Origin of the sequence: Streptomyces sp. NPDC002680 (assembly GCF_042889145.1) — a bacterium.
GTDB classification, from domain to species: Bacteria; Actinomycetota; Actinomycetes; order Streptomycetales; family Streptomycetaceae; genus Streptomyces; species Streptomyces adonidis.
In genome coordinates, this window is record NZ_JBIAQP010000016.1 from 1 (window position 1) to 115343 (window position 115343).

Consider the following 115343-nt stretch of genomic DNA (forward strand, 5'->3'; position numbering starts at 1 on the left):
GGTTACATTCCGAACCCGGAAGCTAAGCCTTACAGCGCCGATGGTACTGCAGGGGGGACCCTGTGGGAGAGTAGGACACCGCCGAACAAATATTGAAAGGGTTGGATCCTGAACTTCGGTTCGGGGTCCAACCCTTTTTTGTTGTGTGTCACTTGACGTTCACGTCGCGCGGCAACCATCCAGAGCATGGGTACTGCTGCAATGCTCAGGGCCGCCGGCGTCGGAGTCGGTGACGAGGTCGTCGTGCCGGCCTTCGGGAACGTGGAAGTCGCCGAGGCCGTGATCCAGGCCGGTGGGCTGCCGGTGTTCGCCGACATAGATCCGGTGACGTACTGCCTCGACGCGTCAGCTGTCGAGGCGGCCACAACTCCTCGGACGGCGGCTGTCGTTGTCGTACACCGCTTCGGGCGGCCGGCCGACATGGGGCGCATGCTTGAGGTCGGGCAGCGGCACGGGCTTCTGGTGTTGCAGCACGGGGAGTCCGAGGCGCCGTACGACGAGATCGCTCAGCGGCGGCAGCGTGCGGCGTTTCTCGATCTCAAGCTGAGGGGTGTGCGGACGCCCGACGACGGCGATGGGCACACCTATCAGCAGTACGTCGTGCGGGTGCCCGGCAACGGGCGGCCCGATCGGGATGCCTTCGCTCGGGCCTTGCGGGCCAGGGGAGTTGACTGCCGGGTGCCGGTGAAGGCGCCGGTGCATCGCATGCCCGCGTTCCGGCGCTGTGTGGCGCTGCCCGAGACCGAGCTGGCCGCTTTCGAGACGCTGGCGCTGCCGGTGGACGCCTCGTTGACCAAGCGGGACATGCAGCGGATCGTGTCCGCGTGCAACTCGCTCGGTGGGCTGTTGCAGCCCGCGTTCTGATCGGGCGGGCGTAGTTGGGAGCACGGGGCTGTTCGGGGTATGATCTATTCCGTTGCCGCGAGGGAGACCTCGAAAAGTAACTGGCCCCCCTAGCTCAGTCGGCAGAGCGTCTCCATGGTAAGGAGAAGGTCAACGGTTCGATTCCGTTGGGGGGCTCCACGTAGAAGGCCCCGCCCAATTGGGCGGGGCCTTTCTCATGTCTGCTGTCAGTTCTTCCGCAGGCCCGGCACGCGCATCGCGAGGATCGCCATGTCGTCGGACGGGGCGTCGGAGGCGAAGCGTTCGACCGCGCGCATGATGCGGGCCGCCACCGCGCCGGCTGTCAGACCTGTGCACGTCTTGAGGACGTCCGTGAGGCCGTCGTCGCCCAGCATGCGGGTGCCCTCACGGCGTTCCGTGACGCCGTCCGTGACACAGAGGAGGACATCGCCGGGGTCGAGGGTGATCGTCTGCTCGTACAGTTCCAGGTCCTCCAGGACGCCCAGGAGGGGCTGGGGCTCCGCTGCCGCTTCCACCGTGCCGTCCTGGCGCAGACGGAGCGGGAGGGGATGGCCGGCGCAGACCACCTTCAGTACGGCGCTGCCGTCCTCCTGGGGCCACAGCTCGCCGTACAGGAGGGTCAGGAAGCGGCTGCGGGCGCCCTCGTCGAGGATCGCCGAGTTGAGGCGCTCCAGGACCGCGGGGCCGCCGAAGCCCTCTCTCGCCAGCAGGCGGAGGGCGTGCCGGGCCAGGCCTGTCACCGCGGCGGCCTCCGGGCCCGTACCGCAGACGTCGCCGATGGCGAAGCCGTAGGCGCCGTCGCGGATGGGGAAGAGGTCGTAGAAGTCGCCGCCGACCTCGTTGCCCTCGCCGGCCGCGCGGTAGATGACCTCCACCTCGACGCCGTCGATCTCCGGCAACTCCGGGGGGAGGAGGCTGCGTTGGAGGGACTGGCTGATGGCGGTGCGTTCCGAGTAGAGGCGGGCGTTGTCCAGGGCCAGGGCGGCGCGGCGGCTCAAGTCCTCGGCCAGTTCCAGGATTTCCTGGCGGAAGTGTTCGTCCGTCGGCTTGCCGAGGGTGAGCATGCCGATCACGCGGTTGCGGGCGACCAGGGGGAGGACGACCGTCTCGCCGCCGACTGCCGCCGCCGTCGCGAGAGTTGTGCCGATGCCCGAGCTGACCGTGGTGGTGGGCGCGTTGAGGCCCAGGCTGCGCATGGAGGTGCGCAGGGCTGCCTGGTGGGCCGCTTCGGCCGGGGCCGACCAGACGCGGGCGCCTGGCGTGGGTACCGGGTCCGGCGGGGAGATCTTCGACAGGAGGGCCTTGAGGCCGTCGATGCGGTCCTCGTCCTCGTGCAGGACGTACGAGAGATACGGGTCCGAGGCCTGGTCGGCGATCGTGTAGACCGCGCACCAGGTGGCCAGGGTTGGCACCGTCATCTGGGCCATGAGGGCGAGGGTCTGGTCGCGGTCGAGCGTTCCCGCGAGGAGGTCGGAGGCCTCCACCAGGAAGCTCAGTGAGCCTCGGCGCAGGCGTTCCAGTTCGCCCAGGCGGGCCGACTCCACCGCCAACGCGATCCGGTCGGCGGCGAATTGGAGGCGCAGTGCCTCCTCGTTCGTATAGCGGCCCGGGGATTCGGCTGCTACGCCGAGGGAGCCGGTGAGGCGGCCCTCCACCTTCAGGGGGACGGTGACGACCGAGCGCATGCCCGTGCCGCTGAGGAGGGGGACGGCTCCGGGGACGGCCGAGAGGTCGTCGTGGACGGCCGGCATACGGGCCGAGCCGTAGCGGCCGGGGCCCGCCTCGACCGGGACGCGGGCGAAGCGCTGGCGGGCGGAGGGGAGGCCGGTGGAAGCCCGTACCTCCAACTCCGTTTCGTCGTCCGTGGCCAGGAGGAGGAAGGCGGAGTCGGCGTCGAGCATGTCGCGGGCGCGTTCCACCGTGCGCTGGAGGAGGCCGTCGAGGTCGTCCGGGGCCGGGGAGCCGATGAACACCTCGAAGGGGTCCGTGTTCGGGCCCTCGGCGGACGACGTCGAGTCGGACGAGCTGCCGCGCAACGGGGTCTGCAGGACCGCCCGTTCGTGGTCGCGGACGAGGAGACAGACCGTCGAGGGCTCGCCGTCCGTGTCGCGGACGCGGAGGTGGGAGGCGTACACCGGGGTGACGCGGCCGTTGGCGCCCCTTATGCCGTAACTGCCTTCCCAGCGGGAGAGTTGGAGGGCCTCGACGATGCCGGTGCTGGTGCCGGGGGTGTGCGGCCAGGCGGCGAGGTCGGTGAGGGGCTTGCCGATCACCGACTCGGGTGCGTAGCCGAAGAGTTCCTCGGAGTCCTCGTTCCACGCGGCGATGGATCCGGCTCGGTCGATCTGGATGACCGCGACCCGGACGCGGCCGTCGGCCAGCGGGAGGAGGTCGGCGGGGAGGGACGGGCCCGCGGAGCGGGTGCCCACCGCGCGGTGGGGGAGTTCGAGCTGGAACCAGACCTGCTTCTGTGTGGGCGTGTACTCGACGCCCCAGCGGCCGGCCAGCGCCGCGCACAACTGGAGGCCGCGGCCCCCCTCCCGGTCGGGGCTGCCCATGTTGACGGGCGAGCCCTGGAGGGGGATCTCGCGTTCCGGGTAGCGGTCGGCGACCTCGATACGGACGCCGTCGTCACTGCGTAGACACAGGACGTCGGCGGAGGTGCCCGCGTGGATCACGGCGTTGGTGACCAGCTCGCTCGTGAGGACCACGGCGTCGTCGACGATGTCCGCGAAGCCCCAGCCCTGGAGGGTGTCGCGGACGAAGGATCGGGCGGTCGCCACCGATCGCCCGACCGGGTCGAAGGTGGCTGCCGCGCGCGCGGTGATCACAGAACTCCTCGTCCGATTGTCGGAGTGCGGCGTGCCGGGGCCGATCCGCTCCTGCCGGGGCAGGGTCTGGTTCCCCGTCGGCCGGGGATCCTGGGGTGTCTCCCCGGGATGCAGTCCGGTGGTCATGGTGCGGTGCCCCTCCGATGCCTGCCCGCTCGTGGTCGTGCCACCGCCCAGACCGGACGGACCGGTGTGGCTGGACAGCCGCATGCAAGGTTACTTACCTTCGCGGTCCATGCGGATGCAGGTCTGCAGTGTTTACGTCCCCAGAGTGTGCGGACGGTGTGCGAAGCTGCCGAACTGTTATGGCCGGGTTCGGACAGGGTGAAACACTGGGCAGGCTCCAGGAGAAGGTCTACGCACGGCAGGCAGTATCCGGGTACGCCCGAGTGATGGCAGAGCACGCAGAGCAGAAACGGTCGACCCCTTCGGGAGGGACACAGTGGAGTCTGGCGCAGCGACGCGGGGCACTAAGACGCGCGCGAAAGGCGGACAGTCCCTGAGCAACCGGCGCAAACCGCGCAACGGCACGACCGAGGTGGACACGGCTGCCCTGGACAAGTTGCTGTCGGCCCTGGAATCGATGCGTGACGGCAACTTCCGTAAGCGGCTCACGGTGTCCGGCGACGGCGTCATGTCGGAGATCGCTGCCGTCTTCAATGAGGTGGCCGACCGTAATCTTCACTTGACGGGTGAATTGTCGCGCGTACGGCGCATGGTGGGGCGCGAGGGGAAGCTGACCGAGCGGCTGGAGTCGGGCGCCAGCGAGGGCTCGTGGGCCGCTGCGATCGATGCCTCGAACGCTCTTGTCGACGATCTCGTACGTCCGGTCTCCGAGGTCGGTCGGGTGCTCAGCGCGGTCGCGGAGGGCGATCTGTCGCCCCGGATGGAGCTGCGGGCGCAGGCCGCCGACGGCAACGGGCATCCGCTGCGCGGGGAGTTCCTCAAGGTCGGGCGTACGGTCAACAACCTTGTCGACCAGTTGTCGACGTTCACCGACGAGGTCACGCGGGTGGCCAGCGAGGTCGGTACGGAGGGCAAGCTGGGCGGTCAGGCTCAGGTGCGCGGGATGTCCGGTTCGTGGCGGGACCTCACGGACTCGGTCAACACCATGGCGTACCGGCTGACGGCGCAGGTGCGGGACATCGCGCTGGTGACGACAGCGGTCGCGAAGGGTGACTTGTCCCGGAAGGTCACGGTTCACGTGGCCGGCGAGATGCTTGAGCTGAAGAACACCGTCAACACGATGGTCGATCAGCTGTCCTCTTTCTCCTCCGAGGTGACGCGAGTCGCGCGCGAGGTGGGTACCGAGGGCGAGCTGGGCGGCCAGGCGCAGGTGCCTGGTGTGGCGGGAGTGTGGAAGGACCTCACCGATTCGGTGAATCTTATGGCCGGCAACCTGACGGCCCAGGTGCGCGGGATCGCGCAGGTGACGACAGCGGTCGCCAATGGTGATCTGTCGCAGAAGGTGACGGTTTCGGCGCGCGGTGAGGTCGCCCAGCTCGCCGAGACGATCAACCAGATGACCGAGACACTGCGGACGTTCGCGGACGAGGTCACCCGCGTCGCCAACGAGGTCGGTGGCGAGGGGCGGCTGGGCGGGCAGGCGAACGTGCCGGGTGCGGCGGGGACATGGAAGGACCTGACTGACTCCGTCAACACGGTCTTCCGCAACCTCACCACCCAGGTGCGGGACATCGCCGCCGTGACGACGGCTGTGGCCAGCGGTGACCTGTCGCAGAAGGTCAGCGTCGAGGTCGCCGGCGAGATGCTGGAGCTGAAGAACACCGTCAACGGGATGGTCGATCAACTGTCCGCGTTCGGTGCCGAGGTGACCCGGGTGGCCCGGGAGATCGGTGTCGAGGGCGAGCTGGGCGGCCAGGCCGAGGTGCCGGGTGCGGCGGGTACGTGGAAGGACCTGACGGACTCCGTCAACACGGCGTTCAGGAACCTCACCGGACAGGTGAGGAACATCGCCCAGGTGACGACCGCGGTCGCCAATGGTGACCTGTCCCAGAAGGTCACCGTCGATGTGTCCGGCGAGATGCTCCAGCTGAAGAACACCGTGAACACGATGGTGGACCAGCTGTCGAGCTTCGCCGACCAGGTGACGCGGATGGCCCGTGACGTGGGTACGGAGGGCCGCCTCGGCGGTCAGGCGCGCGTGGACGGCGTGTCCGGTACGTGGAAGGAACTCACCGACTCCGTCAACTTCATGGGTGGCAACCTGACCTCCCAGGTGCGGCAGATCGCCCAGGTGACGACGGCCGTGGCCCGGGGCGACCTGTCCCAGAAGATCGATGTTGACGCTCGCGGCGAGATCCTTGAGTTGAAGAACACGATCAACACCATGGTTGATCAACTCTCGGCCTTCGCCGACCAGGTGACCCGGGTCGCCCGTGACGTGGGTACGGAGGGCCGCCTCGGCGGACAGGCGCAGGTGCCCGGGGTCGCCGGTGTGTGGCGCGACCTCACCGACTCCGTGAACGGCATGGCCGGCAACCTCACCGCCCAGGTGCGCAACATCGCCCAGGTGGCGACCGCGGTGGCCCGGGGCGACCTGTCCCAGAAGATCACCGTGGACGCGCGCGGGGAGATCCTGGAGCTGAAGAACACCCTGAACACGATGGTCGACCAGCTGTCGTCGTTCGCCCAGGAGGTCACGCGTGTGGCCCGTGAAGTGGGTACGGAGGGTGAGCTGGGCGGTCAGGCCGAGGTGCAGGGTGTCTCCGGCACCTGGAAGGACCTCACGCAGTCCGTGAACTTCATGGCGAACAACCTGACGATCCAGGTGCGCAACATCGCCGAGGTCACGACCGCGGTCGCCAAGGGCGACCTGTCGAAGAAGATCACTGTTGACGCCAAGGGCGAGATTCTTGAGCTCGTCACGACGGTCAACACCATGGTTGATCAACTGTCGTCCTTCGCCGAGCAGGTGACGCGAGTCGCGCGTGAGGTGGGTACGGAGGGCATCCTCGGCGGCCAGGCCCACGCGTCGGGTGTCACGGGCATCTGGAAGGACCTCACCGACAACGTCAACCTGATGGCCAACAACCTGACCGTCCAGGTGCGCAACATCTCCCAGGTCGCGGCGGCCGTCGCCAACGGCGACCTCACGAGGACGGTGACGATCGAGGCGCGCGGCGAGGTCGCGCAGCTCGCCGACACCTTCAACACCATGGTGAAGACGCTGAGTTCGTTCGCCGACCAGGTCACCAAGGTGGCCCGCGAGGTGGGTACGGACGGCATCCTGGGCGGGCAGGCGCGAGTGCCGGGTGTGTCGGGTACGTGGAAGGACCTCACCGAGTCGGTGAACGGGATGGCGTCCAACCTGACCGGCCAGGTGCGCAACATCGCGATGGTCACGACGGCCATCGCCAAGGGTGACTTGACGAAGAAGATCGACATTGACGCTCGTGGCGAGATCCTTGAGCTCAAGACGACGATCAACACCATGGTTGATCAACTGTCGTCCTTCGCCGAGGAGGTCACCCGAGTCGCCCGCGAGGTGGGTACGGAGGGCCAGCTCGGCGGCCAGGCACGCGTGCGTGACGTCGACGGCACCTGGCGCGACCTCACCGAGTCGGTGAACGAGATGGCCGGGAACCTGACCCGGCAGGTGCGTGCCATCGCGCGCGTGGCGACCGCGGTGACCCGCGGTGACCTCAACCTGAAGATCGACGTGGACGCCTCCGGCGAGATCCAGGAACTTCAGGACTACATCAACAAGATGATCGCCAACCTCCGCGACACCACGATCGCCAACAAGGAACAGGACTGGCTCAAGGGCAACCTCGCCCGGATCTCCGCCCTGATGCAGGGCCGCCGGGACCTCGACGACGTGGCCTCGCTGATCATGAGCGAGCTGACGCCGGTGGTCACCGCCCAGCACGGCGCGTTCTTCCTGGCGATGCGGACGGTCGACGCCAAGGACCCGGGAGGCGTCCCGGAGAACGCGTACGAACTGCGCATGCTCGGCTCGTACGGCTACTCCATGGGCTCCATGCCGACCTCGTTCCGGCCCGGTGAGGCGCTGGTCGGGACGGCCGCCCAGGAGAAGCGCACGATCCTCGTGGAGAACGCGCCGAGCGGCTATCTGAAGATCTCCTCGGGGCTCGGGGAGGCGCCGCCCGCGCAGGTGATCGTGCTGCCGCTGCTGTTCGAGGGGAAGGTGCTCGGGGTCATCGAACTGGCGTCGTTCACGCCGTTCACGCAGATCCAGAAGGACTTCCTCAACCAGATCGCCGAGATGATCGCGACCAGCGTCAACACCATCTCCGTCAACACCAAGACGGAGGTGCTGCTGAAGCAGTCGCAGGAGCTGACCGAGCAGTTGAGGGAGCGCTCGGCCGAGCTGGAGAACAGGCAGAAGGCCCTCCAGTCGTCCAACGCGGAGCTGGAGGAGAAGGCCGAGCTGTTGGCCCAGCAGAACCGCGACATCGAGGTCAAGAACACGGAGATCGAGGAGGCGCGGCAGGTCCTGGAGGAGCGCGCCGAGCAACTCGCGGTGTCGATGCGCTACAAGAGCGAGTTCCTCGCCAACATGTCGCACGAGCTGCGTACGCCGCTCAACTCGCTGTTGATCCTGGCCAAGCTGCTCGCCGACAACGCGGACACCAACCTCACCCCGAAGCAGGTCGAGTTCGCCGAGACGATCCACGGGGCGGGCTCGGACCTGCTTCAGCTGATCAACGACATCCTCGACCTGTCGAAGGTCGAGGCGGGCAAGATGGACGTCTCCCCGACGCGCATCGCGCTCGTGCAGCTCGTCGACTACGTGGAGGCCACCTTCCGGCCGCTGACCGCGGAGAAGCGCCTCGACTTCTCCGTACGGGTCTCGCCCGACCTGCCCGCCACGCTGCACACCGACGAGCAGCGGCTGCTCCAGGTGCTGCGCAACCTGCTGTCCAACGCGGTGAAGTTCACCGACACGGGAGCGGTCGAGCTGGTGATCCGCCCGGCCGGTGCCGAGGTGCCGGTGGCCATCCGGGAGCAGTTGCTGGAGGCGGGCTCGCTGCGGGACGCGGACGCCGACATGATCGCGTTCTCGGTGACCGACACCGGCATCGGTATCGCGGCCAGCAAGATGCGGGTGATCTTCGAGGCGTTCAAGCAGGCGGACGGCACGACCAGTCGCAAGTACGGCGGTACGGGGCTGGGGCTGTCCATCTCGCGGGAGATCGCGCGGCTGCTCGGCGGCGAGATCCACGCGCAGAGCGAGCCGGGCCGCGGCTCGACGTTCACGCTGTATTTGCCGCTGCACCCGAGTGAACTGCCCCCGCAGGGCTACGCGCAGCTGACGCCCTCCCTGGAGGTCGGCGAACTGCTGGCCTCCGAGGCGGAACTGGCCGGCGCGGACATCGAGACGCCGGCCGAGGTGAAGTCGTACCAGGAGGCGCAGAACGGGCCCGCAGCGCTCTTCAGGCGGCGGCGCAGGGCCGTGTCGGTGGCCGAACTGAACGCCTCCTCCAGGGCGAACGGCCATTGGGCGGCGGCGGGGGAGCAGGAGGCGGCGCAACAGCCGCGCCGGGGCATCCACTTCGACGGCGAGAAGGTGCTGATCGTCGACGACGACATCCGTAACGTGTTCGCGCTGACGAGTGTCCTGGAGCAGCACGGGCTGTCGGTGCTGTATGCCGAGAACGGCCGGGAAGGCATCGAAGTCCTGGAACAGCACGACGATGTGACAGTCGTACTGATGGACATCATGATGCCCGAGATGGACGGATACGCGACGACCACGGCGATCCGCAGGATGCCGCAGTTCGCCGGGCTGCCGATCATCGCGCTGACCGCGAAGGCGATGAAGGGCGACCGGGAGAAGGCGATCGAGTCGGGGGCCTCGGACTATGTGACCAAGCCCGTCGACCCCGATCACCTGCTGTCGGTGATGGAGCAGTGGATGCGGGAGGAGTGACGGCTGAGCTGGGTGTTTCCGACGCGAGGGCGGGAACCTCCGGTGTTCACACGGAGTTGCTGACTCAGTGTGGCCGAAGCCGTGTAGAAGTACGGGATTCGGGGAACCTTCTGGTCTCCCGCTACGTTTCTGCTACGTGCACAGTGACATCGCGGTGACAGGGTGTGGCGACGGGCGGGGTGCGGCTACCATGACCGGCACGAGGACGGGCGGCGCAAGGGAGCCGTCCCCTGGGGCGGCGCGCGGTGGTGCCGCCCCAAGTCCTGAGGACAGGGGAGGCCCCAAGCCGGGGCGAGGAGGGCGGGCCATGGTGCAGAAGGCCAAGATCCTCCTGGTCGATGACCGGCCGGAGAATCTGCTGGCGCTGGAGGCCATCCTCTCTGCGTTGGATCAGACACTGGTGCGGGCATCGTCCGGGGAGGAAGCGCTCAAGGCACTTCTGACGGACGACTTCGCGGTCATTCTGCTGGACGTCCAGATGCCTGGCATGGACGGCTTCGAGACGGCCGCGCACATCAAGCGGCGGGAGCGGACCCGGGACATCCCGATCATCTTCCTCACCGCGATCAACCACGGTCCGCACCACACCTTCCGGGGGTACGCGGCGGGTGCGGTGGACTACATCTCCAAGCCGTTCGACCCGTGGGTGCTGCGGGCGAAGGTCTCGGTGTTCGTCGAGCTGTACATGAAGAACTGCCAACTCCGGGAGCAGGCCGCCCTGTTGCGGCTCCAGCTGGAGGGCGGTGGCGGCAAGGCGGCGGTCGGCGCGGCCAAGGAGCCGGCGGGCCTGCTCGCCGAACTGTCCGCGCGGCTCGCGGCCGTCGAGGAACAGGCCGAGGCGCTGTCCAAACAGCTCGACGACGAGTCGGCGGACGCGGCGGCGGTGGCCACGGCGGCCCATCTCGAACGCAAACTGACCGGCCTGCGCCGGGCTCTGGACGCGCTCGAACCGGGAACCGGGAGCGGGGCGGCTTCGGTGCCGTCGCAGAACTGACCCGTACGCCGGTCGTCACTTCACGCACCGAAGCCGTCGAACTCACCCGCCCATCGGCGTAGTTGCGCGTGAGCGCGCGTCAGTTTCGCGCTCACGCCAGGGCGACACGAACGGGTGAAGCAGTTACACACGTGTCGGCTGTCGCCTCCACCGGTAACCTCACACACATGGCCCCACGTCCTTCCGCAGCCAAGAAGCCGCCCGCGAAGAAGGCAGCCGCGCCCGCGAAGGCTCCGGCGAAGAAGGCCGCGGCCAAAAAAGCCCCCGCGAAGAGGGCGCCCGCCAAGAAGACAGCGGCCAAGAAGGCCGCGCCCGCTCCGGCGCCCAGCCCCACCGGGGGCGTCTACCGCCTTGTACGCGCCCTGTGGCTCGGCATCGCGCACGCCGTCGGCGCCGTGTTCCGCGGGATAGGACAGGGCGCGAAGAACCTCGACCCGGCACACCGGAAGGACGGCGTGGCACTGCTGTTGCTCGCCCTCGCGCTGATCGTCGCCGCGGGCACCTGGTCCAACCTGCGCGGTCCCGTCGGCGACCTCGTCGAGATGCTGGTCACCGGCGCGTTCGGCCGACTCGACCTGCTGGTGCCGATACTGCTGGCGGTCATCGCCGTACGGTTCATCCGGCACCCCGAGAAGCCCGAGGCCAACGGCCGGATCGTCATCGGGCTGTCCGCGCTGGTCATCGGGGTGCTCGGGCAGGTCCACATCGCGTGCGGTGCCCCCGCGCGCAGCGAGGGTATGCAGGCCATAAGGGACGCCGGCGGGCTCATCGGCTGGGGAGCGGCCACCCCGCTGACGTACACCATGGGCCAGGTCCTCGCCGTACCGCTGCTGGTGCTGCTCACCGTCTTCGGGCTGCTCGTGGTCACCGCGACGCCGGTCAACGCGATTCCGCAGCGGCTGCGGCAACTCGGGGTCCGGCTCGGCATCCTCCACGACCCCGAGGAGGACGGGTTCGACGAGGACGACGAGCGGTACGAGGACCAGTGGCGCGAGTCGCTGCCCGGGCGCCCCCGCAGGCGCGGGCCCGCCCCCGAGGCGTACGACCCGGACAGCGCCGAGCAGGACGCGCTGTCGAAGCGCCGGAGCCGCCCCAGGCGCTCCGTACGGCAGCCCGACCCCGGGCGGCCGATGGACGCCGTGGACGTCGCCGCAGCGGCCGCTGCGGCCCTCGACGGGGCCGTTCTGCACGGCATGCCGCCCTCGCCGATCGTCGCGGACCTCACCCAGGGGGTGAGCGCGGGCGGCGACCGCGAGGAGACGACCCCGACGCCCACTCCCGTACCGGCGGCGCGGCCCAAGCAGGAGAAGCTCAGGGCGGAGCCGGTCAAGGCCGCCGTTGCGGACCTCACGAAGGCGCCGCCGGAGGAGATGCGCGACCTGCCGCCGCGCGCCGAACAGCTCCAGCTCTCCGGGGACATCACCTACTCGCTGCCCTCGCTCGACCTCCTGGAGCGCGGCGGCCCCGGCAAGACCCGCAGCGCGGCCAACGACGCGGTGGTCGCCTCCCTCACGAACGTCTTCATGGAGTTCAAGGTCGACGCCGCGGTCACGGGCTTCACCCGCGGTCCGACGGTCACGCGGTACGAGGTCGAACTGGGCCCCGCGGTGAAGGTCGAGCGGATCACCGCCCTCGCCAAGAACATCGCGTACGCCGTCGCCAGCCCCGACGTACGGATCATCAGCCCGATCCCCGGCAAGTCGGCGGTCGGCATCGAGATCCCCAACACCGACCGCGAGATGGTCAACCTGGGGGATGTGCTCCGGCTGGCCGACGCGGCCGAGGACGACCACCCGATGCTGGTCGCGCTCGGCAAGGACGTCGAGGGCGGCTATGTGATGGCCAACCTCGCCAAGATGCCGCACCTGCTCGTCGCAGGTGCGACCGGTTCGGGCAAATCGTCCTGTATCAACTGTCTGATCACGTCGATCATGGTCCGGGCGACTCCTGAAGACGTGCGGATGGTCCTCGTCGACCCCAAGCGCGTCGAGCTGACCGCCTACGAGGGCATCCCGCACCTGATCACGCCGATCATCACCAACCCGAAGCGGGCCGCGGAGGCGCTCCAGTGGGTCGTACGGGAAATGGATCTGCGGTACGACGATCTGGCCGCGTTCGGATTCCGGCACATCGACGACTTCAACGAGGCCATCAGGAACGGCAAGGTCAAGCTGCCCGAGGGCAGTGAGCGCGAGTTGTCGCCGTACCCGTATCTGCTGGTGATCGTCGACGAGCTGGCCGACCTGATGATGGTGGCCCCCAGGGACGTCGAGGACGCGATCGTGCGCATCACGCAGCTCGCGCGCGCGGCCGGCATCCACCTGGTCCTCGCAACCCAGCGGCCCTCTGTTGATGTGGTGACCGGGTTGATCAAGGCGAACGTGCCGTCAAGGCTCGCGTTCGCCACCTCCTCGCTGGCCGACTCGCGGGTCATCCTGGACCAGCCGGGCGCCGAGAAGCTGATCGGCAAGGGCGACGGGCTGTTCCTGCCGATGGGCGCCAACAAGCCCACCCGTATGCAGGGCGCCTTCGTGACCGAGGACGAGGTCGCGGTGATCGTCCAGCACTGCAAGGACCAGATGGCGCCGGTCTTCCGGGACGACGTCACCGTGGGCACCAAGCAGAAGAAGGAGATCGACGAGGAGATCGGCGACGACCTCGAACTGCTGTGCGCGGCGGCCGAACTCGTCGTCAGCAGCCAGTTCGGGTCCACGTCGATGCTCCAGCGCAAGCTGCGGGTCGGATTCGCCAAGGCGGGGCGGCTGATGGACCTCATGGAGACGCGGGGGATCGTCGGGCCGAGCGAGGGCTCCAAGGCGCGTGACGTTCTTGTGAAGGCTGACGGTTTGGACGAGATGCTCGCGGTGATTCGTGGGGAGACTGAGTCGTAGGGACTCGCCCGGTGTGCGGTGTCCGAGTGTGCGGCAACCGGGTGGTCGATCGTGACTCACTCGTAAGGGATCATTGAGCAACCGTTTCCCTTCCGCGTACGTCAAGTTGAGGGAGGCGACAGATCGTTGCCCCACCATGACCTGACCATCGGCGTGTCCTGGCCATTCCGATGGCGTACAAAGTCCCTCCGTCCAGTTGCCCCACCCTTCCCGAACCCCCCTAAACTGAACCTCCAGCACAGGTGGCTAAACGCTCGAAAGGCGCCCCCGTGTCCATCGGCAACTCCCCACAAGGCGAGCGTCCGTTCGAAGAAGACCGCGACGACCGCGAGGAAGCGGCCCGCCCCTCGATCGGTCGCGCCCTCCAGCAGGCCCGCATCGCGGCCGGGCTGACCGTCGACGACGTCAGCTCCGCCACCCGGGTCCGGATCGCCATCGTGCACGCGATCGAACAGGACGACTTCGACGCCTGCGGCGGAGACGTCTACGCGCGCGGGCACATCCGGACTCTCGCTCGCGCCGTCCACCTCGATCCCGAACCGCTGCTCGCGGAGTTCGCCGACGCCCGCGGCGGGCGTCCGGCGCCGACCCCGGCCGCACCCCTGTTCGAGGCGGAACGCATCCGCCCCGAGCGGCGCGGTCCGAACTGGACCGCGGCGATGGTCGCCGCGATCGTCGTCGTGATCGGCTTCGTCGGCTTCACCCTGGTCAACGGGGGTGACGACAACGAGGGCACGCAGGCGGGGGTCGCCGAGGGCTCCACGCCCACGGCCAGCCAGTCGGCCTCGCCCACACCCAAGAAGGACAAGCCCGCCGACCCGAAGCCGGACCCGTCGGACAGCGCGATCGCGGCGGCCCCGCGCGACAAGGTGACCGTCCAGGTGAGCGCCGCGGACGGGCGCAGCTGGATCTCCGCCAAGGACCACAACGGCCGGCTGCTCTTCGACGGCCTGCTCAAGCAGGGTCAGTCCCAGACCTTCCAGGACAACGAGGAGATCAACCTCGTCCTGGGCGACGCGGGCGCGATCCAGCTGTACGTGAACGGCAAGAAGATCGAGGACGAGTTCCAGCCGGGAGCCGTCGAGCGGCTCACCTACACGAAGGGCGACCCCGAGGTCGGCTAGGCCGTAGCGCGCTTTCGGTGTTCACAGGTACGGGGCTGGCCCAGACGGGGCCAGCCCCGTCGACGTGGGGTGTCAGTGGGACGAAGTAGTCTTGAGCCCATGCCTGAACGCCGTACCGTCGCACTCGTCACCCTTGGCTGCGCCCGTAACGAGGTGGACTCGGAGGAGCTCGCAGGCCGCTTGGAGGCGGACGGCTGGCAACTCGTGGAGGACGCCGAGGACGCGGACGTCGCCGTCGTCAACACCTGTGGCTTCGTCGAGGCCGCCAAGAAGGACTCCGTCGACGCCCTTCTGGAGGCCAACGACCTCAAGGGGCACGGCAGAACCCAGGCCGTCGTGGCGGTGGGCTGCATGGCCGAGCGGTACGGCAAGGAACTCGCCGAGGCCCTCCCCGAGGCCGACGGCGTGCTCGGCTTCGACGACTACGCCGACATCTCCGACCGCCTGCGGACCATCCTGAACGGTGGCATCCACGCCTCGCACACCCCGCGCGACCGGCGCAAGCTGCTGCCGATCAGCCCGGCGGAGCGGCAGAGCGCGGGTGCGGGGGTCGCTCTTCCGGGGCACGGCACGGCTACCGACGCTGACGACGCACCGGTGGAGCCCGTCGAGGCCCCCGCCGACCTTCCCGAAGGTGTCGCCCCGGTCTCCGGACCGCGTGCGCCGCTGCGCCGGCGGCTCGACGGCGCGCCCGTCGCCTCGGTGAAGCTCGCCTCCGGCTGCGACCGGCGCTGCTCGTTCTGCGCCATCCCGTCCTTCCGTGGTTCCTTCATCTCGCGCCGGCCGAGCGACGTGCTGAACGAGACCAGGTGGCTCGCCGAGCAGGGCGTCAAGGAGGTCATGCTCGTCTCCGAGAACAACACCTCGTACGGCAAGGACCTGGGCGACATCCGCCTCCTGGAGTCGCTGCTGCCCGAGCTGGCGGACGTCGACGGCATCGAGCGTGTGCGCGTGAGCTATCTCCAGCCCGCCGAGATGCGCCCGGGGCTCATCGACGTACTGACCTCGACTCCCAAGGTCGCCCCCTACTTCGACCTCTCCTTCCAGCACTCCGCGCCCGACGTGCTGCGCGCGATGCGGCGCTTCGGTGACACCGACCGCTTCCTGGAACTGCTCGACACCATCCGGAGCAAGGCCCCGCAGGCCGGCGTGCGGTCCAACTTCATCGTGGGCTTCCCCGGTGAGACGGAGGCCGATCTGGCGGAGCTGGAGCGGTTCCTGAACAACGCGCGCCTGGACGCCATCGGGGTCTTCGGGTACTCCGACGAGGACGGCACGGAAGCGGCGACGTACGAGAACAAGCTGGACGAGGACGTCGTCGCGGCCCGGCTCGCCCGGGTCTCCCGGCTGGCCGAGGAGCTGGTCTCGCAGCGCGCCGAGGAGCGCGTCGGCGAGACCCTGCAGGTGCTGGTCGAGTCGGTCGGCGGCGAGGAGGGTGCGTACGGCCGTGCCGCGCACCAGGCGCCGGAGACGGACGGCCAGGTGCTGTTCACCAACTTCGCGGACTTCGAGGGCCTCACGGGCGGCGAAGGCTTGAGCGTCGGCCGTATCGTCGAGGCGAAGGTGGTCGGTACGGAAGGTGTCGACCTGGTGGCCGAGCTGCTCCCGGGCTCGCTCGCGTGTTCGGAGTCAGAGGAGGCGGCCAGATGACCGGAGTCCCGGCATCCGCAGCGGGCGGCTCCTCCAGCGCGCGGAACGCCAAGGGCGTGCCGGGAGCGGTGGGCGTGCCGGGCGCGTTGGGTGCCACCGGGGTCTCCGGTTCCTCGGTCGCCTCCGGGCCCGTCGGGTCCGCTGTCGGCCCTGCGGCGTCAGGGGCGCCCTCTCACGACTCCGGGGATTCCGGTGCTCAGGGGGGTGTGAAGGCGGTGCGTGGCGGGAAGCTGGGCGCCGCGGCCGTCAATCAGGCCAGCCTCTGGAACATCGCGAACATTCTTACGATGATCCGGCTGCTCCTTGTGCCGGGCTTCGTCGCCCTGATGCTGGCCGACGGCGGGTACGACCCGGCGTGGCGCTCGCTCGCTTGGGCGGCCTTCGCCGTCGCCATGATCACCGACATCTTCGACGGCCATCTGGCACGTACGTACGACCTCGTCACCGACTTCGGGAAGATCGCCGACCCCATCGCCGACAAGGCGATCATGGGCGCGGCGCTGATCTGTCTCTCCGCGCTCGGTGATCTGCCGTGGTGGGTGACCGGTGTGATCCTCGGGCGCGAACTCGGGATCACGCTGCTGCGCTTCGTCGTGATCCGGTACGGGGTGATCCCCGCGAGCCGTGGCGGCAAGGTCAAGACGCTGACGCAGGGCGTGGCCGTCGGGATGTACGTCCTGGCGCTGACGGGTCCGCTGGCGACGCTGAGGTTCTGGGTGATGGCCGCGGCGGTCGTGCTGACCGTGGCGACCGGGCTCGACTACGTAAGACAGGCCATTGTGCTGCGCAGGCAGGGAATCGCCGAGCGCGAGGCCGCGTCGGTGGAGGCGGAACGGTGAGTTCCGTGGCCGCCGACGTGGTGAGACTACTGACAGTGAGGGGTGAGACGCTCGCTGTCGCGGAGTCCCTCACGGGTGGTCTCGTTGCGGCGGAGATCACATCGGTGCCCGGAGCCTCCAAGGCGTTCCGGGGCGCGGTGACGGCGTACGCGACCGAACTGAAGCACCGGGTGCTCGATGTCGACGCCACCCTGCTGGCCACCCGAGGAGCGGTGGATCCGCAGGTCGCGGCCCAGATGGCGGTCGGAGTCCGCAGGGTTCTCGGCGCCGACTGGGGTATCGCGACGACCGGTGTGGCAGGCCCGGAACCCCAGGACGGGCAGCCCGTCGGGACGGTTTTCGTGGCCGTGGACGGCCCTTTCGGAGCGGACTCCGGCGCCGAAGGTGGCGGAAAAGTGGCGTCCCTGCGGTTGAACGGCTCCCGGGCGGAAATTCGTATGGAGAGTGTACGGAGCGTACTCGCACTCCTCCTGGAGGGGATTGCGGGCGAACAGACCGGGAACGAGCGGGCACAGGATACGGAACAGAACGGGGGGACCTGATGTTTGCAGCCCTGAGTGAACACGACATCGCTCCCCGCACGGCCGCGGCGCAAGGCGGTACGGTGGGGCGTGAAGGATGCGGCTACGCGGTCCGAGGAGGGAGCCACCGATGATTCTGCTCCGTCGCCTGTTGGGTGACGTGCTGCGTCGGCAGCGCCAGCGCCAGGGCCGTACTCTGCGCGAAGTCTCCTCGTCCGCCCGAGTCTCACTCGGCTATCTCTCCGAGGTGGAGCGGGGGCAGAAGGAGGCATCCTCCGAGCTGCTGTCCGCGATCTGCGACGCGCTGGACGTACGGATGTCCGAGCTCATGCGGGAAGTGAGTGACGAACTCGCCCTCGCCGAGCTGGCCCAGTCTGCTGCGGCCAACGAGCCTGTACCCACGCCGGTGCGTCCCATGCTGGGTTCCGTCTCGGTGGCCGGTGTGCCACCGGAACGGGTGACCATCAAGGCGCCCGCCGAGGCGGTGGATGTCGTCGCCGCCTGAGGTGCACGAACAGCACGATCAGTGAGTGTGTGAGAGCCCCGGCCGGGGCTTCTCCGGGGAGACCCGGGGGAGCGCGGTCGGGGTTTTCGCGTTGTGCGCGCTCTCGCGGGTCTGTCCGGGGGCGTCCGTGGGGTCGGCCCCGGGTGCGTTTGCCGGTGTGTCGTGGGGCGGTCATGGTGGGGAGGAGGCGGGCGCGTACCGGTTCCCGGACGGTCGTCGCAGGGAAAGCGGTGCGCCTCTGTGCCGGTGATGCGCCCTGTTTGCGGGTGAGCGTGGCGTTCTAGCGTGAGGCTGGAGGTGAGCCATGGCGGTGCGGATAGTTCGCCGGGGGGCGCTGCTGGGGCTCGGTGCCGTGTGGTGGTGGGCCGTGCTGCGGCTCGCGCTGGCGCCCGGGGCGGGGGTGCTGGAGGGGGCGGTCGCGGCCGGGGGGTGGGGGCTGAGTCTGCTGCCGGTGCACTGTGTGCCGAAGGGGCGGGTGGGGCGGGCGGTGCGCGGGGTGGGGGCCGCGGGGGTCGCAGCGGCGGTTGCGGGGCGGGCTGACGGGGGTGCCGGCCGGGGCGTCGGCGGGGATGCCGGTCCTACCAGGGCATCGCCACGCCGCCGTTCGGGCGGAGGATCTGGCCCGTCGTGAACGCCGACGCGTCGGACGCCAGGTGCAGTACCGCGTGGGCGACCTCCTCCGGTTCGCCGACCCGGCCCAGCGGGGCCATCCGCGCCATCAGCGACTCGGTGTGCGCCTGTGCCTCGGCGTCGTGGCGGTCGGTCATCGGCGTACGGATCCAGCCCGGCGCGACGGCGTTGACGCGGATGCCGTGGCGCCCGATCTCGGCGGCCAGCGTCTTCGTCAGCTGGACGACCGCCGCCTTCGCCACGCCGTAGCAGAGCAGGCCGGGGTTGCCGGTGTCGACGGCGCCCGAGGCCATGGTGACGATGCTGCCCCTGGTGTTCTGGGAGATCATCAGGCGGGCCGCCTCCTGGCAGGCGTACAGCACGCCCTTGAAGTTGACGCCCAGGACCCGGTCCAGATCCTCGTCGCGGGTCTCCAGCACCGGGCTGCTGTGCATGATCCCGGCGACCGCCGCCATGACGTCCAGCCGCTCGCACGCGGCCACGGCCTGCCGTACCTGGGCCCGGTCGGTGACATCCAGGTGGTGGGTACGGGCCGTGCCGCCCATGCCCTTGATCAGCGTCGCCGTCTCGTGCAGGCCCTGCGCGTCCCGGTCGGCGCAGTGCACCACGGCGCCGGCTTCGGCGAGCAGTACGGCGGATGCGCGTCCGATGCCGCTGGCGGCCCCGGTGACGAATGCGGTGCGTCCGGTGAGGTCGTACGCCTGTACGGGCATGCTGGGACGGTACGAGGGTTTCTGACGGGTCGTCAACTGGTCGTGCGGGGGTGCCGGTTGTGCGGGGCGGTCTCCGCCGCACGTCTCAGTCGTACGGGGGTGGCTTCCGGCTGTACGGGGGTGACCTCCGGTGTGCTCTGGCGGCGCCGGGGGCCGGGGCCGGGCCCGGTTGGCAGGTCGGGCACCAGTAGGTGGGGCGTTCGCGGGAGCCGTCGCCCTGGTCGGCGACGCGGATCGGGGTGTGGCAGCGCAGACAGGGGCGGGGTGCGCGGCCGTACACGAAGAGGTCCTGGCCGCGTCTGCCCGTCGTACTGCGGACCGGGCGGTCCCGGTTGGCTTCGAGGAGTTTCTTCGCGAGCGCGGGCAGTTTCGCGGTGCGGTCGGCGGGGAGGTCGCCGAGGGGGAGCCACGGGGTGACGCCCAGGAGGAAGCACAGCTCGCTCTTGTAGACGTTGCCGATGCCGGCGAGATTGCGCTGGTCGAGCAGGGCCTCGCCGAGGGGGCGGGCGGGGTCCGCGAGGAGGTTGGCGAGGGCCTGATCGGGGTCCCAGTCGGGGCCCAGGAGGTCGGGGCCCAGGAGGTCGGGGCCGAGGTGGCCGACGGCCCGGTGCTCGTCGGTGGTGCGGAGGAGTTCGAGTACGGGGAGTCGGTAGCCGACGGCGGTGCGGTCCGCGGTGCCGAGGATCGCCCGGATCTGGTGCGAGGGGCCGCCGCTCCAGCGGCTGCCGTTCTCGTACACCTTCCAGGAGCCGTCCATCCGTAGATGCGAGTGGAGGGTCAGGCCGCCCTCGACACGGGTGAGGAGGTGCTTGCCGCGCGGGGTGACCTCCAGGACGGTGCGGCCGGTGAGGTCGGCCGTGGCGTGCTTGGGCACGCGGAGGTCGGAGCGGGTCAGCACTTTCCCGGCGAGTGCGGTGTGCAGTCTCCTCGCGGCCTGCCAGACAGTGTCACCTTCGGGCATGGGACCAGGGTGGCATGTCGGGGTGGGGGAGGCGGTCGATCATGCGCGTAGGCGCAGGCCACGGGGGGTCGCGATGAAGCCCGCTCCCTCCAGGAGGGTGCCGAAGGGGGAGGTCAGGGCCGCGGCGCCGTTGACCCGCTCCACCGTGACCGTGCCGAGGGAGCCCGCTCGGGCCGCTGCGGCCAGGGCTTCCGCCGCCGCGCGTAGTCGGGGGTCCTCGGTGGGGTGGGCGTCCGGTTCGGAGGGCCAGGCCAGGAGTGTCTTGCCGCCTCGTTCCATGTAGAGCGTCAGCTCCCCGTCGACCAGTACCACCAGCGAACCGGCCTTGCGGCCCGCCTTGTGACCGGCGCCGGTCGGGGGCTCGGGCCAGGGGAGCGCGGCGCCGTACGCGTTCGCCGGATCTGCGGCTGCGAGGACCACGGCACGGGTGGATCCGGAGGAGGCGGTTGAAGACGCGGGGGAAGCGGCGTCGTGCGCGTCGGTCGTGCTGGAGGTAGGCCGGTAGTCGCCGCGGTCTCGGGCGTTCGCTGTTGCCCGGAGGCGGTCCACCGCGCCGTCCATGGCGAACTGGGCGGCTCCGAGGCCCTCCACGACATAGCCGCGACGGGCCTGACCGCTGTCCTCGAAGGCGGAGAGGATCCGGTACACGGCTGAGAAGCCGCCCTCCACACCTTCCGCGGCGACGGCTCCCCGGGTCACCACGCCGTGGCGGTCGAGCAGGGTGCGCGCCAGGGCATGGGCGCGGACGGTGAGGTCGGGCTCAGGGGCGGGGAGCAGGGACCAGCGGCCCGCCACCGTCGGGGGGCCGCTGCGTGAGGCGGGGCGTGCGGTGGCCGTCAGTGAGCCGTACCGGCCGCGTGGGACGGCGCGTTTCGCCCGGTGTGCCGTCGAGCCTGCCGTACGGCCCGAGCCGAGGAGGGAGCGCATCGGGGCGAGCGTGTCGTTCGTGAGCCGACCCGACCAGGCCAGGTCCCAGACGGCGTCGGCCAGTTGGGGATCCGTGGCGTCCGGGTGCGTGGTGGCACGGATCTGGTCGGCGATCTGGCGGAAGAAAAGCCCGTAGCCCCCGGTGAGGGTGTCGAGGACGGACTGGTGGAGTGCGGTGGGTTCCAGGGGGTGGGGCGGTGGCAGGAGCAGCGGGGCCGCGTCCGCGAGGTACAGGGACACCCAGCCGTCCTTGCCGGGGAGGGCGCCCGCCCCGGCCCAGACGATCTCCCCGGCGGCCGTGAGTTCGTCGAGCATCGCCGGGGCGTAGTTCGCCACCCGGGACGGCAGGACCAGCTTCTCCAGGGCGGACGCCGGCACGGAGGCGCCCTGCAACTGCTCGACCGCACGCACCAGCCCGTCGATACCGCGCAGCCCGTGGCCCTTGCCGATGTGCTGCCACTGCGGCAGGAACTGCGCGAGCGCCGCGGGCGGCACCGGCTCCAGTTCGTGCCGCAGGGCGGCCAGCGAACGGCGCCGGAGGCGGCGCAGGACCGTCGCGTCGCACCACTCCTGGCCGATGCCCGCCGGATGGAACTCTCCCTGTACGACACGGCCGTTCGCCGTCAGCCGCTGCAGCGCGCCCTCGGTGACCGCCACGCCCAGGCCGAAGCGGGCAGCCGCAGTGGCCGAGGTGAACGGGCCGTGAGTGCGGGCGTGCCGGGCGATGAGGTCGCCGAGTGGGTCCTTGACCGGCTCGGTGAAGGCTTCCGGGACGCCGACGGGCAGTGCCGTGCCCAGCGCGTCGCGCAGGCGGCCCGCGTCCTCGATGGCCGCCCAGTGGTCGGCGCCGCCGATGCGGACCCGGATCGCGCGGCGGGCGCCGGCCAGCTCCCGGGCCCACTGCGGGTCTGCGCCGCGCTCGGTCAGCTCGGCGTCCGTGAGCGGGCCCAGCAGCCGCAGCAGGTCCGCGACGCCTTCGGCGTCCTTCACGCGTCGGTCCTCGGTGAGCCACTGCAGTTCCCGCTCCAGCTCCGTCAGCACCTCGGCGTCCAGCAGCTCGCGCAGCTCCGCTTGGCCCAGCAGCTCGGCCAGCAGCCGCGAGTCCAGCGACAGGGCGGCGGCGCGCCGCTCGGCCAGCGGGGAGTCGCCCTCGTACAGGAACTGGGCGACGTACCCGAAGAGGAGGGAGCGGGCGAAGGGGGAGGGCTCCGGGGTGGTGACCTCGACCAGGCGCACCTTGCGGGACTCGATGTCGCCCATCAGCTCCACGAGCCCGGGCACGTCGAAGACGTCCTGGAGGCATTCGCGGACCGCTTCGAGGACGATGGGGAACGAACCGAACTCGCTTGCCACCTGGAGCAGTTGCGAGGCGCGCTGGCGCTGCTGCCACAGCGGGGTGCGCTTGCCGGGGTTGCGGCGCGGGAGCAGCAGGGCGCGTGCGGCGCACTCGCGGAAGCGGGCCGCGAACAGGGCCGAACCGCCCACCTGGTCGGTGACGGTCTGGCTGACCTCGCCCTTGTCGAAGAGCACGTCCGCCGCGCCCACGGGGGCCTGCTCCGCGTCGTATTCCGTGCCCGTCTTCAGCGGCTCCTGGTCGAGCAGGTCCAGGCTCATCAGATCGGCGTCCGGCAGGCGCACCACGATGCCGTCGTCGGCGTGCATGATCTGGGCGTCCATGCCGTACCGCTCGGAGAGCTTGGCGCCCAGCGCGAGTGCCCAGGGGGCGTGGACCTGGGCGCCGAAGGGGGAGTGGACGACGACCCGCCAGTCGCCGAGTTCGTCCCGGAACCGCTCCACCACGATGGTCCGGTCGTCCGGGATGTGGCCGCAGGCCTCGCGCTGTTCGGCCAGGTAGGAGATGACGTTGCCCGCGGCCCAGGTGTCGAGTCCGGCGGTGAGCAGGCGGCTGCGGGCGGCCTCCTCGGGCAGTGAACCGACCTCGCGCAGGAACGCGCCCACCGCGCGGCCCAGTTCCAGCGGGCGGCCCAGCTGGTCGCCCTTCCAGAAGGGGAGACGGCCGGGGACCCCGGGCGCGGGGGACACCAGGACGCGGTCCCGGGTGATGTCCTCGATGCGCCAGGAGCTCGTACCGAGCGTGAAGACGTCCCCCACGCGGGACTCGTACACCATCTCCTCGTCGAGCTCGCCGACCCGGCCGCCGCCCTTCTTGGGGTCGGCGCCGGCGAGGAAGACCCCGAAGAGCCCGCGGTCGGGAATCGTGCCCCCGGAGGTGACGGCGAGGCGCTGCGCGCCCGGGCGGCCGGTCACGGTGCCGGCGACGCGGTCCCACACCACGCGCGGGCGCAGTTCCGCGAACGCGTCGGACGGATAGCGGCCCGCGAGCATGTCCAGGACCGCGGTGAACGCCGACTCGGGGAGGGCGGCGAAGGGGGCCGCGCGGCGGACCGTGGACAGCAGGTCGTCGACCTGCCAGGTGTCCAGCGCCACCATCGCGACGAGCTGCTGGGCGAGCACGTCCAGAGGGTTGGCGGGGATCCGCAGGGACTCGATGGAGCCGGTGCGCATGCGCTCGGTGACCACGGCCGCCTGGACGAGGTCTCCCCGGTACTTGGGGAAGACGACGCCCGTGGAGACCGCGCCCACCTGGTGCCCCGCGCGGCCGACGCGCTGCAGCCCGGAGGCCACGGACGGGGGTGACTCGACCTGGACGACCAGGTCGACCGCGCCCATGTCGATGCCCAGTTCGAGGCTGGAGGTGGCCACCACGGCGGGCAGCCGGCCCGCCTTGAGGTCCTCCTCGACGAGCGCACGCTGTTCCTTGGAGACCGAGCCGTGGTGGGCCCGGGCGATGACCGGCGGTGCGCCCTGGGCCGCGCCCGAGCCGCCCATCAGCTCCGCGGGCGCGTGGTGTTCGGCGAGGGTCTCGCCGGTGGCCCGCTCGTACGCGATCTCGTTGAGCCGGTTGCACAGGCGTTCCGCGAGGCGGCGGGAGTTGGCGAACACGATCGTCGAGCGGTGCGCCTGGACGAGATCGGCGATCCGCTCCTCGACGTGCGGCCAGATGGACGGGCGTTCGGCGCCGTCGTTCGCGTCGGCGACCGGGGAGCCGCCCAGCTCGCCCAGGTCCTCGACCGGGACGACGACCGAGAGGTCGAACTCCTTGCCGGACTTGGGCTGGACGATCTCCACCTTGCGCTGGGGGGAGAGGTAACGCGCGATCTCGTCGACCGGGCGGACGGTCGCGGAGAGGCCGATGCGCCGGGCGGGCCTCGGCAGCAGCTCGTCCAGCCGCTCCAGGGACAGCGCGAGATGAGCGCCGCGCTTGGTGCCCGCGACCGCGTGCACCTCGTCCAGGATCACAGTCTCCACGCCCGTCAGCGCGTCGCGCGTGGCCGAAGTGAGCATCAGGAACAGCGACTCCGGGGTGGTGATCAGGATGTCCGGCGGGCGGGTGGCCAGGGCGCGGCGCTCGGCGGGCGGGGTGTCGCCGGAGCGGATGCCCACCTTGACCTCGGGCTCGGGCAGGCCCAGACGTACGGATTCCTGGCGGATGCCCGTGAGGGGGCTGCGCAGGTTGCGTTCCACGTCGACCGCGAGGGCCTTGAGCGGTGACACGTAGAGCACGCGGCAGCGTTTGTGGGGGTCGGCCGGTGGGGGTGTCGAGGTGAGCTGGTCCAGTGCGGCCAGGAACGCGGCCAGGGTCTTGCCGGAGCCGGTCGGGGCCACCACCAGCACGTCCGAGCCCTCGCCGATGGCTCGCCACGCGCCCGCCTGGGCCGCGGTGGGCGCGGAGAAGGCCCCCGTGAACCAGCCGCGGGTCGCGGGGGAGAAGCCGTCGAGGGCTCGGTGTGTGGAGCTGACCATGCGTACATCCTGCACCTCGGCACTGACAATCGGGCTGACCTGCGGGTTTGCCTCCGGCGGTGGGGCGGGTGCGGTGCGGTGGTCTGTGGGTGCGGTTGTGTGCCGACTCCCGGTCGGTGGTCGCGCCTTCGGTTGGGTGGTGGGTCGGGGCCGCGCTGGGGGGTGTCCGTCCTCGGTCGGGCGGTGCTGTCTGATCTGGATGTGCTCGGTGTTGGACGCCCGCCGCTGCGGGCGGACACCCCCCGACACGGCCCCTTCCCGCCGTACGCGGCTGCGGGTGCGTGGTGGTGCGGCTCGGCGGGCTGGGGCGGCTTCGCGGAGAATGGGGGGCATGGCGGGTTCGGGGGAGCTGGCTCGGCACTGGCAGTTCGTGGAACTGCCTGGTGTCGATCTTCTGCGTGCTCGGTACATCCAGAAGACCTTTGTCCGGCACACCCACGAGAACTTCGTCATCGCCGCCATCACTGAGGGCGTGGAGGTCTTTCGTCATCGGGGGGTCGATCAGTACGCGGGGTCGGGGGCGCTCGCTCTGGTCAATCCCGATACGCCGCACACGGGGCGTGCGGGGGTTCCCGAGGGGTGGCGGTACGGGGCTGTCTATCCGGCGCCCGAGGTGGTCGCGGAGATTGCTGCGGAGACCACGGGGATTCGGGGGACGCCTGGATTTGTCGCTCCTGTGTTTGATGATCCGTACTCGGTCACCCTTGTTCATGAGGTGCTGCGTGCGGCCGAGGAGGGCAACGCGTTGGCCGCCGACACCTTGCTGCGGGTCGCGGTGACCCGGTTGCTCCGGCTCAACGGCGGGGTCCTTCAGGAGCGGGCTGTGCGTACGGCGGGCGGGCGGATCGCGGCACGCGCGCGTGCCGTGCTGGAGGAGACGATGGCCGAGCCGCCGACCCTGGAGAGGCTTGCCAAGGATCTGGGTACCAGCCCCTTCGCGCTGCTGCGGGCGTTCCGTGACACATACGGGTTGCCGCCGCACGCCTGGCTGACGGACGCGCGGGTGCGTCGGGCTCGGCGGCTGCTGGACGCGGGTACCGCGCCCGCCGACGTGGCTGTTGCGGTCGGGTTTACCGATCAGCCACATCTCAACCGGCACTTCGCCCGGATCGTGGGCGTGCCTCCTGGGGCGTACCAGCGGGAGCGCAAGAACGTACAAGACCCGTCGGGGGAGCTTCTTCTATCGTCCGACGGGTGGCAGAACAGACAGCTCTCGCAGACACACGTGCCGACGACGGAGGTAAACCGGACGCCGCCGTCGTACGAGACGCCCTCGGAGTCGGGGTCGCCGTCGGACTGTCCGGTTTCGCCTTCGGGGTGACCTCGGTCGGCAGTGGGCTCACGCTTCTGCAGACCTGTGCGCTCAGCCTCCTGGTGTTCACCGGGGCCTCCCAGTTCGCGCTCGTGGGCGCGCTCGCGGCCGGTGGCAATCCGCTCACCGCGGCGGCGGGCGCGTTCTTCCTGGGGGTGCGCAACGCCTTCTACGGGCTGCGGCTGTCGCAGTTGCTGGCCCTCCCGCGCGCGGTGCGTCCGTTCGCCGCCCAATGGGTCATCGACGAGACCACGGTGGTCGCCCTCGCGCAGCCCACGCGGCGCACTGCCCGTATCGGGTTCGCCGTCACCGGACTCACCCTGTACGTGTTGTGGAACCTCACGACGCTGCTCGGCGGGCTGGGGGCCGAGGCCATCGGGGACACCGACGCGTGGGGGCTGGACGCCGCCGGGCCCGCTGTCTTCCTGGCGCTGCTCGCGCCCATGCTGAAGTCCGGTGTGGAGCGCGCTGTCGCGGGCCTCGCCGTGGTGCTGGGGCTCGGGCTGCTGCCCGTCCTGCCGGGCGGTGTGCCGGTTCTGGTGGCCGCGCTCGCGGCGCCGGTCGTTCTCTGCGTGGAGGGCCGGCGCGGGGCGAAGGACGGGAAGGGCGGAGACCGTTGAACGTCTGGATCGCGATCGGAGTGACGGCTCTTGGCTGTTACGTCGTCAAGCTTGTCGGGCTCCTCGTGCCCGCCGGTGTCCTGGAGCGTCCGCTCGTCCGGCGGCTGGCCGCCCTGCTGCCCGTCGCCCTCCTTGCCGCTCTGACGGCCCAACAGGCCTTCGCCGACGGGCGGGTGCTCGTCCTGGACGCGAAGGCCGCAGGGCTCGCCGCAGCCGCCGTGGCGCTGGTGCTGCGCGCTCCCTTCCTGCTCGTCGTCGCGGCGGCCGTGGTGGTGACGGCGGGGGTCCGGGCGATGACCGGCTGACTGCCGGTCGTGTGCGCGCTCTTGGTTCAGCCGACGGGGCGGCCGTACGCCTTCAGGGTGCGCAGTGCCTCGACCGTCGCCATGGGGCGTGCCTCCAGAGCGGTGCCCGGTGCCCACGCACGTCGACGGACGGGCCAGCCGCCGTCCTCGCGCTGCTCGCCCGCGAGGAAGTCCAGGGAACGGGTCATCTCCTCGTCCGTGAACCACGCGCGCGCGAGTGAGCCCGGCGTCTTCGCGTAGTCGTACGGGAAGTGATGCTCGCCCGCGGCATAGCCGGGCGCCACCGGGTGGGCGTCGACACGCTCCGGGTCGAGTGCCACGAGCCGGTGCTCGCGTACCAGGCGGCCCAGCCGGTCGGCCGCCGCCTGCGCGCGTGAGCGGTCCGGAACCGAGTCCAGGAAGGCCACGGCGGCCTGCACCTCGTACGGATGGGACTTCTCCAGCGACGCGACCGCCTGCCAGCAGAAGTCCGTGGCCCGGAACAGCCAGGCGTGCCACACCTCGTTGCGGTGCAGCAGGCCCACCACCGGGCCGGTGGCGAGGAGCTCGCTCGGCGGTTCGGCCACGACCTGCACGAACGGCGCCGCCGGATAGCCACGTTGGCTGGGATGAACCGCCGGCAGTGCGCCGTCCGGCGTGGAGACGGAGGTCAGATAGCGGCACACGCGCTCCACCCGCTGCCCGCCGCACCGCCCGATGGCGTCCAGGACCCGCAGCGCGTGCCCGGTGTGCAGGGGCTGGCTGACGGGGCCGCGCAGATCGGGTTCCAGCGCGTGGCCGTAACCGCCGTCCTCGTTGCGGTAGGCGTCCAGCGCGGTCTCGACCGCGTCGGCGCCCCCGTTCAGGAAGTGATACGCGAAGCGGCGCTGCTCCAGCACGCGCGCGGTGAGCCACACGAAGTGCTCGGCACGGAAGAGCGGGGAACGCGCCGGGGGCGTCGGGGGGAGTGGGGCTGCTCCTGTTTCGGCCATGCGTCTGACCGTAGGGCGCGAAGCGGTCCCGGCGAGCGGTCCCCGGCACGGGCCCACCCTCAGGGGCGGGATACTGAAGTCATGCGGTTGACGGTCTTCTGGCAGCGGATGGCGGATCACTTCGGTACGGGATACGCCGACACCTTCGCGCGCGATCACGTGATGACGGAACTCGGCGGACGGACCGTCCACGAGGCCCTGGACGCAGGCTGGGAGGCGAAGGACGTGTGGCGTGTGGTGTGCACGGCCATGAACGTTCCGGCGGAAAACCGGTGAAATCGCACTGAAGTGTCATCGGTTGGCCGCGAAGATCGTAGGGCGGCGACTGATTGTCGGCGGCGTGGGTGAGACTTGCTCCGTGGCATCCACAGACGAGACCGGGCAGCTCGGACAGCAGGCGTCCCCGTTCGGCACGACGCCGCCCACACCCCCGCCCGGGGACGCCGCCGGGCAGGGCGCGCGCATGCCGCGCTGGCTGCCGCGCGCCATGATGCTGGCCCTCGCCCTCGTTGGCCTGTTCCAGCTGGGCAGTTGGGCCTTCCACCAGCTCACGGGCCTGTTGATCAACGTCCTCATCGCGTTCTTCGCCGCGCTCGCGATCGAACCCGCGGTGAGCCGGATGGCCGCGCGCGGGATGCGCCGCGGTCTGGCCACCTTCCTGGTCTTCATCGGCCTGCTCATCGCGATCGCCGGATTCGTCACCCTGCTCGGCTCCATGCTCGCGGGCCAGATCATCAAGATCGTCGAGGACTTCCCGGCCTACCTCGACTCCGTCATCAGCTGGATCAACGCGCACTTCAACACCGACCTGAAGCGCGTGGACGTCCAGGAGGGCCTGCTCCGCTCCGACTGGCTGCGCAGTTACGTCCAGAACAGCGCCACCGGCGTTCTGGACGTCTCCGCCCAGGTGCTCGGCGGCCTCTTCCAGCTGCTGACGATCACCCTGTTCTCGTTCTACTTCGCCGCCGACGGGCCGAGACTGCGCCGCGCGCTGTGCTCCGTACTGCCGCCCGCCCGACAGGCCGAGGTGCTGCGCGCGTGGGAGATCGCCGTCGACAAGACCGGCGGCTATCTGTACTCGCGCGGTCTGATGGCGCTCATCTCCGGGGTGGCCCACTACATCCTGCTGGAGTTCCTGGACGTGCCGTACGCGCCCGTCCTGGCCGTCTGGGTGGGGCTGGTCTCGCAGTTCATCCCGACCATCGGCACCTACCTCGCGGGCGCCCTGCCGATGCTGATCGCCTTCACCGTCGATCCCTGGTACGCGCTGTGGGTGCTGGTCTTCGTCGTGGTCTACCAGCAGTTCGAGAACTATGTGCTGCAGCCCAAGCTGACCGCGAAGACCGTCGACATCCACCCCGCGGTCGCCTTCGGCTCGGTCATCGCAGGCACCGCGCTCCTCGGCGCCGTCGGCGCGCTGATCGCCATCCCGGCGGTCGCCACGCTCCAGGCGTTCCTGGGGGCGTACGTGAAGCGGTACGACGTCACGGACGACCCCCGAGTCCAAGGGCACCGCGGACGGGGCCGGGGCGCGAGCATCGTCACGCGGGTGCGGAGTCTGCTGGAGGGGCGGCGGGGCACCGCTCCCGAGAGCTCGGCGGACCCCGAGGGGCCGTCGGAATCGGGACCGCCGGAATCCGGGTCGGGGAAGGGCTCCGCGCCCGCGTGAGCGGTGCCCAGGCCGCGGTGTCGGCGACGGACGCCACGTAGGCCCGCCGGCAACCGCGTGGCAGGGGTGCTCGGCACCGTCCTGTCCGGTCGAGGGCGCCCGACGTCATGCGCTCCTGGGGTGTCGCACCCGGCATCCGGCCCGTTGCCGGACCGCGAACGTAGTCTCGGAGGTGCCCGGTGTCGCGCTTGACACGAAAATCGAACATCTATTCCAATGGAGATTCCGGCGAGGCTCTCGACGGGGATTTCGTCAGGGTTTTCATGGAGATGTGCCCGAGTTATCCACAGGCCGGACGGGCGTCGGGGCGCATTGTCAGTGGCAGGCGTTAGCGTCTTTGACGTGAAGCGATCGACTCAAGCAAATCGGGTGGAACCCATGGCAGCAGGTACTGACCGCGAGAAGGCGCTCGACGCCGCTCTCGCACAGATTGAACGGCAGTTCGGCAAGGGCGCGGTGATGCGCCTCGGCGAGCGGCCGAACGAGCCCATCGAGGTCATCCACACCGGGTCGACCGCACTCGATGTCGCCCTCGGCGTCGGCGGTCTGCCGCGCGGCCGAGTGGTCGAGGTGTACGGCCCGGAGTCCTCCGGCAAGACGACCCTGACCCTGCACGCGGTGGCGAACGCGCAGAAGGCCGGCGGCCAGGTGGCCTTCATCGACGCGGAGCACGCCCTCGACCCCGAGTACGCGAAGAAGCTCGGCGTCGACATCGACAACCTGATCCTGTCGCAGCCGGACAACGGCGAGCAGGCCCTGGAGATCGTGGACATGCTGGTCCGCTCCGGTGCCCTGGACCTCATCGTGATCGACTCCGTCGCGGCGCTCGTCCCGCGCGCGGAGATCGAGGGCGAGATGGGTGACAGCCACGTCGGTCTCCAGGCCCGTCTGATGAGCCAGGCGCTGCGGAAGATCACCAGTGCGCTCAACCAGTCCAAGACCACCGCGATCTTCATCAACCAGCTGCGCGAGAAGATCGGCGTGATGTTCGGCTCCCCGGAGACCACGACCGGTGGCCGGGCGCTGAAGTTCTACGCCTCGGTGCGGCTCGACATCCGCCGCATCGAGACGCTGAAGGACGGCACCGACGCGGTCGGCAACCGCACCCGCGTCAAGGTCGTCAAGAACAAGGTCGCCCCGCCCTTCAAGCAGGCCGAGTTCGACATCCTCTACGGGCAGGGCATCAGCCGCGAGGGCGGTCTGATCGACATGGGCGTGGAGAACGGCTTCGTCCGCAAGGCCGGCGCCTGGTACACGTACGAGGGCGACCAGCTCGGCCAGGGCAAGGAGAACGCACGTAACTTCCTGAAGGACAACCCCGACCTCGCCAACGAGATCGAGAAGAAGATCCTGGAGAAGCTGGGCGTAGGCGTACGGCCCGAGAAGCCGACCGCCGAACCGGGCGCGGACGCGGCGGTCTCGGCGGCCCCGGGCACGACCACGGACGAGGCCGGCAAGACGGTCCCGGCTCCCGCGTCGGCGGCCAAGACCACCAAGGCCAAGGCCACGGCGGCCAAGAGCTAGCCGATGACACGACGAACCGACTGGGCCGAGTACGCATACCCCGGTGCCTCGGAAGACCGGGGCGACGGGGGCCGCGAGGGCTCCGTCGGGCGTGGTGACAGTGCCGAGGGGGATACCGGGCCATACGGGGGTGGCCGCGGGACCCACGAGGGCGACGGGTGGTACGAGGGCGACGGAGGCTCCGGTGTCGGACCACGTCGCGGTGAGGGGCTGTCGGGGGACGGTTCGCGTCGGGGCGACGGTTCCCCGGGAGGCAGGCGACGCCGTGGCGGCGGTGGCCCGAGCGGTGAAAGCAGTCCGTACGGCGAGGGCGGCTCACGCGGTGAGGGCTCGCGTGGTGGACGTGGTCGTCGGCAGCGGCGCGGCTTCGGCGAGCAGAGCGGCGACCCACAGGACGGAGGTTCCGTCTCCTCGTCGAGGGCCGAGACGGCGGAGCCCCCAGGGGACCCGGCTGAGCGGGCGCGGGGTATCTGCCTGCGCCTGCTCACCGGGACCCCGCGCACACGGAAACAGCTCGCGGACGCCCTGCACAAGCGCGAGATTCCGGACGAGGTCGCCGAGGAGGTGCTGTCGCGGTTCGAGGAGGTCGGACTGATCAACGACAGCGCGTTCGCGGATGCCTGGGTCGAGTCCCGGCACCACGGCCGGGGACTGGCCCGGCGGGCGCTTGTCCAGGAACTGCGCACCAAGGGCGTGGACGCGACGCTCATCGACGAGGCCGTCGGACAGCTCGACTCCGAGCAGGAGGAGACGACCGCGCGTGAACTCGTCGCCCGCAAGCTGAGGGCGACCCGCGGCCTCGACCGCGACAAGCGGATTCGGCGGCTCGCGGGGATGCTCGCCCGCAAGGGCTACTCCCAGGGCATGGCCCTGAGGGTGGTCCGGCAGGCACTGGAGGAAGAGGGCGAGGACACCGAGTTCCTCGCGGACGACGGGTACTGAGCCCGCCGTCGAGCCGAGATCCGGCCGTCCCGAGAGGCAGTTGACCGCTCGGGAGGTCTACGTCCACGGCCCTGGACACGATGGACGCGCGGGGGCGCCGATCGCGTTCAGGGCCGGGCGGACGATACGACCGTTTCGCGCGGGCGGCGGGCCTACGGTGTGACCGGAAGCCCCGCCGCACGCCAGGCCTGGAACCCTCCGACCAGGTCGGTCGCCCGGTGCAGCCCCAGCTGGCGCAGGGACACGACCGCGAGGCTCGACGCGTAGCCCTCGTTGCAGATCACCACGATCCGCAGGTTGTGGCCGGTCGCCTGAGGCGCGCGATGGCTGCCCTGGGGGTCCAGGCGCCACTCCAGCTCGTTGCGCTCGACCACGAGCGCGCCGGGGATCAGACCGTCCTGCTCCCGCAGGGCCGCGTACCGGATGTCCACCAGCAGTGCCTCGCCGGACTGCGTGGCCTCGTACGCCTCGTGTGTCTCCACGCGCGCGTAGGTGTCGCGAACGCGGTCCAGCAACTCGTCGATGCCGACGGGCTGTTCACTCACTGCCAGTCCTGCGGGCGCTCGACGTGCTCCAGGCGCAGCACCTGGCCCGTACGGCTGTAGCGGCGGATCTGGGGCAGCGGCGGGTAGTAGGCGTGGACCGAGATCGCATGCTGGTCGCCGGACTCGTTGAGCACCTCGTGCACATGGTGGCGGCCGAAGGCCCGGCCCTGGCCGGCCGGCAGTCGCCGCTCCCGGTCGACGCCCTCGGTGAGTTCGAGGGTCTTCCAGCCGTCGGCGGGCAGCCGGGCGGCGAGCGAGTGCTCCTTGAGTTCGCCGGTCGCGGTGATGAAGGCACCGACCGACTCGGCGTGGTCGTGCCAGCCGGTACCGGTGCCGGGCGGCCAGCCGATCAGCCACGCCTCGCTGCCGCCGGGGCCCTCGAGCCGCACCCAGGTGCGGCCCTCGGGGTCGAGCGGCAGGGAGGCGATCAGCTCGGCGTCGGCGGCCGTACGTCGTACGAAGTCGAGGAGATCGGCCTGCGTCGGGGTCTTCGGGGTCCCGGAGACCTGAGCGGGGGCGGAAACGGAGGGTGACACGGACACGGATACCGTCCTGGTGAACGTTCGCGGGAGCGCGGAAACGCCGGAGACCGGCGCGCGCGGGAATCAAGGGGATGCGAATTCAGCAGGACGGACGACACACGCAGCCCGCGTAGCGGACGAGGTCCATATGGACCCTCCGCCACAGGCGCACATCGGTGTCGGCATCGGTCACGTTCCGGAGTACAGCATGACGGTGCGGAGTGGTCAACTCGTTGTCACCATGTGGACGGGCGCTGGTGGGAGGCGGTGGACAGCACAGGGGCGGACGGCAAGCGGAGGCGGTCGGCGGGTGGGGCTGCCGGGAGGTGTCAGCGCGTGCTCGCCGCGGCCTCGGTGTTCGCCGATGCGTTCGACTCGCCTGTCTTGCCGGTCCGGCCCGCCCTGTCCGCCTTGCCCGTGGTGTCGTCCGTGCGGTCCCGTACGGAACCGCCGAGCGTCGCCTCGGCCGCCGAGTACAGGTCGGCCGGGCGCACCCCGCTCAGCGCCGTGACCAGGTGTCCGTCCGGGCGGATCAGCAGCACCGTGTGGGCTGCGGCGCCCGGGTAGCTCTCGGTGACCAGCAGCTCGGCGGGGTGCGGCAGCGCGGCCACCGCGGCCGCGAGCCGGGGCATGAGCCCGGCGCTCACCCAGTGCTTGCGCTCCCACACACCCGTACCCGGCGCGATCAGCACCACAAGGAGCGCGCCGCGGCCCAGCCGCTCGCGCAGCCGTACGAAGGAACCGTCCTCCGCGGTGACGCGTACGTCCGTCACCTGTGCGCCGGGCGGGGTCTCCACGGCGATCTCCGCCTCGATGTGCTGCGGCGCCAGCGGCGACTGGGCGTACGCCCCCGGCGTGCCCAGGGCGCCGCGCCCCAAGTGACCGTCCGTGAGCAGTGCCTCGTGTCCACGGGCCGACCCGGGGACGTACGACCGCAGCCCTCCGCCGCCGCGCAGCAGCGGCAGCGTCTGGTCGGCGGCGCGCAGCCGGGCGGAGACGGCGGCGCGCCGCTCGGTCTGGTAGCTGTCCAGCAGTGCCTCGTGCGGCCCGTGGTGCCAGGCCAGGGCCAGCTTCCAGGCGAGGTTGTCGGCGTCCCGCAGCCCCTCGTCCAGCCCCTGGGTGCCGAGCGCCCCGAGCAGATGCGCGGCGTCCCCGGCGAGGAAGACCCGGCCGGCCCGCCAGCGCCGGGCGAGCCGGTGGTGGACGATGTGGACGCCCGTGTCGAGCAGGTCGTACGGCGGTGTGGTGCCGCCGCTCCAGCCCGCGAGGGTCTCCCGGACGCGGGTCACCAGGAGTTCGGGCGTGACCAGGTCCTTGCCGGGCGGCAGCAGCCAGTCCAGGCGCCACACGCCGTCGGGGAGGGGGCGCGCGGTGATCTCCCCGGCCGACGGCCCCGATGTCCGCCACGGCGGCATCCGGTGCAACAACGCCTCACCGGGCCACGGAAGTTCCGTACGAAGGGCCGCCACGGCGTGTCGTTCCACGGCCGTACGTCCGGGGAAGCGGATGTCCTGGAGTTTGCGGACCGTGGAGCGCGGGCCGTCGCAGCCGATCAGGTAGCTGCCGCGCCACCAGGTGCCGGCCGGGCCGCGGGTGTGCGCCGTGACGCCGGCGGGTTCCTGTTCGATCGAGTCGAGGCGGCTGTTGACGGCGACCTTGACGAGCCGCTCGCGCGCGATGGCGGTCCGCAGGGCGCCGGTCAGTACGTGCTGGGCGACGTGCAGGGGGATGTCGGACTCGGTGAAGGGTTCCGGTCCGGGACCCGAGGGGGGCGTGTCGGTCGGCTCTTCGGTTTCCTCGGCCCCGAAAGAGATCCGGCGCATCACCTGCTTGCGCCGCATCGACCGCCATCCGGCCCAGTGGAGACCGGCATCCGCGATCGGCACACCGGTCAGCCGTGCCAGGAGCGCGGCGGTGTCCTCGCGCAGCACGACCGTGCGCGCGGGGCGCTGGTCGTCCTTGCCCGGACCCTCGTCGAGGACGACCGAGGGAACCTCCTGGCGCGCCAGCGCAAGCGCCAGCGTGAGCCCGACCGGCCCCGCTCCGACGATGATCACCGGGTCCATGGCGCGGCGCCCCCTGCCCAGAGCGACGTCTTCATTGACGTAAGTGAACAGGAAGTTTGAGCAGGTTGCACGATCACAGAACGTATGCAACAGACTCCACGCCACCCGGTCAAGCTGGACGCACCACAGGCGCCTGCCCCGCCGCACGCCACGTTTCCCCTGGTACGCCATGTGCGCCCGGTGCCGACGACACACAGCGGAGGCAGCGGCGAACGCGCCGCTGCCTCCGGGCAGGTCATCCGAGTCGAGTGTCCGTCACATTCCACCGCCGCCCGCGCCGGTCGCCGCCGTGCCGGCCACCGTCTCCGGTCCGAGCACCACACCGGTCGACTTCTTGCCGCGTCGCAGTCGGCCCTCCAACCAGCTCGCGAAGCTGGTGATGAGGAAGTTGATCACGATGAAGATGACCGCGACCACGACGAAGCTCGGGATGACGTTGGCGTAGTTGGCCGCGAGCGTGCTGCGCGAGTTGAGCAGCTCGGTGAAGTTGAGCATCACGCCGCCCAGTGCGGTGTCCTTCACGATGACGACGAGCTGGCTGACGATCGCCGGCAGCATGGCCGTGACGGCCTGCGGGAGCAGGATGCTCGTCATCGCCTGGCCCTTGCGCAGACCGATCGCGAGGGCGGCCTCCGTCTGCCCCTTGGGGAGCGACAGGATGCCCGCCCGTACGATCTCGGCGAGCACCGAGGCGTTGTAGAGCACCAGACCGGTGACGACCGCGTAGAGGGGGCGGGACTCACTGCTGACGTCCGTGGAGCTGACGTAGAACTCGTTGGCGAACAGCATGAGCAGCAGTACCGGAATCGACCGGAAGAACTCGACCACCACTCCGGCCGGAACCCGGACCCACCGGTGGTCGGACATCCGTCCGATACCGAGGGCCGCACCCAGGGGAAGGGCGATCACCATGGAGAGCGCCGCGGCCTTCATCGTGTCGGCGAGGCCGGGCAGCAGATAGGTCGTCCAGGCCTGGGAGGTGGTGAACGGCTCCCACAGGGACCACTTCAGCTGCCCCTTGTCGTCCATCTTCTGCCAGACCCACCACAGGAGCAGGGCGAGCAGTACGAAGAAGACGATCGTGAGGACGATGTTGCGCTGTTTGGCGCGGGGTCCCGGCGCGTCGTAGAGGACGGAGGTCATCGCTTCACCGCCAGTCGCTTGCTCAGCCAGCCGAGGGCGAGTCCGGTGGGCAGGGTGAGTACCACGAAACCGAAGGCGAACACCGCGCCGATGAGCACCAACTGGGCCTCGTTCTCGATCATTGTCTTCATCAGGCTCGCCGCCTCGGCCACGCTGATCGCGGCGGCCACGGTCGTGTTCTTGGTCAGCGCGATCAGTACGTTGGCCAGCGGGCCGATGACCGACCGGAACGCCTGCGGCAGCACGACGAGGACCAGCACCTGGCTGAAGCTCAGCCCGATGGCGCGGGCCGCCTCGGCCTGCCCCGGGGGCACGGTGTTGATACCGGAGCGCAGCGCCTCGCAGACGAAGGCGGCCGTGTAGGCGACGAGGCCGAGGATCGCCAACCGGAAGCCCTGGAGCGCGAAGTCGTCGGACGCGCCCATCGTCATACCGAAGATGTCGGCGAGGCCGAGCGAGGTGAAGACGATGATGACCGTCAGGGGGATGTTGCGGACGATGTTCACGTAGGCGGTGCCGAATCCGCGCATGAGCGGGACCGGGCTGACCCGCATCGCGGCCAGCAGGGTGCCCCAGACCAGGGAGCCGAGGGCGGAGAAGACGGTGAGTTTCACCGTCATCCAGAACGCCCCGAGGACGTCGTAACCTTCAAGAAAGTCGAACACGATCTCCCGCGCTTCCGGGTGTGTGGCGGATGTGGCGTACGTGGCAGACGCAGCGCACCGCCGCCCTGATCGCAGTGGGCGGCGGCGCGCCTGCGGAACCCTGGGTTACTTGACGATGTCGCCGATCTTCGGAGCCGGCTCGTTCTTGTAGCCGGCCGGACCGAAGTTGTCCTTGACCGCGGTGTCCCACGCGCCGTCGCTGACCATCTTCTCGAGGGCGGTGTTGATCTTGTCGACGGTCGCGGTGTCGCCCTTCTTGACACCGATGCCGTAGTTCTCGTTGCTCAGCTCGAGGCCCGCCAGCTTGAACTGGCCCTTGTACTTGTCCTGGGCGGCGAAGCCCGCGAGGATCGAGGCGTCCGTGGTCACCGCGTCGACGGCACCGCTCTGCAGGGCGGCGATGCACTCCGAGTAGCCCGAGTTCACACGCAGGTTGGCCTTCGGAGCGATCGAGTCCTTGACGTTCTGCGCCGAGGTGGATCCCGTCACGGAACAGAGGTTCTTGCCGTTGAGGTCCGTGCCCTTGGCGATGTCGGAGTCCGCCTTGACCAGCAGGTCCTGGTGGGTGAGCAGGTAGGGGCCGGCGAAGTCGACCTTCTGCTTGCGCTCGTCGTTGATGGAGTAGGAGGCCGCGATGAACTTCACGTCGCCACGGGCGAGCGCGGTCTCCCGGTCGGCGCTCTTGGTCTCGGTCCACTCGATCTGGTCGGGTTCGTAGCCGAGCTGCTTGGCGACGTACGTCGCCACGTCCACGTCGAAGCCGGAGAAGGAGCCGTCGGGCTCCTTCAGGCCGATACCGGGCTGGTCGAACTTGATGCCGACCTTGATCTTGTCACCGCCGCCAGAGCCGGAGCTGGTGTCGCTCTTGTCGTCGTCGCCTCCACAGGCCGTCGCGGTGAGGGCGAGGACGAGCGCTGCGGCGGTCGCGGCGGTGACCTTGCGAAGCTTCATGGTGAACATCCTTTGGCTGATGGAGAGACGCGGGCCGTCGGTGCCGTGCGGGGCCTGACGGGCGAGGCTGGTCGGAGACGCGCAGATTGGCGGTGGCGCAGATCGTCAGTGGTGCAGGATCTTGGACAGGAAGTCCTTCGCGCGGTCGCTGCGCGGGTTGCTGAAGAACTGGTCCGGCACAGCCTCTTCGACGATGCGGCCGTCGGCCATGAACACCACCCGGTTCGCAGCCGAACGGGCGAACCCCATTTCGTGGGTGACGACGATCATGGTCATGCCCTCGCGGGCGAGCTGCTGCATGACCTCAAGGACCTCGTTGATCATCTCCGGGTCGAGCGCCGACGTGGGCTCGTCGAAGAGCATGACCTTGGGGTCCATGGCCAGGGCGCGTGCGATGGCGACACGCTGCTGCTGGCCGCCGGACAGCTGTGCGGGGTACTTGTCGGCCTGCGTGGCCACGCCCACCCGGTCGAGCAGGGCGCGGGCCTTCTCCTCGGCCACCTTCTTGTCGGCCTTGCGGACCTTGAGCTGGCCCAGCATCACGTTCTCGAGCACGGTCTTGTGCGCGAACAGATTGAAGGACTGGAACACCATGCCGACGTCGGCGCGCAGCCGGGCCAGCTCCTTGCCCTCCTGGGGCAGTGGCTTGCCGTCGATGGCGATGTCGCCGGAGTCGATCGTCTCCAGCCGGTTGATGGCGCGGCACAAGGTGGACTTACCGGACCCGGAGGGTCCGATGACCACGACCACCTCGCCGCGGGCGATGGTCAGGTCGATGTCCTGGAGAACGTGCAACGCGCCGAAGTGCTTGTTGACGCTCTTCAGGACGACCAGATCGCCGGTCGCGGCCACGTCGTCCTTGGTCACCGATACTTCGGTCATCGCTGACTGGCTCCGTCCTGCTCGGTTTCGGAGGACAGTAGTGACCGCGTGAGACCAGCGTCATTACATCTGAGCGAGAATTGAGGATAACGATCCGATGTCAGGTCAACACGTTTTGTAGCGCCCCTCGAAAGAGGTGTACCGGCTGGATAACGGAAGCGGCCCGCACCCGGAACCAGGCACCCGCGCGCGTGTGTCCACATGGTGTACTCCGCTGGTGCACCGTACGTGGTGTACAAGTCGAAGCGGTACGGCCGATGAACCGAAGGGGGCCGCGATGCGACTGCTCCTGGTCGAGGACGACAACCATGTCGCCGCCGCGCTCTCCGCGGTCCTGGCGAGGCACGGATTCGATGTCACACACGCCCGCAGCGGCGAGGAGGCCCTCCAGGCGCTCGTCCCGGAGGGCAACGGCTTCGGTGTGGTGCTGCTCGACCTGGGCCTGCCCGACCAGGACGGCTACGAGGTGTGCGGCAAGATCCGCAAGCGCACCAGCACCCCCGTGATCATGGTCACCGCGCGCTCCGACGTCCGCTCCCGCATCCACGGCCTCAACCTCGGCGCCGACGACTACGTGGTGAAGCCGTACGACACCGGGGAACTGCTCGCCCGCATCCACGCCGTCAGTCGGCGCACCGTCCACGAGGACGCCGGCGACGCCGGTGAGAACGCGCTGCTTCTGGGGTCCCTGCGGATCGAACTGTCCACCCGGCAGGTCCTCGTGGACGGTTCGGTCGTCCAGCTGACCCGCAAGGAGTTCGATCTGCTCGCCCTCCTCGCCCAGCGCCCCGGAGTGGTGTTCCGTCGCGAACAGATCATCAGCGAGGTCTGGCGCACCAGTTGGGAGGGGACCGGCCGCACCCTGGAGGTGCATGTCGCGTCCCTGCGCGCCAAGTTGCGCATGCCGACGCTGATCGAGACCGTCCGCGGCGTGGGCTACCGGCTCGTCGCCCCGACGCCGTAGCGGGGACGGGTGCGCACACGTCTTCTTCCGCTGCTCATCGTCCTGATGGCGGCCGTCCTGCTCGCGCTCGGCGTCCCGCTCGCCGTCAGCGTGGCCGCCGCCCAGCAGCAGACCGTGGTCGTCGACCGGATCGACGACACCGCGCGCTTCGCGGCGCTCGCCCAGTTCGTCACCGACCGGCCCACCGGGTCCCGGGTCAAGGACATGCCCGCCGACGAGCGCCGCGAGACCCTCCAGCGGGAACTGGAGAGCTACTACGACGTCTACGGCATCCGTGCCGGAGTCTTCTACCGCAACGACGTCCCGATGGCCAACGCGCCGGCCGACTGGTACCTGCCGGAAACGGGCGAGGTGCGCGACGCCTTCGCCGAAGCGCTCCTCTCGCGCCGCAGCCATGATCCGCAACAGGTCTGGCCCTGGCAGCGGAACCGGCTCGTCGTCGCGTCGCCGGTCATCCGGGACGGCGATGTCGTGGCCGTCGTGGTCACCGACTCGCCCACCGGGCACATGCGTTCGCAGACCCTGCACGGCTGGATCGTCATCGGCGTCGGCGAGATCGCCGCGATGCTGCTCGCGGTGGGTGCCGCGCTGCGCCTCACCGGCTGGGTGCTCAGGCCCGTACGCGTGCTCGACGCCACCACGCACCACATCGCGACCGGCAGCCTGAAGTCCCGGGTCGCGGTGGCCGGCGGGCCGCCGGAACTCAGACGGCTGGCCCGGTCGTTCAACGAGATGGCGGACAACGTCGAGGACGTGCTGGAGCAGCAGCGCGCCTTCGTCGCCGACGCCTCGCACCAGCTGCGCAACCCGCTCTCGGCGCTGCTGCTGCGGATCGAACTGCTCGCACTCGAACTGCCGGAGGACAACGAGGAGATCGCCTCGGTCCGCACCGAGGGCAAGCGCCTGGCCGAGGTCCTGGACGACCTCCTCGACCTGGCGCTGGCAGAGCACGCCGAGGCCGACCTCGCCCTCACCGACATCGGCGCGCTGACGGCCGAGCGCGTCGCGGCCTGGACCCCGCTCGCCGAGGCCAAGGGCGTCCACCTGGTCGGCGACTGCCCGGCCACCACCGCGTGGGCGGACCCGGTCACGCTGTCCAGCGCCCTGGACGCGGTGATCGACAACGCGGTGAAGTTCACCCCTGAGGACGAACGCGTGCAGGTGTCGGTCGCGTCGAACGGCGAGACCTCGACGGTCGTGGTCACCGACGGCGGCCCGGGCCTCACCGACGAGGAACTCGTCCGGATCGGCGACCGCTTCTGGCGCAGCGGCAGACACCAGAACGTCAAGGGTTCGGGCCTCGGGCTGTCCATCTCCCGGGTCCTGCTGGCGGCGGGCGGCGGCACGATCTCGTACGACCATCACGAACCGCACGGCCTGAAGGTGACCGTCCGGGTGCCCAGGTCGGGCCCGGTGTCCTGAAGGGCCCTACGGCTTGACCGAGCGGTAGTAGCGCCGGGCGCCCTCGTGCAGGGTCAGCGGGTCGGTGTAGATGGCGGTCCGCAGATCCACGAGCTGCGCCGAGTGCACGTGGGCGCCGATGCCGTCCCGGCTGTTGATCACCGACCGGGTCAGCCACTCGGTGAGCCTCGGGTCCACGTCCTCGCGGGTCATGAGCAGGTTGGACACGGCGATCGTCGCCACGGTCTCGCCGTCCTGGACGGACGGATAGGCCGACTCGGGCATGTTGGTCGCCCGGTAGTAGCGGGAGGCGTCGCCCTGTTCGTGCAGCTTGGCGACCAGGTCCGCGTCGATCGGGACGAAGCGGAAGGGGAAGTCCTTCGCCAGCTGCACCAGACCGTTCGTCGGGAGCCCGCCGGACCAGAAGAAGGCGTCGATCTGGTCCTGCTTGAGCCTGCCCGGGCCGGTGTCGATGCCGTCGGCGAAGGGCTTGATGTCCTTGGCCGGGTCGAGACCGGCGGCGGTCAGCACGCGGTTCGCGATGAGCCGTACGCCGGAGTTCTCCAGCCCTATGGCCACCCGCTTGCCCTTCAGGTCCCGCACGGTCGAGATCTTGGAGTCGCGGGGCACGACGAGCTGCACGTAGTCGTCGTAGAGGCGCGCGACCCCGCGCAGGCTGTCGGCCCCCGGTCGGTTCCTCAGCTTGTACGTCTCCACCGCGTCGGCCGCCGCGATGGTGAAGTCGGCGTTGCCCGTGGCCACCCGCTCGACGTTCTCCTGCGATCCCTGGCTGGTCAGCAGCCGTACGTCGAGCTTCGGCATGTCCTTGGCGAAGGCCTTGCTGAGCAGCGAACCGTACTGCGCGTAGACGCCGGCCTGGGTCCCGGTGCTGAACGTGATCGTCCCGTCCGGAGGCTCCTCGTCCAGCGGCAGCAGCCACCACAGCAGCAGCCCGAAGACCACGAAACCGGCGGCCGAGCCCATCAGGGCGTGACGCCTGCGGATCCGGGGGAGCACCTTGAACATGCGCGCGATCCTGCCAGTACGGCCCCGGTACTGGCCAGGGGAGCGGGCGCCGACGCGGGTGGCGTTGTCTGCCGTACGACGATCGGACCGGCCCCTGGAGGGGCCTCGCGAGATCGCTAGAGTCACCGCATGCGCCCCACTGACGCCCCCGCCTCGTCGCCCGCCGACCTCGTCCGGGAGTTCCACCTCGCCTTCGGTCTCGACGCCCGCAGTACGCCCGTAGAGGTCTCTCCGGAACTCGCGGCGCACCGGGGCGAGCTGCTCGCGGAGGAGGCCGCGGAGGTCGCCGAGGTCGCGGTCACGGGACCGCTGGACCGGCTGGCGCACGAGCTGGCCGACGTCGTGTACGTCGCGTACGGCACGGCCCTGGTCCACGGGATCGACCTCGACGCGGTGATCGCGGAGATCCACCGCGCCAACATGACGAAGCTGGGCCCCGACGGCCTGGTCGCCCGCAGGGCCGACGGCAAGGTGCTCAAGGGCGACCACTACCGGGCGCCCGACGTGGGGGCCGTGCTGCGGCGCCAGGGCTGGAACGCGGGCGAGCGGTAATCCGTACGGCCGTACTCCACGCTTCCGCCACCCCTGAGTAGAGACCCCTTGTGCGGAGCGGTTCGGGTGTCCCGGGAACCTCTGGCGCTCGTACAGGCGTCGCATGGACCATCGGCGCGCGGAGGCGTAGGGACGGGGGGTTCGATGGGGTGGTTCGAGTTCGGGGAGTACCGGACGCTCGCGCTGCTCGGGGCGGGTGGCATGGGCCGGGCGTATCTGGCCCGTTCGGCGTCGGGGCGGCTCGTCGTGGTCAAGGTGATGCACGCGCACCTCGCCGCCGAGCCGCTGTTCCGGGAGCGGCTGCGGCGTGAGGTGCGGGCGGCGCGTGCCGTGACCGGCCCGTTCACCGCGGCCGTGCTCGACGCGGAGCCGCAGGCACCGCTGCCGTGGCTGGCCGTCGAGTACTGCGCGGGCCCCACCCTGTCGGAGGCCGTGGCCGGATGCGGGCCCCTGGCGGCCGGTGACCTCGCCTCACTCGGTGCCGCCCTCGCCGAGGCGCTCACCGCGATCCACACGGTGGGCCTGGCACACCGCGACCTGAAACCGGCGAACGTCCTGATCACCGGCCAGGGACCGCGCGTCATCGACTTCGGTATCGCGAAGGTGCTCGGCGACGGACCCGCCTCGGGACCGTCGAACGAGGCCCTGACGGGGAGCGGGGAGATGCTCGGCTCCACCGGCTTCATGGCACCCGAGCAGATCACGTACGCCACCGAACCCGGAGCCTCCTGCGATGTGTTCGCCCTCGGGGCGCTGCTCGCGCTGGCGGCGACGGGCCGCAATCCGCACGGCGGGGGCACGGCCCCGCAGATCGTGTACCGGACGCTGCACGAGGAGCCGGATCTCGCCGGTGTGCCGGACGAGGAGTGGGCCGCCTTTCTGACCCGCTGTCTGTCGAAGCGGCCGGACGGGCGCCCCACCGCGACGGAGGTCCTGGACTGGTGCGCCGCCCGCGCGGGCGAACGGCCGTGGTGGGAGCGGCCGGAGGTGACCGCCCTGATCGACGGCCACGAGAAGGCGGTCGCGCGCCGGATCGCTGTGTCGGCGGATGCCGACGGGGAAGGCGCCACCCGCGCCGGCCCGCCGCCGACCCCCGCGGGTCCGTCGCGCAGACGCGTGTTCGCGTGGGCGGGCGCCGTCGCCACCACGGCCGCCGCAGGGGTGACGACGGCGATCGCCCTCCTGGGGGACGAGCCCACCACGCGGCGGCAGCCGGTCACCTCGTCCTGGCGCACCGGCACCGCGCTGTGGACCCGCGAGGTGGGCGCACTCGAATACGGCGGCGCGCTGACCCGTACGGCCGACGCCCTCTACGTACGCTTCGACGGCACGGCCCGCCGACTCGACCCGAACACCGGTGCCGTGGCCTGGGAGTTCGAGGACGCGGCCGATGCCCTGCCCTCCGGCGACACGGTGTACGTCACCCACCGCGGGACGGGCAGTTCCTCCCCCGAGGTCGTGGCGCTCGACGCGGCCAACGGCACGGAACGGTGGCGCACGGGCGCCCTGGAGTCGAACCCGTACCGGCCCTACGGTTTCTACTCGCCCGACGGCGACTCGACGCTGCTCGCCGTCACGCGGCGCACGGCATGCCTGGTCACGTTCGCCAAGTACGACACGTCATGGGCACGGCGCACGAACCAGGGGCAGCCCTGGCGGGCGTACGGATTCGACCTGCCCACGGGCGCCCCGCTGTGGTTCACGAGCGGTACGGCGGCACAGGTGACGGCGCTGAACGCGGCGGGCGGCCGGTTCGCCCTGGCCTCGGCGACCGAGAGGTTCGGCCCCCTGTATGTGCTCCATGAGCGCTCGGGCGAGGAGGAGCCCAGCATCCGCGACGGCTCGGCCACGCCCGAGGTGCATCCGGGAGCGCGGGGAACCCGCTACTACACCACGCAGACGTCCGTGCGCCGGGTGAACCTGGCCACCGGGAAGGCGAGCTGGACCCGGCCCCTGGAGCAGGCGAGCGTGGCGCCACTGGCCGGCGACGAACTCGTCGTGGCCGCCACGGCCGACGGCCTGGGCGCGCTGGACGCGGCCGGCGGCGACCGGCGTTGGTGGCGTGACGACGTCCGCGCGCTCACCACCACCGACGGCCGCCCCCTGGCGGACGCCACGGCGATCTACGCGACGGGCCCCCGACCTGGCGTCTCCGCCACGTCCTCGGGCACGTCAGCGTGGGGCATACACGTCCTGGCGGCCGACACGGGCAGGCTGCGCTGGGCCGCCCCGGTGGACGGTCTGACCACGCTGTCGTACGCGGCGGCGGGCGACGGCCTGGTCCATGTGTGCACCAGCGCGACGCTGCAGACGTTCCGCGGCCCGTGAGCCACGCCCGCCCGCGCGAGCAGGCACGACGGGAGGAGTGCCCGCCCACCGACGACCATCCCCGACGGCGAAGGAAAGGCTCACAGGAGGCCCGCGCATGACCACCGCCCTTCACCCCGAGGACCCCCGGCAGCTGGGCCGGCACCACCTGATCGCCCGGCTCGGCGCCGGAGGCATGGGTCTGGTCTACCTCGCTCGCTCTCCGGGCGGCCGTCTCACCGCCGTCAAGACCATCCACGAGCACCTGGCCACGGACCCGCACTACAGGGAACGGTTCCGCCGCGAGGCGACCGCGGCCCGCAAGGTCACCGGCGCCTACACGGCCCCCGTCCTGGACGCCGACCCCGACGCCCGGCTCCCCTGGCTGGCCACCGCCTTCCTGCCCGGAGTGACCCTGAGCCGCGCCGTCGCGAAGACCGGCCCCCTGCCCGCACCAGCGGTATGTGCCCTCGCCGCCGCCCTCGCCGAGGCGCTGCGCGACATCCACGCGGCCGGCCTCGTCCACCGTGATCTGAAGCCGTCGAACATCCTGGTCACCCGGGACGGCCCCCGGGTCATCGACTTCGGCATCGCCCGCGCCCAGGACGACCGGGCCCTCACGGAGACCGGCGGGATGATCGGCACCCCCGGGTACATGTCCCCGGAGCAGATTCTCGACGGTCCGGCGGTCACCGCGGCGACGGACGTCTTCGCGCTGGGCGCGGTGCTCGCGTTCGCGGCGACGGGCCGGAACGCGTTCGGCGCGGCCTCCGTGCCCGCGCTGCTCTACCGGATCGTCCACGAGGAGCCCGAACTCGACGGCGTACCCCTGGAACTGGGCCTGAAGGACCTGATCGACGCCTGCCTCGACAAGCAGCCCGGCAACCGCCCCGACGCCGCCGCGATTCTCCACAGCCTTGTCACGCCCGCCCTGTCGGCCTGGTGGCGTGAGGAGCCGCTGCGTTCCCTGGTGGCCGACGCCGAGGCGACACCGCGGCCTGGCCCGGAACCGATGCCGGCTCCTACCGTCCAGCTGCCGGGCCCGGCGGCCCCTTCCCGGCGGTGGCGCGAGTTGTCCCGCCGCGCCGCCCTCGCGGCCGGCGGTGCCGCCTTCGTCGGTCTGTTCGGTTACTCGGTGGCGCGGGGCGGCGGCGCAGGCGCCCAGGACGATGATTCGGACGCCTGGCAGGTGACCGGGGGAACGGCCGGGTCCGGCGCGATCCGCTGGCAACTGAGCGCCGGCGCAGGCCGCGTGGACGCCCTGCTCGCCACACCGGCCGGGCTCGTCCTGCACGGGCTTGAGGGACCGGTCACCAGCGCCGGGGCGGTCCAGCTGCGTACCGCCTCGACGGGCGGCCTCCGCTGGGCGGCCGAGACCCACGGTGACGTACCGGACGACTGGGGTGTCACCGACGACGGGGTGCTCCTTGCGGGCGGTATCAGCCTCACCCCCACCGTCATCAGCACCGGCAAGACCCTCGCCCGGGCGTCCGCACCGGACGCCACCCAGCGGTGGTACGCGGTCGCCGGCACCGCCATGGTCCTCAGTGACATGTACGTGCTGCGCGCCGTCTCGCTCACCTCGGGCACCGAACTCTGGCGCCGCGAAGAGCGCACCGAGTGGCGCCGTCCCGCCGTCGTCGGCGACGCACTTCTGCTCACCGACGAGCTGGCCCGTCCGACCTGCGTGGACGCGAGGAACGGCGAAGAGCTGTGGGCCTACCGGGGGCTGGGCAAGAGCGACACGGTGACGGCCGTGGGCGCACTCCCGCCGGACCGGTTCGCCCTGCTCACCGAGAAGGGCGTGCTGCATGTCGTCGACGCCCGCAGCGGAGACCGTACGGTCGCCCGCGCCCTGAAGACCGACATCGCGCGCGGAGCCACGGCTCTCGCCCGCACCGGCACCGTCGGCCTCCTCCTGACCGGCTCCACCCTGCACGGCTTCGGCCTCGACGACGCCCGCCCGATCTGGAGCACGCCCGCGCTCGGCCTCGACGCCTGCTGGACCCGGGGCCCGGGCGGCGGCCACGTCCCCGTCGTCGCCGACGGACTGCTGATGCACTGGAAGGACGGCCGTACCCTCACCGCTCTCGATCCGCGCACGGGCCGGTCCCGTGGCCGGGCGAGACAGTTCGAGGGCGCCGGCCCCGCCCAGTGCCCGCCTGCCGTCGCACCGGACGGCGCCACCGTTTACGCGGCGGCGGGCCGCGCCTGCGCGGCACTGCGGACGACCGCGAAGGGCCTCACCGAAACACACACCCGCACAGCTCCCGCCCCCGTCACCGCCCTCACGGCCGACACCCACGGCTGGTACGCCTGCGCGGGCCGCAAGACCGTGATGGCGGTCAACCGATGACCCGACCGGGACTCCGTTCACGACCGCCTACCCTTGTCGCATGAGCAGCAACGACCGGAGCCCGGCAGTGGACGTCAAGACCTACGAAGTGCGCACGTACGGGTGCCAGATGAACGTCCATGATTCCGAGCGATTGTCCGGTCTGCTCGAAAACGCCGGTTATGTACGCGCCCCCAAGGATGCGGACGGTGACGCCGACGTCGTCGTCTTCAACACCTGCGCCGTACGCGAGAACGCCGACAACCGGCTGTACGGCAACCTCGGCCGGCTCGCCCCGATGAAGACGAAGCGCCCCGGGATGCAGATCGCGGTGGGCGGCTGTCTCGCGCAGAAGGACCGCGACACCATCGTGAAGAAGGCGCCCTGGGTGGACGTCGTCTTCGGCACGCACAACATCGGCAAGCTGCCCGTCCTGCTGGAACGCGCGCGCGTGCAGGAAGAGGCGCAGGTCGAGATCGCCGAGTCCCTGGAGGCGTTCCCGTCCACGCTGCCGACACGGCGCGAGAGCGCGTACGCGGCCTGGGTGTCGATCTCCGTCGGCTGCAACAACACCTGCACCTTCTGCATCGTCCCGGCCCTGCGCGGCAAGGAGAAGGACCGCCGCACCGGCGACATCCTCGCCGAGATCGAGGCACTGGTCGGCGAGGGTGTCTCCGAGATCACCCTGCTCGGCCAGAACGTCAACGCGTACGGTGCCGACATCGGTGACCGCGAGGCGTTCAGCAAGCTGCTGCGGGCCTGCGGGAAGATCGACGGCCTGGAGCGCGTCCGCTTCACCTCCCCGCACCCGCGCGACTTCACCGACGACGTCATCGCCGCCATGGCCGAGACCCCGAACGTGATGCCGCAGCTCCACATGCCCATGCAGTCCGGCTCGGACACGATCCTGAAGGCGATGCGCCGCTCGTACCGCCAGGAGCGCTACCTGGGGATCATCGAGAAGGTGCGGGCCGCCATCCCGCACGCGGCGATCACCACCGACATCATCGTCGGCTTCCCCGGGGAGACCGAGGAGGACTTCGAGCAGACGATGCACGCGGTGCGCGAGGCGCGGTTCGCGCAGGCGTTCACCTTCCAGTACTCCAAGCGGCCCGGCACCCCCGCCGCCACCATGGAGAACCAGATCCCCAAGGAGGTCGTCCAGGCGCGCTACCTGCGTCTCGCCGCCCTCCAGGAGGAGATCTCCTGGGACGAGAACAAGAAGCAGATCGGCCGCACCCTGGAGCTGATGGTCGCCGAGGGCGAGGGCCGCAAGGACGGCGCCACCCACCGCCTCTCCGGCCGCGCCCCCGACAACCGCCTGGTCCACTTCACCAAACCGGACACCGCGGTACGCCCCGGGGACGTGGTCACGGTCGAGATCACGTACGCCGCCCCGCACCACCTCCTCGCCGAGGGCGCCGTCCTGAACGTGCGTCCCACGCGCGCGGGGGACGCCTGGGAGAAGCGCAACACCGCGGAGGCCGCGAAGCCGGCGGGCGTGATGCTCGGCCTGCCGAAGATCGGGGCACCGGCTCCGCTGCCGGTGGCCACGGGGAGCGGCTGCGGCTGCGACTGACGTCCTGGCACAATGCGGACAGGGAAGGAGCATCACATGTTGCCGTACAGCGTTGCGTTCACCGAACAGGCCGCCAAAGTGCGCGACAGCCTGACCGCCGACAGGCGCGACCTGCTGGAGCGTGGCCTGGCCATACTGGCGACCGACCCGCGGCACAAGCTCTCCCATTCCGTCCTCGGCGACGAGTCCACGCGCGGGCTCGCCCTGTCGCGCAATCTCTTCATCGAGTACGTGATCAGTGAGGGCAAGCTCGTGGTGCTCGTGCTGACGGTCATCGACCTGACGGACGTGCTCTTCGAGGAGTGACACCGGGCCGTCCTCCGGGGTTACGCTGCCGATCATGCTCGTCGCCGCCGCAGTCTGCCCGTGTCCGCCCCTCCTCGTGCCCGAGGTGGCCGCGGGCGCCGCTCCCGAACTGGACGCCGCCCGCACCGCCTGTACGGACGCCCTGAGCGTCCTCGCGGCCTCCCGCCCCGACCGCCTGCTGGTCGTCGGGCCGGCGGGGGAGAGCGGACGCGGACCGCACCCGGAGGGCACACGGGGTTCGTTCCGCGGCTTCGGCGTGGACGTCGACGTACGCCTGGGCACCGGAGCGGCGGAGGCGGCCGGGGAACTTCCGTCGGCGCTCGCCGTCGCCGCGTGGCTGCTGGAGCGGACCGGCTGGTCCGTGGCGCCCGTCGAAGGCCTGGGCGTGGGCGAACCGCTCCCGCCCGAGCGATGCTTCGAGACCGGCAGGGACATCGGCGGACGGCCGGAGCGGCTGGCCCTGCTGGTGATGGGCGACGCCAGCGCGTGCCGCACGCTCAAGGCACCCGGGTATCTGGACGATCGGGCGGCCGGGTTCGACGAGGCGGTCGGTCGGGCGCTGGGCACGGCGGACGTGGCGGCGCTGAAGACACTGGACGCGGAACTGGCGTACGAGCTGAAGGTCTCGGGCCGTGCCCCCTGGCAGGTCCTCGCGGGCGCGGCCGAGGATGCAGGGCTCGCGGGCACGCTGCTGTACGAGGACGCGCCGTACGGCGTGGGGTACGTGGTCGCGGCCTGGTCGTAGAGGGCGTACAGACGCGGCGGACGGCCGGGAGCGTCTGCTCCGCGGCCGTCCGCCGATGTGCTGCGGTGGTGCTGTCCGTGCCGGTCAGGAAGCCGGCGGTGGCGCGTCCGGGGGTGGCGTGAACGTGTCGTCCCGGGTGGTGTCACCGTCCTTGTGCGCGATGCGGTCCACGGCGCCCTTCGCCTTGTCGGTGCCCGTATGGATCTTGTCGCTGTACTTGCCCTTGGTCTTGTCGTCGACCACCTTCGCGGCCTTGTCGAGACCCCGTTCGATCTTGTCCCCGTGCTGCTGCGCGAGGTCCGAGACCTTGTCCTTGGCCGGGGCGAGCTTCGCCCTCAAACTGTCCAGCAGACCCATGGTTCACCTTCCCTCGCGGGCGGTCACTTGCGGGCGCCCTCACCGGCCTCGCTGTCGGCGGCCTCATCGGCGGACTGCTGCTTGGGGATCTCGACGCCCTCGGTGGCGGCCACGGCCACGGCTTCCGCCTGCTCCGCCGTGCTCTCCGTCCCGGCACCGCTGCCGGCCTCGGGCGACCCCGTCGCCGCTTCCGTCTCCTCCGCCGCGGCCTCGTCCGTCACCGCGACGGACTGCTCCTCGGCGGCCGACGCCTCTTCCGCGGTCTTCGACCGTCCAAGAAACCGTGCAAAAACGCCCATATCCACTCCATACGTTACTCGTGCGGGCGAAATCCCGCGTCGCCCGGTGCGTCCGTTTGCGTCGCCCCCGTCACCGCCTCCCGAATCCGGCGGCGCGAACCTCGCAACTGGCAACGACGCCGGACACCCACCGTCACGTAACTCGTTCGAGGAGGGGTCCCGGGTTTGGGAGACTGGGGCGGTGAGCAGCACACCCCCCTCCCCCCGAGTCATCGCCGTTGTCGGCCCCACCGCGGCCGGAAAGTCCGATCTGGGCGTCTTCCTGGCCCAGCGTCTCGGCGGGGAGGTCGTCAACGCCGACTCGATGCAGCTCTACCGAGGGATGGACATCGGTACCGCCAAGCTGACGCCCGAGGAACGTGGAGGCGTCCCGCACCACCTCCTGGACATCTGGGACGTGACCGTCGCGGCCAGCGTCGCCGAGTACCAGCGCCTCGCGCGCGAGCGGATCGACGCACTGCTCGCCGAGGGCCGCTGGCCGGTCCTGGTCGGCGGCTCTGGTCTGTACGTCCGTGGAGCCGTCGACAACCTGGAGTTCCCCGGCACCGATCCCGAGGTCAGGGCCCGCCTGGAGGAGGAGCTGGCCCTGCGCGGCTCCGGTGCCCTGCACGCCCGGCTGGCCGCCGCCGACCCCGAGGCCGCGCTGGCGATCCTGCCCAGCAACGGCCGCCGTATCGTTCGGGCCCTGGAGGTCATCGAGATCACCGGCAAGCCCTTCACCGCCAACCTCCCGGGCCACGACTCCGTGTACGACACCGTCCAGATCGGCGTCGACGTGTCCCGCCCCGAGCTGGACGAGCGCATCGCGCGCCGGGTCGACCGGATGTGGGCGGCGGGGCTCGTGGACGAGGTACGCGCGCTGGAGGCGCACGGCCTGCGCCAGGGGCTCACGGCATCGCGCGCGCTGGGCTACCAGCAGGTGCTCGCGGCGCTCGCGGGGGAGTACGGCGAGGACGACGCGCGCGCGGAGACCGTACGCGCCACCAAACGCTTCGCGCGCCGTCAGGATTCATGGTTCAGACGCGATCCCCGGGTGCACTGGCTCAGTGGGGCTGCGGCGGATCTCACAGAACTTCCGCGCCTCGCACTGGCGTTGCTCGAACGACCGGTCACAGCCTGATCACGTCATGGCATCGGGACGCTCCGGCCGTCATCCAGGCCTCCGGCGCCGTGCCATCATCGAGCTTCGATCGACCAAGTGGAGTCCGAGTTGGGAGGGCGCGTGGCGATGGAGGCCGGCCCTCGCGACACCGCACAAGGCGCGGGACACGTCACCGGTGACGGTGGCGAAACGGAACAGGGCGAGGACCGTCTGAGCCCGGACGGGCCCGACGACACCCAGGGCGGCGTGACCGCCGACGGACCCGAACCGGACGAGATGTTCCTCGGGCCCGAGGTCGAGGTCGAGCTGCGCCCGCAGCGCCGTCTGCGCATCTGGCAGCTCGCCCCGATCGTGGTCCTGGCCGCGATCGGCTCCCTGATGTTCGCCTTCCCGCTGGCGTTCGACTTCGGCGACAGCGGGGCCGTGATCGCCATGCTCGGGCTGCTCATCTGCTCGTGCGCCGCGGGCTGGGGCATGATGGCCGCCCGCCGGGTGGGTTACACCGCACCGGGGCTGGGCGAAGGCCGTCGGCGGGGCTGGTGGGTCGTGCTGGCGTACGTCGTGATGGTGACCGTGGTGATCGCGCTCGCCGTGTGGAGAGTGGCCCGGCTGCGCTAGCCACTCACGGTGTCGTACCCACCCCGTACGATCGAGGAATGAGCACGCGCATCGCCTTCCTCAAGGGCCATGGGACCGAGAACGACTTCGTGATCGTCCCCGACCCCGAGAACCTCATCGACCTCTCCCCGGCCGCCGTCGCCGCCCTGTGCGACCGGCGTGCGGGCATCGGGGGTGACGGGCTGCTGCACGTCGTGCGGTCCGCCGCGCATCCCGAGGCCAGGGGCATGGCGGGCGAGGCGGAGTGGTTCATGGACTACCGCAACGGCGACGGCTCGATCGCGGAGATGTGCGGCAACGGGGTGCGGGTCTTCGCACGCTATCTCCAGCGGGCCGGACATGTGACCGAAGGGGACATCGCCGTCGCCACGCGCGGGGGCGTGAAGAGCGTGCACATCGCCAAGGAGGGCGACGTCACCGTCGGCATGGGCAAGGCACTCCTCCCCGAAGGGGAGGTCATGGTGAGCGTGGACGAGCGCAGTTGGCCCGCGCGGAACGTGAACATGGGCAACCCGCACGCGGTCGCCTTCGTGGACGATCTCGCGCACGCGGGGGACCTGTTCACCGCGCCGCCGTTCAGTCCCGCCTCCGTCTACCCGGACGGGGTCAACGTCGAGTTCGTGGTCGACCGTGGCCCCCGTCATGTCGCGTTCCGCGTGCACGAACGCGGGGCCGGCGAGACCCGCTCGTGCGGCACGGGCGCGTGTGCCGTCGCCGTGGCCGCCGCCCGGCGCGACGGCACGGACCCGGCCGTCACCGGGACCCCCGTGACGTACACCGTCGATGTGCCCGGCGGGCGTCTGGTGATCACCGAGCGGGCCGACGGCGAGATCGAGATGACCGGGCCCGCGGTGATCGTCGCCGAGGGCGAGATCGATGCGGAGTGGCTGGAAACCGCAGTCAAGTGAAGCGGGTGACGGCCGGGCATCGCAGTCCATGGGCGCTGTGGGCCGTGGAACAGTAGTTCTGCGGCTCTGTGCGGCTCGGAAACAGGGGTGCTCGCAGGTCGGGTGGCTCGAATGCACAGGCCCTCGAACCGTCGCTCGAATGGGTGATCCGTTTCACGCTCGACGAGAGGTGGTCAGTCGCGCGTGGTGGGCTCGGTAGCATCAAGCACCGGCCCGGACGGGGGAACAACGCCATCCCCTGAGCCGCCGTCCGCCATGGGGCATCCCGTCCGCCGGTCCAGGTAGCCGGAGGTGCCCATGAGTGCGGAGGCCACGAATCCCGCGAGCCCAGGTGCTGTGACGTCCTCGCCCAAGCTCGCGGTCCCGCTGGAGCAAGGGGGGACTCCCGCGCCCCGCAGGCGGGCCCGCCCCCGGATCGACCTGCGCCGGCTGGGCAGAGCGGCCTTCCTCGGCTCCGCCGCCCGCGACCGGCTGCCCGACGCCATCGGCCATGTCGTCGAGGCGCACCGCGCCCACCACCCCGAGGCCGATCTGGAACCGCTGCGCCGGGCATACGTCCTGGCCGAGTCCTCGCACCGCGGCCAGATGCGCAAGAGCGGTGAGCCGTACATCACGCACCCGCTGGCCGTGACGCTGATCCTCGCCGAACTCGGCGCGGAGACCACGACCTTGACGGCGTCTCTGCTCCACGACACCGTCGAGGACACCGATGTGACGCTGGATCAGGTCGGCGAGGAGTTCGGCGCCGAGGTCCGCTTCATCGTCGACGGCGTGACGAAGCTGGAGAAGGTCGACTACGGCGCCGCCGCCGAGCCCGAGACCTTCCGCAAGATGCTCGTCGCCACCGGGAACGACGTCCGCGTGATGTCGATCAAACTCGCCGACCGGCTGCACAACATGCGCACCCTGGGTGTCATGCGTCCCGAGAAGCAGGAACGCATCGCCAAGGTCACGCGGGACGTGCTCATCCCGCTCGCCGAACGGCTCGGCGTCCAGGCGCTCAAGACGGAACTGGAAGACCTCGTCTTCGCGATCCTGCACCCCGAGGAGTACGCGCACACCCGGGAGCTGATCGTCAACAACGCCTCCCGCGCGGACGACCCGCTCGCCGAGATCGCCGACGAGGTACGCGCGGTACTGCGCGACTCGGGGATCCAGGCCGAAGTCCTCATCCGGCCACGGCACTTCGTGTCCCTGCACCGGACGGCGCGCAAACGCGGCACACTGCGCGGCTCCGACTTCGGGCGGGTCCTGGTGCTCGTCAACGAGGACGCCGACTGCTACGGCGTACTGGGCGAGTTGCACACCTGCATGACGCCCGTCGTCTCGGAGTTCAAGGATTTCATCGCCGTCCCCAAGTTCAACCTGTACCAGTCGCTGCACACGGCCGTCGCCCGCAAGGACGGTCAGGTCGCCGAAGTCCTCATCCGTACCCACCAGATGCACAAAGCCGCCGAGGCCGGCGTGATCGCGCTCGGCAATCCCTACGCTCCTCCTTCGGAGGAGCAGACCGACGGCGACGGGGTGCGGGCCGACCTCGCAGGCGACGGCGAGCGCATCGACCCCACCAGGCCCGGCTGGCTCTCCCGGCTGCTCGACTGGCAGGAGGCCGCGCCCGACCCCGACACCTTCTGGTCCACCCTGCGCGAGGATCTCGCCCAGGACCGCGAGATCACCGTCTTCCGGGCCGACGGCGGCTCGCTCGGCCTCCCCGAGGGCGCGAGCTGCGTGGACGCGGCCTACGCGCAGTACGGCGAGGACGCGCACGCCTGTATCGGCGCCCGGGTCAACGGCCGGCTGGCGACGCTGAGCACCGTTCTGCGGGACGGCGACACGGTCCAGCTCCTGATGGGGCAGGACCCGGCCTCCGAGCCCTCCAGGGAGTGGCTGGAGCACGCGCACACCCCCGTCGCCAGGATCGCCATCCAGCGCTGGCTGGCCGCCCATCCGACGCACGACGAACCGGCGGACGGGCCGGAGACCTCCGGTGACTCCTCGGAGGCCGAGGAGACCCCCGTGGAAGCCGTCCGCGAGCCCGTCGGGGTCCGTCCGGCAGCTGACGGCTCCGCCGTCTCCCCGGCCGCAGCGACCGCCGTCGTCGACCAGCCCGGCGCGACCGTACGGCTCGCCGGCTGCTGTACGCCCGTACCGCCCGACGAGGTCACGGGCTTCGCCGTGCGCGGGGGAGTGGTGACCGTCCACCGCGTGGAGTGCGCCGGGGTGGCGCGCATGAAGGCCACAGGGCGTGCGGAGGTCGGCGTGCACTGGGGGGACACCACCGAGGCCCGGGTCACCCTGGTCGCCGAATCGTTCGGGCGGCCCCATCTGCTGGCCGACCTCACCGAGGCCATCGCCCTGGAGGGCGTCGCGATCGTCTCGGCGACCGTCGAACCCCCCAGCCAGCAGCGCGTACGCCACACGTACACGCTCCAACTCCCGGACGCGGCGCACCTTCCGGCCCTCATGCGGGCCATGCGCAATGTGCCGGGCGTGTACGACGTGAGCCGGGCGCAGCATCACGTGGCGGTTCCCTGAGGTACCCGTTCGGGTGGGACCGGCGCGAGTCGGCGCCGTCCGGCGGGCGGGCGCTGGTAGCCGTGGTGCATGCTGCTCAACCCCCGTACCCGGTTCACGTCGGCGCTGCTCGCCTCCGCCGTCTCCGTCTGCCTCGTCGCCGCGAGTGCCCCCGCGGCACCCTTGGGCGTCGGCGACCGCCTCTACCCGCACCTGGGCAACCCCGGGTACGACGTGGCGTCGTACGACCTGGCCTTCAGCTACCCCGGAACCAACAGCAAGCCGCTGTCCGCCGTCACGACCATCGACGCCTGGACGACCACCCCGCTCGAACGGGTCAACCTCGACTTCTCCCACGGGAAGGTCGAGGCGGTCGAGGTCGACGGTGAACCGGCGACGTTCACCAGCGCTGGCGAGGACCTGGTGGTGACTCCCCGGGCGGCGCTGCCCGCCGGGAGCTGGATGCGGATCACCGTGCGGCACACCAGTGATCCCGTGTCCGCGCCCGACCGGGACGGGGGCTGGGTCCGCACCAAGGACGGGCTCGCGATGGCCAACCAGGCCGATGTCGCGCACCTGGTGTTCCCGTGCAACGACCACCCCTCCGACAAGGCGATGTACACCATCAGGGTCACCACCCCGAACGGCTACACGGCCGTGGCCAACGGACTGCCCGCGGGAGTCGACCGGGTCGGCAGGGCCACGACCTGGACGTATCGCACCCAGCACCCCATGGCCACCGAACTGGCCCAGGTGTCCATCGGCCGCTCCTCCGTCGTGCACCGCACCGGGCCGCACGGGCTGCCCGTACGCGATGTCGTGCCCAGCAAGGACCGGGTGCTCCTGGAGCGGTGGCTGAAGAAGACGCCCGCGCAGATCGAGTGGATGGAGAGCAAGGTCGGCCGCTACCCGTTCGAGACGTACGGGGTGCTCATCGCCGAGGCGTCGACCGGCTTCGAGCTGGAGACACAGACCCTCTCTCTCTTCGAGAGAGACCTGTTCACCGAGCCCGCCTTCCCCGAGTGGTACGTCGACTCGATCATGGTGCACGAACTGTCCCACCAGTGGTTCGGCGACAGCGTCAGCCCGCGCACCTGGTCCGACCTGTGGCTCAACGAAGGACACGCCACCTGGTACGAGGCCCTGTACGCGGAGGAGAAGGCCGGCCGCAAGCTGGCGGACCGCATGAAGGCCGCCTACGGCTCCTCCGACCGCTGGCGCGCCTCCGGCGGACCGCCCGGCGCCCCCAAGGCGCCCGAGCCCGGCCAGAAGATCGGCATCTTCCGCCCGAACGTCTACGACGGCGCCGCCCTCGCCCTCTACGCCCTGCGCCAGGAGATCGGCCGCCCGGCCTTCGAGCGCGTGGAGGAGGCGTGGGTCGGCCTCCACAAGGACGGCGTCGCGGGCACCGCCGACTTCGAGCGCCTCGCCTCCGACATCGCCGGGCGCGACCTGAGCGCGTTCTTCCAGGCCTGGCTGTACGCCGAGAAGACGCCGCCGATGCCCGGCCACCCGGACTGGAAGTCGGTCGCGCCCGCCACATAGCCCCACGAAATAACACCGTGACGAGACGGGGCGTGCCGTGCGACCATCGTCAGGTCGGCGGCGCTGCCCCCGGCCTCACGGGACGGGTTCCGGGAATCTCTCGGGATGCTCGTGCGTTGTGGTCAGTGACGACGCGCAGTCCGTCGCCGCAACCGAATCCCCAACGACGTAAGGACCCAATGACCTCCTCTTCTTCCCCTTCCCAGGACACTGAGCGCTTCGCGCACACCTACCCCGAAGGTCTTCGGGCCGATGCCCTGATGGAAGAGGACGTCGCCTGGAGCCACGAGATCGACGGAGACCGGGACGGCGACCAGTTCGACCGCTCCGAGCGCGCGGCCCTGCGCCGCGTGGCAGGCCTCTCCACCGAACTCGAGGACGTCACCGAGGTCGAGTACCGCCAGCTCCGTCTGGAGCGGGTCGTGCTCGTCGGCGTGTGGACCACGGGAACCATCAAGGACGCGGACAACTCCCTCGCCGAACTGGCCGCCCTCGCCGAGACCGCGGGCGCGCTCGTGCTCGACGGCGTCGTCCAGCGCCGCGACAAGCCCGACGCTGCCACCTACATCGGCTCCGGCAAGGCCAACGAGCTGCGGGACATCGTCATCGAGACGGGCGCCGACACCGTCATCTGCGACGGTGAGCTGAGCCCGGGCCAGCTGATCCACCTCGAAGACGTCGTCAAGGTCAAGGTCATCGACCGCACGGCCCTGATCCTCGACATCTTCGCCCAGCACGCCAAGTCCCGGGAGGGCAAGGCGCAGGTCGCCCTGGCGCAGATGCAGTACATGCTGCCGAGGCTCCGAGGCTGGGGTCAGTCGCTGTCCCGACAGATGGGCGGTGGCAAGGGCGGCGGCCTCGCCACCCGTGGTCCCGGTGAGACCAAGATCGAGACGGACCGGCGCCGGATCCGCGAGAAGATGGCGAAGATGCGCCGGGAGATCGCGGAGATGAAGACCGGCCGCGACATCCAGCGTCAGGTGCGCCGCAGGAACAAGGTGCCCTCGGTCGCCATCGCCGGCTACACCAACGCGGGCAAGTCCTCGCTGCTCAACCGCCTCACGGGCGCGGGCGTCCTGGTGGAGAACTCCCTGTTCGCGACCCTCGACCCGACCGTGCGCCGGACCGAGACCCCTGGTGGGCGCCTCTACACGCTCGCCGACACCGTCGGCTTCGTACGGCACCTGCCGCATCACCTCGTCGAGGCGTTCCGGTCCACGATGGAGGAGGTCGGCGACTCCGACCTGATCCTGCACGTGGTCGACGGCTCGCACCCGGCGCCTGAGGAGCAGCTGGCCGCCGTGCGCGAGGTGATCAGGGACGTCGGTGCCACCGGCGTGCCCGAGATCGTCGTGATCAACAAGGCGGACGCGGCTGACCCGTTGACGCTCCAGCGGCTGATGCGGATGGAGACGCGTTCGATCGCGGTCTCCGCCCGTACCGGTCAGGGCATCGACGAGCTGCTCGCGCTGATCGACAACGAGCTGCCCCGACCCTCGGTCGAGATCGAGGCGCTCGTGCCGTACACGCACGGTGGGCTGGTCGCCCGGGCCCACACCGAGGGTGAGGTGATCTCCGAGGAGCACACTGCGGAGGGCACGTTGCTCAAGGCGCGGGTGCATGAGGAGTTGGCGGCGGATCTTTCGCCGTATGTTCCGGCGGCTGCGGCGCTTTAGGCTCCGCCGGGCGGTGCATCTTCGTCTGCGGGTGCGTCGTGGCTTGTCGCGCAGTTCCCCGCGCCCCTGAAATGGGCCCCCATGCCTTCGGCATGGGGGCCCATTTCAATTCCTCACTGGTCGGCGAACTTGTTGCTCACCTCGTCGTACACGCCCTTTGCCACCTTGCCCAGCCTTGGGCCTGCCAGCCAGCCTGAGCTGACTGGGCCGATCGACGTGTTGGAGATCAGGGCCGGGTTGCCGTCCGCGCCTGTGGTGATCCAGCCGCCGCCGGAGGAACCGCCGGTCATGGTGCAGCCGATCCGGTACATCGTCGGGTCGGCCTCGACGATCGACAGGCGGCCCGGTCGGTCCTCGCACTGGTACATCGTCTCGCCGTCGAACGGCTCCGCCGCCGGATACCCGGTCGCCGTGATGCTCTCCACCTGCGTGACGGCGGGCGCGGCGAAGTCCACCGGAAGGGCCGAACCGACCGTCTCCTCCAGCGACTTGCCGCTGCCGCCCTTCTCCGGGGTGACATGGATGACGGCGAAGTCGTACGGTGCTCCGTCGCCGCCCGTCGCGCCGCCCTGCTCGATCCACTGGTCCGAGGTCTGTGCCCAGTCCCCCCACCAGACGCCGTAGGGCGCGATCTCCGCGCGCGGGGCGTTCTCCGCCTCCGCGCTCGACCTGGCCGCGTTGTTGTACGACGGCACGAAGGCGATGTTTCGGTACCAGCCGCCGTTCTTGCCGGCGTGGACGCAGTGGCCCGCCGTCCAGACGAGGTTCGACTTCCCGGGGTGGGCGGGGTCCTCGACCACGGTCGCCGAGCAGACCATCGTGCCCTCGGGCCCGTCGAAGAACACCTTGCCCGCCTCGGGCGCGTTGTCGTGGTAGGCGGGCGATACGGCCTTCGCGTCCACCGGCTCCGGCGTCGGGTCGGTGACGCCCTGGTCGCCCGCGAGGTCGGTCTCGTCGACGCTCTTCTCCGGGTCGTCGGCCTCGCGCATGCGGTCCGTGTCCCAGAGGCCCTCGATGATCGGGTTGACGTAGTCCTCGGCCTCGCGCAGCCAGTCGTCCTTGTCCCAGTTCTTCCAGGCGCCGTTCTTCCACTTGTCGATGTCGATCCCGTGCTCTTTGAGCTTGTCCTTGAGTCCGTCCGGGATCGTGATCTTTCCGGCACCGTCGTCAGCCGCGGAGGCGGAGGACTGCCCGCTCGCATCGGAGTCGTCGGAGCCGGATCCGCAGGCGGTGGCGGTGAGCGCGAGCGCCACCGCGAGGCCGACCGCGGCCGGTACGGGGGAGGTTCCGCGGCGCGCGCCCCTCCCACGGCGGCCGGCGAAGGGCGGGCGTATGGGTCGCATGATCTGTCTCCCCCTGGCGTGGTCGAACCGTGTGCTGTCCGTGCACGGCATCACACACTATGCGGTCCCTGTGGGGCCTATCCGATGGAACGGCAACTGTTTCGCTACAGGCGGCCTGGTCCCGCGATCGTCCGGCGGGGCGGCGATGTGACGCCTCGTCACCGCTGGTTCCGGAGTGCCGAGAGTGCCGTGCCGTACCGGCAACTGTTCCGTCCCGGCAAGGATCTTGAGGCGACCCGTGACTCCTGTGGCACACCGGGTGTTGGTAACGGGAGGAGTGTCTCGGCGAGTTGGCGGCCGGCGGGGCGGCAGAGCAGTGGAGCAGCGGGGAGTTGGGGCATTGGGGTTGCGGGAGTCCATGGAGACGGGGGAGCGCGCCGGAGCGCGGGAATCCCGGGCGGCTGTGCAGGTGGACGCGGATATCGAGGTGTGCGCCGGCGCGCGCGGGGCGCACGAGGGGATTCTGCGGCGCCAGTCGGCGCGTGAATCGTCGGCACGCACCTACGCGCGCGCCCTCCCGATCGTCCCCGTACGGGCACGCGGGCTGACGATCGAGGGCGCCGACGGCCGCCGCTACCTCGACTGCCTCTCGGGCGCGGGGACCCTGGCCCTCGGGCACAACCACCCCGTCGTGCTGGAGGCGATCCGCAAGGTGCTCGACTCGGGGGCGCCGCTGCACGTCCTCGATCTGGCGACCCCCGTCAAGGACGCCTTCATCACCGAGCTGTTCCGCACCCTGCCGCCCGGACTCGCCGACCACGCGCGCGTGCAGTTCTGCGGACCGGCCGGGACGGACGCGGTGGAGGCCGCTTTCAAGCTCGTACGTGCCGCGACCGGCCGCACCGGCATGCTCGCCTTCACCGGCGCCTACCACGGCATGACCGCCGGTTCGCTCGACGCCTCCGGCCACGCGGCCGACGTACGGGTCGCCCGACTGCCCTTCCCCCAGGACTACCGCTGTCCGTTCGGGATGGGCGGTGACCGGGGCGCCGAACTCGCCGCCCGCTGGACCGAGTCCGTCCTCGACGACACCAAGTCGGGCGTGCCCCTGCCCGCCGGGATGATCCTCGAACCCGTCCAGGGCGAGGGCGGGGTGATTCCCGCGCCGGACGCCTGGATGCGGCGTATGCGGCGGATCACCGAGGACCGCTCGATCCCGCTGATCGCCGACGAGATCCAGACGGGAGTCGGCCGCACCGGCGCCTTCTGGGCGGTGGAGCACAGCGGGGTCACCCCCGACGTGATGGTGCTGTCCAAGGCCATCGGCGGCAGCCTGCCACTGGCCGTCGTGGTCTACCGCGACGACCTCGACGTCTGGGAACCCGGCGCCCACGCGGGCACGTTCCGCGGCAACCAGCTCGCCATGGCCGCCGGCACGGCCACCCTGGCGTACGTCCGCGAACACGGCCTCGCCGAACGCGCGGCCACCCTTGGCTCCCGCATCATCGCCCAACTCCAGCAGTTGACGGCGGAGTTCCCGATCATCGGCGATGTGCGCGGACGGGGCCTGATGATCGGGGTCGAACTGGTCGAACCGGGGGAGGGGCAGCGCGCGGGGACCGCTGATGACGGGGGTGCCGATCCGGAGGTGTTCCCGCGCCCCGCCGGAGGAGGCCCGCGCCCCGCCGCGCCCCAACTGGCCACCGCCGTACAGCGGGAATGTCTGCGCCGTGGCCTGATCGTCGAACTCGGCGGACGTCAGGCGAGCGTCGTCCGTCTGCTGCCGCCGCTGACCATCAGCGACGAACAGGCCGACGCGGTACTCGACCGACTGTCCGACGCCGTGGCGGCGGTGGCGCGCGGCCACACCGAAGGCCGCCCGCTTGCCCCCCACTCCGAGCGAGCGGGATAGCCAGGCCAGACGCCCACCCCGGTACTCCCACCCCGCACTCGACCAACCCCCACGAGGAACCGTCTTGAACAGCACCCCCGTACCCGAAGGCCGTTCCCACCCCACCCCCGCGCGGGACACGGTGCCCCGGCAGAAGGCAGCCGCAGGGAGCGCCCAGTGGGCGCGCGGTGCCACGGCCGATCTCCTGGAACACCTCGACCCCCACACCGCGGCCCAGGCCGCCGCCACCGAGAACCTGCTGCGCTGCTGGGTACGGGAGAACAACCTCACCGCCCCCACCGACGGCACCCTCCGCATCCCCCTCCCCACCAGCGGCACCGCCCTGCTGGCCCCGGTCCACTACTGGTCCCCGACCGGCTGGCACCGCTTCGGCCTCCCCCACCTGGCCGACGCCCCCGCAGGAGCCCCGGCCGCCGACGCGGTCACCGTCGCGACCCTGCTCGCGAGGGAGGCGTACGACGGCCCTAAGGCGGCGGGGACGGACAGCGGCCCGGGGAGCGACGCCTCACCCTCTCGCGCCCCCGCCGTCCTGCCCCCCGACGCCGTCGACCTGGTCGCACGTGTCGCCGACTCCGTCCGGCGTACCGCAACCTTCATCAGCGACCGGCGGGCACAGCCGGCCGACGGGCCCGACCTCTTCCTCGCCGCCGAGCAGGCGCTGCTGCTAGGCCATCCGCTGCATCCGACCCCGAAGAGCCGCGAAGGGCTCGCCGAGGCCGAAGCCCGGCTCTACTCACCGGAGTTGCGCGGCTCCTTCCCGCTGCACTGGCTGGCGGTGGCCCCCTCCGTACTCGCCACGGACTCCGCCTGGACCGAGGGCGGCCGCCCCGTCCGCGCCGAGCAGCTCACCGAGCGGCTCGTCGGCGCCGCACTGCCGCTCCCGCTGCCTGACGGCTACGCGGCCCTCCCCCTGCACCCCTGGCAGATCCGCGAGACCCGGCACCGCCCGCAGACCGCCGCCCTGTTCGAGGCCGGGCTGCTCCGCGACCTCTGCACCCATGGCTCCCCCTGGCACCCCACCTCCTCCGTACGCACCGTCCACCGCTCGGGCGCCCCCGCGATGCTGAAACTCTCGCTGGGGCTGCGCATCACCAACTCCCGGCGCGAGAACCTCCGCAAGGAACTCCACCGGGGCGTCGAGGTCCACCGGCTGCTGCGCGGCGGACTGGCCAAGCAGTGGCAGTCCGCGCACCCGGGCTTCGACATCGTCCGCGATCCGGCCTGGCTCGCCGTCGACGACCCGGACGGCAGCCCCGTCACCGGCCTGGACGTGGTGATCCGGCACAACCCGTTCCACCCGGCGGACGACGTGGCCTGCATCGCCGGACTCGTCTCGCCCCGGCCCCATGCCCACCTGGAGGACCCGGCCCCGCGGTCCCGGCTCGCCGCCGTCATCACCCGCCTCGCCGGACGAACCGGCCGCCCGCGCGGAGCCGTAGCCACCGAGTGGTTCCTGCGCTACCTGGAGCAGGTCGTACGGCCCGTGCTGTGGCTGGACAGCGAGGCGGGCATCGCCCTGGAGGCCCACCAGCAGAACACCCTGCTCCTGCTGGACGGCGACGGCTGGCCCAGGGGAGGCCGCTACCGCGACAACCAGGGGTACTACTTCCGCGAGTCCCGGCGCGCCGAACTCGACTCCCGGCTGCCGGGCATCGGCGAACAGAGCGACACCTTCGTCTCCGACGAGGTCACCGACGAACGCTTCGCCTACTACCTGGGCATCAACAACGTCCTGGGCCTCATCGGCGCGTTCGGCTCCCAGCGTCTAGCCGACGAACAGCTTCTGCTCGCCGCCTTCAGGCGCTTCCTCGGCGACATCGTCTCCGGTCCCGCCCGACTGCGTACGTCCCTGCCCGGCCGGCTGCTGGACTCACCCGTCCTGCGCTGCAAGGCCAACCTGCTCACCCGGCTGCACGGACTCGACGAGCTGGTCGGCCCGGTCGACACACAGTCCGTCTACGTCACCATCGCCAACCCCTTGCATTCCTGATGCCCCAGACAGCCAGAAACCCCCTTTCACCCCTGAGGAACACGCCACACCCCATCTCATGAGAGGAGCGTCCCGTGCCCCCTGCCGACGCCCGTACCGCCCCGACCGCCGACCTCCGCACCGTCGGCGACAGCGAGGACACGCTGGAGCTGCGCCTGCCCGCCGAGTTCGTCGCGATGTTCGCCGACGATCTCCTCGACCGCATCGGGGACTGGGGGCCGAGCCGCACACTCGCGGGCTCGTTCCAGCTCGTCCCCGTCGAGGTCGAGCGCGATCTCCCGTTGATCGGCCGCTGGATAAACGACCCCACGGTGGCCACCTTCTGGGACCTCGCGGGCACCGAGTGCGTGACCGAGGCCCATCTGCGGTCCCAGCTCGACGGCGACGGACGCAGCGTCCCCTGTCTCGGCGTGCTGGAGGGCACCCCGATGAGCTACTGGGAGATCTACCGGGCCGACCTCGACCCACTGGCCCGGCACTATCCCGCCCGTCCGCACGACACCGGAGTGCACCTCCTGCTCGGCGGTGTCGCCGATCGAGGGCGCGGCCTTGGGAGCATTCTGCTCAGAGCCGTCGCCGACCTCGTCCTCGACAACCGTCCTTCCTGCGCGCGCGTGGTCGCGGAGCCCGACCTGCGCAACACCCCCTCGGTATCGGCCTTTCTGACCGCCGGCTTCCGGTTCTCCGCCGAGCTGGACCTGCCCGGGAAGCGGGCCGCCCTCATGGTCCGGGACCGAGGCGTGCGCGATGCGTTGTAGCGCCGTCACTTCTCCCGCCTTGATCACCCGATTGTCAGTGCCGCCCCGTAGGGTGGTCGGGCTATGACGAAGCCCTCACTCCCTGAACTCCTGCATGCTGCCGTCACCGCTGTCGGCGGTACGGAGCGCCCCGGCCAGGTGACCATGGCCGAATCCGTCGCGGAGGCGATCGACGACGGCTCCCATCTGCTGGTGCAGGCAGGCACCGGCACCGGAAAGTCGCTCGGCTACCTCGTGCCCGCGCTCGCACACGGGGAGCGAGTCGTAGTCGCGACGGCGACCCTCGCCCTGCAGCGCCAGCTCGTGGAGCGCGACCTGCCGCGCACGGTCGACGCACTGCATCCCGTGCTGCGCCGCCGCCCCGAGTTCGCGATGCTCAAGGGGAGATCCAACTACCTGTGCCTGCACCGCCTCCACGAGGGTGTGCCGCAGGAGGAGGACGAGGGCCTCTTCGACCAGTTCGAGGCGGCGGCGCCCACCAGCAAGCTGGGCCAGGACCTGCTGCGCCTGCGCGAGTGGTCCGACGAGACCGAGACCGGCGACCGCGACGGCCTCACCCCCGGTGTCTCCGACCGGGCCTGGGCGCAGGTATCCGTCTCCTCCCGGGAGTGCCTGGGCGCCACGAAGTGCGCGTACGGAGCCGAGTGCTTCGCCGAGATGGCCCGGGAGCGGGCCAAGCTCGCGGAGGTGATCGTCACGAACCACGCGCTGCTCGCGATCGACGCCATCGAGGGCGCGCCCGTCCTCCCGCAGCACGAGGTGCTGATCGTCGACGAGGCGCACGAACTGGTCTCGCGGGTCACCGGAGTGGCCACCGGCGAACTCACTCCCGGCCAGGTCAACCGTGCCGTGCGCCGCGCGGCCAAGCTCGTCAACGAGAAGGCCGCCGACCAGCTCCAGACCGCGGCCGAGGGCTTCGAACGGGTGATGGAGCTGGCCCTGCCCGGCCGCCTGGAGGAGGTCCCGGAGGATCTCGGCTACGCCCTGATGGCGCTGCGGGACGCCGCCCGCACGGTGATCTCCGGGATCGGCGCGACCCGCGACAAGTCGGTCCAGGACGAGGACGCGGTCCGCAAACAGGCGCTGGCCTCGGTGGAGAGCGTGCACGACGTCGCGGAGCGCATCGCGAACGGCTCCGAGTGGGACGTCGTCTGGTACGAGCGGCACGACCGCTTCGGTGCCTCCCTGCGGGTCGCCCCCATGTCGGTGTCGGGCCTCCTCAGGGAGAAGCTCTTCACGGACCGCTCCGTCGTCCTGACCTCCGCGACGCTCAAGCTCGGCGGCGACTTCAACGGCGTCGGGGCTTCCCTGGGCCTGGCCCCGGAGGGCACGGCGGGCGACGACCTCCCGCAGTGGAAGGGCGTCGACGTCGGCTCGCCCTTCGACTACCCGAAGCAGGGCATCCTGTACGTCGCCAAGCACCTGGCGCGTCCCGCGCGCGACGGCGACCGCGGGGACATGCTCGACGAGCTGACGGAGCTGATCCAGGCGGCGGGCGGTCGCACGCTCGGCCTGTTCTCCTCGATGCGGGCGGCCCAGCTCGCGGCGGAGGAACTGCGGTCCCGTATCCCCGAGTTCCCGATCCTCCTCCAGGGCGAGGAGACCCTCGGCGAGCTGATCAAGAACTTCGCGGCGGACCCGAAGACCTGTCTGTTCGGCACGCTGTCGCTCTGGCAGGGAGTCGACGTCCCGGGCGCCAGCTGCCAGCTGGTGGTCATGGACAAGATCCCGTTCCCGCGCCCGGACGACCCCCTGATGAGCGCCCGCCAGAAGGCCGTCGAGGACGCCGGGGGCAACGGCTTCATGGCAGTCGCCGCCACCCACGCGGCCCTGCTCATGGCCCAGGGCGCCGGCCGCCTCGTACGGGCGACGGGGGACCGCGGTGTGGTCGCCGTACTGGACCAGCGGCTGGCCACGGCCCGGTACGGGAGCTATCTGAAGGCGTCCCTGCCGGACTTCTGGTACACCACGGACCGCAATGTGGTCCGGCGCTCACTGGCCGCGATCGACGCGGCGGCGAAGCAGACGGAGGACGCCGAGACGGCAGAGGCGTAGACGTCACTGTGCGGGCCACCGACCGAGGTCGGTGGCCCGCACAGTGACGCACCTGCGCACACGGGACAGCACAGGGCCCCGGAACCGGCGCAGGGGTCCCGGGGCCCGGTCGGGGGCGGGTCCCGAAGACCCGCCGCCTCCCGCAGCTCTCACACGCGGCGGAGCACCGCCACCACCTTGCCGAGGATCGTCGCCTCGTCGCCGGGGATCGGCTGGTACGCGGAGTTGTGCGGGAGGAGCCAGACATGGCCGTCCTCGCGCTTGAAGCGCTTGACCGTGGCCTCGCCCTCCAGCATCGCGGCCACGATGTCGCCGTTCTCCGCGACGGGCTGGCGGCGGACCGTGACCCAGTCGCCGTCGCAGATCGCGGCCTCGATCATCGAGTCACCGACGACCTTCAGGACGAACAGCTCGCCGTCGCCCACCAGTTGGCGGGGGAGCGGGAACACGTCCTCGACCGATTCCTCGGCGAGGATGGGACCGCCGGCGGCGATCCGTCCCACAAGTGGGACATAGGACGCCGCGGGTTTGCCCGCGGTGTCCGTGGGCTGCACGGAAGCCCCTTGGTCGGAACCACGCACCTCATAGGCGCGCGGGCGGTGTGGATCGCGGCGCAGGAATCCCTTGCGCTCCAGGGCCATGAGCTGGTGTGCGACCGATGAGGTACTGGAGAGGCCGACTGCCTGCCCGATCTCGCGCATCGACGGCGGGTAACCGCGTCGCTGCACGGAGTCCCTGATGACCTCGATCACGCGCCGTTGCCGGTCGGTGAGTCCCGAGCTGTCCGCTCGGATTCCTGGAGGTCGCCCAGGGAGGGACCGCTTGTGTCCCTCGGGATTCGTGGCTTCGTTCATCGCATGCACCGGCTCGAGTCGGCCCTGGGAGCGGTCCTGGGCAGTGATGGTGGCACTGTCTGCGGTGGTGGTCACGTCGGCCCCTCTCGATGGTCTCCCGTGCAGTGCAACGGTAGTTGCTTTCGAAAGGTTGCGCCAAACACACGTTCGAGTGAAAAATTGAGGATGGCCTGCCGCGATCAGATGTTTGGGTGTATGGCTCATGCCGTGCCGGGCGGACAAAAGGGCTGATTGTTGTACCCTTCACCGCCGAGGTGACGGCCTCGTGGGCCGGTGCCCAAGTCTGCCACCCGGGAGCCCGTCAACCGGGATTCGCCCCTCGTCGCGCGCGGTTCTCACCGTATCTCCGCATGTTCCGCAGCGGTATGGCCGTGCGGCACATGCCAATACGGGTGCGACACGCGGATACGCGATGGATGTACGGGCCAATCCCCACATCTAGTGGTTGGATTGCGGCAGTAGCCCAGAAGTTGTGGTCCCCCGGGTCTTCGGTCCCTCGGGCATCGCCTATGCTGGGGGCTGCTTCGAGGGGCCCGAGGGGTTCCGAGAGGCCATTGAGTCTGCTGTGAGGGAGGGTTGGAGACCATGCACTGCCCCTTCTGCAGGCACCCCGACAGCCGCGTCGTCGACAGTCGTACGACCGACGACGGCACGTCGATCCGCAGGCGCCGCCAGTGCCCCGACTGCTCTCGCCGGTTCACGACCGTCGAGACGTGCTCGCTCATGGTGGTCAAGCGGTCCGGAGTCACCGAGCCTTTCAGTCGTACGAAGGTCATCAACGGCGTGCGCAAGGCATGCCAGGGACGACCTGTCACCGAGGACGCACTCGCCCAACTCGGCCAGCGGGTCGAGGAAGCGGTGCGGGCCACCGGAAGTGCCGAGCTGACCACCCACGACGTGGGGCTGGCCATACTCGGTCCGCTGCAGGAACTCGACCTCGTCGCCTACCTGCGATTCGCGTCCGTCTACCGGGCGTTCGACTCGCTGGACGACTTCGAGGCCGCCGTCGCGGAACTCAGGGAAACATCGCGCCGCCCCGCCGAGGACGAAGAAGACCCGGATGTGGGGCGCCAGGAAGACGACCGCGGGAGCGGAGGGACCGCTCAGGTCCCCGTGCCCGCCAACGCCGCCGACTGACCGGCGGGCCGGACCCGGACGGTGTGTTCGGAGTTCGGCCCCGGCCGGGTGACGGCGATCCAAGGACCTGCTGCGGGCGGCGTCGAAGGGTGCCCGCAGCACGAGAAACAACACCGTGTCATGGGAACAACGTGACACTTCTGGGCGTTTTGCCCGATACAGGGAGGCGGCATGACAGAGACGGCGAGCGGTCCGGCACGGAGTTCCCGCGCCAAGGGCAGCACCAAGGCGAGCAAGGGGCTGCGCATCGAGCGCATCCACACCACCCCCGGCGTGCATCCGTACGACGAGGTCGAGTGGGCGAGCCGTGACGTCGTCATGACCAACTGGCGCGACGGCTCGGTCAATTTCGAGCAGCGTGGCGTCGAGTTCCCCGCCGAGTGGGCGGTGAACGCGGTCAACATCGTCACCAGCAAGTACTTCCGCGGCGCTGTGGGCACCCCGCAGCGTGAGGTGAGCCTCAAGCAGCTCATCGACCGCATCGTGAAGACGTACCGGAAGGCCGGCGAGGACTACAAGTACTTCGCCTCGCCCGCCGACGCCGAGATCTTCGAGCACGAGCTGGCGTACGCCCTCCTGCACCAGATCTTCAGCTTCAACAGCCCCGTGTGGTTCAACGTCGGGACCCCGCAGCCCCAGCAGGTCTCGGCCTGCTTCATCCTGGCCGTCGACGACTCCATGGAGTCGATCCTCGACTGGTACAAGGAAGAGGGCATGATCTTCAAGGGCGGCTCCGGCGCCGGCCTGAACCTCTCCCGGATCCGCTCCTCCAAGGAACTGCTCTCCTCCGGCGGCAACGCCTCGGGGCCGGTCTCCTTCATGCGCGGCGCGGACGCCTCGGCAGGAACGATCAAGTCGGGCGGCGCCACCCGCCGCGCGGCCAAGATGGTCATCCTCGACGTCGACCACCCCGACATCGAGGACTTCATCGAGACCAAGGTGAAGGAAGAGGAGAAGATCCGCGCCCTGCGCGACGCGGGCTTCGACATGGACCTGGGCGGCGACGACATCACGTCCGTCCAGTACCAGAACGCCAACAACTCGGTCCGCGTGAACGACACGTTCATGAAGGCGGTCGAGGCGGGCGGCAAGTTCGGGCTCACCTCCCGGATGACCGGCGAGGTCATCGAGGAGGTCGACGCCAAGGAGCTCTTCCGCAAGATGGCCGTCGCGGCCTGGGCCTGCGCCGACCCGGGCATCCAGTACGACGACACGATCAACCGCTGGCACACCTGCCCGGAGTCCGGCCGTATCAACGGCTCGAACCCGTGCAGCGAGTACATGCACCTGGACAACACGTCCTGCAACCTCGCCTCGCTGAACCTGATGAAGTTCCTCAAGGACGACGGCAAGGGCCGCCAGTCCTTCGAGATCGACCGCTTCGCGAAGGTCGTCGAGCTGGTCATCACCGCGATGGACATCTCCATCTGCTTCGCGGACTTCCCGACCCAGAAGATCGGCGAGAACACGCGCGCGTTCCGCCAGCTCGGCATCGGCTACGCCAACCTCGGCGCCCTGCTGATGGCGACCGGTCACGCGTACGACTCCGAGGGCGGCCGTGCCCTGGCCGGTGCCATCACCTCCCTGATGACCGGCACCTCGTACCGCCGCTCCGCCGAACTCGCCGCGGTCGTCGGCCCGTACGACGGCTACGCCCGCAACGCGCAGCCGCACCTGCGGGTCATGAAGCAGCACGCCGACGAGAACGACAAGGCCGTCCGGATCGACGACCTGGACACCCCGATCTGGGCCGCCGCCACGGAGGCCTGGCAGGACGTCGTCCGCATCGGCGAGAAGAACGGTTTCCGTAACGCGCAGGCGTCCGTCATCGCCCCGACCGGCACCATCGGTCTCGCGATGTCCTGCGACACCACGGGACTTGAGCCCGACCTCGCGCTGGTCAAGTTCAAGAAGCTCGTCGGCGGCGGCTCGATGCAGATCGTCAACGGCACGGTCCCGCAGGCCCTGCGCCGCCTGGGCTACCAGGAGGAGCAGATCGAGGCGATCGTCGCCCACATCGCCGAGCACGGCCATGTGATCGACGCCCCGAGCCTCAAGCACGAGCACTACGAGGTGTTCGACTGCGCCATGGGCGAGCGGACCATCTCCGCGATGGGCCACGTCCGCATGATGGCCGCGATCCAGCCCTGGATCTCCGGTGCCCTGTCCAAGACGGTCAACATGCCGGAGACGGCGACCGTCGAGGAGGTCGAGGAGATCTACTTCGAGGCCTGGAAGATGGGCGTCAAGGCGCTCGCGATCTACCGCGACAACTGCAAGGTCGGTCAGCCGCTCTCCGTCAAGAAGAAGGAGGACGAGAAGACCGAGGTGACCGCGAAGGCCGAGGCGACGATCCGTGAGGCCGTCGAGAAGGTCGTCGAGTACCGCCCGGTCCGCAAGCGCCTCCCCAAGGGCCGTCCCGGCATCACGACGTCCTTCACGGTCGGCGGCGCCGAGGGCTACATGACCGCCAACTCCTACCCGGACGACGGTCTCGGCGAGGTCTTCCTGAAGATGTCCAAGCAGGGCTCGACCCTCGCGGGCATGATGGACGCCTTCTCGATCGCCATCTCGGTGGGTCTGCAGTACGGCGTGCCGCTGGAGACGTACGTCTCGAAGTTCACGAACATGCGCTTCGAGCCGGCCGGTATGACGGACGACCCCGATGTCCGCATGGCCCAGTCGATCGTCGACTACATCTTCCGTCGCCTCGCGCTGGACTTCCTGCCCTTCGAGACGCGTTCCGCCCTCGGCATCCACTCCGCTGAGGAGCGCCAGCGTCATCTGGAGACGGGTTCTTACGAGCCATCCATCGACGATGTAGAGGTCGACATCGAGGGCCTGGCCCAGTCGGCGCCCCGCGCGCAGGAACTGAAGGCCGTGGCGACCCCGAAGGCCGCGGAGACGCCCGCGCCCGTGCTGCAGCAGGTGCACACCAGCGCCGAACTGGTGGAGATGCAGCTGGGCATCCAGGCGGACGCCCCGCTGTGCTTCTCCTGCGGCACGAAGATGCAGCGGGCCGGGTCCTGCTACATCTGCGAGGGCTGCGGGTCGACCAGCGGTTGCAGCTGACCAGTGAGTGAGGGAGGGGCACCGGCTTCGCGCCGGTGCCCCTCCTTCGTCGTGTCGTGGGCCACGTAATCTCCGTCCATGGATGACAAGTCGCAGCGTCACGACGGTGAGATCGGTGAGCTTTCGGCGGCTGCTCGGGCGGCCGCTCTCGACGCGCTGGTCGTGGATCTCCGTTCCCCGGATCCCGTGGTGCGTGACGAGCGCGCCTATGTCACGGCTGTCCGCTGGATACCCGACCTCGACGCGGCGGAGCGGCGGTGGCTCGGGGACCGAATGGCCGGGCTGTTCGACGATCCCGGCGTTCAGGCGCGTGCGTTCGCTCCCCTTGTCCTCGCGCGGATCGTCGACGTGGGGGACTGGCGCCAGGAGTGGTGGGAGGCGTTCGCCGGGTGGTACCCGGGGGAGGCCGATCTGCGCGGGTACGACACCACGCTCGGCTGGGTGCACGCCGCCGCGCACGGCGCCGATCTGCTGGCGGCTCTCGCCCGGCGCCCGCAGCAGGATCCCGCACCGCTGTTCGAACTGGCCGTCCCGCGGCTGCTGGCCGGCACCGACCATGTCTTCGACGCTCAGGAGGACGACCGGATCGCCCGTGCGCTGGCCCAGGTTCTGTGCCGGCCCGGGCTCGGTGTCGCCGAGTCCGTGGGATGGCTGGACACGGTCTCGGCGGCGTTCCGGACGGGGGAGCCGGGGCCGGTTCCCCCGTGGGCCTCCAACACCATGCGTACGCTGCGCATGCTCTATCTGCTGGTGGACCGCGGACTGCTGGCACCGGGAGGGGACGGCCCGCCGAGCACGGTCACCCATCGGGAGGCCGTGCTCGATGCCCTGGTCGCCACCCTCGCGATCGTCACGCCCTACCTGCCCTCCCCTTGAGGGGAGAAATCAGGTCTGACGTGTGCGGCCCATCGTCCTGGTGAACGTCGCGGGATCGTCCTCGAAGCCCTGGACGCCCGCGTGGAAGTCCCACGAACCGGTCTCGTCGCGGACGAACTCCCCGACCGTGGCCGCCGTAGACCCCAGAACGCTGCCGAAGTCGTCCTCGGCCAGGACGCTGTAGCCCTCGCGGATGCGCAGACCGGGCTTGATGACGCTCACGAACGTCCGGTGCGTGGAACGCTGTTGGATGATGACACCGACCACCACGCGCGTGTACTGCGCGGCCAGGCGGTCGAACTCCAGCGTCATGACCTCGTCCCAGCCGAAGCCCTTGCCGTCCTTGCTGTCCCGGTTGAGCGTGATCGTGCCGTCCGGGGACCGGCTGTCGAAGTGCACCACATAGGCGGGATCGCCGTACGGATCGGTCGCCGGGTAGGTCGCGGCGACGATGTCGAGATCGGTGGGCGGCTGCCCCGCCGGACTCGGATCCCACTTCAGTGAGACTTCGGCCTTGCGGATCCCCTTGTTGAGGGCCTTCACCAGACTTCCCTTCCCCGTTCGCCGTGTGCGCTCGCTCCAACTGCCGGTACATCACAGCTGGTTGTCCATCGTGCCACGCGCGCGGGGGCGCTCGCGCGGTTGTACTCCGCCCGAGCGTGACCGGCGCCACGCTCCGTGGCCTTACGATGGCGCGGTGCTGGTCAAGTGGATTCGCTGCACCGTGGTGGACCGCCGCGGTTTCGAACGGGGGCAGCGAAAGTGGGCGGGACTTCTGGGGGAGCCGGGATTCCGGGGGCAGGGCGGGGGCTGGAGCCGGGGGCGTCCCGGTGTGGCACACGTCTTCGCCTTCTGGGAGAGCCGTGCCTTCTACGACTCCTTCATGGCCCGGTCCCATGACCGGCTCGCCACCACTCAGTCGGGCACGTTCAAGGAACAGCAGGTCAAGCTCTTCGACCACCGGTTCGACGTGAAGACCGGTTTCGAGCCGCGCTTCACGGACTCCGACCTGGTACGGGTCGCGCACTGCCGTGTCCACGAGGAGCGCGCCGAGCACTTCGCGCTGATGCAGGAGAAGGTCTGGAACCCCGCGATGGCGGGCTCGCCCGGCATGGTGCGCGGGCTGTTCGGCGAGGCGCCGGGGAACGAGTTCCTGATCCTGTCGATGTGGCAGTCGGCCGCCGAGCACGGCAAGTACCGGGCCGAACGCGTGGAGCGGCTGGCGCTGCGGGCGCAACTGGAGGCGGATGTCGCAGCCCTCGCCGGTGACATCGTCGAGCTGGAACCCAGCTGGATAGTCTGAGGATCGGCATCAGATCAGCACTCTGAGTGCTCCAATGCGCACGACATGTGTGACATACGCCGTATAGAGACCGTGCGAGTGCCCGCTCGACGCCGACCCGATCTAGGGTTTTGGCATGGTAAGACCACGGCGCATCGTCCTTGTCCGGCACGGCGAGTCAATGGGCAATGCCGATGACACCGTCTACGAACGCGAGCCCGACCATGCCCTGGCCCTCACCGAACGAGGCTGGCGGCAGGCGGAGGAGACAGGCAAACGGCTGCGCGAGGTGTTCGGGCGGGAGCAGGTCAGCGTGTACGTCTCCCCGTACCGCCGTACCCACGAGACCCTCCGCGCGTTCAGTCTGAACCCCGACCTCATACGCGTACGCGAGGAGCCCCGGCTGCGCGAGCAGGACTGGGGCAACTGGCAGGACCGGGACGACGTACAGCTGCAGAAGGCGTACCGGGACGCGTACGGGCACTTCTTCTACCGGTTCGCCCAGGGGGAGTCCGGCGCCGATGTGTACGACCGGGTCGGCGGCTTCCTGGAGAGTCTCTACCGCAGCTTCGAGGCCCCCGACCATCCGCCCAATGTGCTGCTGGTGACCCACGGTCTGGCCATGCGGCTGTTCTGCATGCGCTGGTTCCACTGGACGGTCGCGGAATTCGAGTCGCTGTCCAATCCGGGGAACGCGGAGATGCGGATGCTCGTTCTCGGGAGTGACGGCAGGTACACCCTTGACCGGCCGTTCGAGCGCTGGCGTGACCCGGAATCGTACGGAATCAGCGGTTAGGGTGGCAGGCGATGACCGCTGACTCCTCTCCTGCTTCCACCTCGTATTCGTACGAGCGCCTGGAGTGCGCCCTGGCCAGCCTGCGCGGGCTCGCGGTGGGGGACGCGCTCGGGTCGCAGTTCTTCGTGCCCGTGAACCACCCGCTGCTGGGGCTCCGCGAACTGCCGCCCGGCCCCTGGCAGTGGACCGACGACACGGAGATGGCGTGCTCCGTGGTGGCCGTACTGGCCGCCCACCGCCGCATCGACCAGGACGCTCTCGCCCACTCCTTCGCGCACCACCACGACTTCGACCGTGGGTACGGTCCCGCGGTGAACCGGCTTCTGCGGCTGGTCCGGGAGGGCGGCGACTGGCGCGAGCTGGCCTCCGCCCTGTTCAACGGGCAGGGATCCTGGGGCAACGGCGCGGCCATGCGCATCGCTCCGCTGGGCGCCTGGTACGCGGACGATCCGGAGCAGGCGACCCACCAGGCGGAGATCTCGGCCTACCCCACGCACCAGCACCGCGAGGCCGTGGTCGGCGCCATGGCCGTCGCCGCGGCCGCCGCCCTGGCCGCCTCCTCGGACGGCCCGCCGAGCCCCGGTGCGCTCCTCGACGGCGTCATCGCGCTCGTCCCGCGAAGCGCCGTCGCCGCCGGGCTGCGGCGTGCCCGGGACATGCTCGACTACGCCGACGCGAGCACGGTCGCGGCAGTACTTGGCTGTGGCCGGCGTACGTCGGCGCACGACACCGTGCCCTTCGCGCTCTGGTCCGCCGCGCGCGCCCTGGGCGACTACGAAGAGGCCTTCTGGACCACGGCCCAGGCGGGCGGCGACGTGGACACGAACTGCGCCATCGTGGGCGGTGTACTCGCGGCGGGGAAGGCGGGCGCACCGCCGTCGGCGTGGCTGGAACGGACGGAAGCGCTGCCGGAATGGGCGCCGACGGGGGCGTAGCCCTGCTGTGTGCGGGCCCCTGGGGCGGGCTCGGGCGGGGAGTCCTTAGTGCCGGGGGCAGACGGAGAGGTGCGGCCACGCGCACGCGTGGGACCGGGAGAGCACTCGCGTCCTGTGGAGGGGCCGGGCGTGCGGCTCGCCCGTTCCACGCGCGGCGCGGGGTAGTCGCGTGAGCCGCACTTCGGCTGAGCGGGCGTCGACGTGCCGCACGCGCGCACCAGGCCTGGGGCCGGGGTTGCGCGGCCGGGTGGGGGTGCCGCGAGTGCGGAGACGTCGCTGCGGCCGGAGAGGGGCGGTGCCGCACACGCGCGCGTGCGGCGCGGAACACCTCCTCGTTGGCGGGACGGTCACCGGTGGTGCCGGAACGCGAGCGTGGGGCACCAAGTCGATCGCGGTGTCGACCGGGGCCTCGACGGTGTGCGGCACGCGCGTGCGTGCACGTCCAGGAGCGCGCAACTGGGGCGAGGGAGAGCCTGGCGAGGTGCCGCGCAGCCGTGGCTGTCTCGGTGGGCGCCCGTGGCGCGGGGCGCTGCCGTGGCGTCGCCAGGCCGCGGGACGCCGTCCGCGTGGGCGATGCCTGAGCACGGCCCGCAGCGCCGCTGCTGACACGGCGCGCAAAGTGACGTACGCGTGCCGGCGGAGTGACCGCAGGGCACCGGACGTCGTCGGGCGACAGGCTGGTGGGGGCCACGCAGCCGTACGTCGCTCCGGTGCTCGGAGCGACGTACGGCTGCCGTTGTTCGCCGCGACCCCACAGGCGCCGCCTGCGGGCCCGCTGCCGGGAGATCAGCCGCCCGCCGGACCCGCGGTGCTCGCCGTGCCCGACAGAGCCTCCAGGTCGCTCTTGCGGACGCGGATGACGAACCAGGCGGTGGCGAGGGCGAGTAGGGCCATCGCGGCGGCCGGGATGAAGGCCGTTGAGATGCCGTGGGCGAGCACCTCGTGGCTCCAGGGGGCGGGGAGTTGGTTCGTCCTGGCGAACTCCGCCTTCTGTTCGGGCGTGGCCTCGGCCATGAAGTCGGCCACCTGTTTCGTCGCCTCGTTGCGGCTGGCCGCGCCGAACACCGTCGTCAGGATGGACAGGCCGAGCGAACCGCCCACCTGCTGCGTGACGTTGAGCAGCCCGGACGCGGCGCCCGCCTCGTGCGCGGCGACTCCGGAGACAGCTGTCAGGGTCAGCGTCACGAAGTTCAGGCCCATACCGAAGCCGAACACCAGCATCGGGCCGAGCACCCCGCTGACGTACGAGCTGTCGGGACTGATGAAGGACTGCCAGATGAGGCCGAGAGCGGCCAGCGCCGACCCGACCACCATGAACGGCTTCGGCCCGAGGACCGGCAGGAACCGCTGCGACAGGCCCGCGCCGATGGCGATGGCGAAGGTCACCGGAAGGAAGGCGAGGCCCGCCTCGATCGGCGTGTAGAGCAGCACGTTCTGCACGAAGAGGACGATGAAGAAGAACATGCCGAACATCGCCGCGGCCAGGCTCAGCATGATCACGTACGTGCCCGAGCGGTTGCGGTCGGCGAACATCTTCAGCGGGGTGATCGGCTCCTTGGCGCGCATCTCCACGAGGACGAACGCGGCCAGCAGGATCACCGCAGTGCCGAACGACGCGAGGGTGAGACTGTCCCGCCAGCCCTGCTCCGCCGCGCGGATGAAGCCGTAGACGAGGGACGCCATGCCCAGCGTCGAGGTCAGCGCGCCCACGAGGTCGAAGCGGCCGGGATGGCGTTCGGACTCACTGATGTACAACGGCGTGAGCACGGCGATCACGAGGCCGATCGGTACGTTGACGAAGAGCACCCAGCGCCAGTCGAGCCACTCCGTGAGCATGCCGCCGGCCAGCAGACCGACGGCGCCGCCGCCCGCCGAGACGGCGGCGAAGACCCCGAACGCCCGGTTCCGCTCCGGGCCTTCGGCGAACGTGGTGGTGATGAGCGCCAGCGAGGTGGGCGACGCGATCGCGCCACCCACGCCCTGGAGGGCGCGCGCTGCCAGCAACTGCCAGGGTTCCTGGGCGAGTCCGCCCAGCAGCGAGGCGGCGATGAACACCAGGATGCCGGTCAGGAAGACCCGGCGGCGGCCCAGGATGTCACCGGCCCGGCCGCCGAGCAGCAGCAGACCGCCGAAGGTGAGCGTGTAGGCGCTGACCACCCAGGTGAGGTCGGTGGTGCTGAACTTGAGCGCGTCTTGAATGTGCGGCAGCGCGATGTTCACAATCGTCGCGTCGAGTACCACCATGAGTTGGCAGGCCGCGATGACGGTGAGCGCTATGCCGGGATGCCCCTCCCGGCGGGCCGCACCAGGTTTCCGGTCCTTCATCAATGAAGAGGTAGTCACTATGGGTCCCCCATAAGAGCACTAGTGAACGCTCGCGTTCACTGTTGCGTCGAACGGTAGTGAGTCCCCGACAGTGAACGCAAGCGTTCACTGAAGCCGCCGCCGTGTCGCACTCCGGTCGCCCGGGTAATCTCTGCGATTCACCTGGTCGGCGATCCCCTCAATACCGACAATCCTGATAATCCTCGCACCGCCCGCTCATCCCTGCTTGCTGGAGACACATCAGATGGTTACTTCGCGCTGGACGGCCGCCCCCGCTCAGACGGCCTCCCCCCGCCGGCGCGGCGCCGTGCTCGAACGCGCGATTCTCGACGCCGCGCTGGAGCAGCTCAGTACGGTCGGCTGGAACGGCCTCACGATGGAGGGCGTCGCCGCCGGCGCCCAGACCGGCAAGGCCGCCGTCTACAGACGCTGGCCCTCGAAGGAGGACCTCGTCGCGGACGCGCTCCAGGCCGGGCTGCCGCGCTTCGACCTGGCGCCCGACCTCGGGAACGTGCGGGACGACCTCCTCGAACTGTGCCGTCAGGTGCGCGAGGCGATGTTCTCGCGCCCCGGGTTCGCGCTGCGCTCGGTGATTCACGAATGCGACAGCCCCCAGGCGGAACGCTTCCAGGGCGTGATCTTCGGAGGGCTCGTCGAGCCGACGGTGAGGCTCCTCCGGGAGATCATCGACCGCGGAATCGCGCGCGGGGAGACCCGTCCCGACGCTGTCAACGGCTATGTCCTGGACGCCATTCCGGCGATGATGATGTACCGCTCGAAGATGTGCGCGAGTGAATGGCGCGAGCCGGACATCGAAGAGATGATCGACCAGTTGATGGTTCCGCTGTTGCGGACGGGAAGTGTCTGAAGTCGCCTGGGGGACCGGGGTGTCGCGTGGGGTTCCGGGCGGCGTAGGCTGAGACCGCCATGCCGTACGAAGCACCCACCCACACAGTCGAGCGCTCCCTGCGCGCCACGACCGGAGCGAAGGTCATCGCCGGCGTCGACGAGGTGGGCCGGGGCGCGTGGGCCGGCCCCGTCACCGTCTGCGCGGCGGTCACCGGTCTCCGGCGGCCCCCCGAGGGACTCACCGACTCCAAGCTCATCGCGGTCAAGCGGCGTACCCAACTCGCGGAAGAACTGCGGAAATGGGTCACGTCGTTCGCGCTGGGGCACGCCTCTCCGGAGGAGATCGACGACCTGGGGATGACGGCCGCGCTGCGGCTCGCCGCGGTGCGCGCACTCGAGGCCTTGCCCGTCCGTCCCGACGCGGTCATCCTCGATGGCAAGCACGACTACCTGGGGTCGCCGTGGCAGGTCCGCACGGTGATCAAGGGTGACCAGTCGTGCGTGGCGGTCGCGGCGGCGTCCGTGATCGCCAAGGTTCAGCGCGACAAAATGATGGCCGAACTGGGTATCGACCATGCAGACTTCGGTTTTGCGGCCAATGCCGGGTATCCGTCCCCCGTGCACAAGGCCGCGCTGGAGGAGCGGGGTCCCACCCCGTACCACCGGCTGTCGTGGGCTTATCTTGATGCGCTGCCCCAGTGGCGGCACCTCAAGAAGGCCCGCAGTTGGGCGAACGGGAACGCTCCGGAGATCGAGGGCCAGCTCGGCTTCGACTTCTGACGGTTCCGTTCGCACTCATGTGCCACCCGCCGACGCGAGTCGCACCGGCGTTTGATAAATATCAGGTCATGCCTCTCATTCCCGAGGAGCCTCAGATTCACGAGAGTGCCCAGGGTCCCCGCGTCACTCCGGCCAGTGGCCGCACCGCGCCGACCCCCCGTCCCGTACCAGGCCCCCGTCCCGCGGCCGCGCCGCGTCCCGGCCGTCCGGGGCCCTTCCGGCCCACGGCGCCGGTCCAGCGCGCACCGCACGACGCGCCGGCGACCGCCGTGGCCGCGACCGCGGGCGCGGTCAAGCCCGGGCCGTCCGCGGCTCCGGCCGCCCCTGTCCCTTCCGCCCCCTCTGCCCCTGCCTCCACGGCTTCGGCGGCCCCGCAGATCCAGCTGATCCCGGCCTCGGCCGAGGGTGCGCTGGACGCTGCCGAGGAAGCCGTCGACCTGCTCCTGGAGTCGGGTCGTGCCCCCGGCGAGGTGCTGGTGATCACCACCGGCGATCCGCACCCGTGGGCCGCGCACGAGCTGTCCTTCGGTGAGGCCCCGTACTGGGCGCAGCACGACGCGGGCGACGACGTCTTCTATGCCGACGCCGCCGCTCTGAGCCGTGCCGGCTCCCGTCCCGTGGTCGTGGTCGCCGTCAACGGCGGCGTCGATGCCAAGGCCGCCTCGGCCCTTCCTCTGGCCCTCGGCCGGGCCGGTGCCCTGCTGATCGTCTGCGGCGACCCGCAGCAGATCAACTCGGTGCTGGGCGCGGGGGTCTGAGCCGGTCCAGCACCATCGGACCGGCTGACGGAGGCCGCTGAAGCGAAAACGTACGGCGGGCGTTTCGACGTGCCCGCACGCGCTCGACGCGTCCGGGTGGTCATGCGCCGCTGATGTCATGGCCCCGGCAATAGGCGGGGTCCGTACGGTCGACGGGGGTACGCGTGCGCGTGCGCCCGTCGTGTGCTGTGGATGCCGTACGGGTGAGTCGTCGTGCCCTTGCCCGCCCGGCCCTTCGTGCCACGCGCGCGTGAGGTGATCGCTGCCGCATGTCTTTGGTGTGTCGTCGTACGTCGTACCAGGCGGACGCCGTTGTCCGCGGTGGCTGTTTCCGTACGACGTGGACGTCACCCGTGGCCATCGGGCGCGGCCCTGTTGGGCGCCGGGTCAGCGGGCCGCCGCGCGGCGCAGGATGTCCGAGGCGGCGCCTCCGGTGCGGGGCATCGGCAGCGGTGGCGGTGCCTCGGACATGGCGAAGGGCTCCGGCGGGGAGTCCGCGTTCGGGCGACGCCCGCCGCGGCCCTCGCCCAGCACCTGCCAGCCGTCGTGGGTCAGCGTGATGTACGCCCCGCAGCGCAGCCCGTGCAGGGTGCAGGCGTCACGCAGACCCCACATCCACGCACCGTCCTCCTCCGTCCAACGGGCGTCGCCGTCACGGCAGTAGAGCAGGACGGCCGTACGCACCGGTGTACGGCGGCGCAGGTCGTGCGGGATGACCCGGCGCAGCTGCGCGAGCAGCGAGTTGCGGAACATCCAGCCGTCGGCCGGCGCGGACCGGCGGGTGAACGAGGCGCTCGCCCGCACCCGCTCGTCCGTGTCGAGGACGGCCACGATCGCGGTCGCGGGTCTGGGGCTGTGCCTGGAGTGCAGTCCGCTGACGACCTCGCGCGGATTGCGCAGCAGGGGAATCCCGGCTGCGGCCCACTCCGAGGGTTCGAGCATGCGGGCTGCTGAGTTGGTGGAAGCGGCGGACAGGTCGGCAGAGGTCGACATGGATGCCGCGGTAGACGGAGCGAATCCGAAGGTCACGGTCCTCCCTTCGGCTACGCGCCCACACTGCGGGCGGAGATTGGACTTGGGGGAGCGCACACCGCAGCGAAGCCCTGCCGGACCACGGACATGCCGTGCGGGGAGCGGACTCCAATTCTTGCGGTCGAACTGGGTTGCGGCAACGAGCAAATGGGGCCACCGACCGTCTTCTGGTGATCTGTGGATTATATCCCTGCCGGGTGTGTCATTTGTAGATGCCTGGGGTGGCCGGGAATGTGCCGTTGGCCCGGGGGTTCGCCTTGGTTCATGTGCTCGTCATCAGCCCTGCAGGGCGAGGACCAGTGGCAAGACCCCCCGAGCACCTGCCCGACGGAGCATCCGGGCCGCCACCGCGAGGGTCCACCCGGTCTCCGTGAAGTCGTCCAAAAGGAGGACTGGTCCCTGCGCATCGACGAGGGCGGCGGCCAGGGCGGGCGGCACGGTCAGGGCTCCGTCGAGCGCCTTCAGCCGCTGGGCGCTGTTGCTGCGGGACACGGGCGGGGCGTCACCGGCGTAGTCCAGACTGCCCAGCAGCGGCAGCCGGCCGATCTCCGCGATGCGTGCCCCCAGGGACGCGATCAGCTGCGGGCGGGTGCGTGAGGCGACGGTGACGATGCCGACCGGACGCGGCTGGGCCGTCGCGGCGCCCGAGGCCCAGCCGTCGGGTCCCTTCGCCCAGTCGACCAGCACACCGACGACGGCCTTGGCCACATCGTCCGGCACCGGTCCGTCCGGGGCCTGCGGCGAGAACATCGGGCGCAGCCGGTTGCCCCAGCCGATGTCCGACAACCGGCCCAACGCGCGCCCCGTGGAGGCCTGTTCACCGACCGGAATACGCCCCTTCAGCTCGACTCCGATCGCGGGCAGCCCGGTCGGCCACATGCGCCGGGGCTCGACCTCGACACCGGCCCGGCCCAGATCCGCGCGCGCGGCGTCGACGGCCTTCGAGGAGGCGTCGGCGGTGAAGCGGGCCCCCGCGCAGTTGTCGCAGCGGCCACAGGGCTTGGCGCCCTCGTCGTCCAACTGGCGCTGCAGGAACTCCATCCGGCAGTCCGTCGTCGACGCGTACGCGCGCATCGCCTGCTGCTCGGCCTTCCGCTGGCGCGCCACCCACTCGTACCGCTCCGTCTCGTACGTCCAGGGCCGGCCCGTGGAGACCCAGCCGCCCTTGACCCGGTTGACGGCCCCGTCGACGTCGAGAACCTTGAGCATGCTCTCCAGGCGGGAGCGGCGCAGCTCCACCAGGGGCTCCAGGGCGGGCAGCGACAACGGCCGCTCCGCGCGCGCGAGGACGTCCAGCGTGCGGCGCACCAACTCCTCCGGAGGGAAGGCGAGGGAGGCGAAGTACTCCCAGATCGCCTCGTCCTCCTTCCCCGGGAGCAGCAGCACCTCCGCGTGCTCGACACCGCGTCCGGCGCGACCGACCTGCTGGTAGTAGGCGATCGGGGAGGCGGGCGAACCGAGGTGCACGACGAAGCCGAGATCCGGTTTGTCGAAGCCCATCCCGAGCGCGGACGTCGCCACCAGGGCCTTCACCTTGTTGCCGAGCAGGTCGTCCTCGGCCTGCTGCCGGTCGGCGTTCTCCGTCTTCCCCGTGTACGAGGCCACGGTGTGCCCGCGCTGCCGGAGGAAGGCCGTGACCTCCTCGGCGGCGGCCACCGTGAGCGTGTAGATGATCCCGGAGCCCGGCAGTTCGGTCAGGTGGTCGGCGAGCCACGCCATCCGGTGCGCCGCGTCCGGCAGTCGCAGCACGCTCAGGCTCAGGCTCTCCCGGTCCAGCGGGCCGCGCAGCACCAGCGCGTCCGAGGTGCCGCCGGTGCCCAGCTGGTCGGCCACGTCGGCCGTCACGCGCGCGTTGGCCGTCGCGGTGGTGGCCAGGACGGGCACGCCCGGCGCGAGGTCGGTGAGCATCGTGCGCAGCCGGCGGTAGTCGGGGCGGAAGTCGTGGCCCCAGTCGGAGATGCAGTGCGCCTCGTCCACCACGAGCAGGCCCGTCGCGGCGGCGAGCTTGGGCAGCACCTGGTCGCGGAAGTCGGGGTTGTTGAGGCGTTCGGGGCTGACCAGCAGGACGTCGACCGTGCCCGCCGCGATCTCCTCCTGAACCGTGTCCCACTCCTCGGTGTTCGAGGAGTTGATCGTCCGCGCGTGGATGCCCGCCCGGGCCGCCGCGTCCACCTGGTTGCGCATCAGCGCGAGCAGCGGCGAGACGATCACCGTCGGCCCACTGCCCTGGGCCCGCAGCAGGGAGGTCGCCACGAAGTACACCGCGGACTTGCCCCACCCCGTGCGCTGTACGACCAGGGCCCGGCGCTTGTCGGCGACCAGCGCCTCGATCGCCCGCCACTGGTCCTCGCGCAGCCGGGCGGCGCCCGTGGCGTCCCCGACGAGGCGGGCGAGGACCGTGTCGGCCGCCGCCCGGAGATCCGCGTTGCTCGTGTGCTCCATGCACCCCATACAACAGGACGCCACTGACAACCGGGACGTGGGACGGCGCATCACGGCCACCTCTCGGGCGCGCGCGTATGCGTGCGGGCGTGAGCGGACATGTCGGGCGCCGGTGTCGGTATCTCGTGCCCGAACACGTGCCCGCCCGGCCTGACGCTGCCTTGGCGTGTCCCTGATTGGGGTTATCCACAGGCTCAAACGGAATTCGGAGATCCGCGAGATCGTCACCGCATGACGAATCACAGCGAAACGCATCAGGTCACCCTGCGCACCCCGGCCGAACTGGCCGACGCCCTGCCGTATCTGCTCGGCTACCACCCCGAGGACAGCATCGTCCTGGTCGCGCTGCACGACCGGGACGGACGCGGTCGGTTCGGCGGCCGGGCCCGGCTCGGAATTCCCACGAACCCGGACGACTGGCCCGCCGTGGCACAGCAGTTGACGCACGGTCTGGTGACCGGCAGCGAGCGCAGAGGCGCACGGCCCGAGAGCATGGTCGTGTATCTCTGCCAGGAACCGGCGGAGGGCGAGGCCCGGCATCAGGTGCGGGAACGGCTGCGCCCGCTCGCCCAGTTGCTGCGCACCGAATGCGGCCGTCTCGACGTCCCCGTGGTCGAGGCGCTGTGCATCGCCGACAACCGCTTCTGGTCCTACTGCTGTGCGACGCCCGAGTGCTGTCCCGACGACGGGGTGCCCATGGGCCTGCCCGGCACCTCGGTGCTGGCCGCCGCCGCGACCTATGCCGGCCTGCAGGTGCGGGGCACCCTGCGTGAGCTGCGGGCCAGGCTCCAGCCCTGGGAGACCGCCGCGGCGCTGGAACAGGAACGCGTGCTCCACACCGCGAACGCCCGCCTGGTCCCGCGAATCCTCGACGACGCGAGCCGCGCGGACATCGCCGAGGAGACCCTGCGAGAGGCCCGCCGGGTCAGGGACCGGTTCGCCGAGGCTCCCGCCGTGTCCGGCACGCTTCTTGCGGACCTCCGTGACGACGAACTGCTCACCCACGACGAGGCCGCCGCGCTGATTCTGGGCCTGCAGGACCGTACGACCCGTGACCGCGCGGCGGAGTGGATGGAGGGCGAGGAGGCGGCACCGGCCCTGCGTCTCTGGCGGGCCCTCGCCCGCCGCTGTGTCGGCTCCTACCGGGAGCACGCGGCGGCTCCGCTGACACTCGCCGGCTGGGTCGCATGGTCGACCGGCGACGATCTGGAGGCCAGGGAGGCCCTGGCGATGGCACTTGGCGCTGACCCCGGTTACCTGTTCGCCCGCCTGCTGCACCAGGCCTGCAACGAGGGCTTGGACCCGGAGTCGATCCGCCGCTGTCTGCGCGCGGAGCGCGGCGGCCGAGCGGGCGTGAATGCCGGGCCGCCCCGGACGACGCCGGACACCGGGTGGATCGAGGACGACGACAGCGACGAGGGCGAGGGCATGGGGATGGGCATCGGCTGGGGTGAGGACCCCGAAGGGTTCGAGGCCACGGACGGGTTCGAGGGGACGAGCGGTATCGATGGCGTGCAGGGGGCCGAGAGCGACGGCCGGTTCGACGGCACCGAAGCCACGTCTCCGCACGACGAGGTCGGGGGCTCCCCGTCCTGCTCGACATCGGTCAGCGCCGCCACGCGGGCGCTGGAGCCGGCCACGAGGCGTCGGCGTCGGGTGGGTCCGCCGGGCGGCGCCGAGACGCGCCCGCGTGCCAGGGGGACGGGCGGGACCCGCCCCCAGCCCTTGGGCAAGCCCGCCGTACGTCGTCGCAGCCCGGGCGCCGGGGAGGCCGCACAGCACGGGAACAGGGCGAAGGGGGACGATGCGTGAATGGGCGTAGGGCAGTCCACGGGCGCCGGGGCAGCGGTTGGACGCCGGTCGAGCGGATCGACAAGGGCGGGACAGTCGACCGGCGGCTGAACAGCGATGGGATCAGCGGCCGATGGCTGGGCAACGAAGGGGAGTCCGACGAGCGACTCGGCAGCGACGGGACTGGGCAGAGGCATACCGGCAAGCGCATGATGGGCGGCGGACGGTTCGGCAAGGCCGCGACGCGCAACCGACGATTGAGCAACGGCGCCGTGTCCCGCGTACAACTGACCGGCGCCAGGACAGCTTGCGGACACATCACCGTCCCGACCGCGGTGAACAGCCGGTGCGGTTGTTCCGGCACCGGCCGGACGCAGGCCTCGCCGCACCGCCATTCGGTCGGCTTGTCCCGCCGGGGGCGTGACTCGGGGAAGCCCTGGTCCGTTCACCTGAGTGGCGGAACCCTTGGACGGGCCGAGCCGCCGCCCCACACCTGCCCCGCCGAAGCCCCCTACCAGGCGCCGAGCGCGCCCCCGGCGCCCAGAGCGCAGAAGAAGCCGCCCATGCACCCGCCGACCCCGCCCTCGGCCGCCGACGACGATCGCCGTGCCGTGAGTCCACCCGCGTCGCCCGTGCGGGGAGGTGGCGGCGGAGCACCCGGGAGCACAGGCGACCCGCGCGGCTCGGAGCCGCGTTTCCCGGGGACCGGACGGTCTGCTGCACCTCCGGGCATCGGGCGCCCTGCCGCACCCCCGGCAAGAAGCGCGCCGTCACTGTCTCCTGCTGCTCGGCCGCCGCTTGCTCAGCCTCCGGGCGCCCGCCGTCCCGCCCAACTGCCCCCGACCCACACCACCCTGATCTGCGTAGCCCTCCCCGGGCTCGCGATCTCCACGGACCAGGGACAGCTCACCGGCCGAGGACTGGAGGGCTTCTATCGCGGCGGGAGGCGCCTGCTCGCCCGGTGCCAGGTCCGGGTGGCCGGCCGTGAACCGCTCGCGGTCCAGGCCCGGATGACCGCCGCCGACCGCGCCCGCTTCGTGGGGACACTGCGCGCCTCCCCGGACGGCGGGCCGGACCCGGACGTCGTCGTCGAGCGCGTCCGCCACGCGGACGGCACCGAGCGGATCACCCTGCACAGCTCGGCGCCGCGCCCGCTGCGCCTGCCGGTGGAGGTGTCACTCGGGACCGACCTGGCCGACCTGGGCACGATCGCCTCCGGCACCGCTGGCCCCGAACTGCCCGCCAGCGTCCACGCGTTCGGTCTGCGGTGGGCAGGGGCCACCGGCGGCGCGGCCGTCACGGCCGACCCGCCGCCCGCCGACGCACTGGCCTCAGCGGGCCTGCTGCGCTGGGAAGTCGACCTGCCCCCGGGCGGTTCCACGACCCTGGAGCTGCGCATACGGCAGGACGGCGCGGGACCCGTCCGAGCCGTGGGCCACGTGGCGACGAGCCCCCTCGCCCCGGCACGGGCCGTCGGTGACGATCCACGTGTCGAGGCGCTCCTCAGCACCAGCATCGAGGACCTCCAGGCCCTGCTCCTGCGCGATTCCGCGCACCCCTCCGACACGCATCTCGCGGCAGGGGCACCGTGGCGCTGCGGCATGGCCCCGGCCGAAGCACTCGCCGCCGCCCGGATGACGCTCCCGCTCGGCACCGGGCTCGCGGCGGGCACCCTGCGCACCCTCGCCCGCACGCAGATCCCGGGGCCGGGCCCGAGGTCCGGCATGCTCCCCGGGCCGCGCCGGGACGCAGGCGCACACCTGCCACCGGGCTGCACGGGTACGGAGGCCACCCTTCTCTTCCCCGTACTCCTCGCCGAGGCCCGCCGCTGGGGGCTCCCAGAGCAGACGACCGAGGAACTGCTCCCCACCGCCGAGCGCTGTCTGACCTGGCTGCGCACGACCGTGGGCGACGGCACCTACCTGCCCGATCCACAGCCGGGCGGCCCCCTGCGCTGCGAGACACAGGCCCACGCACACCGCGCCGCCCTCCTCGGCGCCGATCTCCTCGACACGTACGGCCGACCCGGCGGTGCCGGGCTGCGCCAGTGGGCCCAGGAGCTGCGCACCGCGTTCCGGGACGACTTCTGGGTCGAGGACCGCGGCGGCGGCAGACCGGCGGCCGCCCGTACCCCGGACGGGCGCGTCGTGCCGCACTTCGGCGCGATCGCCGCCCATCTCCTCGACACCGGTCTGCTGGGCGCGGGCGAACCGGCCCCCGGGCTCCTCGACAAGGTGCAGACCGAACAGCTCGCCCGCCTGCTCGGCAGCCCGGCCATGGACTCGGGCTGGGGACTGCGCGGCCTCGGCGTCAAGGAGCCGGGCTACAACCCGTTCGGCCACCGCAGCGGCGCTGTGCGGGTCCAGGAGACCGCGGTGGCCGTCGCCGGCCTGGCCACCGCGGGATATGAGAAGGAGGCGAGTTCGCTGCTGCGCGGCCTCCTGGCGGCCGCCGAGGCCTTCGACCACCGGCTGCCGGAGATGTATGCGGGGGAGCAGCGCACAGCGGGAGGCGCCCCGCTGCCCCACCCGGCGGCCTGCCGGCCGTCGGCCACCGCTGCCGCCTCCGGGGTCCTGCTCCTCGCCACTCTGGCCGGCATCCGTCCGGACGCCCCGGCGAACACGGTCATGCTCCGTCCGGTACGCAGCGTGCCGCTGGGCGAGATCGGCCTGACGGGGCTGCGGGTCGCAGGTGAGCCCTTCTCCGTACGGGTCGGCCGACTCGGGGTCGCCATGGTCGAGGAGGCTGCCGCTGGGCTGCAACTGGGTGCGTGACCTCGTACGACATGCCGAGGGAGGGCTTCCGGAAGCGGCCTGTGACGCCCGCTTCCGACCGTCGTGGATCAGTCATGGGTGCGGCTGGAGAGGGGAGTGTTTATCGTCAGGCAGACGACTATGATCGCCGCATGCCCTACGACCCGTCAGCGTTTCCGCCCTTCGCCGTCACCGTGGACCTGGTCGTGCTGACCGTGCGTCGTCATGCCCTGTGCGCGCTGGCGGTACGCAGGGGTGAGTCGCCCTTTCAGGGACGCTGGGCGCTCCCCGGCGGCTTCGTGCGGGCCGACGAGGATCTGGGGCAGGCCGCAGCGCGTGAACTGGCCGAGGAGACCGGCCTGCGCGCCCACGACCCGGACGCTCCGGCCCACGACAACGGCGCCCACCTGGAACAGCTCGCGACCTACGGCGACCCCAAGCGCGACCCCCGGATGCGGGTGGTCAGCGTCGCCCATCTCGCGCTCGCCCCGGACCTGCCCGCTCCCCGGGCCGGCGGCGACGCCAACAGCGCGCGCTGGGCACCCGTCGAGGAACTGCTCCAGCAGGGCGGCTACGGCCGTGACGGCGAACAGGCGGCACCACTCGCCTTCGACCACGCCCAGATCCTGTCGGACGGGGTGGAGCGCGCCCGCTCCAAGATCGAGTACTCGTCGCTGGCCACCGCGTTCTGCCCGACCGAGTTCACCGTCGGCGAGTTGCGCCGTGTGTACGAGGCCGTGTGGGGCGTGGCCCTCGACCCCCGCAACTTCCACCGCAAGGTCACCGGCACCCCGGGCTTCCTCGTCCCCACCGGAGGTACGACCACCCGACAAGGAGGCCGCCCGGCACAGCTCTTCCGAGCCGGTGGCGCCACACTGCTCAACCCTCCGATGCTGCGCCCCGAGGTCTGACACACGAACGCCGTGGACAGATGTGCGTCCATAGGCCCCGCCACACCCCGGAAAACGGACATAACGCGCTATCTTGCTACGGGTGATCCAGGCCTTCGGACTGACCAGCAACCCTCGCAAGGAGCTTCCCCCCGCCGTCGACGACGTCTCCTTCGAGGCGCGCGCGGGATGCGTCACCACACTTCTCGGTCCCCCCGGCGCCGGCAAGACGGCGGTGCTCAGGCTCATGCTCGAACTCCAACAGGGCCGTGGAATCACCTACTTCAGGGGCCGGCCGCTGCATCGCATCGCCCATCCGTCCCGTGAGGTCGGCGTCCTCCTGGGGGATGTGCCGGGGCACCCCGCGCGCACGGTCCGAGGTCAACTCCGCATGCTGTGCGCGGCGGCCGGTGTTCCGGTCCGCCGTGCCGACGAGGTCCTTGAGGTGGTCGGCCTCGTCAGCCTGCGCGACGAACGCCTGGGCACCCTGTCGCGCGGCATGGACCGTCGGCTCGGCCTGGCCTGCGCCCTGCTGGCGGACCCGCACACCCTCGTGCTGGACTCCCTCACCGAGGGCCTGTCCGCCCGCGAAAGCCATTGGCTGCACGGCATGCTGCGCGCCCACGCGACCCAGGGCGGCACCGTCCTGTTCACCACCACCGACCCCAAGGAGGCGGCCCGCACCGCCGACCGGATCATCACCCTCGAACAGGGCCGGCTCGTCGCCGACCAGGAGGCCGCGGACTTCTCCCGCACCCGACTACGCCCCCGTGTCGCCGTCCGCAGCCCGTACGCCACCCGTCTCGCGGACCTCCTGACCAGGGAGGCCCGGACGGCGCATCGCTCCGTGGAGGTCGTACGGGAGTCCGGCAACCGGCTCGCCGTGTACGGCAGTACCTGCGCGGACGTCGGCGAGACCGCGTTCCGGCACGGCATCCTCGTACACCAACTCGCCGACGAGGTCGGTGACATGGCCTCCGGCGGCTACTCGACCCACCGGGGTGAGGAGAAGGCTGCAGAGGTCGCAACCGAGGACGCGGCCGTGCCTCAAGGGGCTGCCATGCCCCCGGAACTCTCCGCGGCGCACGACTCTGCCGAGCACGGCCCCGGCACGTCAACCGAGGTCACGCCTGCGACCCGTCTCCCCGAGCCGGACGTGCCCCCCGGCCGCTTGGCGACAGCCGCCGGTGTCTCCGAGCCGTCGGACGGCCCCGGCCCGGCGGCATCCGCGCCCACTCGCCCCCGGGCCGCCCACCCGCGTTCCTCCGACGCCGCCCTCGCTTCCGAGAACCCGCCCCCGCTGCCGCCCCCCATCTCCGTCCGCTCCGCCCCGAGTCCGCTGCGCCCCCTCCGCTACGAGCTGCGCAGGGCCTGCGGTGTCGGTACCGGGTTTCTGACCGGGGCCGCCGTGCTCGTCTCGTCCGCGCTCGTCGCCGTACTCCTGGCCCGCATCGGCCACACCCCGCAGTACCGCCTGCTGGCCGCCTGGCCGCAGGAGCTGCCGCTGCCGCTCGCTGCGCTCGGCGCCGGGCTGCTCGGAGCCATCGCCTTCGGCGACGAGTTCCGCCACCCCGCCCTGGCGGTGGACCGCGGCACCGTGCCCCGGCGGCTGGGACTGCTCACCGCCAAGCTCCTCGTCGCTGCGGCCACCGGGCTGCTGCTGGCCTTCCTCACCGTGGGGTGCAACGCAGAGGTGCTCTACCTCGTCTACGGACGGGAGCTGGCGAAGGTTCCCGCGGACTGGCTCGCACTGACCGCGAGTTGGATCGGGCTCGTGATCGGCTGCTCGTGGGCCGGGGTGCTGGCCGCCGGCATCTTCCGGTCCACCACCGCCGGGCTCGCGGCGGTGGTCGCCGTACCCGTCCTCGTCGTGCCCCTCGTACAGAAGATCCTGGTGGGCTCGTCCGTGCGGAACGCGGCCGGGTTCTCCGTTCGGCTGCGGGAACTGCTCCTGGCGCAGTGGCCCTTCGGGGGCGAGCGGTACCTGGCCGCCGGGGCGCGCGTGATGGCCCAACCCGTCGGTGGCGCACTGGCGTTGTCGCTGACTGCCCTGCTCTGCGCGTATCTGCTCACGACCCTGCGAAGCAGGGTCCGATGACGATCGGCCGCGCCCTTCCGGTCCCGCCCTGCGCACAACTCCCCGGGGAACGCCCATTTCTTTCCGATAAGGCGTCAATTGCGACGGGGTGAGCGATCACCCTTTCGTGTGCTTTTCACCAAAGACCTCAAGGGAGTTGGAGACGGAGCCGACAAAAGATCCGTGAGTACCCTTGCGCACACCATGATGACCGCCGCCCGCTCCGCAGACTCCGGTCTCGTCGGCCCGGGCGAACTCGACCGCTACCCCTACGCCGAGGCCCCCGGTGCCGACCGCGTCGGAGTTCCTTCCTGGGACGCCGCGGACCCGGAGCTGGGCCGCGTCGGCCGCCGCAGCGCGGGCAACCGCGGCCGCGGGCTGCACGGTCAACTCGTCCAGCAGCTGGGCCAGATGATCGTCTCCGGCGACCTGGGCGCGGACCGCCCCCTCGTGCCCGAGGAGATCGGCCAGCGCTTCGAGGTCTCCCGCACCGTCGTCCGTGAGTCGCTCCGCGTCCTGGAGGCCAAGGGCCTGGTGAGCGCCCGGCCGAACGTGGGCACGCGCGTGCGTCCCGTCAGCGACTGGAACCTCCTCGACCCCGACATCATCGAGTGGCGTGCCTTCGGGCCGCAGCGCGACGACCAGCGCCGCGAGCTGAGCGAGCTGCGCTGGACGATCGAGCCGCTCGCCGCCCGTCTCGCCGCCGGGCACGGGCGCGAGGACGTCCAGCAGCGGATCGTGGACATGGTCGAGATCATGGGCCACGCCATGAGCCAGGGCGACGCGCTGACGTTCTCGCGCGCCGACTCCGAGTTCCACTCGCTGCTCATCCAGCTCGCCGGCAACCGCATGCTGGAGCACCTCTCGGGGATCGTCTCCGCTGCCCTCCAGGTGTCCGGCGGCCCGGTCACCGGTTGTGACCGGCCCACCGAGGCGTCCCTCGCGCACCACTCCCGGATCGCCGACGCTCTCGCGGCCGGCGACGGTGCGGGGGCGGAGGCGGCCATGCGGCAGCTCCTCATCGTGCACCCCGAGGTGGAGCGCGTGGTCCCGGCCCCGCGCGAACACTGACCGCGCGCCGAGGGCGGCGCGATCGGGGGCCGTGTCGCCCTTTCGGTACATCGCTCGGCCCGCGAACCGTCACCGCCGGGCCCCGTCGGATCCCGAGAGGGCCCGGCGGGGCCCGGCGGTGGAGCCGGGGCTGTCAGGTGGCGCGGTGAGCGGTGAGCGGTGGGCGAAGAGGCGGCGGCCGGTCCTGAAGCGTCCGTCGCGGCTGTGATACGGCTGTGAATGCGACTGTCGTTCTGACTGTCGATGTGTCTGCCGATGCGGGCAGGGATCGGCCGGAACGGCCTGGTCGCCACCGCGACTGACCGTATCTAGCCATATCTGACCGCTTTTGTGCGCTTACGGGGTGTGACTCGGGCCACGCAGATTGGGCGTAACGCTTGTGGAAGCAGCGCGATGACCTAAGAGGTGGCAGCCGAGGAGGGAATACAGACGCCGTTCCAGGCGCTGTGCATCTTCCCGGCCCCCGCCCGCGCCGTCGGCCCATCCCCAGTCGGCGGTCGTCGGCTCCTGTCCGTACTGGACGGGGCCGGAAGCCGTTTTCCAACGTTCCGAGAGGTTGTTCGTGTCGGCCAGCACATCCCGTACGCTCCCGCCGGAGATCGCCGAGTCCGTCTCTGTCATGGCGCTCATCGAGCGGGGAAAGGCTGAGGGGCAGATCGCCGGCGATGACGTGCGTCGGGCCTTCGAAGCTGACCAGATTCCGGCCACTCAGTGGAAGAACGTACTGCGCAGCCTCAACCAGATCCTCGAGGAAGAGGGTGTGACGCTGATGGTCAGTGCCGCGGAGCCAAAGCGCACCCGAAAGAGCGTCGCAGCGAAGAGTCCGGCCAAGCGCACCGCCACCAAGACGGTCGCGGCGAAGACGGTGACCACGAAGAAGGCCACCGCCACCGCCACCCCGGCGGCCCCCGCCGCCGAGTCCTCCGTCGAGGACGAGGCGCCCGTGAAGAAGGCCGCCGCCGCCAAGAAGACGACGACCGCCAAGAAGGCGGTCGCGAAGAAGACCGTCGCCAAGAAGACGGCGGCCAAGAAGACGACCGCCGGCAAGGACGACGCCGAGGTCGCCGAGGACGAGGTCCTCGAGGACGTCAAGCCCGGTGAAGAGGAAGAGGAGGGGGCCGAGAACAAGGGCTTCGTCCTCTCCGACGACGACGAGGACGACGCGCCGGCCCAGCAGGTCGCCGTCGCCGGTGCCACCGCCGACCCGGTCAAGGACTACCTCAAGCAGATCGGCAAGGTCCCGCTGCTCAACGCCGAGCAGGAGGTCGAACTCGCCAAGCGCATCGAGGCCGGTCTGTTCGCCGAGGACAAGCTGGCCAACGCCGACAAGCTCGCGCCGAAGCTCAAGCGCGAGCTGGAGATCATCGCCGAGGACGGCCGCCGCGCCAAGAACCACCTCCTGGAGGCCAACCTCCGCCTGGTGGTCTCCCTGGCCAAGCGCTACACCGGCCGCGGCATGCTGTTCCTGGACCTCATCCAGGAGGGCAACCTCGGTCTGATCCGCGCGGTCGAGAAGTTCGACTACACCAAGGGCTACAAGTTCTCGACGTACGCCACCTGGTGGATCCGTCAGGCGATCACCCGCGCGATGGCCGACCAGGCCCGCACCATCCGTATCCCGGTGCACATGGTCGAGGTCATCAACAAGCTCGCGCGCGTGCAGCGCCAGATGCTCCAGGACCTGGGCCGCGAGCCCACCCCGGAGGAGCTGGCCAAGGAACTCGACATGACCCCCGAGAAGGTCATCGAGGTCCAGAAGTACGGCCGTGAGCCGATCTCCCTCCACACCCCCCTGGGTGAGGACGGCGACAGCGAGTTCGGTGACCTCATCGAGGACTCCGAAGCGGTCGTCCCGGCCGACGCGGTCAGCTTCACGCTTCTCCAGGAGCAGCTGCACTCGGTCCTCGACACCCTCTCCGAGCGCGAGGCGGGCGTCGTCTCGATGCGCTTCGGTCTCACCGACGGTCAGCCGAAGACCCTCGACGAGATCGGCAAGGTGTACGGCGTGACGCGCGAGCGGATCCGCCAGATCGAGTCCAAGACCATGTCGAAGCTGCGCCACCCGTCGCGTTCCCAGGTGCTGCGCGACTACCTCGACTAGGTCGCGGTCGTACGACACGAAAGGCCCGGCCTCCCTCGACGGGAGCCGGGCCTTCGTGCTGGGCGGACGCGGGCCGTCGCACCGGCGTGCGGGGAGCGCGGCCCGGCGCGTGCGGAGCGTGGTGCTCCAGCCGACGGCGTCCCTCTTTCGTGGCCCGAGCGTGCGGGGCGGGGCCGGTTGGATCACTCTGGGTTTCTCGTGATCATCCCAGAGTGAGGAGCGCGCATGCGTCGTCCCATTGTCCGGGCCCTGTCCCGGGCGCTGACCCGGTCGCTGGTCCTGGCGGCCTCGGCGGGCGTGATACCGCTGGCGTCGGCCGCCCCTGTCGCCGCCGACGGCGTTGTCGTCGGCGGATTCCCGGTCGACGTGTCCGAGGGCCCGTGGACGGTGGCCCTGTCCAGTCGTGACCGGTTCGGGGGTACGCGGGCCGGGCAGTTCTGCGGCGGCGTGGCCGTCGGCCGGACCACCGTACTGACGGCAGCCCACTGCATGGGCGCGGACGTCCTTGGGGGGCCGCCCGACCGCGTTCAGGACTTGAAGGTCATCACCGGGCGCACTGAACTGACGTCGGCTCAGGGCAAGGAGATCGCGGTCCGCGACACCTGGGTCAATCCGGGCTACGACAAGACCAGCAACGCCGGGGACTTCGCCGTGCTCACCCTCGCTGAGGCGCTACCGCAGACCTCGGTCATCGGGATGGCGGCTGCCGGCGACCCGGCCTACGAGCCCGGTACGAACGCCACGGTCTACGGCTGGGGCGACATCACGGGCGGCGGCGACTACGCGCGCAGTCTGCGGGCCGCACGCGTGCACGTACTGGCCGACGCGCTCTGTGAGCGGGCGTATCCGGGCAGCGCCGACGGTACGTACAAGGCCGACAGCATGCTGTGTGCAGGCGAGGCCGCAGGGGGGCCGGACGCCTGTCAGGGGGACAGCGGAGGGCCGTTGGTCGCCCAGGGGCGGCTGGTCGGGCTGGTGTCCTGGGGCAGTGGCTGCGGACGGCCCGGGAGCCCGGGCGTCTACACGCGGGTCTCCGACGTCGTACGGACGATGGGGTGGAACACCGCCACCACTGCCGGCGGCGGCGCCTGAGGCCCCGTGGGTGGCGGCCTGAGGGGGTTCCTCGGGACGCGCCTGGGGCGCGATGACCCCGTAACGGCTGCCTCGCGGTCCGTGAGCGAGTTCGCGTGAAGCGGGCGGCCACTCCTGGGTGCAGGAGTGGCCGCCCGGATCAACCGGCCTGGGCCGGAGCTGGCTCGTCGTCGAAGCGCGGTATCAGCGTTCTTCTTCGTTGGAGCTGGCCGGAACGGTCGTCAGGCGCTCCGTCTCGTCCTGTATCTCAGCGGCGATCTTCTTGAGTTCCGGCTCGAACTTGCGGCCGTGGTGGGCGCAGAAGAGCAGTTCTCCGCCGCTCGCCAAGACAACGCGAAGGTATGCCTGGGCGCCGCAGCGGTCGCAGCGATCAGCGGCCGTCAGCGGGCTCGCGGGGGTCAGAACAGTAGTCACGTCGCCTCTTCTCTAGCTCGACGAGCTGTCGTACCAGGGTCAACATCCAACCAGGCCGAAAACGTTCCCGCTCGCGGCTCTTCCTCGAAAAAAATCTTTTCGAAGCGGCTGTCAGCTGCCGGTTGGCGGCGAATGTGCCGTATTGCGTGTCTTCGTGTCTGTACGGGTTCGCGCTGTCTGTCGTCTGTCGGTGTGTGGGTCCCCCGGCTGGGTTGCCGGTTGTTCATGAGGACGTGCCCGGAGCCTAAATGGTTCATGCCTGGAAGGGAACGTGATATGTACTTCACTCCATCGAGGGATCGAACAAGCATGCGACGCTGGAATAGTGTGAGTTCATGACGAGGGTGGCGTTACATCGGCTCTACCAGGCCTCGGTACCCTCTGAGCGGCTACCGAAGCCGGGCCCTTACCCATCAGGGCCCCAATTCAAATTCAGCGAGGAGCGAACCGCGTGACCGCCGATACGTCCGTGCCGTCCACAGCGCTGCTGGCAGGAGCAGACCGGGACGGTTCCAACTACACCGCGCGGCACCTGCTCGTCCTTGAGGGGCTCGAAGCCGTGCGCAAGCGCCCGGGCATGTACATCGGGTCGACGGACAGCCGCGGCCTGATGCACTGTCTCTGGGAGATCATCGACAACTCCGTGGACGAGGCCCTCGGGGGCTACTGCGACCACATCGACGTCATCCTGCACGACGACGGCTCCGTCGAGGTGCGGGACAACGGCCGGGGCATCCCTGTCGACGTCGAGCCCAAGACGGGCCTCTCCGGTGTCGAGGTCGTCATGACCAAGCTGCACGCCGGCGGCAAGTTCGGCGGTGGCTCGTACGCCGCCTCCGGCGGTCTGCACGGCGTGGGCGCGTCCGTGGTGAACGCGCTCTCGGCGCGCCTGGACGTCGAGGTCGACCGCGTGGGGAACACCCATGCGATCAGCTTCCGGCGCGGTGTGCCCGGCTCCTTCGACGCCATTGGCCCCGACGCCAAGTTCGAGACGGGTGGCCTGCGCAAGACCAAGCGGATCCCCAAGACCCGTACCGGCACGCGCGTGCGCTACTGGGCCGACCGCCAGATCTTCCTCAAGGACGCCAAGCTCTCTCTGGAGAACCTCCATCAGCGCGCTCGGCAGACCGCGTTCCTGGTGCCGGGCCTCACCATCGTCGTCCGTGACGAGTTCGGGCTCGGCGAGGGCGGCAGCAAGGGCGAGGAGTCATTCCGCTTCGACGGCGGAATCAGCGAGTTCTGCGAGTACCTGGCCTCTGACAAGCCGGTCTGCGATGTCCTCCGCTTCTCCGGGCAGGGCACCTTCAAGGAGACGGTCCCGGTCCTGGACGACCACGGCCAGATGACGCCCACCGAGGTCACCCGCGAGCTGGGTGTCGACGTGGCGCTGCGCTGGGGCACGGGCTACGACGCGAACCTGAAGTCGTTCGTGAACATCATCGCGACCCCCAAGGGCGGCACCCATGTCGCGGGCTTCGAACAGGCCGTCGCGAAGACGATGAACGAGGTGCTGCGCACCAAGAAGCTGCTGCGCGTCGCCGAGGACGACATCGTCAAGGACGACGCCCTGGAAGGCCTCACCGCGGTCGTCACCGTACGGCTCGCCGAACCGCAGTTCGAGGGCCAGACCAAGGAGGTGCTCGGTACCTCGGCGGCCCGCCGCATCGTGACGAACGTGGTGTCCAAGGAGCTCAAGGACTTCCTGACCACCACCAAGCGGGACGCCGCCGCGCAGGCCCGCGTCGTCATGGAGAAGGCCGTCGCCGCGGCTCGTACGCGCATCGCGGCCCGGCAGCACAAGGACGCGCAGCGCCGGAAGACGGCCCTGGAGTCCTCCTCGCTGCCCGCGAAGCTCGCCGACTGCCGCAGTGACGACGTCGAGCGCAGCGAACTGTTCATCGTGGAGGGCGACTCCGCGCTCGGCACGGCCAAGCTCGCCCGGAACTCGGAGTTCCAGGCGCTGCTGCCGATCCGCGGCAAGATCCTCAACGTCCAGAAGTCGTCCGTGACCGACATGCTGAAGAACGCCGAGTGCGGCGCGATCATCCAGGTCATAGGGGCCGGATCCGGTCGTACGTTCGACATCGACGCGGCCCGCTACGGCAAGATCATCATGATGACCGACGCCGACGTCGACGGCTCCCACATCCGCACCCTGCTGCTGACCCTGTTCCACCGCTACATGCGGCCCATGGTCGAAGCGGGCCGGGTGTTCGCCGCGGTGCCGCCGCTGCACCGAGTCGAACTCGTCCAGCCGAAGAAGGGCCAGGACAAGTACGTCTACACGTACTCGGACCGTGAGCTGCGCGAGAAGCTGCTGGAGTTCCAGAGCAAGGGCGTCCGCTACAAGGACTCGATCCAGCGCTACAAGGGTCTCGGCGAAATGGACGCCGACCAGCTGGCCGAGACGACCATGGATCCCCGCCATCGCACCCTGCGCCGGATCAACCTGTCCGACCTGGACTCCGCCGAGCAGGTCTTCGACCTCCTGATGGGCAACGACGTCGCCCCGCGCAAGGAGTTCATCTCCAGCTCGGCGGCGACGCTGGACAGGTCCCGGATCGACGCGTGACCGCGGTGGGTCGGGTGTACACCCCGGTATGTCCATCAGACCCACCGCGAACCGATCCCGCGGGCTGAATCACCTAATGGGGTGAAGCCCAGGGAGAAGAAGAGTCGGGGATCTTCCCGTTCTGTCCATCCTTGGGCATGCAGTCAAGCACCGGTCGTCCGCGCAGACGCGGGGGCGGCCCTGAGAGTTCGGCCGAGACCCACGCACGTCGTGACGTCGTCCCCACCCACGCGGGGGTGAGCGGGGACACGCCGTTCGAGGACCCCTGGTACGACGCGCTCGCCTCCGGCTGGGGCGAGTTGGACGGCACGGGTGCGCCCGCCGTCGTCGTCCCGCCCGCGCGCCGGGAACAGGAGGGCCGGGGCGGCGGCGCGGCCGACGTCTATCTGGAGGTGCAGCGCAGCGCGGCCTTCCAGGAGGTGCGCGGCCGGTACCGGAGGTTCGTGATCCCCGCCGTCGCCGTCTTCTTCTCCTGGTACGTGGGCTATGTCGTGACGGCGACCATGGCGCCCGGATTCATGGCCCGGCCCGTGGTGGGCGCCGTGAACGTGGCGATGCTGGCGGGACTCGGACAGTTCCTCACGACGTTCCTGTTCACCTGGGCGTACGCCCGCCACGCACGGCTGCGCAGGGACCGGGCCGCGCTCGATCTGCGCTGGGACACCCAGGAACTGACGCGGGGCCTCAGGGGCGGTGGATCGTGACGGGTGATCACCAGATGCTGGCGCTGGTGCTGTTCAGCGCGTTCGTCGCCGTCACGCTGGGCATCACGACCTGGGTGAGCCGGCGCCGGCAGGGTTCGGCGGAAGAGTTCTACGCGGGCGGCCGACTTTTCTCCCCGATGGAGAATGGTTTTGCCATCGCGGGCGACTACATGTCGGCCGCCTCCTTCCTCGGCATCTCCGGCCTCATCGCGCTCTTCGGCTACGACGGGCTGCTGTACTCGGTGGGCTTCCTGGTGGCCTGGCTCGTCGTGCTGTTCCTCGTCGCCGAACTGGTGCGCAACTGCGGGCGGTTCACGCTGGCCGACGTCGTCGCCTCGCGGATGCGGGAGCGGCCGGTGCGGATCGCAGCGGGAACTTCTTCGGTCACCGTGTCCGTTCTGTATTTGGTGGCGCAAATGGTCGGGGCGGGCAGCCTGGTCGCGCTGCTGCTGGGCGGGACGAGCGAGGCGGCGCAGTCCTGGACGGTGATCGCGGTCGGCGCGCTCATGGTGATCTATGTGTCGTTGGGAGGGATGCGGGCCACTACGTGGATCCAGATCGTCAAGGCGGTCCTGCTGATGGGCGGGGCGATCGCGTTGACCGTGCTGGTGCTGGTGCGGTTCCACGGCGACTTCGACCAGTTGCTGCGCACGGCGGCCGAACGCAGCGGTCACGGTGACGCGTTCCTCGCCCCCGGGCTGAGGTACGGCGGTGACTGGACCTCGCGTTTCGATTTCATCAGCCTGGGGCTGGCCCTCGTCCTGGGCACGGCCGGGCTGCCGCACATCCTCTCCCGCTTCTACACCGTGCCGACCGCCCGTGCCGCCCGCCGGTCGGTCGTCTGGTCGATCGGGCTCATCGGCGGCTTCTACCTGATGACGATCGTCCTCGGCTTCGGCGCGGCGGCGATCGTGGGGCCCGAGGCGGTCCGCGGGTCGAACGCCGCCGGGAACACGGCGGTGCCACTGCTGGCCCTCGATCTGGGCGGTGGCGCGCACTCCACAGGCGGAACGGTTCTGTTCGCGATCGTCGCTGCCATCGCCTTCGCAACGATTCTCGCGGTGGTCGCCGGCATCACGCTCGCGTCCTCGGCGTCCGTCGCCCACGATCTCTACGCGTCGCTGCGCCGCCCGCGCGCCAAGCCGCGCAGCGAGGTGGCCGTGGCACGTACCGCCGCGGTCGGCATCGGTGTGGTCGCGATCGCCCTCGGCCTGCTGGCCCGCGACCTGAACGTCGCCTTCCTGGTGGGCCTCGCCTTCGCGGTCGCGGCGTCCGCGAATCTGCCCGTGCTGCTCTACTCGCTGTTCTGGGGCGGCTTCACGACCCGGGGCGCGGTGTGGTCGGTGTACGGGGGGCTGATTCCGTCGGTCGTCCTCGTGCTGTTGTCGCCCGTGGTGTCGGGCAGCCCCGAATCGCTGTTCCCCGGCGTGGACTTCCAGTACTTCCCGCTGCAGAACCCGGGGCTCGTCTCGATCCCGCTGGGTTTCCTCGCGGGCTGGCTCGGCACGGTCACCTCCGCGGAGGAGCCGGACCAGGCCAAGCACGCGGAGACCGAGGTGCGGTCGCTCACGGGGGCGGGGGCCGTTTAGCGGGCGGCACTTTCACGGTCGTACGACTGCTTCCTCACCGTCGTACGACCGTGAGGGGCAGGCAGGCCGCTCAGGGGGCCACCCATGCGTACCGGTGTTCGGGGCGGCCCGTGTCGCCGTACTTGAGGGAGAGGCGGAGGCGGCCCGCCTGTTCCAGGTGGCGGAGGTAGCGCTGGGCCGTGGAGCGGCTCAGGCCCGTCTCGGCGGCCACCTCGTGCGCCGAGAGGGCGTGGCCGGCGCGGTTGAGCACGCCGCAGATGAGGTCCGTGGTCGGTTCCGAGTGGCCGCTCGGCAGGCCGGGGGCGACGGGAGCGGGCGGGGTGCGCAGGGCGCCGAAGATCTGGTCGACCTGCTCCTGGCAGGTGTGGTCCCGGTCGCCGACGTGGTCGACGGTGCGGCGCAGGGCGGCGTAGGACTCCAGGCGGGTGCGCAGCGCGGTGAAGGTGAACGGCTTGACCAGGTAGTGCAGGGCGCCCAGGCGCATCGCGGTCTGCACGGTCACCACGTCACTCGCCCCGGTGATCATGATGACATCGGTGCAGTGGCCCTGTTCCCGCATGCGGTGGACCAGTTCGAGTCCCGTCTGGTCGGGCAGGTAGTGGTCGAGGAGGACCAGGTCGATGGCGCCGCGCTGTACGGCGGCCAGCGCCTCGGCAGCGTTGTGGGCACGGGCGGCGACTCTGAATCCGGGAACCTTCTCCACGTACTTGGTGTTGATCTCCGCGACTCGGAGGTCGTCGTCCACCACCAGGACGTCAATCATCGGACCACTCTTGCAAGCAGAGGAGCGGTTTGCGCCCAGAAGGCGGATGTTGTGGCATGCACCACATCTGTGCTCCTCCGCTGTCGGTCCTCCGGGTCCTCTGGGGTCCTCAGGTGCGGGTCGCCCACACGTAACGGTGTTCGGGGCGGCCCGCGTCGCCGTACTTGAGGGTCAGTCTGGCTCGTCCCGTGCGCTCCAGGAGCTTCAGATAGCGCTGGGCGGTCTGGCGGCTCACCCCTGTCCGTTCGGCGATCTCCTGGGCGGACAGGGGGCCTTCGGCGTTCACCAGGGCGCGGCGCACGAGCTCCGCGGTGGTGGGGGAGTGCCCCTTGGGCAGTTCGGGCTCGGGGCCCGACGACAGGGCGCCGAAGATCCGGTCCACCTCGGCCTGTTCGGCCTCGCCGCCGCCGTCGAGGGTGCGGCGCAGCTCCGCGTACGCCTCCAGCTTGGAGCGCAGCCCCGCGAAGGCGAACGGCTTGACCAGATACTGCAGCGCCCCCTGCCGCATCGCCGCCTGCACGGTCGACACGTCCCGGGCCGCCGTCACCATGATCACGTCCGTCTCGTGGCCGCGCCGGCGCATCTCCTGGACGACCGAGAGGCCTGTGTCGTCGGGCAGGTAGTGGTCCATGAGGACGAGGTCCAGCTGCGGCAGCGCCTCCAGTTGCCGCAGTGCCTCGGCCGCGCTGTGTGCCTCTCCCGCGACATGGAAGCCGGGCACCTTCTCCACGTAGGCGGCGTTGACGCGCGCCACCCGGATGTCGTCGTCCACTACCAGGACCTCGATCATCTCGACTCCTCCTCGGCGGTGGCGGGGGCGGTGGTTGCCGTGCCGGCGGCCGGCTCCAGGGGCCGTCCCGTGTCCGGGACCCGCACCTGTTCCGGTGCCGGGTCCGGCTCCGCGAGTGCCTCCGGCAGTACGACGGTGAACTCCGCGCCCCCGCCCTCGGCGTCGGCCACGCGCGCGTTGCCACCCTGCCGCTCCGCGAGCCGGCGTACCAGGGGGAGCCCGATTCCGCGCTTGCCGTGTGCCGGGGGCTTCTTCGTGGACCACCCCTCAGTGAAGATCAACTCGCGCTGTTCCGCCGGGATTCCGGGCCCGGTGTCGCGTACTCCGAGGACCGCGGTACGGCCTTCCGCGCGCAGTTCGACCTCCACGCGCGCGTGCGGCGTGCCGGCGACGGCGTCCAGCGCGTTGTCGACCAGGTTGCCGACGACCGTGACCAGCTCCCTGGGGTCGATCAGCCGGTTCGGGAGCAGCGTCCGGTCCGAGACCCACAGGGCGACACCGCGCTCCGCCGCGACGGTGGCCTTGCCGACCAGCAGCGCGGCGAGCAGCGGATCGCGGATCTTCTCGGCGACCTGCTCCGCGGTGGCCCGGTGGTCGCCGACCACCTCACCGACGAACTCCACGGCGTCGTCGTACATCTCCAGTTCGAGCAGCCCCAGCAGGGTGTGCATGCGGTTGGCGTGTTCGTGGTCCTGGGCTCGCAGGGCGTCGAGCAGACCGTGCGTGGAGTCGAGTTCGCGGCCGAGCTGTTCCAGCTCGGTGCGGTCGCGCAGGGTGGCGACGGCGCCCCCGTCGTCGGTGGGCATGCGGTTGGCGACCAGGACCCGCTGGCCGCGCACGGTGAGCAGGTCGGTGCCGGTCACGCGGCCGGCCAGCACATCGGTCGTACGTCCGGCACCGAGCGCCTCGTCCAGGGAGCGGCCGACGGCCTCCTCGCCGATGCCCAGCAGGCGCTGTGCCTCGTCGTTGAGGAGCCGGACGCGGCCCGCGCGGTCCAGGGCGACGACGCCCTCGCGGATGCCGTGCAGTACGGCCTCACGTTCCGCGAGCAGCGCCGCGATGTCCGAGAAGGCCAGGTCCCGGGTCTGCCGGTGCACCCTCCGGGAGATCACCCAGGCGGCCAGGGCACCCACGGCCATGGCGCCGCCCGCGTACGCGAACAGCCCAGGGATCGCGTGGATCAGCCGGGCGCGCACGCTGTCGTACTCGATGCCGACCGAGACCGCGCCGACGATCCTGCCGTCGGTGTCGCGCAGCGGCACCTTGCCCCGGGCCGAGCGGCCCAGGGTGCCGCTGTCGATCTCCATGACCTCCTTGCCGGCCAGGGCCTGGCGGGGATCGGTGGAGACGACCTTGCCGATCTCCTTCGGGTCCGTGTGCGACCAGCGCACGCCCCGCATGTCCATCACCACGACGTACTCGGCCCCGCTGGCCTTCCGGATCCGCTCCGCATCGGTCTGCACCGGCCCGTCGACCGACGGCCTGCTTCCCTGCAGATCCTCGGCGATCTGCGGCTGAGCCGCGGTGGTCTGCGCTATTGCCAGCGCCCGGCGCATCGCCTGGTCGTCCAGCTGATCACTGAGCGGCGCGAGGAACAGCCCGGTCGCGAGCACCGCGACTCCCGCGGCGATCGCCACCTGCATCAGCAGCACCTGCGAGAACATCCGCCGCGGCAGACCGAGGCGCAGGCGGCGTACGGGGGGAGTGGGGCTCATACCCATGAAGGTACGGGGACGAGCGGGCTGTGCCGTAGTGGGGTGTGACGTGGATCCCTTGATCAATACGTGTACGGGGTGCTTGACGGGTGGACTACGACTGACCTCTACGCCGTGTGATCAGCGCGTCGGAGCCGTCGGCTCCAGTTCACGGACAGTCACCACGTCCATCCGCGCCGGCGAACCCAGCGCCGATCCGCAGCTCTCCGCACGAGGCGGCGCGGAGGCGCTCTGCGCTACCTCGACGCTCCACCGGCGCCCGTCCGTGTGCGCGACGGTCACCTCCCAGCGCGGGGCCGAGCCGTCCGTCCGTACGACGCTCAGTGTGTCCGCCGTGTCCTCGCGCGCCGCCGAGCGGACGGCCAGTTCCGCGGCCTGTCCCGGCCGCTCCCAGGCGGAGCCGCCACGGCAGCCGTCCACGACGACACGCCCTTCGCGTACGCCCTGGAGGATCTCCTTGACGTGCGGAGCCTGGGCGCGGCCGTAGGCGTAGCCGTACGGCAGGACGAGCAGTGTCGGCGAGAAGCGGTGTCCGCCGAGGTGCGTGACCTCCCAGGCGCCCTCGACCCCGGAGGCGGCCAGCTCGGCCGCGAGGGGACGGCCGAGCAGCGCGCAGCAGCGGTCGCGCTTGCCGTTGGTGCAGACGAGTGCGAGGGGGTCGCCGGTGTGGGGCCGTCCCTGGAGCACGTTGTCGAAGGACTGCGGGTCACCCGTGCCGAGCGCGGCGAAGTCGAGGCCGAGCAGCTGTTCGGGGGTGCGGGTTGTGGCGCCGCGCAGCCAGGCGTTTCCGGGGGTGGTGTGGGCCGCGTACACCTGGCGTACGGCGGGCGTCCCGAAGTCGGCGTGGCGGCCGGGGCGGCGGATCAGCGCGATCCGTACGCCGGTGCCCTCCGCGGCCTTCTCCAGGGCGCGGCCGAGCACGGGGTCCAGGTGGCTCATGGTGAGCGCCTGGGCACCCCAGGGGCCGGGCTGCTCCAGCAGCAGCCATGTCCTCGCGGTCGCCGCGGTTCCCGCGATGGGCTCGTCGAGGTCCCGGGAGACGGTCGCGCACCTACTCACAGAGGTGAGCCTAACCTGACTTGGAGCGGGACGACTTCCAGCTGCGCGGAACGGGTGGTTCAGGGCGGTTGAGGGTGGTTGGCGGTGGCTGGGGTTGGCTCCGGGCGGTCGGGCTATCCCGGGAGCGGCTGCGGAGGGCGCTCGCCCACGTAGGTTCCGGACGGGCGCATCCGCAGGGGGCGCTCGTCGTACTCCTCCAGGGCGTGCGCGATCCAGCCCGCCGTACGGGCCACGGCGAAGATCGTCTCGCCTGCCGACGCGCCCATCCCGCAGGCGACCGTGAACACGGCCAGGGCGAGGTCCACGTTGGCGTGCAGCGGGGTGTGGCGGGCGGTGGTGGTCACGACGTCACGGGCGGCGGCGAGAGCGGGCTCGGCCTGGGGCATCTCCTCCAGGAGGGCGAAGAGGGCACGCGCGCGTGGGTCCTCGCCGGGGTAGAGCCGGTGGCCGAGCCCGGGGACGCGGCGGCCCGCGCGCAGCTCGTCCGCGACCACGGGAGCCGCGTCGCCCTCTTCGAGCACGGCCAGGAGCATCTTGTGGGCCAGACCGCTGGCGGCGCCGTGCAGCGGGCCTTCGAGGACGCCGAGGCCGGCGGATACGGCCGCGTAGGGGTGCGCGCGGGCGGACGCGGCGACGCGTACGGCGAGGGTCGAGGCGGCCAGGTCGTGGTCGACGAGCAGGCCGAGTGCCGTGTCCAGGGTGCGCAGTGACGCCTCGTCGGCGACCCGGAAGGCGAGCCGGGTCCACAGGCGGTGGGCCAGCGGGCCCTCGTCGCGGTGGCCCGGTGAGAGCGTCGGCAGGGCGGCGACCAGGGTGGGGATGAGGGTGCGGGCGGTGCCCAGGACGTTGTCCTCGGAGAGGTCGAAGCGGAGCGGGTCGGCCGCCGCCGCGGCGATCGCGGCGACCCGGAGCCGGTCGACCGGGTCACTGTGCTCGGGCAGCGCGTTGACGGAGCGGCGGGCGGCGGCGACGGAGGCCTTGGGGGCGGTGAAGGTGACTCCGGGGCGCAGGGTGCCGGTCCACAGCCACTCGGCGACCTCTTCGTAGGAGTGGCGTGCGGCCAGTTCGGCGGCGTCGACGCCCCGGAAGTAGTAACGGTCCTTGTCGATGAGGGTGAGCCGGGTTCGTACCGACAGCTCACCCCCGGAGCCCGAACTCCCGCTGCCTTCACGTTTGTTGCGGCGGGCGAGCGCCTCCACCTCCTTGGCGTCGAAGGTGCTGCCACGGCCACTGGGGTCGCGTCGGCTGCTGAGCTGACCGCGGCTCACGTACGCGTACACGGTCTCGGGCTTCACGCCGAGCAGCTCGGCGGTCTCCTTGGTGCTCAGCCGCCGGCCGGTGTGGTCGGGGGCGGGTTCTTGATCGCGCATGAGGTCACCGTATCCGTATGGACTGAGCATTGATTCAATCAATGTTGACATCGCTTCAGTCAATCATGGACAGTCGAATCAAGTTCAGGGAGGAAATATGCCGATCAACCAGGCCGCTACAGGGGCAACCACCGCTGTCGACGTACCGCGAGGGCTCGCGGGCGTCGTCGTCACCGACACCCGAATTGGTGACGTCCGGGGGCGTGAGGGCTTTTACCACTACCGCCAGTACTCCGCCGTCGAACTCGCGCAGACCCGCGGCTTCGAGGACGTCTGGCACCTCCTGGTCCACGGCGACCTGCCGGACGCGGACCGGCTCGCCGCCTTCACCGCCGGGACCGCGGCGCTGCGGCGGCTGCCCGACGAGGTGTCGGCGGCGCTGCCCGCGATCGCGGCGGCGAGCGGCCGGTCCGGACCGCTGGCCGGAATGCGTACGGCGCTGTCACTGCTCGGTGCGGCGAAGGGCTTCCGGCCCGTGTACGACATTGACGCGGAGCAGCGGCGGGCGGACGCCTTGGTCGCCTCGGCGGCCGTACCGACTGTGCTGACGGCGCTGTACCGGCTGGGGCGGGGTCTCGACCCGGTGGAGCCTCGGATCGATCTCCCGTATGCGGCCAACTACTTGTACATGTTGACGGGGTCGGAGCCGGATCCGCTGCACGCCAGGGCGATTGAGCAATACTTGATCTCAACCATTGACCACGGATTCAATGCATCAACATTCACGGCGCGGGTCATCGCGTCGACCGGGGCGGATGTGGCGGCGGCTCTGGTGGGGGCGGTGGGAGCCCTGTCGGGTCCGCTGCACGGCGGTGCCCCGAGCCGTGCGCTGGACACCCTGGACGCGATCGGCACGGCGGACCGCATCGACGGCTGGATCCGCGAACGCGTCCTCGCCGGTGACCGCATCATGGGCTTCGGCCACCCGGTCTACCGCACCGAGGACCCCCGCTCCCGCATGCTCCGGGGCATCGCCGAGCGGTTCGGCGGCCCGCTGGTGGACCTGGCGGTCGAGGTCGAACGGCGGGTGGAAACGATCCTGGCCGAACTGAAGCCGGGCCGGGAACTGCACACGAACGTCGAGTTCTACGCGGGCGTGGTCATGGAACTGTGCGGTCTCCCGCGCGAGATGTTCACACCGACGTTCGCGGCGGCGCGGGTGGTGGGCTGGAGCGCCAACATCCTGGAACAGGCGGAGGACTCGAAGATCATTCGGCCGGCGGCGCGGTATGTGGGGCCTGTGCCGCCGGTGGCGGTGCCGGCTGTCGCCTGAACGACTGTGATCCGGCGCCGCGTCGGGCGGGCCGGGTCACAGCCGTTCGGTCGGTGCTCAGAGATCTGGAATGTCGGCCTTGGCGCGAATAAGGGTTTCGCGAGTAATGACGACGATTCTTTCGTAGTCGGCGCGAGACGCGTCGGAAGGAAGGCCGGGGTCGAGTGATTCGGTGGCATCGGTGCCGATGACAGCGAAACTTCCGTCGGACAACTCGAAGATATCGGGGCAATTTCCACCCCCTGTGCTCCCCCGGTCGACAGGGGGCACACCGATCCGACGGACAATCTTGCTCACTGTTGGTTTCCTTTTCACGTCTCGCGGGCGGAAAGAAGTCTGCGCACGACTGCTGCGGGACGAAGGCGGCCCTGTGGGGCGTGCGCGTCGATATCCGGCGGCGTGGGCGACGGTCTTGTGGAGTTGCCCTGCGCGATCACGTGTGAGTCAACCCCAGTGCCGCCTGGGACAACTGGCAACTTGACTCGTTCGTTATGGCCCGTGGGTGTGATTTCTGGCGTGCGCTACTCGTCGGAGCCCGGGGGCTCGCCGACCACCCACCACTCGTCGATGTCCGCATCCTCCAGTTGGCGCAGGAGATCGTCGATCATGTGCCCCAACTCGGCCTCGTCCGAATCGTCGGGGATGGTCGCCCGCTGCCCCCGCGTCGCGTACCAGTACTCCCTGAAGACGGGGTTCTGGAGGTGACCGCGTAGGTGTCCGAAGAACTCCTCGCGACTCAGGTTGCCGATGCGGTAGTAGAAAAGGGCATTGGTGTACAGGGCGTTGGCGAAGAGGTACTGCTTCCGTTTCTGCGGGGAAGCCGGTACTTCGAAGATGTCGAGCACCTCGGCCAGATCGGGACTGTCGATGGCCTTGCTCAGCAGCTCCCAGTGGAGGCGCTGCTGGTGTGCCAGGTTGGTGTGGCGTTGCGTGAGCGCCACCTGTTCCAGGGATTCGAGCCGCATGCGCAGTGAGTCGAGCTCGTGACGTTGCGCGGTCAGGGCGGCGAGGGCGCCCGTCATCAGGCCGAGGCCCGCTGCCAGGGCAGGGCCGAGTCCCCGCATCACGCTCTTCCGTGTGACCATGTCAACCCCCGAATCAGGCGGCCGTCCGCCGGTCGTCGGAGTGCGGGTCGACGGAAGGGGACCGGCGAGCGGTGGGCGGCGCTTGCCGCCTCCAGAGTGCCGAGCGGCTCTGATCGGCGGGGGAGGCGGAGAGGAGGCGCACGGAAGGAAGCGAGGGTCGCACACTCCGGCGCCATGCCCAACGTGTGCCCCGCGCCGGCTGCTGAGAATCGTTCACTCAGGGACGATTCCTCCGGCTCGTATCCTGGGGCGGCATTCGTTCCCCGTATGTGCGCGCGGCCGTGAGCCGGTGTGCGCGTCCGCGTGAGAGAGGTCGCAGATTGAGTCAGCCGGATCCGGGTCCGAGCCGTCACCAGATCCCCGTCATCGTTCTCGCCGGCTTCCTCGGCTCCGGCAAGACCACTCTCCTCAACCACCTCCTGCACCGCAGCGGTGGCAGCCGTATAGGGGCCCTCGTCAATGACTTCGGGGCCATCGAGATCGACGCCATGGCCGTCGCGGGGGCCCTGGGGGACTCAACCGTCTCCCTGGGAAACGGGTGTCTGTGCTGCGCTGTTGATGCGAGTGAACTCGATGTCTATCTTGATCGACTCGCTCAACCCTCGACCCGGATCGACGTCATCGTCATCGAGGCAAGTGGACTCGCCGAGCCGCAGGAACTCGTGCGCATGGTGCTCGCCAGTGAGAATCCCCGGGTCGTGTACGGAGGGCTCGTCGAGGTCGTCGATGCCGTGGAGTTCGACGACACGCGGGCGAAGCATCCCGAGATCGACCGTCATCTCGCCCTCGCCGATCTCGTCGTCGTCAACAAGGTCGGCCGGGTCGCCGACGGCGGGGAGCGGGTTCTGGGGATCGTCCGCGGGCTGGTCGACCGGGCGGCCGTCGTCCCCGCCGACTACGGGCGCGTGGACCCCGAGTTCCTCTTCGACTGCCGGCCGACCGAGGAACGTATCGGGCAGTTGTCCTTCGACGACCTGCACACACACGAGAACGAGGGTGAGGGTGACCACTCAGGGCATCTGCACGCCGCCTACGACAGTCTCTCCTTCAGCTCCTCGACGCCTCTCCAGCCGCGTCGGCTGATGGAGTTCCTCGACAGCCGGCCCGAAGGGCTCTACCGCGTCAAGGGGTACGTCGACTTCGGGCCGCACGACCCGCGCAACCGGTACGCCGTGCATGCCGTAGGGCCGTTCCTGCGGTTCTATCCCGAGCCCTGGGGCGACGGCGAGGACCGGCTCAGCCGGCTCGTCCTCATCGGGTCCGGCATCGGACTGCCCGCCCTCGGCAAGGAGTTGGAGGCCTGCATGGACGACGCCCCACACGCCGACGAGCACAGCATGTGGGGCGTCCTGCGATACGTACAGGAGCCGAGCCCGGAGGGCTCCGAAGAGATCGGCTGACCTGCGCAAGGCCCGTCTACAGCGGGCCCGTCACCACGCCCACCGTCTTCGGCAGCGACACGCCCGAGCCGTCGCGACGCGGGTCCATCTCCGGGAGTTCCGCCGGCATGCCGTTCTTCTGGGACGCGCGCGCCGGTGCCGGGCCGGCCCAGGCCACGGACAGGCAGTCCTCGCCCTTCAGGAACCGCTGGCAGCGGACACCGCCGGTGGCGCGGCCCTTGCGCGGGTACTGGTCGAACGGGGTCAGCTTCGCCGTCGTCTGCACCGAATCGTCCAGCGTGCCGCGCGAACCCGCGACCGTGAAGACGACCGCGTCCACCGCCGGGTCCACCGCCGTGAACGAGATCACCTTGGCGCCCTCCGTCAGCTTGATGCCGGCCATACCGCCGGCCGGGCGGCCCTGCGGACGGACATGGGCGGCCTGGAAACGCAGCAACTGGGCGTCGTCCGTGATGAAGACCAGGTCCTCCTCGCCCGTACGCAGCTCGGCGGCGCCGACGATCCGGTCGCCCTCCTTCAGCGTGATGACCTCCAACTCCTCCTTGTTGGAGGGATAGTCGGGGACCACCCGCTTGACGACGCCCTGTTCCGTGCCGATCGCGAGGCCCGGGGACGACTCGTCGAGCGTCGTCAGACAGACCACCGTCTCGCCGTCCTCCAGAGTGAGGAACTCCGACAGCGGGGCGCCGCCCGAGAGGTTGGGCGCCGACATCGTGTCGGGGAGCTGGGGGAGGTCGATGACGTTGATGCGCAGCAGGCGGCCGGCCGACGTCACCGCGCCCACCTCGCCCCGTGCCGTCGCCGGGACCGCGGAGACGATCAGGTCGTGCTTCGTCCGCCGGCCGTCCTCGTCCGCCGGGAACGGCTCGCCGTTCGCCGTACGCGCCAGCAGGTCCGTCGAGGACAGCAGCACCCGGCACGGGTCGTCGGCCACCTGGAGCGGGACCGCGGCGGCGGTCGCGGCACCGGCCGACTCCAGCAGGACCGTACGCCGGTCGGTGCCGAACTTCTTGGCCACCGAGGCCAGTTCGGTCGAGACCAGCTTGCGCAGCTCCGCGTCCGACTCCAGGATCCGGGTCAGCTCCGCGATCTCGGCGGCCAGCCGGTCCTTCTCGGACTCCAGCTCGATGCGGTCGAACCGGGTCAGCCGGCGCAGCGGGGTGTCCAGGATGTACTGCGTCTGGATCTCCGACAGGCCGAAGCGCTCCATCAGGCGTTCCTTCGCCTGCGCGGAGTTGTCGCTGGAGCGGATCAGCCGGATGACCTCGTCGATGTCCACCAGCGCGGTGAGCAGGCCCTCGACCAGGTGCAGTCGGTCACGGCGCTTGCTGCGACGGAACTCCGAACGGCGCCGCACGACCTCGAAGCGGTGGTCGAGATAGACCTCCAGGAGTTCCTTGAGGCCGAGCGTGAGGGGCTGGCCGTCCACCAGCGCCACGTTGTTGATGCCGAAGGACTCCTCCATCGGCGTGAGCTTGTAGAGCTGTTCCAGGACGGCTTCCGGCACGAAGCCGTTCTTGATCTCGATGACCAGACGCAGGCCGTGGTTGCGGTCGGTGAGGTCCTTGACGTCGGCGATGCCCTGGAGCTTCTTCGCGCCGACCAGGTCCTTGATCTTGGCGATCACCTTCTCCGGGCCGACGGTGAAGGGCAGTTCGGTGACGACCAGGCCCATCCGGCGTGCCGTCACGTTCTCCACCGACACCGTGGCGCGGATCTTGAACGTGCCGCGGCCCGTCTCGTACGCGTCCCTGATGCCGGCGAGGCCCACGATCCGGCCGCCGGTGGGCAGGTCGGGGCCCGGGACGTGCCGCATCAGGGTGTCGAGGTCCGCGTTCGGATAGCGGATCAGGTGACGGGCGGCCGAGATGACCTCGCCCAGGTTGTGCGGCGGCATGTTCGTGGCCATACCGACGGCGATGCCCGACGCGCCGTTGACCAGCAGGTTCGGGAACGCGGCGGGCAGCGCCACCGGTTCCTGCTCCTGGCCGTCGTAGTTCGGCGCGAAGTCGACCGTGTCCTCTTCGATGGACTCCGTCATCAGGGACGTCGCGTCGGCCATCCGGGCCTCGGTGTACCGCATGGCGGCCGGCGGGTCGTCGTTGCCCAGCGAACCGAAGTTGCCGTGGCCGTCGACGAGCGGCACGCGCATGGAGAAGGGCTGGGCGAGCCGCACCAGGGCGTCGTAGATCGACGAGTCGCCGTGCGGGTGCAGCTTACCCATGACCTCGCCGACGACGCGGGCGCACTTCACATAGCCGCGGTCGGGGCGCAGGCCCATCTCGTTCATCTGGTAGACGATGCGACGGTGTACGGGTTTGAGGCCGTCGCGGGCGTCGGGCAGGGCTCGGGAGTAGATGACCGAGTACGCGTACTCGAGGAAGGAGCCCTGCATCTCGTCGACGACGTCGATGTCGAGGATCCGCTCCTCGAAGTCATCGGGCGGCGGGGTCTTCGTGCTGCGGCGGGCCATCGCTGCCGGCTCCTTCTGTTTCCTGGTCGTTCGCCTACGGGGCGCTTGTGTCGCGCCCCTGCGGCTCACTCCTGCTGAGACGTGAACGGGATCTGACGCGGACCATTGTGGACTGCCGCACTGACAACGCGGACCAAGGCCCGTGCCTGCGGCGGTGTTCGACGGTGGGCGCCGTTGCTGAAACGTACCGTCCCGAAGCTGCGGAATCTCGCTGTCGGCGTACGTCCGCCGGGAACTTCGCCAGCACTCCGCACGCTTGCATACAGTGGCAGGACCGGCAGGAAAACAGCGGTTGCAAGAACCGCATCCGCGATCGAAGGGACGTACATGCCCATGGGTCACACGGCCACAGCCGAGGCAGGCTCCGGCGGCCTGACAGCGACAGAGCACCGCCTCGCCAACGGGCTGCGCGTGGTGCTCTCCGAGGACCACCTGACCCCGGTCGCGGCGGTGTGCCTCTGGTACGACGTCGGGTCACGCCACGAAGTCAAGGGCCGTACGGGCCTGGCTCACCTCTTCGAGCACCTGATGTTCCAGGGCTCGGGCCAGGTGAAGGGCAACGGCCACTTCGAACTGGTCCAGGGCGCGGGCGGCTCGCTCAACGGCACCACCAGCTTCGAGCGCACCAACTACTTCGAGACCATGCCCACCCACCAGCTGGAGCTGGCGCTCTGGCTGGAGGCCGACCGCATGGGCTCGCTGCTCGCGGCTCTCGACGACGAGTCCATGGAGAACCAGCGGGACGTCGTCAAGAACGAGCGTCGGCAGCGTTACGACAACGTCCCCTACGGGACGGCGTTCGAGAAGCTGACCGCCCTCGCCTACCCGGAGGGCCACCCCTACCACCACACGCCGATCGGCTCGATGGCGGACCTGGACGCGGCGACCCTGGAGGACGCAAGGGCGTTTTTCAGGACCTACTACGCGCCCAACAACGCCGTCCTGTCGGTCGTCGGGGACATCGACCCCGAGGAGACGCTCGCCTGGGTCGAGAAGTACTTCGGCTCCATCGCGGGCCACGACGGCAAGCCCGAGCCGCGCTCCGGCGCCCTCCCCGACATCATCGGCGAGCAACTGCGCGAGGTCGTCGTCGAAGAGGTCCCCGCGCGCGCGTTGATGGCCGCCTACCGGCTTCCGGAGGACGGCACGCGCGCGTGCGACGCGGCCGACCTGGCGCTCACCGTCCTCGGCGGCGGCGAGTCCTCCCGCCTCTACAACCGGCTCGTACGGCGCGACCGTACGGCGGTGGCGGCCGGCTTCGGCCTGCTGCGGCTGGCCGGAGCGCCCTCCCTGGGCTGGCTGGACGTGAAGACCTCCGCGGACGTCGAGGTGCCGGTCATCGAGGCCGCCGTCGACGAGGAACTCGCCCGGTTCGCCGCCGAGGGCCCCACGGCCGAGGAAATGGAGCGCGCCCAGGCCCAGTTGGAGCGCGAGTGGCTGGACCGCCTCGGCACGGTCGCGGGCCGCGCCGACGAACTGTGCCGCTTCGCCGTGCTGTTCGGCGACCCGCAGCTCGCACTGACCGCCGTCCAGCGTGTACTGGAGGTGACCGCCGAGGAGGTCCAGCAGGCCGCCAAGGACCGGCTGCGCCCCGACAACCGCGCGGTGCTCGTCTACGAGCCCGTCTCCGGAGAGACCGCCGAGGACGCTGATCCCCCCGAGGACCCCGAGGCCGAGGCCACG

General features: G+C 70.6%; 86 protein-coding genes, 1 tRNA gene, 1 rRNA gene and 1 pseudogene (1 of these 89 running past the window's edge). 58 read left to right on the forward strand and 31 right to left on the reverse strand.

From position 1 onward, the window contains the following. The 3 genes from rrf to ACFYXF_RS35390 all read left to right on the forward strand — a co-directional run. A 5S ribosomal RNA gene (gene rrf, locus ACFYXF_RS35380) occupies positions 1-87 on the forward strand; the annotation flags it as partial. Between the two features lie 114 nt (positions 88-201). Then, the gene (locus ACFYXF_RS35385; RefSeq protein WP_389356245.1) at positions 202-864 is read left to right on the forward strand and encodes a DegT/DnrJ/EryC1/StrS family aminotransferase; all 663 of its coding nucleotides are present in this window, start codon (positions 202-204) and stop codon (positions 862-864) included. Positions 865-947: 83 nt separating this feature from the next. After that, positions 948-1023, forward strand: a tRNA-Thr gene (locus tag ACFYXF_RS35390). 47 nt (positions 1024-1070) lie between these two features. Here the strand turns inward: ACFYXF_RS35390 and ACFYXF_RS35395 are convergent. Beyond that, the gene (locus tag ACFYXF_RS35395) at positions 1071-3821 is read right to left on the reverse strand and encodes a SpoIIE family protein phosphatase (RefSeq protein ID WP_389356246.1); all 2751 of its coding nucleotides are present in this window, start codon (positions 3819-3821) and stop codon (positions 1071-1073) included. A gap of 316 nt (positions 3822-4137) precedes the next feature. Here ACFYXF_RS35395 and ACFYXF_RS35400 point away from each other — a divergent pair, with 316 nt between their 5' ends. The 8 genes from ACFYXF_RS35400 to ACFYXF_RS35435 all read left to right on the forward strand — a co-directional run bounded on the left by ACFYXF_RS35400 (position 4138) and on the right by ACFYXF_RS35435 (position 18136). Further along, on the forward strand, positions 4138-9612 hold the full coding sequence (locus ACFYXF_RS35400; protein WP_389356003.1) for a HAMP domain-containing protein: 5475 nt from the start codon (positions 4138-4140) through the stop codon (positions 9610-9612). Between the two features lie 307 nt (positions 9613-9919). Next, positions 9920-10606, forward strand: coding sequence for a two-component system response regulator (locus ACFYXF_RS35405; RefSeq protein ID WP_389356005.1), 687 nt, complete (start codon positions 9920-9922; stop codon positions 10604-10606). 167 nt (positions 10607-10773) lie between these two features. Further along, entirely contained in the window at positions 10774-13497 is a 2724-nt protein-coding gene (locus ACFYXF_RS35410) for a DNA translocase FtsK (RefSeq protein ID WP_389356006.1), read from the forward strand. Between the two features lie 269 nt (positions 13498-13766). Continuing rightward, a complete protein-coding gene (locus ACFYXF_RS35415; RefSeq protein WP_389356007.1) occupies positions 13767-14621 on the forward strand; it encodes a helix-turn-helix domain-containing protein in 855 nt (284 codons plus the stop codon). Between the two features lie 99 nt (positions 14622-14720). After that, positions 14721-16271, forward strand: a complete 1551-nt coding sequence (rimO, locus tag ACFYXF_RS35420) for a 30S ribosomal protein S12 methylthiotransferase RimO (protein ID WP_389356008.1) — start codon at positions 14721-14723, stop codon at positions 16269-16271. After that, positions 16268-17110 (forward strand): CDP-diacylglycerol--glycerol-3-phosphate 3-phosphatidyltransferase, encoded by an 843-nt coding sequence (gene pgsA / locus ACFYXF_RS35425; protein WP_389356010.1) that lies wholly within the window; start codon positions 16268-16270, stop codon positions 17108-17110. Before rimO ends, pgsA begins: the two co-directional genes overlap by 4 nt. After that, positions 17107-17652, forward strand: a complete 546-nt coding sequence (locus tag ACFYXF_RS35430) for a CinA family protein (protein WP_389356012.1) — start codon at positions 17107-17109, stop codon at positions 17650-17652. Before pgsA ends, ACFYXF_RS35430 begins: the two co-directional genes overlap by 4 nt. 109 nt (positions 17653-17761) lie before the next feature. Next, positions 17762-18136 carry a helix-turn-helix domain-containing protein gene (locus tag ACFYXF_RS35435; RefSeq protein WP_235474452.1) on the forward strand — a complete coding sequence of 125 codons (375 nt, stop codon included), beginning with the start codon at positions 17762-17764 and terminating at the stop codon, positions 18134-18136. 578 nt (positions 18137-18714) lie between these two features. On the opposite strand, the gene ACFYXF_RS35440 is transcribed toward ACFYXF_RS35435, so the two are convergent. The 3 genes from ACFYXF_RS35440 to ACFYXF_RS35450 all read right to left on the reverse strand — a co-directional run bounded on the left by ACFYXF_RS35440 (position 18715) and on the right by ACFYXF_RS35450 (position 25192). Continuing rightward, complete coding sequence (locus tag ACFYXF_RS35440; protein ID WP_389356015.1) at positions 18715-19479, reverse strand: SDR family NAD(P)-dependent oxidoreductase; 765 nt, start codon at positions 19477-19479, stop codon at positions 18715-18717. An 85-nt stretch (positions 19480-19564) separates the two neighbouring features. Next, complete coding sequence (locus ACFYXF_RS35445) at positions 19565-20440, reverse strand: Fpg/Nei family DNA glycosylase (RefSeq protein WP_389356017.1); 876 nt, start codon at positions 20438-20440, stop codon at positions 19565-19567. Positions 20441-20479: 39 nt separating this feature from the next. Continuing rightward, a complete protein-coding gene (locus ACFYXF_RS35450; protein ID WP_389356018.1) occupies positions 20480-25192 on the reverse strand; it encodes an ATP-dependent helicase in 4713 nt (1570 codons plus the stop codon). Between the two features lie 331 nt (positions 25193-25523). Between ACFYXF_RS35450 and ACFYXF_RS35455 the strand changes: the two are divergent. From ACFYXF_RS35455 to ACFYXF_RS35465, 3 genes and pseudogenes are all read left to right on the forward strand, one after another. After that, positions 25524-26273 (forward strand): annotated as a pseudogene (locus ACFYXF_RS35455) (AraC family ligand binding domain-containing protein); the annotation flags it as partial. A 113-nt stretch (positions 26274-26386) separates the two neighbouring features. Further along, on the forward strand, positions 26387-27124 hold the full coding sequence (locus tag ACFYXF_RS35460; protein WP_389356020.1) for an AzlC family ABC transporter permease: 738 nt from the start codon (positions 26387-26389) through the stop codon (positions 27122-27124). Next, a complete protein-coding gene (locus ACFYXF_RS35465) occupies positions 27121-27429 on the forward strand; it encodes an AzlD domain-containing protein (RefSeq protein WP_389356022.1) in 309 nt (102 codons plus the stop codon). The genes ACFYXF_RS35460 and ACFYXF_RS35465 overlap by 4 nt, the downstream gene beginning before the upstream one ends. A gap of 26 nt (positions 27430-27455) precedes the next feature. On the opposite strand, the gene ACFYXF_RS35470 is transcribed toward ACFYXF_RS35465, so the two are convergent. Further along, positions 27456-28400, reverse strand: coding sequence for a hypothetical protein (locus ACFYXF_RS35470; RefSeq protein ID WP_389356024.1), 945 nt, complete (start codon positions 28398-28400; stop codon positions 27456-27458). An 81-nt stretch (positions 28401-28481) separates the two neighbouring features. Here ACFYXF_RS35470 and ACFYXF_RS35475 point away from each other — a divergent pair, with 81 nt between their 5' ends. The 4 genes from ACFYXF_RS35475 (at position 28482) to recX (ending at position 32535) form a co-directional block, all read left to right on the forward strand. Further along, positions 28482-28676, forward strand: a complete 195-nt coding sequence (locus tag ACFYXF_RS35475; protein WP_389356026.1) for a DUF3046 domain-containing protein — start codon at positions 28482-28484, stop codon at positions 28674-28676. 82 nt (positions 28677-28758) lie between these two features. After that, the gene (locus ACFYXF_RS35480; RefSeq protein WP_389356028.1) at positions 28759-30069 is read left to right on the forward strand and encodes an AI-2E family transporter; all 1311 of its coding nucleotides are present in this window, start codon (positions 28759-28761) and stop codon (positions 30067-30069) included. Between the two features lie 378 nt (positions 30070-30447). After that, complete coding sequence (gene recA, locus ACFYXF_RS35485) at positions 30448-31593, forward strand: recombinase RecA (protein ID WP_389356030.1); 1146 nt, start codon at positions 30448-30450, stop codon at positions 31591-31593. A gap of 3 nt (positions 31594-31596) precedes the next feature. Continuing rightward, positions 31597-32535 (forward strand): recombination regulator RecX, encoded by a 939-nt coding sequence (gene recX / locus ACFYXF_RS35490; protein WP_389356032.1) that lies wholly within the window; start codon positions 31597-31599, stop codon positions 32533-32535. A 152-nt stretch (positions 32536-32687) separates the two neighbouring features. Here the strand turns inward: recX and ACFYXF_RS35495 are convergent, their stop codons facing one another. The 8 genes from ACFYXF_RS35495 to ACFYXF_RS35530 all read right to left on the reverse strand — a co-directional run bounded on the left by ACFYXF_RS35495 (position 32688) and on the right by ACFYXF_RS35530 (position 39308). Then, entirely contained in the window at positions 32688-33086 is a 399-nt protein-coding gene (locus ACFYXF_RS35495; RefSeq protein ID WP_389356247.1) for a rhodanese-like domain-containing protein, read from the reverse strand. Continuing rightward, complete coding sequence (locus ACFYXF_RS35500) at positions 33077-33622, reverse strand: cysteine dioxygenase (RefSeq protein WP_389356033.1); 546 nt, start codon at positions 33620-33622, stop codon at positions 33077-33079. Before ACFYXF_RS35500 ends, ACFYXF_RS35495 begins: the two co-directional genes overlap by 10 nt. Positions 33623-33701: 79 nt before the next feature. Then, positions 33702-33794, reverse strand: a complete 93-nt coding sequence (locus ACFYXF_RS35505; RefSeq protein ID WP_348640150.1) for a putative leader peptide — start codon at positions 33792-33794, stop codon at positions 33702-33704. Positions 33795-33930: 136 nt separating this feature from the next. Next, positions 33931-35667: an FAD-dependent monooxygenase gene (locus ACFYXF_RS35510; RefSeq protein ID WP_389356036.1), complete on the reverse strand. Its 1737-nt coding sequence runs from the start codon at positions 35665-35667 to the stop codon at positions 33931-33933. A gap of 255 nt (positions 35668-35922) precedes the next feature. Further along, positions 35923-36810 (reverse strand): amino acid ABC transporter permease, encoded by an 888-nt coding sequence (locus tag ACFYXF_RS35515; protein WP_389356038.1) that lies wholly within the window; start codon positions 36808-36810, stop codon positions 35923-35925. Beyond that, on the reverse strand, positions 36807-37475 hold the full coding sequence (locus ACFYXF_RS35520; RefSeq protein WP_389356040.1) for an amino acid ABC transporter permease: 669 nt from the start codon (positions 37473-37475) through the stop codon (positions 36807-36809). Before ACFYXF_RS35520 ends, ACFYXF_RS35515 begins: the two co-directional genes overlap by 4 nt. Before the next feature lie 105 nt (positions 37476-37580). Further along, positions 37581-38426 (reverse strand): glutamate ABC transporter substrate-binding protein, encoded by an 846-nt coding sequence (locus ACFYXF_RS35525; protein WP_389356042.1) that lies wholly within the window; start codon positions 38424-38426, stop codon positions 37581-37583. 105 nt (positions 38427-38531) lie between these two features. Continuing rightward, the gene (locus tag ACFYXF_RS35530; protein ID WP_369029301.1) at positions 38532-39308 is read right to left on the reverse strand and encodes an amino acid ABC transporter ATP-binding protein; all 777 of its coding nucleotides are present in this window, start codon (positions 39306-39308) and stop codon (positions 38532-38534) included. Positions 39309-39585: 277 nt separating this feature from the next. Between ACFYXF_RS35530 and ACFYXF_RS35535 the strand changes: the two genes are divergently transcribed. Further along, positions 39586-40272: a response regulator transcription factor gene (locus ACFYXF_RS35535; RefSeq protein WP_389356044.1), complete on the forward strand. Its 687-nt coding sequence runs from the start codon at positions 39586-39588 to the stop codon at positions 40270-40272. A gap of 9 nt (positions 40273-40281) precedes the next feature. After that, positions 40282-41694 carry an ATP-binding protein gene (locus ACFYXF_RS35540; protein ID WP_389356046.1) on the forward strand — a complete coding sequence of 471 codons (1413 nt, stop codon included), beginning with the start codon at positions 40282-40284 and terminating at the stop codon, positions 41692-41694. Positions 41695-41700: 6 nt separating this feature from the next. Here the strand turns inward: ACFYXF_RS35540 and ACFYXF_RS35545 are convergent, their stop codons facing one another. Continuing rightward, positions 41701-42699: a TAXI family TRAP transporter solute-binding subunit gene (locus ACFYXF_RS35545; RefSeq protein ID WP_389356048.1), complete on the reverse strand. Its 999-nt coding sequence runs from the start codon at positions 42697-42699 to the stop codon at positions 41701-41703. Positions 42700-42828: 129 nt separating this feature from the next. Between ACFYXF_RS35545 and ACFYXF_RS35550 the strand changes: the two genes are divergently transcribed. The 6 genes from ACFYXF_RS35550 to ACFYXF_RS35575 all read left to right on the forward strand — a co-directional run bounded on the left by ACFYXF_RS35550 (position 42829) and on the right by ACFYXF_RS35575 (position 50523). Beyond that, a complete protein-coding gene (locus ACFYXF_RS35550) occupies positions 42829-43251 on the forward strand; it encodes a MazG nucleotide pyrophosphohydrolase domain-containing protein (RefSeq protein ID WP_389356050.1) in 423 nt (140 codons plus the stop codon). 144 nt (positions 43252-43395) lie between these two features. Beyond that, positions 43396-45579 (forward strand): protein kinase, encoded by a 2184-nt coding sequence (locus ACFYXF_RS35555; RefSeq protein ID WP_389356052.1) that lies wholly within the window; start codon positions 43396-43398, stop codon positions 45577-45579. A gap of 97 nt (positions 45580-45676) precedes the next feature. Beyond that, entirely contained in the window at positions 45677-47914 is a 2238-nt protein-coding gene (locus ACFYXF_RS35560; protein ID WP_389356054.1) for a protein kinase, read from the forward strand. Between the two features lie 40 nt (positions 47915-47954). Further along, positions 47955-49472: a tRNA (N6-isopentenyl adenosine(37)-C2)-methylthiotransferase MiaB gene (gene miaB / locus ACFYXF_RS35565; RefSeq protein ID WP_389356056.1), complete on the forward strand. Its 1518-nt coding sequence runs from the start codon at positions 47955-47957 to the stop codon at positions 49470-49472. A gap of 36 nt (positions 49473-49508) precedes the next feature. Then, entirely contained in the window at positions 49509-49778 is a 270-nt protein-coding gene (locus tag ACFYXF_RS35570) for a hypothetical protein (protein ID WP_235474419.1), read from the forward strand. A 34-nt stretch (positions 49779-49812) separates the two neighbouring features. Further along, positions 49813-50523 (forward strand): class III extradiol dioxygenase subunit B-like domain-containing protein, encoded by a 711-nt coding sequence (locus ACFYXF_RS35575; protein ID WP_389356058.1) that lies wholly within the window; start codon positions 49813-49815, stop codon positions 50521-50523. 84 nt (positions 50524-50607) lie between these two features. Here the strand turns inward: ACFYXF_RS35575 and ACFYXF_RS35580 are convergent, their stop codons facing one another. Both ACFYXF_RS35580 and ACFYXF_RS35585 read right to left on the reverse strand, forming a co-directional pair. Further along, positions 50608-50880: an antitoxin gene (locus ACFYXF_RS35580; protein WP_389356060.1), complete on the reverse strand. Its 273-nt coding sequence runs from the start codon at positions 50878-50880 to the stop codon at positions 50608-50610. A gap of 23 nt (positions 50881-50903) precedes the next feature. Beyond that, a complete protein-coding gene (locus ACFYXF_RS35585; RefSeq protein WP_389356062.1) occupies positions 50904-51179 on the reverse strand; it encodes a hypothetical protein in 276 nt (91 codons plus the stop codon). A 181-nt stretch (positions 51180-51360) separates the two neighbouring features. Between ACFYXF_RS35585 and miaA the strand changes: the two genes are divergently transcribed. From miaA to hflX, 6 genes are all read left to right on the forward strand, one after another. Then, positions 51361-52299 carry a tRNA (adenosine(37)-N6)-dimethylallyltransferase MiaA gene (gene miaA / locus ACFYXF_RS35590; protein ID WP_389356064.1) on the forward strand — a complete coding sequence of 313 codons (939 nt, stop codon included), beginning with the start codon at positions 51361-51363 and terminating at the stop codon, positions 52297-52299. Positions 52300-52407: 108 nt separating this feature from the next. Continuing rightward, positions 52408-52899, forward strand: coding sequence for a hypothetical protein (locus ACFYXF_RS35595; RefSeq protein ID WP_389356248.1), 492 nt, complete (start codon positions 52408-52410; stop codon positions 52897-52899). Positions 52900-52937: 38 nt separating this feature from the next. Then, the gene (dapF, locus tag ACFYXF_RS35600; protein ID WP_389356066.1) at positions 52938-53807 is read left to right on the forward strand and encodes a diaminopimelate epimerase; all 870 of its coding nucleotides are present in this window, start codon (positions 52938-52940) and stop codon (positions 53805-53807) included. Positions 53808-54104: 297 nt separating this feature from the next. Further along, entirely contained in the window at positions 54105-56342 is a 2238-nt protein-coding gene (locus ACFYXF_RS35605; RefSeq protein ID WP_389356068.1) for a RelA/SpoT family protein, read from the forward strand. Positions 56343-56411: 69 nt separating this feature from the next. Next, on the forward strand, positions 56412-57866 hold the full coding sequence (locus ACFYXF_RS35610) for a M1 family metallopeptidase (protein ID WP_389356070.1): 1455 nt from the start codon (positions 56412-56414) through the stop codon (positions 57864-57866). A gap of 179 nt (positions 57867-58045) precedes the next feature. Then, positions 58046-59542: a GTPase HflX gene (gene hflX / locus ACFYXF_RS35615; protein WP_389356072.1), complete on the forward strand. Its 1497-nt coding sequence runs from the start codon at positions 58046-58048 to the stop codon at positions 59540-59542. A 113-nt stretch (positions 59543-59655) separates the two neighbouring features. On the opposite strand, the gene ACFYXF_RS35620 is transcribed toward hflX, so the two are convergent. Continuing rightward, positions 59656-60885, reverse strand: a complete 1230-nt coding sequence (locus tag ACFYXF_RS35620; RefSeq protein WP_389356074.1) for a trypsin-like serine peptidase — start codon at positions 60883-60885, stop codon at positions 59656-59658. A gap of 358 nt (positions 60886-61243) precedes the next feature. On the opposite strand from ACFYXF_RS35620, the gene ACFYXF_RS35625 reads away from it, so the two are divergent. From ACFYXF_RS35625 to ACFYXF_RS35640, 4 genes are all read left to right on the forward strand, one after another. Continuing rightward, positions 61244-62737 (forward strand): diaminobutyrate--2-oxoglutarate transaminase family protein, encoded by a 1494-nt coding sequence (locus ACFYXF_RS35625; RefSeq protein ID WP_389356076.1) that lies wholly within the window; start codon positions 61244-61246, stop codon positions 62735-62737. Between the two features lie 64 nt (positions 62738-62801). After that, complete coding sequence (locus ACFYXF_RS35630; RefSeq protein ID WP_389356078.1) at positions 62802-64727, forward strand: IucA/IucC family protein; 1926 nt, start codon at positions 62802-62804, stop codon at positions 64725-64727. Positions 64728-64801: 74 nt separating this feature from the next. After that, complete coding sequence (locus ACFYXF_RS35635; protein WP_389356080.1) at positions 64802-65485, forward strand: GNAT family N-acetyltransferase; 684 nt, start codon at positions 64802-64804, stop codon at positions 65483-65485. Between the two features lie 63 nt (positions 65486-65548). Beyond that, positions 65549-67540 carry an ATP-dependent DNA helicase gene (locus ACFYXF_RS35640; protein ID WP_389356082.1) on the forward strand — a complete coding sequence of 664 codons (1992 nt, stop codon included), beginning with the start codon at positions 65549-65551 and terminating at the stop codon, positions 67538-67540. 149 nt (positions 67541-67689) lie between these two features. Here ACFYXF_RS35640 and lexA read toward each other — a convergent pair whose 3' ends face one another. Next, positions 67690-68469, reverse strand: coding sequence for a transcriptional repressor LexA (lexA, locus tag ACFYXF_RS35645; protein ID WP_053743545.1), 780 nt, complete (start codon positions 68467-68469; stop codon positions 67690-67692). Positions 68470-68979: 510 nt separating this feature from the next. On the opposite strand from lexA, the gene nrdR reads away from it, so the two are divergent. From nrdR to ACFYXF_RS35660, 3 genes are all read left to right on the forward strand, one after another. Further along, positions 68980-69531: a transcriptional regulator NrdR gene (nrdR, locus tag ACFYXF_RS35650; protein WP_389356085.1), complete on the forward strand. Its 552-nt coding sequence runs from the start codon at positions 68980-68982 to the stop codon at positions 69529-69531. Between the two features lie 171 nt (positions 69532-69702). Continuing rightward, positions 69703-72603, forward strand: a complete 2901-nt coding sequence (locus ACFYXF_RS35655; protein WP_389356087.1) for a vitamin B12-dependent ribonucleotide reductase — start codon at positions 69703-69705, stop codon at positions 72601-72603. 78 nt (positions 72604-72681) lie between these two features. Continuing rightward, the gene (locus ACFYXF_RS35660; protein ID WP_389356089.1) at positions 72682-73479 is read left to right on the forward strand and encodes a DUF2785 domain-containing protein; all 798 of its coding nucleotides are present in this window, start codon (positions 72682-72684) and stop codon (positions 73477-73479) included. A gap of 9 nt (positions 73480-73488) precedes the next feature. On the opposite strand, the gene ACFYXF_RS35665 is transcribed toward ACFYXF_RS35660, so the two are convergent. Next, on the reverse strand, positions 73489-74022 hold the full coding sequence (locus ACFYXF_RS35665; protein ID WP_389356091.1) for a TerD family protein: 534 nt from the start codon (positions 74020-74022) through the stop codon (positions 73489-73491). A gap of 154 nt (positions 74023-74176) precedes the next feature. On the opposite strand from ACFYXF_RS35665, the gene ACFYXF_RS35670 reads away from it, so the two are divergent. The 3 genes from ACFYXF_RS35670 to ACFYXF_RS35680 all read left to right on the forward strand — a co-directional run bounded on the left by ACFYXF_RS35670 (position 74177) and on the right by ACFYXF_RS35680 (position 76492). Continuing rightward, complete coding sequence (locus ACFYXF_RS35670; protein ID WP_389356094.1) at positions 74177-74782, forward strand: YdbC family protein; 606 nt, start codon at positions 74177-74179, stop codon at positions 74780-74782. 115 nt (positions 74783-74897) lie between these two features. Next, positions 74898-75557, forward strand: coding sequence for a histidine phosphatase family protein (locus ACFYXF_RS35675; protein WP_389356096.1), 660 nt, complete (start codon positions 74898-74900; stop codon positions 75555-75557). Positions 75558-75568: 11 nt separating this feature from the next. Then, positions 75569-76492 (forward strand): ADP-ribosylglycohydrolase family protein, encoded by a 924-nt coding sequence (locus ACFYXF_RS35680; protein WP_389356098.1) that lies wholly within the window; start codon positions 75569-75571, stop codon positions 76490-76492. A 786-nt stretch (positions 76493-77278) separates the two neighbouring features. Here the strand turns inward: ACFYXF_RS35680 and ACFYXF_RS35685 are convergent. After that, positions 77279-78835: an MFS transporter gene (locus ACFYXF_RS35685; RefSeq protein ID WP_389356100.1), complete on the reverse strand. Its 1557-nt coding sequence runs from the start codon at positions 78833-78835 to the stop codon at positions 77279-77281. A gap of 226 nt (positions 78836-79061) precedes the next feature. Here ACFYXF_RS35685 and ACFYXF_RS35690 point away from each other — a divergent pair, with 226 nt between their 5' ends. The 3 genes from ACFYXF_RS35690 to ACFYXF_RS35700 all read left to right on the forward strand — a co-directional run bounded on the left by ACFYXF_RS35690 (position 79062) and on the right by ACFYXF_RS35700 (position 81204). Beyond that, positions 79062-79685 (forward strand): TetR/AcrR family transcriptional regulator, encoded by a 624-nt coding sequence (locus tag ACFYXF_RS35690; protein WP_389356249.1) that lies wholly within the window; start codon positions 79062-79064, stop codon positions 79683-79685. 59 nt (positions 79686-79744) lie between these two features. Next, positions 79745-80446, forward strand: coding sequence for a ribonuclease HII (locus ACFYXF_RS35695; protein ID WP_389356102.1), 702 nt, complete (start codon positions 79745-79747; stop codon positions 80444-80446). Positions 80447-80514: 68 nt separating this feature from the next. Further along, entirely contained in the window at positions 80515-81204 is a 690-nt protein-coding gene (locus ACFYXF_RS35700) for a hypothetical protein (protein ID WP_389356104.1), read from the forward strand. Positions 81205-81591: 387 nt separating this feature from the next. On the opposite strand, the gene ACFYXF_RS35705 is transcribed toward ACFYXF_RS35700, so the two are convergent. Together ACFYXF_RS35705 and ACFYXF_RS35710 are read right to left on the reverse strand one after the other, a co-directional pair. Then, positions 81592-82233 carry a hypothetical protein gene (locus ACFYXF_RS35705; RefSeq protein ID WP_369029330.1) on the reverse strand — a complete coding sequence of 214 codons (642 nt, stop codon included), beginning with the start codon at positions 82231-82233 and terminating at the stop codon, positions 81592-81594. Positions 82234-82512: 279 nt separating this feature from the next. Beyond that, positions 82513-84678, reverse strand: coding sequence for a RecQ family ATP-dependent DNA helicase (locus ACFYXF_RS35710; RefSeq protein WP_389356106.1), 2166 nt, complete (start codon positions 84676-84678; stop codon positions 82513-82515). 231 nt (positions 84679-84909) lie between these two features. On the opposite strand from ACFYXF_RS35710, the gene ACFYXF_RS35715 reads away from it, so the two are divergent. The 7 genes from ACFYXF_RS35715 to ACFYXF_RS35745 all read left to right on the forward strand — a co-directional run bounded on the left by ACFYXF_RS35715 (position 84910) and on the right by ACFYXF_RS35745 (position 96453). After that, on the forward strand, positions 84910-86490 hold the full coding sequence (locus ACFYXF_RS35715; protein WP_389356107.1) for a DUF4192 domain-containing protein: 1581 nt from the start codon (positions 84910-84912) through the stop codon (positions 86488-86490). Between the two features lie 542 nt (positions 86491-87032). Beyond that, positions 87033-89243, forward strand: coding sequence for a glycogen debranching N-terminal domain-containing protein (locus ACFYXF_RS35720; protein WP_389356108.1), 2211 nt, complete (start codon positions 87033-87035; stop codon positions 89241-89243). Between the two features lie 131 nt (positions 89244-89374). Then, a complete protein-coding gene (locus ACFYXF_RS35725) occupies positions 89375-90133 on the forward strand; it encodes an NUDIX domain-containing protein (protein ID WP_389356109.1) in 759 nt (252 codons plus the stop codon). Positions 90134-90215: 82 nt separating this feature from the next. Next, positions 90216-92210 (forward strand): ATP-binding cassette domain-containing protein, encoded by a 1995-nt coding sequence (locus ACFYXF_RS35730; RefSeq protein ID WP_389356110.1) that lies wholly within the window; start codon positions 90216-90218, stop codon positions 92208-92210. A 162-nt stretch (positions 92211-92372) separates the two neighbouring features. Continuing rightward, positions 92373-93260, forward strand: a complete 888-nt coding sequence (locus tag ACFYXF_RS35735; protein WP_389356111.1) for a FadR/GntR family transcriptional regulator — start codon at positions 92373-92375, stop codon at positions 93258-93260. Positions 93261-93822: 562 nt separating this feature from the next. Continuing rightward, positions 93823-95361, forward strand: a complete 1539-nt coding sequence (locus tag ACFYXF_RS35740; RefSeq protein WP_389356112.1) for an RNA polymerase sigma factor — start codon at positions 93823-93825, stop codon at positions 95359-95361. A gap of 225 nt (positions 95362-95586) precedes the next feature. Beyond that, positions 95587-96453 carry a S1 family peptidase gene (locus tag ACFYXF_RS35745; protein WP_389356113.1) on the forward strand — a complete coding sequence of 289 codons (867 nt, stop codon included), beginning with the start codon at positions 95587-95589 and terminating at the stop codon, positions 96451-96453. Positions 96454-96636: 183 nt separating this feature from the next. Here ACFYXF_RS35745 and ACFYXF_RS35750 read toward each other — a convergent pair whose 3' ends face one another. Next, a complete protein-coding gene (locus ACFYXF_RS35750; RefSeq protein WP_055532400.1) occupies positions 96637-96867 on the reverse strand; it encodes a hypothetical protein in 231 nt (76 codons plus the stop codon). A 451-nt stretch (positions 96868-97318) separates the two neighbouring features. Between ACFYXF_RS35750 and ACFYXF_RS35755 the strand changes: the two genes are divergently transcribed. The 3 genes from ACFYXF_RS35755 to ACFYXF_RS35765 all read left to right on the forward strand — a co-directional run bounded on the left by ACFYXF_RS35755 (position 97319) and on the right by ACFYXF_RS35765 (position 101732). After that, complete coding sequence (locus ACFYXF_RS35755) at positions 97319-99439, forward strand: type IIA DNA topoisomerase subunit B (protein ID WP_389356114.1); 2121 nt, start codon at positions 97319-97321, stop codon at positions 99437-99439. Between the two features lie 137 nt (positions 99440-99576). Continuing rightward, entirely contained in the window at positions 99577-100143 is a 567-nt protein-coding gene (locus ACFYXF_RS35760; RefSeq protein ID WP_389356115.1) for a DUF485 domain-containing protein, read from the forward strand. Further along, positions 100140-101732: a cation acetate symporter gene (locus tag ACFYXF_RS35765; protein WP_389356116.1), complete on the forward strand. Its 1593-nt coding sequence runs from the start codon at positions 100140-100142 to the stop codon at positions 101730-101732. Before ACFYXF_RS35760 ends, ACFYXF_RS35765 begins: the two co-directional genes overlap by 4 nt. 70 nt (positions 101733-101802) lie before the next feature. Here the strand turns inward: ACFYXF_RS35765 and ACFYXF_RS35770 are convergent, their stop codons facing one another. The 5 genes from ACFYXF_RS35770 to ACFYXF_RS35790 all read right to left on the reverse strand — a co-directional run bounded on the left by ACFYXF_RS35770 (position 101803) and on the right by ACFYXF_RS35790 (position 107429). Then, positions 101803-102495 carry a response regulator gene (locus ACFYXF_RS35770; protein WP_389356117.1) on the reverse strand — a complete coding sequence of 231 codons (693 nt, stop codon included), beginning with the start codon at positions 102493-102495 and terminating at the stop codon, positions 101803-101805. Between the two features lie 109 nt (positions 102496-102604). Beyond that, complete coding sequence (locus ACFYXF_RS35775; protein ID WP_307630935.1) at positions 102605-103285, reverse strand: response regulator; 681 nt, start codon at positions 103283-103285, stop codon at positions 102605-102607. Next, positions 103282-105000 carry an ATP-binding protein gene (locus tag ACFYXF_RS35780; RefSeq protein ID WP_389356118.1) on the reverse strand — a complete coding sequence of 573 codons (1719 nt, stop codon included), beginning with the start codon at positions 104998-105000 and terminating at the stop codon, positions 103282-103284. Before ACFYXF_RS35780 ends, ACFYXF_RS35775 begins: the two co-directional genes overlap by 4 nt. 120 nt (positions 105001-105120) lie before the next feature. Further along, positions 105121-106059 (reverse strand): sucrase ferredoxin, encoded by a 939-nt coding sequence (locus ACFYXF_RS35785; RefSeq protein ID WP_389356119.1) that lies wholly within the window; start codon positions 106057-106059, stop codon positions 105121-105123. A 113-nt stretch (positions 106060-106172) separates the two neighbouring features. Next, positions 106173-107429 carry a citrate synthase gene (locus tag ACFYXF_RS35790; RefSeq protein ID WP_389356120.1) on the reverse strand — a complete coding sequence of 419 codons (1257 nt, stop codon included), beginning with the start codon at positions 107427-107429 and terminating at the stop codon, positions 106173-106175. Positions 107430-107526: 97 nt separating this feature from the next. On the opposite strand from ACFYXF_RS35790, the gene ACFYXF_RS35795 reads away from it, so the two are divergent. After that, positions 107527-108702, forward strand: coding sequence for a citrate synthase (locus ACFYXF_RS35795; RefSeq protein ID WP_389356121.1), 1176 nt, complete (start codon positions 107527-107529; stop codon positions 108700-108702). Between the two features lie 57 nt (positions 108703-108759). Here ACFYXF_RS35795 and ACFYXF_RS35800 read toward each other — a convergent pair whose 3' ends face one another. After that, the gene (locus tag ACFYXF_RS35800; protein ID WP_369029345.1) at positions 108760-108999 is read right to left on the reverse strand and encodes a hypothetical protein; all 240 of its coding nucleotides are present in this window, start codon (positions 108997-108999) and stop codon (positions 108760-108762) included. A 224-nt stretch (positions 109000-109223) separates the two neighbouring features. Further along, entirely contained in the window at positions 109224-109787 is a 564-nt protein-coding gene (locus ACFYXF_RS35805) for a DUF6082 family protein (protein ID WP_389356122.1), read from the reverse strand. 320 nt (positions 109788-110107) lie between these two features. Between ACFYXF_RS35805 and ACFYXF_RS35810 the strand changes: the two genes are divergently transcribed. Beyond that, the gene (locus ACFYXF_RS35810) at positions 110108-111187 is read left to right on the forward strand and encodes a CobW family GTP-binding protein (RefSeq protein WP_389356123.1); all 1080 of its coding nucleotides are present in this window, start codon (positions 110108-110110) and stop codon (positions 111185-111187) included. Positions 111188-111203: 16 nt separating this feature from the next. Here ACFYXF_RS35810 and ACFYXF_RS35815 read toward each other — a convergent pair whose 3' ends face one another. Next, positions 111204-113660, reverse strand: coding sequence for a DNA topoisomerase (ATP-hydrolyzing) subunit A (locus ACFYXF_RS35815; RefSeq protein ID WP_389356124.1), 2457 nt, complete (start codon positions 113658-113660; stop codon positions 111204-111206). A gap of 327 nt (positions 113661-113987) precedes the next feature. Here ACFYXF_RS35815 and ACFYXF_RS35820 point away from each other — a divergent pair, with 327 nt between their 5' ends. Further along, positions 113988-115343: the 5' portion of a M16 family metallopeptidase gene (locus tag ACFYXF_RS35820; RefSeq protein WP_389356125.1), read on the forward strand. 39 nt of this gene lie beyond the right edge of the window; the window shows 1356 of its 1395 coding nt (coding positions 1-1356); its start codon is at positions 113988-113990; its stop codon lies beyond the right edge, outside the window.

Coding starts and splice junctions, on each gene's coding strand:
- ACFYXF_RS35695 (WP_389356102.1), top strand. CDS start 79,745: ATGCCGTACGAAGCACCCACCCACACAGTCGAGCGCTCCCTGCGCGCC.
- ACFYXF_RS35690 (WP_389356249.1), top strand. CDS start 79,062: ATGGTTACTTCGCGCTGGACGGCCGCCCCCGCTCAGACGGCCTCCCCC.
- ACFYXF_RS35585 (WP_389356062.1), bottom strand. CDS start 51,179: ATGGGCGTTTTTGCACGGTTTCTTGGACGGTCGAAGACCGCGGAAGAG.
- ACFYXF_RS35675 (WP_389356096.1), top strand. CDS start 74,898: ATGGTAAGACCACGGCGCATCGTCCTTGTCCGGCACGGCGAGTCAATG.
- ACFYXF_RS35640 (WP_389356082.1), top strand. CDS start 65,549: ATGACGAAGCCCTCACTCCCTGAACTCCTGCATGCTGCCGTCACCGCT.
- ACFYXF_RS35435 (WP_235474452.1), top strand. CDS start 17,762: ATGATTCTGCTCCGTCGCCTGTTGGGTGACGTGCTGCGTCGGCAGCGC.
- ACFYXF_RS35525 (WP_389356042.1), bottom strand. CDS start 38,426: ATGAAGCTTCGCAAGGTCACCGCCGCGACCGCCGCAGCGCTCGTCCTC.
- ACFYXF_RS35780 (WP_389356118.1), bottom strand. CDS start 105,000: ATGAGCCCCACTCCCCCCGTACGCCGCCTGCGCCTCGGTCTGCCGCGG.
- ACFYXF_RS35715 (WP_389356107.1), top strand. CDS start 84,910: ATGACGAATCACAGCGAAACGCATCAGGTCACCCTGCGCACCCCGGCC.
- ACFYXF_RS35510 (WP_389356036.1), bottom strand. CDS start 35,667: ATGGACCCGGTGATCATCGTCGGAGCGGGGCCGGTCGGGCTCACGCTG.
- ACFYXF_RS35440 (WP_389356015.1), bottom strand. CDS start 19,479: ATGCCCGTACAGGCGTACGACCTCACCGGACGCACCGCATTCGTCACC.
- recA (WP_389356030.1), top strand. CDS start 30,448: ATGGCAGCAGGTACTGACCGCGAGAAGGCGCTCGACGCCGCTCTCGCA.
- ACFYXF_RS35805 (WP_389356122.1), bottom strand. CDS start 109,787: ATGGTCACACGGAAGAGCGTGATGCGGGGACTCGGCCCTGCCCTGGCA.
- ACFYXF_RS35475 (WP_389356026.1), top strand. CDS start 28,482: ATGCGGTTGACGGTCTTCTGGCAGCGGATGGCGGATCACTTCGGTACG.
- ACFYXF_RS35760 (WP_389356115.1), top strand. CDS start 99,577: ATGCAGTCAAGCACCGGTCGTCCGCGCAGACGCGGGGGCGGCCCTGAG.
- dapF (WP_389356066.1), top strand. CDS start 52,938: ATGAGCACGCGCATCGCCTTCCTCAAGGGCCATGGGACCGAGAACGAC.
- ACFYXF_RS35575 (WP_389356058.1), top strand. CDS start 49,813: ATGCTCGTCGCCGCCGCAGTCTGCCCGTGTCCGCCCCTCCTCGTGCCC.
- ACFYXF_RS35450 (WP_389356018.1), bottom strand. CDS start 25,192: ATGGTCAGCTCCACACACCGAGCCCTCGACGGCTTCTCCCCCGCGACC.
- ACFYXF_RS35385 (WP_389356245.1), top strand. CDS start 202: ATGCTCAGGGCCGCCGGCGTCGGAGTCGGTGACGAGGTCGTCGTGCCG.
- ACFYXF_RS35545 (WP_389356048.1), bottom strand. CDS start 42,699: ATGTTCAAGGTGCTCCCCCGGATCCGCAGGCGTCACGCCCTGATGGGC.
- ACFYXF_RS35625 (WP_389356076.1), top strand. CDS start 61,244: ATGGAGACGGGGGAGCGCGCCGGAGCGCGGGAATCCCGGGCGGCTGTG.
- ACFYXF_RS35580 (WP_389356060.1), bottom strand. CDS start 50,880: ATGGGTCTGCTGGACAGTTTGAGGGCGAAGCTCGCCCCGGCCAAGGAC.
- ACFYXF_RS35655 (WP_389356087.1), top strand. CDS start 69,703: ATGACAGAGACGGCGAGCGGTCCGGCACGGAGTTCCCGCGCCAAGGGC.
- ACFYXF_RS35790 (WP_389356120.1), bottom strand. CDS start 107,429: ATGCGCGATCAAGAACCCGCCCCCGACCACACCGGCCGGCGGCTGAGC.
- ACFYXF_RS35725 (WP_389356109.1), top strand. CDS start 89,375: ATGCCCTACGACCCGTCAGCGTTTCCGCCCTTCGCCGTCACCGTGGAC.
- ACFYXF_RS35720 (WP_389356108.1), top strand. CDS start 87,033: ATGCACCCGCCGACCCCGCCCTCGGCCGCCGACGACGATCGCCGTGCC.
- ACFYXF_RS35620 (WP_389356074.1), bottom strand. CDS start 60,885: ATGCGACCCATACGCCCGCCCTTCGCCGGCCGCCGTGGGAGGGGCGCG.
- ACFYXF_RS35515 (WP_389356038.1), bottom strand. CDS start 36,810: ATGACCTCCGTCCTCTACGACGCGCCGGGACCCCGCGCCAAACAGCGC.
- ACFYXF_RS35530 (WP_369029301.1), bottom strand. CDS start 39,308: ATGACCGAAGTATCGGTGACCAAGGACGACGTGGCCGCGACCGGCGAT.
- ACFYXF_RS35745 (WP_389356113.1), top strand. CDS start 95,587: ATGCGTCGTCCCATTGTCCGGGCCCTGTCCCGGGCGCTGACCCGGTCG.
- ACFYXF_RS35815 (WP_389356124.1), bottom strand. CDS start 113,660: ATGGCCCGCCGCAGCACGAAGACCCCGCCGCCCGATGACTTCGAGGAG.
- ACFYXF_RS35445 (WP_389356017.1), bottom strand. CDS start 20,440: ATGCCCGAAGGTGACACTGTCTGGCAGGCCGCGAGGAGACTGCACACC.
- ACFYXF_RS35680 (WP_389356098.1), top strand. CDS start 75,569: ATGACCGCTGACTCCTCTCCTGCTTCCACCTCGTATTCGTACGAGCGC.
- ACFYXF_RS35775 (WP_307630935.1), bottom strand. CDS start 103,285: ATGATCGAGGTCCTGGTAGTGGACGACGACATCCGGGTGGCGCGCGTC.
- ACFYXF_RS35605 (WP_389356068.1), top strand. CDS start 54,105: ATGAGTGCGGAGGCCACGAATCCCGCGAGCCCAGGTGCTGTGACGTCC.
- ACFYXF_RS35550 (WP_389356050.1), top strand. CDS start 42,829: ATGCGCCCCACTGACGCCCCCGCCTCGTCGCCCGCCGACCTCGTCCGG.
- ACFYXF_RS35795 (WP_389356121.1), top strand. CDS start 107,527: ATGCCGATCAACCAGGCCGCTACAGGGGCAACCACCGCTGTCGACGTA.
- ACFYXF_RS35555 (WP_389356052.1), top strand. CDS start 43,396: ATGGGGTGGTTCGAGTTCGGGGAGTACCGGACGCTCGCGCTGCTCGGG.
- ACFYXF_RS35410 (WP_389356006.1), top strand. CDS start 10,774: ATGGCCCCACGTCCTTCCGCAGCCAAGAAGCCGCCCGCGAAGAAGGCA.
- ACFYXF_RS35660 (WP_389356089.1), top strand. CDS start 72,682: ATGGATGACAAGTCGCAGCGTCACGACGGTGAGATCGGTGAGCTTTCG.
- ACFYXF_RS35535 (WP_389356044.1), top strand. CDS start 39,586: ATGCGACTGCTCCTGGTCGAGGACGACAACCATGTCGCCGCCGCGCTC.
- ACFYXF_RS35405 (WP_389356005.1), top strand. CDS start 9,920: ATGGTGCAGAAGGCCAAGATCCTCCTGGTCGATGACCGGCCGGAGAAT.
- ACFYXF_RS35700 (WP_389356104.1), top strand. CDS start 80,515: ATGCCTCTCATTCCCGAGGAGCCTCAGATTCACGAGAGTGCCCAGGGT.
- ACFYXF_RS35560 (WP_389356054.1), top strand. CDS start 45,677: ATGACCACCGCCCTTCACCCCGAGGACCCCCGGCAGCTGGGCCGGCAC.
- rimO (WP_389356008.1), top strand. CDS start 14,721: ATGCCTGAACGCCGTACCGTCGCACTCGTCACCCTTGGCTGCGCCCGT.
- ACFYXF_RS35770 (WP_389356117.1), bottom strand. CDS start 102,495: ATGATTGACGTCCTGGTGGTGGACGACGACCTCCGAGTCGCGGAGATC.
- ACFYXF_RS35470 (WP_389356024.1), bottom strand. CDS start 28,400: ATGGCCGAAACAGGAGCAGCCCCACTCCCCCCGACGCCCCCGGCGCGT.
- hflX (WP_389356072.1), top strand. CDS start 58,046: ATGACCTCCTCTTCTTCCCCTTCCCAGGACACTGAGCGCTTCGCGCAC.
- recX (WP_389356032.1), top strand. CDS start 31,597: ATGACACGACGAACCGACTGGGCCGAGTACGCATACCCCGGTGCCTCG.
- ACFYXF_RS35395 (WP_389356246.1), bottom strand. CDS start 3,821: ATGACCACCGGACTGCATCCCGGGGAGACACCCCAGGATCCCCGGCCG.
- miaB (WP_389356056.1), top strand. CDS start 47,955: ATGAGCAGCAACGACCGGAGCCCGGCAGTGGACGTCAAGACCTACGAA.
- ACFYXF_RS35610 (WP_389356070.1), top strand. CDS start 56,412: ATGCTGCTCAACCCCCGTACCCGGTTCACGTCGGCGCTGCTCGCCTCC.
- nrdR (WP_389356085.1), top strand. CDS start 68,980: ATGCACTGCCCCTTCTGCAGGCACCCCGACAGCCGCGTCGTCGACAGT.
- ACFYXF_RS35595 (WP_389356248.1), top strand. CDS start 52,408: ATGGAGGCCGGCCCTCGCGACACCGCACAAGGCGCGGGACACGTCACC.
- pgsA (WP_389356010.1), top strand. CDS start 16,268: ATGACCGGAGTCCCGGCATCCGCAGCGGGCGGCTCCTCCAGCGCGCGG.
- ACFYXF_RS35710 (WP_389356106.1), bottom strand. CDS start 84,678: ATGGAGCACACGAGCAACGCGGATCTCCGGGCGGCGGCCGACACGGTC.
- ACFYXF_RS35570 (WP_235474419.1), top strand. CDS start 49,509: ATGTTGCCGTACAGCGTTGCGTTCACCGAACAGGCCGCCAAAGTGCGC.